Source organism: Citrobacter portucalensis (assembly GCF_023374935.1).
Classification (GTDB): domain Bacteria; phylum Pseudomonadota; class Gammaproteobacteria; order Enterobacterales; family Enterobacteriaceae; genus Citrobacter; species Citrobacter portucalensis.
In genome coordinates this window covers 3,970,487-4,080,445 of the sequence record NZ_CP092466.1, presented here as the reverse complement: position 1 = coordinate 4,080,445, position 109,959 = coordinate 3,970,487, and the positions used below count along the sequence as shown (strand labels likewise).

Here is a 109,959-nt window from a genome sequence, read left to right as displayed (position 1 = left end):
AAGTCGATCGCGCATCTGGAAGCACACCACGTGAAGTGTGAATCCATACGTATCGATCCATTTACCGGTAAACGCTTTACGTTTTTCAACGATCCGGACGGATTGCCCCTCGAACTGTACGAGCTGTAAGGCTTGTCATTGTGGCGTTAGCCCGGTAACGTGCCGGGCAATGCCATTGTAAGTAACCATCATGACGACACTCACGCTGAACACTTCACTGCTGAATTCTCAATCGATTTTGGTCGCCTTTAGCGGCGGGCTGGACTCAACCGTACTCCTGCATCAGCTGGTGCAGTGGCGAGCGCAGCATCCTGAGGTCGCTTTACGCGCAATCCATATTCATCACGGATTAAGCCCACATGCAGACAGTTGGGTGCAGCACTGTGAGTCAGTATGTATGCAGTGGCAGGTGCCGCTAGTGGTTGAGCGGGTACACCTTGAGGACGATGGCCTGGGCATCGAAGCTCAGGCGCGACGCGCGCGCTATCAGGCATTTGCGCAGACCTTACTACCGGGCGAGGTGCTGATGACCGCCCAGCATCTCGATGACCAGTGTGAAACCTTTTTGCTGGCGCTTAAGCGCGGCAGCGGCCCTGCCGGACTTTCCGCCATGGGCGAAAACTCACCGTTCGCCGGAACCCAGCTGATTCGACCGCTGCTGGCGCAAACGCGAGAGGCGCTTGAAGCATGGGCGCGGCAGCATGAATTATGCTGGATTGAAGATGAAAGCAATCAGGATGATACCTACGATCGCAATTTCCTCAGATTGCGCGTTACCCCATTGCTGCAACAGCGCTGGCCGCACTTCGCGCAAGCCGTAGCCCGCAGCGCCGCGCTGTGTGCTGAGCAGGAGAGTTTACTGGATGAACTGCTGGCCAGCGATTTAGCCGATTGCATCACAGCCCACGGCACACTACTACTGGTACCGTTAATGATGATGAGCGACGTGCGTCGTGCCGCGCTGCTTCGTCGCTGGCTGGCGGGGTTAAATGCGCCGATGCCTTCTCGTGATGGACTGGAACGTATCTGGCAGGAAGTGGCGCTGGCGCGGGAAGATGCCTCACCCTGTTTTCGCCTCGGGGAGTACGAGGTCCGTCGTTATCAGTCACAGCTGTGGTGGGTGAAGTCAGTCGATGGGCAAAGCGAAACCGTTATCCCATGGTTAGAGTGGAAAACACCGTTGGCGCTGCCTGCCGGATTGGGTTCGGTTCAGTTAATTTCTGCGGGTGAATTGCGCATGCCGCAAGCGGATGAAGCTGTCAGCATTCGTTTCAAAGCACCAGGGTTATTGCATATTGTCGGGCGTAACGGTGGACGGAAATTAAAGAAAATCTGGCAGGAGCAGGGGATTCCACCCTGGCGACGAGATACCACACCGCTGCTGTTTTACGGCGAAACGTTGATTGCGGCTGCGGGTGTTTTCGTGACGCGTGAGGGAGCGGCGGAAGATGAAGAAGGCGTGAGTCTGGTTTGGCGTGGAAAGTAGGCCGGATAAGGTGCTTTGCACCGTCATCCGGCACCAAAATAATCAGGATTCGCTGACCACCACGGTACCGATTTGCGGGTGGCTGAAGCTGGCAATTTTGTCGAGACGAAGCTCCCGGGTTTCACCAGCGACATCTGCGACCAGATACTCCACGTTTTTGCGTGAAACCAGGTCGTTCGCTTTCGCCTGCAAAACTTCGCCATCTTTTAACGCCAGCGTCAGTAACAAATGGTGCTGGCAGGCGAGTTCAAGATTGTCGTAATCATCGCAGTTGATGGGTTGATACGTTTCATTCATTGACATAATCGCTCACCAGTAAGTTCGCGGCAGCATAGGCCGCTTTTTCCCTGACCGACTCTGGAAGGGCGCTGTCTGTCGCCACTTCATTAAGCACCTTCAATACGCAACCCAGCGCATCCGGGATATACCCTAAGTCTCCGCTGGCGATTTCCGCGTACCGCTTGCGTATTAACTCACAATATTTTTCCACATGCCCTCCTGTCAGCACTCTGACTTAACCGTGGATGCAAGTCTAAGCCTACGAAGATAAACTCTGTTTAGCAAGGTGACTATACCATACTCATTCAAGCAATATCAGCGCCTTGATAGATGAGCAGTTAGCAGCCTTTTGCCGCAGTTTTCGCTACAATGTGCGCTTGATTCGAAAGGAGTTCTCCCATGGCGCTTAAAGCGACAATTTATAAAGCCGTCGTCAACGTAGCGGATCTTGACCGCAACCAGTTTCTTGACGCGGCCTTGACGCTGGCGCGTCACCCCTCTGAAACCCAGGAGCGCATGATGCTGCGCCTGCTGGCCTGGATTAAATATGCCGATGAACGGCTGCAGTTCACGCGTGGCCTGAGCGCGGAAGACGAGCCTGAAGCATGGCTGCGTAACGACCATCTGGGCATCGATCTTTGGATTGAGCTGGGTCTGCCGGATGAGCGCCGTATCAAGAAAGCCTGTACCCAGTCTGGTGAGGTTGCTCTGTTTGCCTATAACAGCCGTGCGGCTCAGATCTGGTGGCAGCAAAACCAGAACAAATGTGCGCAGTTTAAAAATCTCACCGTGTGGTATCTGGATGATGAACAGCTGGCGCAACTGAGTGATTTTGCTGGTCGTACAATGGCGCTGCAGGCGACTATTCAGGACGGCGCTATTTGGCTGTCCGATTCTCAGAACAATCTGGAAATTCATCTGACCGCGTGGCAGCCGCGTTCATGATTGTTCTCTCCCGAAACGTCTCTATCCCTGATAATGAGCTGGAAATCACGGCGATTCGGGCACAAGGCGCGGGTGGTCAGCACGTTAACAAGACCTCGACGGCTATCCATTTGCGCTTTGACATTCGGGCCTCGAGCCTGCCAGAGTATTACAAGGAACGCCTGCTGGCCGCCAGCCATCATCTGATTAGCGGCGATGGCATTATTATCATTAAGGCGCAGGAATACCGTAGCCAGGAGCTCAATCGGGAAGCGGCAATCTCCCGACTGGTGGCGGTGATAAAAGAATTAACCGCGGTGCAAAAAAGCCGACAGGCAACTCGCCCTACGCGCGCCTCGAAAGAGCGCAGGTTGTCATCGAAGGCGCAAAAATCCACAGTGAAAGCACTGCGCGGGAGAGTTCGTCGAACGCAAGACTGACGAGCGGGAATAAAAATTAATAAGGAATTGATAGTGAAAACAGCAATATTGTCCGTGGTCGCTGCATGCACGCTTTTTTCCTTGATTGGCTGTAATAATCGTACTGAAGTTGAAGTACTACAGCCGACGCGGGCGGCAGAATTAAAACCGATGCAGCAAAGCTGGCGTGGCATCTTACCTTGCGCGGACTGCGAAGGGATTGAAACCTCTCTGTTTCTGGAAAAAGACGGCACATGGGTGATGAACGAACGCTATCAGGGCGTGCGGGATGAACCGTCTTCGTTTGCCTCTTATGGCACATGGGCGCGTACAGCCGACAAACTGGTGCTGACCGACAGCAAAGGTGAAAAGTCGTACTACCGGGCTAAAGGCGAGGCGCTGGAAATGCTCGATCGTGAAGGTAACCCGATTGAGTCACAGTTTAACTACACGCTCCAGCCGGTTTCCGCCAGCTTACCGGTGACGCCAATGCCGATGCGAGGCATGTATTTCTACATGGCTGACGCGGCAATCTTTACCGACTGCGCAACGGGTAAACGGATGCCGGTGGCGAATAACGCTCAGCTTGAACGCGACTATTTAGCCTCTCGTGCGGAAAACGGACAGTCCGTACTGCTGACGCTTGAGGCGCATTTCACGCTGGAGTCAAACCCGGATACGGGTGAGAAAGTGAAAACGTTGATGGCGGATAAAGACGCGAAATTTATCCCTGGTAAAGCGTGTAATTAATCGATAGAAAAAAGGCCCTGATAATCAGGGCCTTTTTGTTGGTATTAGCCTTTAATGGCTTTGACCAGGAAGTCGACGATGTCGCCGGTTTTAATCAGCTCTTTCTCGCCGTTACGACGGTATTTGTATTCGATATCGTCGTTGTCGAGGTTACGGTCGCCCAGCACGATGGTGTGCGGAATACCGATCAGTTCCATATCGGCAAACATCACGCCCGGACGTTCTTTACGATCGTCCATCAGTACTTCAATACCCTGCGCGCGCAGCTCAGCGTACAGCTTCTCAGCCAGCTCCTGCACACGGTAGGATTTGTGCATGTTCATCGGCAGAATGGCGACCTGGAACGGGGCAATGGCATCTGGCCATACGATGCCACGATCGTCAAAGTTTTGTTCAATAGCAGCAGCGACTACGCGAGTGACCCCGATACCGTAGCAGCCCATAGTCAGCGTCTGGTTACGGCCATCTTCGCCCTGAACGGCGGCTTTCATCGCTTCAGAGTACTTGGTACCCAACTGGAAGATATGGCCGACTTCGATACCGCGTTTGATCATCAGCGTACCTTTGCCGTCCGGGCTAGGGTCGCCGGCGACCACGTTACGGATGTCAGCAACTTCCGGGGTGGCCACGTCGCGATCCCAGTTGATACCGAAATAGTGTTTACCGTCGATGTTGGCACCGGCAGCGAAATCGCTCATTACTGCAACGGTACGGTCGATAACCACCGGAATTGGCATATTCACCGGACCGAGCGAGCCAGGACCTGCTTTTACCAGCGCACGAATTTCTTCTTCGGTGGCAAAGGTCAGCGGGCTGGCAACCTGCGGCAGTTTTTCCGCTTTGACTTCGTTCAGCTCGTGATCGCCACGAACCAGCAGGGCGACCAGCGGGTAGCTGCTGCCTTCCACCGCTTTCACCAGCAGGGTTTTCACGGTTTTTTCGATAGGCAAGTTGAACTGCTCAACCAGTTCGGCGATGGTTTTAGCGTTCGGCGTATCTACCAGCGTCATTTCCTGGGTTGCTGCCGCGCGCGGCTCCTTCGGCGCAACGGCTTCGGCAAATTCGATGTTCGCTGCATAGTCGGAAGAGTCGGAGAAGATCACATCGTCTTCGCCGCTCTGCGCCAGCACCTGGAATTCGTGAGAGGCGCTGCCGCCGATAGAACCGGTATCCGCTTGTACTGCACGGAAATCCAGCCCCATACGGCTGAAGATTTTGCTATACGCAGCGTACATCGCGTCGTAGGTTTCCTGCAGGGATTCCTGAGAGGTGTGGAAAGAGTATGCATCTTTCATCAGGAATTCGCGGGAGCGCATCACGCCGAAGCGCGGACGGACTTCGTCACGGAATTTGGTCTGAATCTGATAGAAGTTCAGCGGCAGCTGTTTGTAAGAGCTCAGCTCGTTACGGATCAGGTCGGTGATCACTTCTTCATGCGTTGGGCCGAGGACGAACGAACGATCGCCACGGTCAGCAATACGCAGCAGTTCCGGGCCGTATTGTTCCCAACGGCCGCTCTCTTCCCACAGTTCAGAAGGCTGAACGACCGGCATCAACACCTCGATCGCACCGGCGTTGTTCATCTCTTCACGCACGATGTTTTCGACTTTTTTCAGGACGCGCACGCCGGTCGGCAGCCAGGTATATAACCCGGAGGCCAGCTTGCGGATCATCCCGGCGCGCAGCATCAGCTGGTGGCTGATGACTTCGGCGTCGGCAGGTGTCTCCTTCAGAGTGGAGAGCAGATATTGGCTAGTACGCATGTTGTTACGGTTCCAGTTGAACGATCGAACAGGCTCAAAACGAGCCTGGCACAAAACAAAAGTGGTTTAGTTTACCAGCGAGAAAGGGATGTCAAAAGAGTACGCGACGCAAATTAGCGGGCTTCCAGAGCAAAGACCTCAAATCCTGACGGCGTGACGCGCCAGCGGACGTTAAAGTCCAGTAGCCAGACGGCGTAGGTTTTGCCTTCTTCCTCATTTTTACGGTAGGCAGGACGCGGATCCTGCGCCAGCACTTCGGCAATAAACTGACGAAGATGCGGGTAACGTTGTTCGAGCTTCGGTAGCTGCTCCGCGAGATCTTCACTGAACGTCACGTCTACGCTGGCCTGGGGGGCATCCTGAGCATAGCTGGCGCGAGCATCGGGTAACGATTCGGCAAACGGCAGATACGGTTTTATATCTACAACTGGCGTGCCATCAACGAGATCCAGCCCACCTAGTTCGAGGATCACGTGCTCTTTATGGCAGCGGATGCCCCGTAGCTCGACCAACGACATGCCAACAGGGTTAGGACGAAACGTTGAACGCGTGGCAAAGACACCCATTCTGGCGTTGCCGCCAAGGCGGGGAGGGCGCACGGTCGGACGCCATCCACCTTCCATTGTCTGGTGAAAAACAAAAATCACCCACAAATGACTGAAGGCTTCCAGGCCGCGAACGGCATCGGCCTGGTTATAAGGTGCGAGCAAATGCAGTTCACCGCTGGCGCTTTTCACCAGACCGGGCTGGCGTGGAACGGCGAACTTTTCTTTATAAGGTGAGCGGATAACGCCTATTTGCTCGAACTGAAAATGGCTCATTTCGCCGAAATGTTCAGTGCAGAACCGATGCAAACCGCCTGACGATAGCAACCCGGCGTTCCGCTGGTCACTTCGCAACTGTGCAGCAATACCGCATTAGCTTTCATTTTTGATGCGTTAATCTGCATGCGTTTGCGTGCGGTTGGAATGCTCGGAGGGGAATCCTGGTTTGAAGCCTGGCAGGATTCACCGCTAACTTCGCCAAGATCGCGGAACGGTTTGCCTACTAAATCTTCAGCGTTAGTAATGATTCTTACCGGCGTAGCGCGCGGTGCTTTCGGTTTTTCCGGCTCCGCTTTCGGCGGGGTTGCGGTGCTTTGAACGGGTTCAACAGGGGATCTGCTTAACATAGAACAGCCGCTCAGCAAGAGTGCTACTAAACAGATCGGTAAAGCACGCATAATATTTCCTCAATGAATGATCTAAACGTCAGATATTGAATCAGGTGCTTGCATAAATGACAAGACGGGCAAGCGCCCGTCCTGATGATATTACAGATTCTGTAAACAGCCTAAAATTACCAGCCCTTAACAGCACCGCCGTTGAAGACTTTGTTTGCTGCTTCGTACACTTCGTCAGACTGGTATGCTTCAACGAATTTCTTCACGTTCTCAGCATCTTTGTTGTCTTCACGAGTCACGATCAGGTTTACGTACGGGGAATCTTTATCTTCAACAAAGATACCGTCTTTTGCCGGAGTCAGGCCGATCTGGCTGGCGTAGGTGGTGTTGATGACCGCCAGTGCGATTTGTGCATCGTCCAGGGAACGCGGCAGCTGCGGTGCTTCCAGTTCAACCAGCTTCAGGTTTTTCGGGTTTTCAATCACGTCCAGCACGGTCGGCAGCAAGCCAACACCGTCTTTCAGTTTGATTAAGCCCACTTTTTGCAGCAGCAGCAAGGAACGACCAAGGTTAGTCGGGTCGTTTGGAATCGCGACCTGGGAACCGTCCTGCAGCTCATCCAGTGATTTGATTTTTTTGGAGTAGCCCGCAATCGGGTAAACAAAAGTATTGCCTACAGCAACCAGCTTATAACCGCGATCTTTGATCTGCTGGTCCAGGTACGGTTTGTGCTGGAAGGCGTTAGCATCGATATCGCCTTTGCTCAGCGCTTCGTTAGGCAGAACGTAATCGTTAAACGTGACCAGCTCAACGTCCAGACCGTATTTTTCTTTTGCCACTTTCTGCGCGACTTCTGCAACCTGCTGCTCTGCGCCAACAATAACGCCCACTTTGATGTGATTAGGATCTTTTTCATCCTGACCGCAACCCACAAGTGCCAGAGAACCGATCAGGGCTCCAACTGCCGCAAAGGTTTTGAATTTGAACGCCATGCTTATTTCCTTTTCTTAATGAGTTTTTAGTGTTGTGTGCAACGTTATTTGTGCGTGACAGCCCGGACGATGCGATCGCCGGATAACTGAATTAAATAAACCAGAACGACGAGCAATACCAGTACTGTATTCATTACGGTAGCGTTGTAACCAATATAGCCGTACTGATAGCCAATCTGTCCAAGACCACCGGCACCGACGGCACCGCCCATCGCGGAGTAACCAACCAGCGTGATAAGGGTGATGGTGGCCGCATTGACCAGTCCTGGCAGTGCTTCTGGCAGTAATACCTTACGTACAATTTGCAGCGGCGTGGCGCCCATCGCACGAGAGGCTTCTATCAGCCCGGTCGGGATTTCGAGCAGCGCGTTTTCCACCATACGGGCGATAAACGGCGCGGCACCGACGGTCAGCGGAACGATAGCTGCCTGCAGTCCGATAGAGGTGCCTACGATCATGCGGGTGAACGGAATCATCCACACCAGTAAGATGATGAACGGGATGGAACGGAAAATGTTCACCAGCGCAGAGAGCGTACGGTAGAGCTTCGCGTTCTCAATAATTTGCCCCGGACGTGTTACGTACAGCAACACACCAACCGGCAGACCAATCACAAAGCCAAAAAAACCGGACACAAAGGTCATTGCCAGCGTTTCCCATACGCCGCGAACCAGCAGCCACATCATCGGCTCAGACATAACCCAGTACCTCTACTTTTACATGGTGTTCCTGCAACCAACTGATGGCTGCTTGTGTATCTTCCTGTGTGCCGTGCATTTCAGTCAGCATGATGCCGAACTTCACACCGCCGGCGTAATCCATCTGCGCGCTAATAATGTTGTTATTCACATTAAACCGACGGGCCGTCTCAGAAAGTAGCGGTGCATCGACCGAATGGCCGGTGAATTCCATACGCAGCATCGGCACGCTGTCGGCTTCCGGCTCCGCTTTCAAACGTTCCAGATAATCTTCCGGAATATCCAGGTGCAGCGTGGACTGGATAAATTTCTGTGCCAGCGGCGTTTTCGGATGTGAGAACACTTCACTAACGGTGTCTTGCTCAATCAGTTCACCATTGCTGATGACCGCCACGCAGTCACAAATACGTTTTACAACGTCCATTTCGTGGGTAATCAGCAGAATGGTGAGTCCCAGACGACGATTAATATCTTTCAATAATTCCAGAATCGAGCGGGTCGTTGCCGGATCGAGTGCGCTGGTGGCTTCATCGCACAGCAACACTTTGGGATTACTTGCCAGCGCACGGGCGATCGCCACACGCTGTTTTTGTCCACCGGAAAGGTTGGCCGGATAGCTATCGTGCTTGTCGCCAAGACCAACCAACTCCAACAGCTCTGTTACGCGGCGTTTGATCTCTTCTTTTGGCGTGTTATCCAGTTCCAGCGGTAGTGCGACGTTACCGAACACCGTACGGGAAGACAGCAGGTTAAAGTGCTGAAAAATCATGCCGATTTGACGGCGAGCTTTAGTCAACTCCGACTCAGAAAGCGTGGTCAGCTCCTGACCGCCAACCTGAACGCTGCCTTCGGTAGGGCGTTCGAGTAGGTTAACGCAGCGGATGAGCGTACTTTTACCGGCACCGGAGGCGCCAATAACGCCATAAATCTGCCCGGCAGGAACATGCAGGCTGACATTATTTAGCGCCTGAATGGTGCGAGTCCCCTGCTGGAACACTTTGGTGATATTCGAAAGTTTAATCATTGGTTATTTATTATCGTAATTAAGTTAGCCGTGGCATTTTCGTCTGTCAGGTACGGTCGAAGCCGTCAACAAGATGGATGTTAAGGCATCCAGACGTCTAAATCAATCGGGCTTTGCACGATGAGCACTTTCTTGCCCGCTGAAACATGCGATACTAGAGTCACATGCCTTATTCAGGAGCTATAAAAGGTGGCAAAGTCTGTACCCGCAATTTTTCTCGACCGTGACGGTACCATTAATGTGGACCACGGTTATGTACATGAGATCGACGAGTTTGAGTTTATCGACGGCGTTATTGATGCCATGCGTGAACTTAAAAAGATGGGTTACGCGCTTATTATCGTGACGAACCAGTCTGGTATCGCGCGTGGTAAATTTACTGAGGCGCAGTTTGAAACGTTGACCGAATGGATGGACTGGTCGCTGGCCGATCGCGACGTTGAGCTGGATGGCATCTACTACTGCCCGCATCACCCGCAGGGTACTGTAGAAGAGTATCGTCAGGTCTGCGACTGTCGTAAACCACATCCTGGCATGTTTATCTCCGCCCGAGACTTCTTGCACATCGATATGGCCGCTTCTTATATGGTAGGCGACAAAATTGAAGATATGCAGGCGGCGGCAGCTGCGAATGTTGGCACGAAGGTATTGGTCCGCACGGGCAAACCCGTCACGCCAGAAGCAGAAAATGCGGCAGATTTGGTCATAAATAGTCTGGCAGACCTGCCGATGGCGATAAAAAAGCAGCAAAAGTAAGCGTTGTGGATAAAAGGTGAGCGGTTGAAACAAAAATGCATTTTTCCGCTTGTCTTCCTGAGTCGACTCCCTATAATGCGCCTCCATCGACACGGCGGATGTGAATCACTTCACACAAACAGCCGGTTCGGTTGAAGAGAAAAACCTGAAAATGAGGGTTGACTCTGAAAGAGGAAAGCGTAATATACGCCACCTCGCGACAGAGCGCTAAAGCGCGTCGCAACTGCTCTTTAACAATTTATCAGACAATCTGTGTGGGCACTCGAAGATACGGATTCTTAACGTCGCAAGACGAAAAATGAATACCAAGTCTCAACGAGTGAACACGTAATTCATTACGAAGTTTAATTCATTGAGCATCAAACTTTTAAATTGAAGAGTTTGATCATGGCTCAGATTGAACGCTGGCGGCAGGCCTAACACATGCAAGTCGAACGGTAGCACAGAGGAGCTTGCTCCTTGGGTGACGAGTGGCGGACGGGTGAGTAATGTCTGGGAAACTGCCCGATGGAGGGGGATAACTACTGGAAACGGTAGCTAATACCGCATAACGTCGCAAGACCAAAGAGGGGGACCTTCGGGCCTCTTGCCATCGGATGTGCCCAGATGGGATTAGCTAGTAGGTGGGGTAACGGCTCACCTAGGCGACGATCCCTAGCTGGTCTGAGAGGATGACCAGCCACACTGGAACTGAGACACGGTCCAGACTCCTACGGGAGGCAGCAGTGGGGAATATTGCACAATGGGCGCAAGCCTGATGCAGCCATGCCGCGTGTATGAAGAAGGCCTTCGGGTTGTAAAGTACTTTCAGCGAGGAGGAAGGTGTTGTGGTTAATAACCGCAGCAATTGACGTTACTCGCAGAAGAAGCACCGGCTAACTCCGTGCCAGCAGCCGCGGTAATACGGAGGGTGCAAGCGTTAATCGGAATTACTGGGCGTAAAGCGCACGCAGGCGGTCTGTCAAGTCGGATGTGAAATCCCCGGGCTCAACCTGGGAACTGCATCCGAAACTGGCAGGCTAGAGTCTTGTAGAGGGGGGTAGAATTCCAGGTGTAGCGGTGAAATGCGTAGAGATCTGGAGGAATACCGGTGGCGAAGGCGGCCCCCTGGACAAAGACTGACGCTCAGGTGCGAAAGCGTGGGGAGCAAACAGGATTAGATACCCTGGTAGTCCACGCCGTAAACGATGTCGACTTGGAGGTTGTGCCCTTGAGGCGTGGCTTCCGGAGCTAACGCGTTAAGTCGACCGCCTGGGGAGTACGGCCGCAAGGTTAAAACTCAAATGAATTGACGGGGGCCCGCACAAGCGGTGGAGCATGTGGTTTAATTCGATGCAACGCGAAGAACCTTACCTACTCTTGACATCCAGAGAACTTAGCAGAGATGCTTTGGTGCCTTCGGGAACTCTGAGACAGGTGCTGCATGGCTGTCGTCAGCTCGTGTTGTGAAATGTTGGGTTAAGTCCCGCAACGAGCGCAACCCTTATCCTTTGTTGCCAGCGATTCGGTCGGGAACTCAAAGGAGACTGCCAGTGATAAACTGGAGGAAGGTGGGGATGACGTCAAGTCATCATGGCCCTTACGAGTAGGGCTACACACGTGCTACAATGGCATATACAAAGAGAAGCGACCTCGCGAGAGCAAGCGGACCTCATAAAGTATGTCGTAGTCCGGATTGGAGTCTGCAACTCGACTCCATGAAGTCGGAATCGCTAGTAATCGTGGATCAGAATGCCACGGTGAATACGTTCCCGGGCCTTGTACACACCGCCCGTCACACCATGGGAGTGGGTTGCAAAAGAAGTAGGTAGCTTAACCTTCGGGAGGGCGCTTACCACTTTGTGATTCATGACTGGGGTGAAGTCGTAACAAGGTAACCGTAGGGGAACCTGCGGTTGGATCACCTCCTTACCTTAAAGAACCGACCTTTGTAGTGCTCACACAGATTGTCTGATGAAAAGTAAATAGCAAGGCGTCTTGCGATTGAGACTTCAGTGTCCCCTTCGTCTAGAGGCCCAGGACACCGCCCTTTCACGGCGGTAACAGGGGTTCGAATCCCCTAGGGGACGCCACTTGCTGGTATGTGTGAGTGAAAGTCGCCGACCGAAGTATCTCAAAACTGACTTTCGAGTCACGTTTGAGATATTTGCTCTTTAAAAATCTGGATCAAGCTGAAAATTGAAACGACACACTGTTTCATTTCTCCGTAATAAGAAATGAAAAGCGGTGTGTTCGAGTCTCTCAAATTTTTGCAAGTCGATGATGAATCGAAAGAAACATCTTCGGGTTGTGAGGTTAAGCGACTAAGCGTACACGGTGGATGCCCTGGCAGTCAGAGGCGATGAAGGACGTGCTAATCTGCGATAAGCGTCGGTAAGGTGATATGAACCGTTATAACCGGCGATTTCCGAATGGGGAAACCCAGTGTGATTCGTCACACTATCATTACGTGAATACATAGCGTAATGAAGCGAACCGGGGGAACTGAAACATCTAAGTACCCCGAGGAAAAGAAATCAACCGAGATTCCCCCAGTAGCGGCGAGCGAACGGGGAGCAGCCCAGAGTCTGAATCAGCATGTGTGTTAGTGGAAGCGTCTGGAAAGTCGCACGATACAGGGTGAAAGTCCCGTACACAAAAGTGCATGTGTTGTGAACTCGAAGAGTAGGGCGGGACACGTGGTATCCTGTCTGAATATGGGGGGACCATCCTCCAAGGCTAAATACTCCTGACTGACCGATAGTGAACCAGTACCGTGAGGGAAAGGCGAAAAGAACCCCGGCGAGGGGAGTGAAAAAGAACCTGAAACCGTGTACGTACAAGCAGTGGGAGCACCCTTTGGGGTGTGACTGCGTACCTTTTGTATAATGGGTCAGCGACTTATATTCTGTAGCAAGGTTAACCGAATAGGGGAGCCGAAGGGAAACCGAGTCTTAACTGGGCGTTAAGTTGCAGGGTATAGACCCGAAACCCGGTGATCTAGCCATGGGCAGGTTGAAGGTTGGGTAACACTAACTGGAGGACCGAACCGACTAATGTTGAAAAATTAGCGGATGACTTGTGGCTGGGGGTGAAAGGCCAATCAAACCGGGAGATAGCTGGTTCTCCCCGAAAGCTATTTAGGTAGCGCCTCGTGAACTCATCTTCGGGGGTAGAGCACTGTTTCGGCTAGGGGGTCATCCCGACTTACCAACCCGATGCAAACTGCGAATACCGAAGAATGTTATCACGGGAGACACACGGCGGGTGCTAACGTCCGTCGTGAAGAGGGAAACAACCCAGACCGCCAGCTAAGGTCCCAAAGTCATGGTTAAGTGGGAAACGATGTGGGAAGGCACAGACAGCCAGGATGTTGGCTTAGAAGCAGCCATCATTTAAAGAAAGCGTAATAGCTCACTGGTCGAGTCGGCCTGCGCGGAAGATGTAACGGGGCTAAACCATGCACCGAAGCTGCGGCAGCGACACTATGTGTTGTTGGGTAGGGGAGCGTTCTGTAAGCCGTTGAAGGTGTGTCGTGAGGCATGCTGGAGGTATCAGAAGTGCGAATGCTGACATAAGTAACGATAATGCGGGTGAAAAACCCGCACGCCGGAAGACCAAGGGTTCCTGTCCAACGTTAATCGGGGCAGGGTGAGTCGACCCCTAAGGCGAGGCCGAAAGGCGTAGTCGATGGGAAACAGGTTAATATTCCTGTACTTGGTGTTACTGCGAAGGGGGGACGGAGAAGGCTATGTTAGCCGGGCGACGGTTGTCCCGGTTTAAGCATGTAGGCGGAGGTTCCAGGTAAATCCGGTACCTTTTAACGCTGAGGTGTGATGACGAGGCACTACGGTGCTGAAGTAACAAATGCCCTGCTTCCAGGAAAAGCCTCTAAGCATCAGGTAACACGAAATCGTACCCCAAACCGACACAGGTGGTCAGGTAGAGAATACCAAGGCGCTTGAGAGAACTCGGGTGAAGGAACTAGGCAAAATGGTGCCGTAACTTCGGGAGAAGGCACGCTGATATGTAGGTGAAGTGATTTACTCATGGAGCTGAAATCAGTCGAAGATACCAGCTGGCTGCAACTGTTTATTAAAAACACAGCACTGTGCAAACACGAAAGTGGACGTATACGGTGTGACGCCTGCCCGGTGCCGGAAGGTTAATTGATGGGGTTATCCGTAAGGAGAAGCTCTTGATCGAAGCCCCGGTAAACGGCGGCCGTAACTATAACGGTCCTAAGGTAGCGAAATTCCTTGTCGGGTAAGTTCCGACCTGCACGAATGGCGTAATGATGGCCAGGCTGTCTCCACCCGAGACTCAGTGAAATTGAACTCGCTGTGAAGATGCAGTGTACCCGCGGCAAGACGGAAAGACCCCGTGAACCTTTACTATAGCTTGACACTGAACACTGGTCCTTGATGTGTAGGATAGGTGGGAGGCTTTGAAGTGTGGACGCCAGTCTGCATGGAGCCATCCTTGAAATACCACCCTTTAATGGCTGGTGTTCTAACGTAGACCCGTAATCCGGGTTGCGGACAGTGTCTGGTGGGTAGTTTGACTGGGGCGGTCTCCTCCTAAAGAGTAACGGAGGAGCACGAAGGTTAGCTAATCCTGGTCGGACATCAGGAGGTTAGTGCAAAGGCATAAGCTAGCTTGACTGCGAGAGTGACGGCTCGAGCAGGTGCGAAAGCAGGTCTTAGTGATCCGGTGGTTCTGAATGGAAGGGCCATCGCTCAACGGATAAAAGGTACTCCGGGGATAACAGGCTGATACCGCCCAAGAGTTCATATCGACGGCGGTGTTTGGCACCTCGATGTCGGCTCATCACATCCTGGGGCTGAAGTAGGTCCCAAGGGTATGGCTGTTCGCCATTTAAAGTGGTACGCGAGCTGGGTTTAGAACGTCGTGAGACAGTTCGGTCCCTATCTGCCGTGGGCGCTGGAGAATTGAGGGGGGCTGCTCCTAGTACGAGAGGACCGGAGTGGACGCATCACTGGTGTTCGGGTTGTCATGCCAATGGCATTGCCCGGTAGCTAAATGCGGAAGAGATAAGTGCTGAAAGCATCTAAGCACGAAACTTGCCCCGAGATGAGTTCTCCCTGACCCTTTAAGGGTCCTGAAGGAACGTTGAAGACGACGACGTTGATAGGTCGGGTGTGTAAGTGTAGCGATACATTGAGCTAACCGATACTAATGAACCGTGAGGCTTAACCTTACAACGCCGAAGATGTTTTGGCGAAGAGAGATATTTTCAGCCTGATACAGATAACATCGACATGCCCAGGAGGTGTGTTGATAAACAGAATTTGCCTGGCGGCTGTAGCGCGGTGGTCCCACCTGACCCCATGCCGAACTCAGAAGTGAAACGCCGTAGCGCCGATGGTAGTGTGGGGTCTCCCCATGCGAGAGTAGGGAACTGCCAGGCATCAAATTAGAAGTATGGCACTGACTTTCGAGGCAGTTCACTACTCGATAGAGAGTAGGACAAAAGCGAAAGCTTTTGAACGTTGCGAAGCAACGGCCCGAAGGGTGAATCACAAAGTGATTCATAAACTGCCAGGCATCAAATTGCAGTAAACCGGGATGAATAATCCGGGTAGTGACAAAGAAATTCGGTGGAGCGGTAGTTCAGTTGGTTAGAATACCTGCCTGTCACGCAGGGGGTCGCGGGTTCGAGTCCCGTCCGTTCCGCCACTTATTAAGAGCCCTGAGCTAACGCTCAGGGCTTTTTCTTTGTCTGCAATTTAATTATTGCTGAATCCGCAAATATCCTCTGCATTTTTCACTCTTTTTCTATAAAGAGCTAAAGCTCATAATCCTCTCAGTTAACGAACATAGTGATTATAAAGAGGAATTCTATGACTATCCCTGCATTCGGTTTAGGTACTTTCCGCCTGAAAGACGACGTGGTTATCGCTTCTGTTAAAACGGCGCTTGAGCTAGGCTACCGTGCTGTCGACACTGCACAAATCTATGATAATGAAGCGGCTGTTGGTCAAGCGATTGCCGAAAGTGGCGTACCGCGTAACGAGCTGTATATCACCACCAAGATCTGGATTGAAAATCTCAGCAAAGAAAAACTGATCCCAAGCCTGAAAGAAAGCCTGAAGAAGTTGCGTACAGATTATGTCGATCTGACGCTGATCCACTGGCCATCTCCAGGTGATGCGGTATCTGTTGAGGAATTCATGCAGGCGCTGCTCGAAGCAAAACAGCAGGGACTGACTCGTGAAATTGGTATCTCAAACTTCACCATTCCGCTGATGGAAAAAGCCATTGCCGCAGTAGGTGCAGAGAATATCGCGACTAACCAGATTGAGCTTTCTCCGTATCTGCAGAGCCGTAAGGTGGTTGACTGGGCGAAAGCACACGGTATCCACATCACCTCTTACATGACGCTGGCTTACGGTAAAGCGCTGAAAGATGAAGTGATTGCGCACATTGCCGCTAAACATAACGCGACCCCGGCGCAGGTTATTCTGGCATGGGCAATGGGGGAAGGTTACTCCGTAATTCCTTCTTCTACCAAACGTGAAAACCTGGCAAGCAACCTGCTGGCGCTGGAACTGCATCTGGATGCCGAAGATAAAAAAGCGATCGCGGCACTGGACTGCAACGATCGTCTGGTCAGCCCGGAAGGTCTGGCCCCTGATTGGGATTAATTGCCTGACCCTCTGTACCCATTAACCCTCTTTCACAGCTCCTTCGGGAGCTGTTCTTATATATTCACTTAAAAAGTCGATAAATGCCCGGATGCGCGTACTGACGGCACGATCGCTGTAATAAACTGCGCTAAAAGGCATCTCTACCGGCAGACGTTTATCTGCCAATAACTCCACCAGTTCACCCCGCGCGATCTCTTTATCTATCATATAATCTGAAAGACATGCGATGCCGTTGCCATTCAGGCAAAGCTGTTTTAGCGTTTCTCCACTGTTGGAAGAAATTCCGCACTCAACCTCATGCAGCTGTCCGTCGCTACAGGCAATCGGCCAGGTATTGAGTGAAACCGGTTCGGAAAACCCCAGACACAGATGCTGATTTAACTCCTCGACGCTCTCTGGCTTGCCAAAACGGGCAATGTAGTCCGGTGAGGCAATAATCTTACGATAGCTGGTAAATAGCGGACGCGCACGTAGACTCGAGTCAGTCAGTGTACCCGCTCGTATAGCAACATCCACTTTTCGTTCAATAAGATTGATGAACGTTTCTGAGGAGACGAGAGACAACGTCATCTCGGGATACCGTTCCCGGAACGGCTTGATTAGCGGCATCAGGAAATGCAACATCACCGGTGTTGCTGCGTCGATGCGCAGCAGGCCGCGCGGAGTATTACGTGACTCCATGATTTCCGTTTCTGCTGCAGCCATCTCTTGCAGTATCTGCTGCACCCGCCTGAAGTAGCGCTCTCCTTCTTCGGTCAGGCTTAGCTGTCGGGTCGTGCGATTAAGCAAACTGACGCCCAATTTCATCTCCAGCTTTTTTACTGCCCGGCTGACCGCAGAATTGGCTTGTCCAAGCTGTTCTGCCGCCCGGCTAAAGCTGCCGCTTTCCACTACCGCCACAAAAATTGCAAGTTCTTCGGAGGTTGCTTTCATTTTTGCACCTGACGCAAAATTATATTGAGATTTTGAATGTTTTTGTCATTAAAACATCCAGGCATACTGCGTGTCATCTGATTACTGATGTTACGGAGTTATTTATGCCTCTCGCTTTATTTGCACTAACAATAAGTGCCTTCGCTATAGGCACTACTGAGTTTGTGATTGTTGGTCTGGTGCCGACCATCGCTCAACAGCTGGCGATCTCGTTACCTTCAGCCGGGATGCTGGTTTCAATCTATGCGCTGGGTGTGGCAATTGGCGCGCCGGTACTGACCGCTCTGACCGGACGCCTGCCACGTAAACAGTTACTGGTTGCGCTGATGGTTCTGTTTACGGCGGGGAATTTGCTGGCATGGCAGGCACCCGGGTATATGACACTCATTGTTGCTCGTCTGCTGACTGGACTGGCACACGGCGTATTCTTCTCGATTGGTTCTACCATCGCGACAAGTCTGGTGCCAAAAGAGAAAGCGGCTTCCGCCATCGCCATTATGTTTGGTGGCTTAACGGTGGCGCTGGTCACTGGCGTGCCGCTGGGAACATTTATCGGTCAGCACTTTGGCTGGCGTGAGACTTTCCTCGCGGTATCAATGTTAGGCGTGATTGCACTGATCAGCAGCCAGTTACTGATCCCTGCCAACATTCCCGGTCGTGCAGCCGCCAGCATTCGCGACCAGGTGAAGGTACTGACTCATCCCCGTCTGTTGCTGATTTACGCCGTTACGGCACTGGGCTACGGCGGTGTATTCACGGCATTCACCTTCCTTGCACCGATGATGCAGGATCTGGCGGGATTCTCCCCGGCAGCAGTAAGCTGGATCTTACTGGGTTACGGTGTTTCAGTGGCTATCGGTAATATCTGGGGTGGTAAGCTGGCAGATAAGCATGGTGCGGTTCCTGCGCTGAAATTCATTTTCGCCGCGCTGTTTGTTCTGCTGATGGTCTTCCAACTGACGGCCTCCACGCAGTACGCCGCGCTGGCTACCATTCTGGTGATGGGGATCTTTGCCTTTGGTAACGTGCCGGGGTTGCAGGTCTACGTGGTACAGAAAGCGGAGCAATTTACGCCTAATGCTGTAGATGTGGCGTCAGGGTTAAACATTGCGGCGTTTAACATTGGGATTGCGCTGGGGTCAGTGATTGGCGGGCAAACGGTCGAGCATTATGGTTTAGCACAGACGCCGTGGATTGGCGCCCTCATTGTTCTGGTAGCTTTCCTGCTGATGGGGGTCAGCGGTCGTCTTGATAAACCCGTGCGTGTTGCTCTGGGGTAAATCATTGATGTAAGCGCCCACTTACAAAACAAACTGCAATTGTTCGTTGAAAGTGAGTGCTAAAATCCCTATAACAGAAGAACCAGTCCGGCTGCGGACTGGTTGACGTTACAGAGGTTTGAAAGTCTAAAGTGCGAAAAAACACCTATGCCATGCGTTATGTTGCCGGACAACCCGCCGAGCGGATTTTACCGCCGGGGTCGTTTGCGCATATTGGCCAGGCATTACCCGCAGGCGTTCCGTTAAGTAGTGAAGACCGCATTCGCGTGCTGGTATGGAATATTTTTAAACAGCAGCGCGCAGAATGGCAGTCGGTGCTGAAGAATTTTGGCAAAGATGCGCATCTGGTATTATTACAGGAAGCGCAAACCACGCCAGAACTGGTGCAGTTTGCGACCGCTAACTACCTTGCTGCCGATCAGGTTCCTGCCTTTGTGCTGCCTCAGCATCCCTCTGGCGTCATGACGCTCTCTGCTGCTCATCCTGTTTACTGTTGTCCATTGCGCGAGCGTGAGCCTATTTTACGGCTGGCGAAATCGGCTCTGGTAACGGTGTATCCGCTGCCTGACTCTCGATTATTAATGGTGGTGAATATCCACGCGGTTAACTTTAGCCTCGGCGTCGATGTTTATAGTAAGCAGTTACTTCCCATTGGCGATCAGATTGCTCATCACAGCGGTCCGGTTATTATGGCCGGTGATTTTAATGCCTGGAGCCGTCGACGGATGAATGCGCTGTACCGCTTTGCGCGTGAAATGTCGCTGCGCCAGGTACGTTTTACTGACGATCAGCGCCGACGCGCGTTTGGTCGCCCTCTCGATTTTGTGTTCTATCGTGGTCTGAACGTGAGTGAAGCCTCTGTGCTGGTCACCCGTGCATCCGATCACAACCCGCTACTCGTTGAATTCAGTCCCGGCAAACCTGAACAATAACAGTGTGTCAGGTCTGCCGTAGGGCAGGCCTGTGATGGTTGCCCTTCCTATTTCACAACAACCGAAGGACAACACAATGACAACACGCTCTCACCATGACAACGTCGAAAAACAGTTTGGCTCTCAGGCTAATGCCTATTTAACCAGTGCGGTGCACGCCTCTGGCCGTGACTTGCAACGTCTGGGGGAAAGGTTATCGGCATTTCCGCAGGCCCGTGTGTTGGATATGGGATGTGGAGCGGGGCATGCCAGCTTTGTAGCCGCGCAACACGTAAAGCAGGTTGTGGCTTATGATTTATCGTCGCAGATGCTTGAGGTGGTCGCTGAGGCGGCAAATGACAGAGGCCTGGAGAATGTCGCCACACGCCAGGGTTATGCCGAAAGTCTGCCATTTGAAGATAGCGAATTTGACGTGGTGATTAGCCGCTATTCTGCGCATCACTGGCATGATGTCGGACGCGCGCTGCGGGAAGTGAACCGCGTTCTGAAGCCCGGTGGTGTATTAATTGTGATGGATGTGATGTCGCCAGGCCACCCAGTACGTGATATCTGGTTGCAAACCGTGGAGGCGTTACGCGATACCTCGCACGTTCGTAACTATTCCAGTGGAGAGTGGCTGTCGTTAATCAACGATGCCAATTTGATTGCCGATACTTTGTTAACCGATCGCCTGCCACTGGAGTTCAGTTCGTGGGTCGCGAGGATGCGTACGCCCGCGGCGTTGAGCGACGCGATTCGTGCATACCAACAAAGTGCTTCTGCAGACGTGAAAGCCTACTTTGCGTTACAGGAAGATGGCTCGTTTACCAGCGACACGATAATGGTTGAGGCACATAAAGCGGGATAAATAAAAAAGGCACTGGGGGGAATCCAGTGCCTTCATTTCTACAATGCTATCAGGAGTCCGGCATACCGTTGTTTTTCACAAACAACGTGAGCTGATCGCCTGGCTGTAGATTGTCCGTATCGCTGTTCCAGCGCATGACATCTTTGATGTTAACCCCGTGACGTTTGGCAATGCTCGACAGCGAGTCGCCTTTACGCACACGATAGGTGATGCTATCGCTGTTGTTCGCCAGACGCTGTGCGCTGGTACCCGCACCCACCGTCAGGTTTTGACCCACTTTCAGGGATGACCCGCGCAGGTTATTCCACTGCTTAAGGTCATTGGTGCTCACGCCAAGGCGTGACGCGACGCCAGAAAGCGTATCGCCAGAGCGAACTTTGTAGCTACGACTGTTCAGCGGCGTGTTATCCGCGACCAGCGTTGACTGCACGGCTGCAATTTCGCCTGAAGCCAGAGACTCACGCAGCTTCTCTGCATGCTTCTTTGGCACCATCACATATTGCGGGCCGCTGGCACCCAACGTGGAGCCTTTCACGCCTGCATTGAAGGTCTTCAGCTTGCTGACGGAAATACCCGCCATATCAGCAACCTGAGCCATCTCAACCGGGCTACTCAGGCGAACACGTGCCAACGCGCGGCTTTCGTCTGTTGTTGGCAGACGCACGCCATAGCGTTTGCTGTTTTTGAGTATATCGCTCAATGCCAGCATTTTGGGCACGTATAGCTTCGTTTCCTGAGGCAATGGCAACGACCAGAAGTCAGTGGGTTTACCACGAGCTTTGTTCGTTTTGATTGCCTTCATGACACGACCTTCACCGCTATTATAAGCAGCAACGGTCAGCAGCCAGTCGCCATCAAACATCTTGTTCAGACGCTGCATCATGTCCAGCGCGGCGGTGGTGGAAGCCACAACGTCGCGACGTGCATCATAACTGCGGGTCTGTTTTAAACCATAATTGCGCCCCGTGCTCGGAATGATCTGCCAAATACCTGCGGCATTGGCGCCAGACGTTGCGTGAGGATCAAAAGCGCTCTCCACTATGGGTAGTAGTACCAGTTCCATAGGCATGTTACGTTTCTTAACCTGCCCGGCTATCCAGTACATATACGGCTCTGCCCGTAAAGTTACATCGTGGAGATAGCTCTTATTGCGTAAATACTTCTGTTTCTGTTCGCGAATCCGGCTGTTTTCCGGAATTCCCATCTTTAGCTCGTCACCAATGAAAGCCCACAAATCTTGATCAGCAGCGATAGATGTTCCGTCGTCCATCCATCGCGCCTGACTTGTAAACTTTCCTGCTTCCCCTTGACCAGCTGCAGAAAGGCTCTGTGCGTGTTGTTGGACGTTACCAGTATTCTGGCACCCAACAAGCAGGACAGAGGCGAGTAATATCGCTTTTGCCTTCATGTGTGTGTCAATAGTTGCTTAAAAGACGACCGATCATAACGGCGAAGTTTTCAAAAGGCAACCCGGAATTGTCAGAACGTATCTTTCTTTGACCTTAACCAGGCAAAACGCTCTTCAGGTTGTTGCAATATTGTTTCTTTGTTGATTTCATTAATTAAATCAATATCTTCCGTTCTCAAAAAAAGATTATTTCGCCGCTCATTTTTCAGAATTACGGGTAGTGTCATTTGTTTTTTTACGCGTAACTCATTAACTTTACGATAATATTCATTTATGAACGAATCGTGCGGGAGAATGCTTAAGGCAAACTTCATGTTTGCTAATGTGTACTCATGTGCGCAACAAATTAATGTATCGTCAGGAAGTTCGTTTATTTTTTTAAGTGATTGATACATTTGAGTTGCTGTACCTTCGAAAAGTCGACCGCAACCGCCAGAAAAGAGCGTGTCACCACAAAATAAGTAAGGGTGGCTAAAGTAACAGATATGTCCTAAAGTGTGACCCGGAGTAGCAATTACCCTAAATTCATGCCCCAAAACGAGTGCAATATCGCCATCTTCAACTACGTGTGTCGTTCCCTTATCTTGCGTTTCAGCCGGTCCGTATACCACTAATTGTGGGAAATGTTGCAGGAGTTCTTTCACTCCACCCACGTGATCCTGATGATGGTGGGTTAGCAGAATGGCTTCCGGCACCCAGTTATGCTCTGCAATGGCTTTCAAAACAGGAGCCGCTTCACCCGGGTCCACAATCAGACAATGCTGGTCATTATTTGACAGGACCCAGATGTAATTGTCCTGAAATGCAGGAATACTGTTAAGATTCATATATTACCTCTCAATGCGTAACGGAAGGTTGTGATGAAACCGGCAAGGATCCCTCAAACTGTCGTAGCGCCCGTTAGCTGGGATGATTTGCCCTGGGGCGAACACTATCGTGAGGCGCTGGAGCATCAGCTTAACCCGTGGTTTGCAAAAATGTACGGTTTTCATCTGCTTAAGGTTGGTAATTTAAGCGCAGAAATCGATTCTGAAGCGTGCGCGGTTTCTCATCAGGTAAATGTTTCTTTGCAGGGATCTCCCATGCAGGTGACGGCCGATCCTTTGCATCTTCCCTTCGCCGATAAGTCCGTGGATGTCTGTTTATTGGCCCATACGTTACCGTGGTGCTCCGATCCGCATCGCCTGCTGCGTGAAGCCGATCGCGTGTTGATTGATGACGGCTGGTTGATTCTGAGCGGTTTTAACCCGGTAAGCTTGATGGGATTGCGTAAACTGGTGCCCGTATTGCGCAAGACATCGCCCTATAACAGTCGGATGTTTACCCTCATGCGTCAACTGGACTGGCTATCATTACTGAATTTTGAAGTGCTGCACTATAGTCGTTTTCATGTTCTGCCCTGGAACAAGAAGGGCGGGAAAATGTTAAGCGCCCATATCCCCGCGCTGGGCTGTTTACAGCTGGTGGTTGCGCGCAAGCGAACCATTCCGCTTACGCTCAACCCGATGAAACAAAATAAAAGCAAAACGCCTATCCGTCATGCCGTTGGCGCGACCCGGCAATACCGTAAACCGGACGCTTAAGCCTCAGTCTGATACCCAATATCATCCTGAGTCGGGCTCATGGCCGCGGTGCGCGCAAGCTCATCACAGCGTTCGTTTTCCGGATGGCCCGCATGGCCTTTAACCCATTCCCATTTGATTTGATGCGGCCCCAGCGCGGCATCGAGACGTTTCCACAGATCGACGTTCTTCACCGGTTTTTTATCTGCTGTTTTCCAGCCGCGCTTCTTCCAGTTGTGGATCCACTGCGTAATGCCTTGACGCACATACTGGCTGTCCGTGCTGAGTATCACTTCACACTGTTCTTTCAGGGCTTCCAGCGCAACGATTGCCGCCATTAGCTCCATGCGATTATTAGTGGTGAGGTTGTAGCCCTCGCTAAAGGTTTTTTCGCGCCCGCGATAGCGTAAAATCGCCCCATAACCACCAGGCCCTGGATTTCCCAGGCAAGAACCATCGGTGAAAATTTCTACCTGTTTAAGCATCTCTGGTAGACTTCCTGTTTTAGCAAATCGAAATCAAACGATAAGTCTGACATAAATGACCGTTATGAGCACTGGAATTACACGACAGATCGTCCTCGATACCGAAACCACCGGTATGAACCAGATTGGCGCCCACTATGAAGGCCACAAGATCATTGAGATCGGTGCGGTTGAAGTGGTGAACCGCCGCCTGACCGGCAATAACTTCCACGTTTACCTGAAGCCGGACCGGCTGGTGGACCCGGAAGCGTTCGGCGTACACGGAATCGCAGACGAATTCCTGCTCGATAAACCTACGTTTGCCGATGTAGCCGACGAGTTTCTCGACTACATTCGCGGCGCGGAGCTGGTCATTCATAACGCATCGTTCGATATCGGCTTTATGGATTACGAATTCGCGAAGCTCAAGCGTGATATTCCGAAGACGAATGAATTTTGCAAAATAACCGATAGCCTGGCGCTGGCGAGGAAAATGTTTCCTGGCAAGCGAAACAGCCTTGATGCGTTATGCTCGCGCTATGAGATAGACAACAGTAAACGAACCCTGCACGGCGCATTGCTCGATGCCCAGATTCTGGCCGACGTTTATCTGATGATGACCGGCGGGCAGACCACGATGGCGTTCTCAATGGAAGGCGACAGCCAGCAGCAGAATGACACGGGGATCCAGCGTATTGTGCGACAGTCCAGTAAACTACGCGTTGTTTTCGCCACTGATGAAGAGTTAGCGGCCCATGAGTCACGCCTTGACCTGGTGCAGAAGAAAGGCGGAAGTTGCCTCTGGCGGGCATAGTTTGTACGTTTACCGTATGAAAATGGCCATTCGGGTGATTTTTGCAGCAAACGATTAAAAACGTGAGAAAAAGCGTTGACGAGGCGCGAGGCAATCCGTAATATTCGCTTCGTTCCCAAGCGGAACACAACGCGGAGTGGTAGTTCAGTTGGTTAGAATACCTGCCTGTCACGCAGGGGGTCGCGGGTTCGAGTCCCGTCCATTCCGCCACTATTCAGAAAGCCTGAATCAGAAATGATTCAGGCTTTCGTCGTTTTAGCCTGCCAAAATAATATTCTCATTACCACGCTTTATCGACCGCGCCCGAGCTTTCGGGTGGGCAACACATCAGGTCATCCTTAACCCGACGGATATCCAGAAGGCGATTAACTCGCGAAGTGATTCATCACGCAGGCGAAGCGGGGTGAAAAGTTATCGCCAATAAGAACCGTTTCCTCATTCAGGTGCTTTAGCATATACAGCTTGTCGGCACGTTCGTAAGCGTCGAAGAAGAGATAGTCGACAGCGTCCGTTGCATCATCATCGGGGGATTTTTCCCGACCATCGGGAGTGAGCATAAAAACGCCTGCGGTATGGCCGAGTGGACGGGCATAGCGAAAAAACAGTTTTCGGTTAACAGCGAACTCGCCGTCGTCACTTTTGAGTTTCCCCTGGACTGACAATGAAAGGTGTCCGGAGTTGTAGCTGGTTATCAGCATTATTCCGTGGAGTTCCTTTTTTGTATTCTGGATGTCGAGTATCGACGTGAATTCCGAGGAGCAGGAAAAACTGATTTCTTGTTTTTTCGCATTCCCGGCGATAATAAAAAAAGCGATAGCCGCTAGCCCAAAAATGGCAATCACGACTGACCATAGTAAAGGAGAGTGATCGCTTTCCTGCTTCATATCATTCCTCATGATGGCGATACTGGCTGATGCAATGGTAATAACCGAGGTTTAGCCCGCATTCAGCGGCAAACGACCACTCAACCAGATTATGGTTGCTCGCCCAGGTATTGAGATACAGATCTTTTGGGTACGAACAGTTGGGGTTAATACCCACGGACTTGAAAATATCCAGCGCTTTTTTTTCGGTTATGGTGTCGGTGAGGGCGTTTCCTAATATATGCACACGGCATTGCTCGTAGTCGATAGTCCGCAGGATCGCCGCGTCCGTCATCGCGATTTCATTGGGTATCCATGTTAACCACGCTGTCGCCAGCACGGCGATGCCGGTAATTAACGTTGTTATCGTGACAGGCCACAGGTTTCGTTTCTTTTTCCTGGGCGTCAATGCAACATTGACTATTCTGGTGGGCGCTTGCGATTCCTCCAGTTGCTGAATATTGATACTGGCGTCGCTCATCCGAAATCCTATTCGCGGAATGGTGACGATCAGTTCTGCAGGATGGCCCGTAGACGTTATTGCTTTGCGCAGAAATGAAATGTGCTGATTGAGATTAGCATCCGTCGCTCTGGCGCCATTATGCTGGAAAACATTCCGCAGAATTTCATCGCGCGAGGATATCTCTTTACCATTTTGCAACAGATAGAGCAGTAATTGTGTTGCCACATTATTCAATGTGGCCATTTCACCAGATGCCAGGTCTTTTAGGGTATTTTTATGTGGTCTGAAAACTAAGCCTTCACCAATAATTACGGATTTAATTTTGTTTATTGGTATATGAGAAATCACTGATGTCTCCTTTAAAGCAGGATATCTCGCATTCGAGTGGGGGAAGCAATAGCATAACATAATTCATTTATAAAAAATGATTGCACCATAGATCGCTTTATTAATATTTATATAACAATCTCTTAATATATCTAATAGAATCCTCCAATCTCCTTCCTCTCTTTCACTATCTTATTGTCATTACTCGCTTTTGATGCCCAATTTCATTTTTACAAAACATTCATAAATACATTTTGCCTGTTCCTCTGGCTAAATAAAAAAATAGTTGATAGATAAAAACTCTATAAAAATTATAAATAATAGACATTAACACTGCTATTGGCGTGTTTTTTGGCTATTTTTTAGGTAAACGATCGCTCTACAGACAGTGTTACAACACGATTCCCTGAGTTTGATTAATACCGGATTTTTGCATTGTGTCATTTTTTCGTCGACTTAATATAAGCCCCGAAACAGCGTAAACAACTGTGGGCGGTATTTCGGATGGAATACCAATGAAGTTCAAAATACAGGGTGGCTTGAGATGGATTGTTTGCAAGGAAATGCGCTTCCGCCACCAGCAGATCAGGGTTTCCCTTGCATAAATTGTCTGAGGAAATAGATCGTCGGAATAACCAAAAAACAGATATAAGGTTAAGTAGTAATATGAAAATGAAAAACGTGGCTGTGGCTTGTGCGCTGATGGCGGGAATGACTTTTACTGCATCTTCTGCTTTCGCTGCAAAAAATGTTGAACCGACTAACGGTAAAATTCACTTCACTGGTTCTCTGGTTAATTCCGCATGCGGTCTGGCCCCAGAATCCAGCCCGGTGCAGGTTAATTTTGGTGAGATCCCAACTTCTCAGTTAAAAGACAACCAACGTGCTGGTGTTAAGCATGCCAAAATCGTTCTGCAGGGCTGCGATACAACTGTTGCGAAAACCGCCACAGTAACCTACACCCCGGCAACGATTGATACCGACAACAATGCGCTGGCTGCATTTACCTCGGGTACAGCAAAGGGTGCGGGCATCGGTATGATTGACAGTGGTAATCAGGACGTGAAATGGGGCGAAGCCGCATCTCAGGTCAACATTACCGATGGCGAAACCGACATTGATTTCGTTGCTTACCTGCAGGCCAACAACGCATCCGCAGCCGTAACCCCGGGTGACTTCGAATCTACCGTTAATTTCCAGATCGATTATCAGTAACGATCTGCTGCGGGCGCAATTATGCGCCTGCTTAACCCTTCCTGCGAATAACTGAAAGGAAATGCGGTGATGCCTGGATGGCGTATTTTACTGCTTTTTATCTTCATATCGCCTGCATGGGTTTTGGCTGACACCCATCGTCTTGTCAGTACGCCCGGCAAAATGCGCATGCGGGGAAATATTATTGAGGCTGCCTGTTATGTCGATCCACGCGACCGGTCGCTGCTGGTTGAATTTGATGACCTCTCAGCCAGAGATATTTCCGGAAAACCTGAAAAAGTATCTGCGCATGATTTCAGCATTCATTTGCTGGGATGTTCATTAGGGGATCCTCAACACCCCGGGAATCTGTTCCAACGCGCCAATATTACCTTTTCCGGCGCACCGGATAGTGACAATCCTGATTATCTGAGCGTGCAATCGGAAACTGAAAATTTAGCAATAGAAATATATGACGGCAAAGGCAAGCAAATTCATTTGGGTGAGCCATCACCGGATTATGCGCTTAACCCCGGGAAAAACACGCTCAATTTTACGGCTTATTTGATCTCCCGCGACGGAAGAATGACGTCTGGTGAATTTACTGCAGTCACGCATTTTGTTGTGAATTATCTCTGAGCTGCATAGCAATTCGGGTATCTGAAGGTTTGCGAACGAAAATGATCACGCTGAAAACAGATAAAAAACGTCTGGCGCTTTTAATTGCTCTGGTCTGTGCCTCTTCATGGGCTGAAGCGGATGAGTCTATTGAATTTAATACTGACGTCCTGGATGCCAGTGACAGACAAAATGTCGATTTACAGCGTTTTTCCGAAGGCAACTTTGTGACTCCCGGAGAATATCTGCTGGATGTTCGTATTAACAGCCAGGAGATTCCTCAGCAGTCGATCCGTTATATCGTTGATCCTGCCAACTCGCATAAATCCATGGCGTGCCTGACGCCGCAACAGCTCGAATTACTGGCGCTCAAAGAAGAGGCGCTGACCTATATTCATCCGATTAGCGCGACCTGCTATGACATTTCCCGCCTGCCGGGTGTGGTGCTGAATAATAGCGCAGGCGTACTGGACATTACCGTGCCTCAGGCATGGATGAAATATACCGATCCAGACTGGACGCCGCCGGAGCGCTGGGATAACGGCGTCGCGGGACTGATTTTCGACTACAGCGTTTCGGGCCAGGCCACACATTACGAACAAGGTGGCGATCATTACCGCTCACTGTCTGGTTATGGACAGACGGGCTTTAACTTCGGCGCGTGGCGCTTTCGTGGCCAGTATCAGGCCAATTATGCTTCGGATGAAAATCGTGGGCGTATCGACTGGGATCAGATCTATGCCTATCGCCCGTTACCGATGCAGGCTGCAAAACTGACGGTCGGTGAAATATATCTGAATTCCCAGGTGTTTGATTCAGTCCGATTTACCGGGGCTAACCTCGCCAGCGACGAGCGCATGCTACCACCGAATTTGCAGGGCTACGCGCCCGAAGTGCACGGCATCGCCCGCAGTAATGCGAAGGTCACCGTCAGTCAGCAGGGGCGTGTTATCTATCAAACCACCGTTCCTGCGGGGCCATTTAATATTCAGGATCTACACGGCTCGGTACGCGGCACGCTGGATGTTCGCGTCGAAGAGCAGGATGGCAGCGTACAAACCTTTCAGGTCAATACGGCCGATATCCCTTATCTGACGCGCCCGGGCTATGTTCGTTACAACGCCGCCGTCGGTAAGCCATCGCGTTATAACCACGACGTCCAGGGACCTGCATTTTATAGCGGTGATTTTTCATGGGGGGTCAGCAATGCGTGGTCACTGTACGGTGGCGCGTTACTCACTGGCGATCGCTATAACGCCTGGTCGATGGGGATTGGGCGGGATTTGAGCTGGCTGGGCGCGCTGTCGGCTGATGCGACGCAATCCGTGAGCCGGGTGAAGCATCAGGCTGAACAAAAAGGGATGTCCTTTAAGCTCAGTTATGCCAAAACCTTTGATGAATACAACAGCGCCATCACCTTTGCCGGTTACCGTTTTTCACAGCGTAACTTCCGCACCTTCTCGCAGTTCCTCGACGAGCAGTATGAAAATAACAACAGCGCCGGCAACGAAAAAGAGATGTACACCATCACCGGTAACAAGACCTTTTTTGCTGACGACCCGCAATTAGCGACCACGCTGTACCTGACCTATACCCACCAGAATTACTGGGATCGTGGCTCTCAGGATCGTTACGGGATGTCGATGGGGCACAGCTTTTCGTTCGCAGGCATTCAGGGGATCAGCGCCAACCTTGCCGCTTACCGCTCTGAGTATCAGGGCAAACGGGACGACAGCCTTTCGCTGTCCATTTCGGTGCCATGGAGCGATGGCCGCTCAATGGATTATGAAGTGCAAAACAGCGGCAGCCAGACCAGTCAGATGGTTTCGTATTCCGATAACCGCGACCGTAACAATCCATGGCGACTGCGCGCAGGGGTTTCCGGTGAAGGGCACACCGCGTTTGATGGCTACTACAAGCATCGCAGCATGATGGCGGAACTGGAATCTAACGTCAGCTGGCAGCAATCACGCTATTTCTCCGTTGGCGGCACGATGCGCGGCGGCTTTACCGCAACGCGTCATGGCGCGGCGCTACACAACAGCCAGGCGTCGATGAATACCGCCAGGGTGATGGTTGATACCGACGGTGTGGCGAATGTACCGCTGAACGGCGAACAGGCGCACTCAAACCGCTTCGGTATTGCCGTCGTACCGGACGTCGTCAGCTATCACAGCTTTGATACCCGTATCGATGTGGACGCAATGGACGAGGACATTTCCGCGACCAAAGCCATCGTCACCAACACCCTGACGGAAGGCGCGATTGGTTATCAGCGCTTCGCTGTGGCGCAGGGGCAAAAAATGATGGCGCTGCTGCGCCTGAAAGATGGTTCGGTACCGCCGTTTGGTGCCGAAGTGTTTAACGCCAACGGTGTCAGCGTCGCCATGGTGATGGAAAACGGCATGGCCTGGATTGCGGGTGTGAATCCAGCCGAGCGTCTTTCTGTTGCCTGGGGCGGTCGCGCGCAGTGTCACTTACAGGTGCCGCAACAAATCAACCCGGAAGGTAACGTGCTGTTGCCTTGTGAATAATATCAATAACCTGAATGAATTTTGTCATGAAAAATCAAGCATTTTACTCCGTGCAGCGTTGGCTCAAACCCGTGGTCTGCGGTCTGCTTTTTATTGCAGAGATCAACGCCTCATGGGCGGGCATTGCACTTGACCGTACCCGTCTGATCATCACTGGTGATGCGCGATCTGTCAGCGCGAACTTAACCAACACCAGTCCGAGCATTCCGTTTCTGGCTCAGTCGTGGGTGGAAGACGCTAATGGAACAAAAATTACCTCGCCGTTGATGGTTTTACCGCCGCTGCAACGGATTAACGGCGGGCAAAAGGGCATTGCGCGTGTGACAAAAACCAGCGGTATTAACGCTCTGCCGCAGGATCGCGAAAGTCTGTTCTACCTGAACGTGCGTGAAATTCCGCCCAAGCCGGATAAGCCGAACGTGCTGCAACTGGCGATGCAGTCGCGCATCAAACTGTTCTACCGTCCGACCGCCATCGTGCCGGAAACACCGGGCGCCGTGTGGCAAAACCAACTGGTCTTTCATAAGCAGGGGCAGCGCTGGAGTGTGGATAACCCAACGCCGTACTTCGTTACCTTAATCGGCTTAAGCCGCAAGCCTGAAGCGCAGGGCGGCGACAGGCTGACTGACTTCCCTGGGATTATGGTTTCACCAAAGTCATCTCTCGATTTCAGCGTGGCCGACGGCAGCGTTAGCCAGTTCAGCATGATGTATGTGAACGATTTTGGCGGTCATCCCGAATTGAAATTCAGCTGCACAGGCAATGTGTGTAAAGCATTGCCGATGGAGCAACAGCCCCGGTAACAGGATTCGTAAATGAAAAAGATGCTTTGCGCTCTGCTGATGGCGGGCATGGCCTGCTCGGTTCAGGCCACAAGCGGTCGCCAGGATATGAGCAACGTGTCCGGCGAGTATGGCAACGTCCGCTTTCATGGTCGGGTGTTCGTTTCGCCGTGCGTGCTGGATATGGCCTCCCGCGATCAGACTATCGATCTTGGTGATATTTCCGCCAGCCGATTTCGCCAGGGCGGCGATCGCAGCGATCCGGTATTGGTCACGCTGTATCTGAATGGCTGTTTAAAGGGCTCCGGTCATACCTTAAGGGATTTCCCCGGGCAGACCAGTGAGATGCCTGAGCTTGCGCACAGCACGGTGGAGCGTGGTGTTTCGATGACGCTAATGGCTGAATGCGCACCGGAAAACAGCGATTTGGGGCGTATTCGTGGCGATGTTCGCGGCGCGGGCATCCGACTACTGACTGAACGTAATCAGTTAATCCACCTGAACCAACCGCAACGCATGTGGATCCTCAAACCGGGCGATAACGCCATTCATTTTCTTGCCGCGCTGGAATCTTTTGGGCGAGAGGTGACCGCCGGAGAATTTAACGGTCTGGTCAGACTTAAGCTGGAGTATCTATGAGCGTATTACGTAAAACGCTGTTGTGGGTGGTGCTGGCAGGCTGTCCGTTGGCCGGGCAGGCATTTACACAGGGAGAAGGTGAGCCGGAAGGTGGGTCGCCGCATCAGTACGATATTGAACTGAGCTCGCTGGATGTCAGCAAAAACCACGTGGGTGGCAGAACGGAGCCGTTCCCATGGAATCTGGGCGGCTGGTATGTGGTGAATTTCTATTGCGAACAGGCTGACATCTCCCGAGCACCAATTTACTACACCACCACAACCACGATGCCGCCTTCAAATCAGGGGGCGAACCGTTTTCGGCTAAACGAGTATCTGGATGTGGAAGTTCAGGTGTGGGTTGCCGGGGGCTATAAAAAATATGTGCAGGCGCCTTTTACCAACGTTTCAAACCGCAACAGCAACAACAGCTGTAAAAAACGTAAGGGCTACACGCGAGCGACTAACGTTGAAAGTGGTTCAAAAGGGAAAGTGACGTTTATTGTCACTAAACCCATCATCAATGGCATCAATATCACTTCCCAGTCGCTGGTGGAGGTGGCCGGGCGTATGGGAAGCGCTGGACCTACGCCAACCACGGCGATTTCTCGCGTGGTGATTAAATCCGGGCTAATTACCGTCCCGGACAAATGCACCTTCAACCGGGGAGACAAAATCAGCATTGAGTTTGGCGATCTGCCTGGATCCGCTGCCCGGCTCAACGGCACTAACTACAGCAAGTCAGTCCCTATACATGTGATCTGTGAAGGCGGGAGCTTCGATCAGGGTGCGCTGAACATTAATCTTGGTATACAAACGACCACGGCGTCAGGCACGGCGGGGTTTAACGGTAATCTCCTTGGCACGCTGAGCGGCGGACAAAAGCGCGACGATCTCGGCATTATGCTTAAAGACGAGAGTGGTGGCACCGTCGTGCCCAATCAATTCTACAACGTGAAGGGGTTTTACCAGAATCAGGGCGACTGGAATCTCACCGCCGCACCGGTGGCAAAGCCGGGCGTGGGAAGTGTGAAAGAAGGTGAATTTGAAGCCTCTGCCACCGTTGTCGCGCAGTTTCAGTAGGGGGATGTCATGAGATTCTCGGCGTTATTCGCGACCAGTATGTTACTGCTAGGTGGCATGGCGCAGGCCGACACCAAACTGGTCGGCGGCGATATGTATTTTCACGGCACCATCAGAGCCCTGGCCTGCAGCCTTGCACCGGGAGGCGACAAAATCGAGGTCGATTTCAAGCAAATCGCGACACAGGATCTCTATCTCTCGGGGCGCAGTAAGCCGGAAAAATTCAGCATCCAGTTACGCGACTGCAACCCGGAGGTTTTCCGTGGGATCTCGGTTACCTTCAGCGGTCGTGAGGATGCGGAGCTGACCGATCATCTGGCGCTGGATAGCAGTGAACAAGGCGGTGCGTCAGGGATCGGGATTGGGATGAGCGAAGAGGACGGCACGGCAATCCGCCTTGATGAGAGCACGTCAGTCAAAGAGATAACAGAAGGTTCGATGACGCTGAATTTCTTGGCGTGGGTCGCAGCGGAGCCATCGGCGATAAAAAATCAGTCTCTCGAATACGGTCCGTTCAGCGCCAGCGGGACCTGGACGTTGAACTACCAGTAGCATGATGAACGTACTGAATCGCATTGCGCCGCTGCCTGCGCAGAAATTATTGCTCGGTATTAGTCTGTTTTTCTGGTGTGGGGCCATGCATCTCTACTGGCCGAACAACGGCGGCAGCGGCCTGTCGTTGCCGCTTAATATTACGAGCTGGATCTACGCCGTTGTGCTGGCTGCTGGCGCATCAGTGCTGGTTCCTCGCCAACGCTGGCGCATCACTGTACCAGCCACGGGGTTTACGATGGGCGCGCTCATCCTGACGCTGCTTTGTCTGCTGACGCCTGGCGTCTGGCAGTTCGAGGCGCTGCTGGTCGCGGGAGCCTTACTGGGAGGCGTGATCGTCTATCTGGTGGCGGTGCAAATTCCGCTTGCGGCACGCTCCCTGACGGCACTGCTGGCCCTGCTATGGGGTGCAAGCGCCATCGAATGTCTGGCGTTTGTGTACCAGTACTGGCATTTGCCGGGCGTTGAGTACTGGGAGTTTGCCTGGCGACGCGGCACGCGGCCCTACGGGATTTTTCAGCAGGTCAATCTGCTGGCCAGCTTCACGGCCTGCGGCGTGCTGCTGTCAGTACTGCTCTTTTTACGGCTACGCGACGGGTATCAAATTGTCATTGGGATGGGCCTGGTGTTGATGGGATTTGTGCTGCATGAATCCCAGTCGCAAACCGGTTATCTGTCTGTGGCGGTCGGTGAAGCGCTGCTGCTGCTGGTTTTCCCGGCGCAGCGCCGTACGCTGCTGCTACTTCTCCTGCCGTTAGCGTTAGGTATGGCGACAGGCGCAGCCGCTCGCCATTTTTTGTCCGTTGCCACGGTAGATCATTTAACGACTTCCCATGTGCGCTGGACGGTGCTGAAAACGTCACTGGCATTATTTGCCGAACGCCCGTGGACGGGGTGGGGCGTGGGCAGTTTTGCTGCTGTATTTCTCGAATGCGCGGGGCCATTGGGGCTGGGCAGCATTTCGCATCCGCACAACGAACTGGTGCTGTGGCTGGTGGAGGGCGGTCTGGTTGGGCTGGCGGGGGCACTCTGTTTTATAGCGGGAGGTTTATGGCTCTGGCTGCACGGTAATTGCTGGCGTCGTGCCTGCCTGGTGGCGGCACTGCCGGTGGTTATTCATATGTTGACGGAATACCCCGTCAGGCAGTCAACGCCACACTGGCTGCTGTTGATCCTGCTGCTTAGATGTGCAGACAACGCGCGAACGGGAATACGCCTGGCGCTTACGTCGACGTCGCTGATTCGCGCGGCAGGGTTTATCTCGTTACTGACCGTCGCGCCATTGCTGCTTCTCACGCTGCACACGCAACAGCAATTGACGCTGGCGGAGAGGCAGTCAACGCAGTGGCAACTTGCCGAACCGCTCCCTGTCGGAGGCTGGCTTCTTACCAGTCGCTATCGGTTTGATGTCCAGATGGGGTATCTGCAACGGTATCAGCGTTCCCGGGACGCACGTTGGCTGGAGGAGGTTCGCCGCTGGGCGCCTGACTATGTGCGCGTTCACCCAGACCCTAATGTCTCCTTCACGCAAATCTTACTGGCGTTGCAACAGCGCGACCTGGTCGAGGCGCATCGTCTGGCGATGCGCTTTTGCCTGATATACCCAAACGATCGCCGTATCCCGTGGCTGCAGGATGCACGACGTCCTTTTAATAAAATAATGGAATGATATGAACAGATTCAGTGAACAGGCCCGTTATGTGCCAGAACTTCCCCGCAACGCCGAACTGCTGCGGATCACCGGGATCCGTTTGCAGCGCATTCATTTTTTTGATGACGCATCGCTGGATGTCTGTGAGGTGTTAAGCCAGGTACGCACACCGCTCCCACTGGATTTGTTTTTCAAGCACCTTTCCATCACGGCAAAACAGCAGCTTTTTCTATGGCAAATGCAGCGGGTGCTGGCCCTCTCTGGAAGCTATTCGCTGAATTTATCCGTCAGGATGCTGACTAGTCTGTCATGGATCACGCGTCTCACAAAGCAGGTGCATCAGGGGAGGATTGTTATTGAAATTCAGGATCCGGGCTCCATGATGCACCTGGATAAGGCAGAGCAGCAGGCCGTATGCATTGCCGTAAAAACGCTGGTGCGTCACGGGTTTCGCGTGTGGCTGGATGATGTTTCGCCTGAGCTATTTTTTGTCTGGCGGCTGTCGGGCATCCGTTTCGATGCCATCAAAATTGAAAGTGGAATGTTTCATCAGTTCAGAACATCGGAGTGGCAGTTGAGGGTTCTGGTCAATCAATTTCGTGGGCTGGGTGAGCGGGTTGTCATTGAGGGAGTAGAAACGCCACAGGATTATGCCATTTGCCGTATGAGCGGCGCAGATGCTGTGCAGGGCTTTCTGTTTGAGCAGGAAATTTTACCGAAAAGCCTGAATCATTGCTGACTCAGGCTCTGACAATTACTCGCTCAGAGTCTGTGCGATATCTTTTTGCACCTGCTGGCGCTGTTCTGGGGTCAGCACTTTGTTCAGGTCAAAATAGTATTTTACGCGATAATAACGCGCCTGCTGTTCGATGTTGCTGAACGCAGAAAGCTGTTTCTGAACGGCAGCTTCATCCCATTTCCCGGACTTGATGACGTCAATCAACGCGCCGTCTTTAACATCTTTCACCGAAATCTGGCTTACGTTGGTTTCAAGCTGCTGGTGCAGTTTTTTAATCTGCGCCACCTGGTCGTTGGTCAGCTTAAGATGCTGAACGACCGGGTCCTGAGCTGGAGCAGGAACATTGGATACGTTTGCTGCAAGCGTACTAAAAGAAGCGCCCGCTAAGGTAGCCGCCAGCAAAGTCATGCGTAAGAAGTTCTTCATTATTGAAATCCTGATAAGGAAATTATCGACATTGTCTGCCACCCGCTGGTTACGAGTGATTATCCTTTGCAGAATACGATGCTCACCGCATGTCGCCACGCGAATTTGTTTTGCGGTTGGTTACGGAGTGAAACAATCCCGCCACAAGAAACGTAGTGCAGCGGGAGTGAAGGCGATAGTTATAGCGTAAACGGGTCGGCGTCCTGCCAGGCGGGAAACTTCTCGCGATACTCGCGCAGCGCTGAGAGTGACAGCTCGGCGTCAATGCGTGTGGCCTGATGCGGCTCGGCGGTGGCAATAATCTCACCCTGCGGATTAATCACCCGGCTGTCACCGCGATAATGGTGGCCGTTACCGTCTGTGCCCACGCGGTTACATCCTGCTACATAAGCCTGGTTCTCAATCGCCCGTGCGGCAAGCAGAAGCTGCCAGTGCAGCGAACGCGGCGCAGGCCAATTGGCAACATACAACGCCAGGTCGTAATCGTTGCGATTACGCGACCATACCGGAAAACGCAGGTCATAACAGACCAACGGCAGAATGCGCCAGCCGCGCCATTCAACAATAACGCGCGCGTCACCCGCCTGGTAATGCTGATGCTCATCCGCCATGCGGAACAGATGGCGCTTGTCGTAGAAATGCACATTACCTTCGGGCTCAACCAGAAAAAAGCGGTTTACCGGGCCGCGTTCAGACTGGATAGCAGCGCTGCCAGCGATCAGGGAGTTAGTCTGTTGCGCCTTGGCGCGCATCCAACTGACGACCTCTTCCTGCGGCAACGATTTATTTGCCGCTTCCATGGCAAATCCACTGGTAAACATCTCGGGCAACACGATGACATCACGTCCGGCGACGGTTTCCAGTTGTCGGTCAAAATGGCGCAGGTTGGCCGGGCCATCCATCCAGATCAAGGGTTGTTGCAGCAGAGTAATTTTCAAACCAGGCACGATCGAGGCTCCTCGTTGAACAACATTTTGACACTGTAGCATGAGCATTAATGAAAATGTGGCAATAAAAAGCCCCGCATTAAGCGGGGCTAAACGTTGTGCGTATATCGTTATGCGGCTTCGACTTTACGCACTTTCTCTGGCAGCTTTACCGGCTGAGTCGCCAGCTCCTCGGGTTCAAAGTCATCCACGTTGATACTGCGCAGGCGACTCGCTTCGGCTTTCACCAGAATCGCGGCTTCATCTTTATCAATCAGCCCTTTCGCCAGCGCATTGTGCGCCAGTTCGTCGAGACGGGTAAATGGCAGGTTTTTACCCAACTCTTTACAGATCCGCTGGTGGATAGGGTCGGCTGCAATGACATCCAGCAGCGCCTCTTCCAGCAAACCAACCGGGTTATGCTCGCTTGGCGTCAGATATTGACCGCGACCAATACGAGAACGAGTAGCACTCGGAACCTGCAAAATCTTCGCGACTTTATGGTCCAGCTTGTCAGACGGCGCGTCGTAGTGGCGACCGGTCGGGAAGATAACCACGTTCAGCAAGCCCGCGACCAGACGGTTCGGGAAGTTTTTCAGCAGATCGTCCATCGCCTGTTCCGCTTTGTACAACGCATCCTGAACGCCCCAGTGAACCAACGGCAGGTCCGCTTCATTACGGCCTTCATCGTCATAACGTTTCAGTACCGCAGAGGCCAGATACAGCTGGCTTAACACATCGCCCAGACGCGCGGAGATACGTTCACGGCGCTTCAGACTACCGCCCAGTACGGCCATGGACACATCTGAAAGCAGGGCCAGGTTGGCGCTCAAACGGTTCAGGTGCTGGTAGTAACGTTTGGTCGCATCGCCGGTTGGCGTGCTGCTGGTTAAGCCACGTGTCAGGCCAAGCCAGAAGCTGCGCACTTTGTTACTGCCAACGTGACCGATGTGTTTGAACAGCAGCTTGTCGAACGCATTCACATCGTTACTCTGTGCCGCAGCCATCTCTTCCAGAACATACGGATGGCAGCGAATCGCACCCTGACCGAAGATCATCATGCTACGGGTCAGAATGTTGGCACCTTCAACGGTAATGGCGATTGGCGCACCTTGATAAGCGCGGGCGAGGAAGTTGCTTTCGCCAAGCATAATGCCTTTACCGCCAGTGATATCCATCGCATCGATGATTGACTGCTGCCCACGGTGGGTACAGTGATATTTCACGATAGCCGACAGCACCGCCGGTTTTTCACCCAGCATAATGCCGTAGGTAATCAGTGATGCCGCAGCGTCCATCACGTAGGCGTTACCGGCAATACGTGCCAACGGTTCTTCAATACCTTCCATCTTGCCGATGGAGATTTTGAACTGGCGACGAATGTGCGCATATGCGCCGGTGGCCATTGCGACTGATTTCACGCCGCCCGTCGAGTTAGACGGCAGGGTAATACCACGTCCCACAGACAGACATTCCACCAGCATGCGCCAGCCCTGACCGGCCATTTTCGGACCACCGATGATGTAATCAATCGGTACAAACACATCTTTACCGAGGGTCGGACCGTTCTGGAACGGCACGTTCAGCGGGAAGTGACGACGCCCAATTTGTACGCCCGGCGTTGAGGTTGGGATCAGCGCACAGGTAATGCCGAGATCTTCTTCACCACCCAGCAGTTTTTCCGGGTCAGAGAGTTTAAATGCCAGACCCAGTACCGTGGCGATAGGCGCCAGCGTAATATAACGTTTGTTCCAGGTCAGGCGCATACCCAGCACCTGTTGGCCCTGCCAGTCGCCCATACAAACCACGCCGGTATCAGGGATCGCCCCTGCGTCGGAGCCTGCTTCCGGGCTGGTCAGAGCAAAGCATGGGATCTCCTGACCGCGAGCCAGACGCGGCAGGTAATGATTTTTCTGCTCTTCGGTGCCGTAATGTTGCAGCAGTTCGCCTGGGCCTAATGAGTTAGGTACGCCAACGGTGATCGCCAGGATCCCGGAAACGCCGGAGAGTTTCTGCAGAACGCGAGCCTGAGCATATGCTGAGAATTCCAGCCCGCCGTACTCTTTCTTAATGATCATCGCGAAGAAGCGGTGTTCTTTCAGATATGCCCACAGTTCCGGCGGCAGATCCGCGAGTTCATGGGTTATCTGGAAGTCGTTCGCCATACGGCACGCTTCTTCCACTGGACCATCAATAAACGCTTGTTCTTCAGCGGTCAGATGCGGTTGAGGATAGTTATGCAGTTTTTTCCAGTCAGGCTTGCCCTGGAACAGGTCACCTTCCCACCAGGTTGTACCGGCATCAATCGCTTCTTTCTCAGTACGCGACATCGGTGGCATGACTTTACGGAAGCCGCGGAACACCGGCGCAGAGATCATGGATTTGCGCATCGGCGTAAAGTTAAACGGCACGAGGATAATGGCCAGAGGAACCAGCAGCCAGACTGACCACAGGCCAGCCACGCCAAGCGCAGCCGTCCAGGCGAGCAAAATTAAGCTGCTGAGGAATAAGCTCACGCGGTGATAAAACAGAACGCTGAGCAGAACAACCGTAGCGATAATACTCAAAATCATCATAACGAAAAGCTCCCTTGCTTGTAGGAGGTCTGACCACTTGTGATGATATGTTTGTAGTGGATGTAAATTCTTTTAGCAATGTGTTTACAAAATAATTACAACAAAGCTCACATTGTTGCTGTTTTAACCGGCACAAAAAATCAAAAGCCGCCGCCATTCCTGTGGCTTGTACTTCTCGCTGGTAGCGCTATCCGGTACACTGCATCTTGTCATTTACATTCATGCTGAAGGATATCCTCATGTACCAGGATCTTATTCGTAACGAACTGAGCGAAGCGGCGGAAACGCTGGCTAATTTTCTTAAAGATGACGCCAATATTCACGCCATTCAGCGCGCGGCGGTCCTGTTGGCAGACAGCTTTAAAGCGGGCGGTAAGGTACTTTCTTGCGGTAACGGCGGTTCCCATTGCGACGCGATGCACTTTGCCGAAGAGCTGACCGGACGCTATCGTGAAAACCGTCCTGGTTACCCTGCTATCGCTATCTCTGACGTCAGCCATATCTCCTGCGTCAGCAACGATTTTGGTTACGATTATGTGTTCTCTCGCTACGTAGAAGCCGTGGGTCGTGAAGGTGATGTCCTGCTAGGCATCTCTACTTCGGGTAATTCCGGTAACGTAATTAAAGCGATTGCCGCAGCGCGTGAGAAAGGGATGAAAGTGATCACCCTGACCGGTAAAGATGGCGGAAAAATGGCGGGTAGCGCGGATATCGAAATTCGCGTGCCGCACTTTGGCTACGCTGACCGTATTCAGGAAATTCATATCAAAGTGATCCATATCCTGATCCAGCTGATCGAAAAAGAGATGGTTAAACCATAAGAAGACGATTGCCGGATGGTGGCTGAAGCCTTATCCGGCCTACATGAGCGCCACGTAGGCCTGATAAGCGCAGCGCCATCAGGCAGTTCACGGTTTTAAGGTAGGTGATGTATGTGCGAACTGCTCGGGATGAGCGCCAATGTGCCAACCGATATCTGCTTTAGCTTCACCGGACTGGTTCAGCGCGGTGGAGGGACCGGGCCGCACAAAGACGGCTGGGGTATTACGTTTTATGAAGGTAAGGGCTGCCGTACGTTTAAAGATCCGCAACCCAGCTTTAATTCGCCTATTGCCAAACTGGTACAAGACTACCCCATCAAATCCTGTTCCGTGATTGCCCATATTCGTCAGGCGAACCGTGGCGAAGTGGCGTTGGAAAATACCCATCCCTTTACCCGCGAATTGTGGGGACGCAACTGGACCTATGCTCATAATGGACAGCTCAGTGGCTATAAATCGCTGGAAACCGGAAATTTCCGTCCGGTCGGGGAAACCGACAGCGAAAAAGCTTTCTGCTGGCTGCTCCATAAGCTGACGGAGCGTTATCCGCGCACGCCTGGCAATATGACGGCAGTGTTTAAATACATCGCAATGCTGGCAGGAGAGCTGCGGGAGAAAGGCGTCTTCAACATGCTGTTGTCTGACGGACGCTATGTGATGGCCTTCTGTTCGACCAACCTGTTTTGGATCACGCGTCGTGCGCCGTTTGGCGTGGCGACATTGCTGGATCAGGACGTGGAAATCGATTTTAGCTCAGAGACCACACCCAATGATGTGGTCACCGTGATTGCCACTCAACCGTTAACCGGCAATGAAACCTGGCAAAAGATTATGCCAGGCGAGTGGGCATTATTTTGTCTCGGGGAGCGTGTAGTTTGATGCCAGTTGCGGCTGAACCACTTCGTGACTCAACGGCTTGCTGACGACGTAACGACCATCGACGACGGAAACGGTCGGTGGTTTACGTGTTTGTTCAAAGTAATCGTATCCCGGCTTTAACTGGGCCCAGAAATCTTTGTAATACGAGAACTTATGGCGTTGCATGTTGGCATCGGTCATGCGGAACGGGTAAATGCTAACCTGTACGCTGGACTGCCCGAACACCAGAGCACCTGTCACAAACTGGAAAATCTCATCAATGCCGTTGTCGGTCATTGCGTAGCAGCCGACGGAAACACAGGCACCGTGGATCATCAGGTACTTACCTTCATAACCGTGTGCGCGGTCGTAGGCGTTAGGGAAACCAATGTTAATCGCTTTATAGAAGCGGCTATCCGGTTTCAGCTGTCCACGCTGTACGCTGTAAAATCCTTCCGGACTTTTGAAATCACCCTGACGCTGTTTCGGCCCTAAGCCGCCGGAATAATTGCAGATCTTATAGCTGTCGAGCAATTGATACTGTTCGCCCATCTTGACGTACAGATCCAAGGTTCGCTCTTCTTTGAAGATCTGGATATAAACGGGGGAGCCCATTAATTGCTGCTTATATTCTTTGCTGACAGGCGTAGTCGGGCTGCTGCTGCTCAGCAAACCGGCAAATGAAACGCACGGCAATAAAAGCATCGCAAGAAAAAATGCGATTTTACGCATACTGCTTATTCCTTGATAAAACGATCACACACGCCAGGACGGCAAAAAGAATCCCCAAATCGGATAAATCTGGATCTGGAGCGCTCACATTAGCACCAAGAGAGTTTTTCGCAAGTCTCTCGTGCGGCGTTTACACTTTAGTTTTTCTTTATACGGAAAATTGCGCTTAAAGGCAGTCAGACACTGGCGTATTTTGCTGGTTACTGCGCTTCATTGGGTCTTATTCGTGCTGGATGGATAATGGGTCAGGAACGGCCCAGCATTAGGTACAACCATACTTCTCACAACATAAAAATACTGTATACTTAAACAGTGACGTGGGAGACAAACGATGCGTAAAATCATACATGTCGATATGGACTGCTTTTTCGCGGCGGTGGAAATGCGCGACAACCCCGCCCTGCGTGATATTCCCATTGCTATTGGTGGCAGTCGAGAACGTCGGGGGGTCATCAGCACGGCCAATTACCCGGCGCGCAAATTTGGCGTGCGTAGCGCAATGCCAACTGGGATGGCATTAAAGCTGTGTCCGCATCTCACTTTATTACCTGGTCGTTACGAGGCCTATAAAGAAGCCTCCCGCCAGATTCAGGCTATTTTCTCCCGCTATACCTCACTGATAGAACCACTTTCGCTGGATGAAGCCTATCTGGATGTGACCGACAGCACCCACTGCCACGGCTCAGCTACGCTGATCGCTCAGGAAATCCGCCAGACAATTTTTAACGAGTTACAGTTAACCGCCTCTGCCGGAATTGCGCCGGTAAAATTTCTGGCAAAAATAGCTTCCGATCTCAACAAACCCAATGGGCAATATGTGATTACCCCTGCCGATGTTCCTGAATTTCTCAGAACATTGCCGTTAGGCAAAATTCCCGGCGTTGGCAAAGTCTCCGCCGCTAAGCTGGAATCAATGGGATTACGTACCTGCGAAGATGTTCAAAAATACGACCTGGCAATGCTGCTCAAACGCTTCGGCAAGTTTGGTCGCGTGCTGTGGGAGCGCAGTCAGGGGATTGACGAACGGGACGTCAACAACGACAGGCTGCGTAAATCCGTCGGCGTCGAGCGTACGCTGGCGGAAGATATTCACGAGTGGTCGGAGTGTGAGGCGATAATTGAACGGCTCTATCCTGAGCTGGAACGGCGTCTGGCAAAGGTAAAGCCGGATCTGCTGATCGCTCGCCAGGGGATAAAACTCAAGTTTAATGATTTTCAGCAGACTACGCAGGAGCACGTCTGGCCGCGCTTAAATAAAGATGACTTAATTACGACAGCGCGCAAGACCTGGGACGAGCGTAGGGGAGGGCGAGGCGTCAGGCTGGTGGGATTACACGTCACGCTGCTGGATCCTCAATTGGAAAGACAGCTACTGTTGGGTCTGTGACTCAGAACAATTACCGGATGTCGGCGTAAACGCCTTATCCGGTCTACAAACCAGCGTGCAGGCCAGATGGCTGCGTAACAACTTTATCCGGCCTACAAACCAGCATGTAGGCCAGATAAACGTAGCGTCATCCGGCATTTAGCGCAGAATCTTACTTCGCCGGAATAGACTTCAGCAGTTCAGTCAGCAGCGTCCAGTAATGGCCGACGCTTTCGATATGAACCTGCTCATCCGGGGAGTGCGGACCGGTGATAGTTGGCCCGATGGAAACCATGTCCATATCTGGATACGGTTTCTTGAACAGACCACATTCCAGACCAGCGTGGATGATCTGGATATTCGGCGTTTTGTTGAACAGACGCTGATAAGTTTCACGAACCAGGTGCATAACCGGAGAGTTAGCATCCGGCTGCCAGCCTGGGTATCCGCCTTTTGCCTGGGTTTTCGCGCCAGCCAGTTTACCCAGTGAATCCAGCATGCTCACCACGTAGTCTTTACCGCTGTCGATCAGGGAACGGATCAGGCAGTGAATTTCAACGTTGTCGTCAGTCATAGTGACAACGCCGACGTTCAGAGAGGTCTCAACCACACCTTTGGCGACGTCAGAGTTGCGGATTACGCCGTTCGGGGTGGCGTTCAGCAGACGCACAAAGCTGTCGCGAGACTGAGCGGTCAGCGCGGCTTTGTCTTGAGTTACGGCATCCAGCAGCAGAGCCAGGTTCTTCTCTTTGGCTTCCAGTTCGTTTTTCAGGATTTCCTGATAGGTGTTGACCAGCGCTTTTAACGCATCAACTTTATCTGCAGCCACGGCGAGGGTGGCAAAGGCTTCACGCGGAATCGCGTTACGCAGCGTACCGCCGTTGAAATCAACCAGACGCAGATCCAGCTCTTCAGCGTGGCCCGCCAGGAAGCGTACCAGCAGTTTGTTCGCGTTACCGAGACCCACGTGGATTTCGCCGCCGGAGTGACCGCCTTTCAGGCCTTTTAACGTCAGCTTAAAGCTCTGGAATCCAGCCGGGATTGCTTCACGGGACAGCGGCAGGTTAGAGGTAAAGTCGATACCGCCTGCGCAACCCATGTAGATCTCACCTTCTTCTTCAGAGTCGGTGTTGATCAGGATATCTGCCTGCAGCCAGTTAGCCTGCAGACCAAACGCGCCATCCATACCCGCTTCTTCAGTCATGGTCAGCAGAACTTCCAGCGGACCGTGTACCACGCTGTCATCAGCCAGAACGGCCAGCGCAGACGCCATACCGATGCCGTTATCCGCACCCAGCGTGGTGCCACGGGCTTTCACCCATTCGCCGTCAATATAAGGCTGGATAGGATCTTTAGTGAAGTCGTGCACGGTGTCGTTGTTTTTCTGCGGGACCATATCCAGGTGCGCCTGCAGAACGACCGGCTTGCGGTTTTCCATACCTGCGGTTGCGGGTTTGCGAATCAGGATATTACCGACTTGATCGCGCTCGACGTGGAAACCTTTCTCTTGGGCCCAGCTCAGAATGTGTTCAGCGAGCTGCTCTTCATGATAGGACGGATGAGGAATAGAACAGATTTTGGCAAAAATATCCCATAGCGGTTGCGGGGATAATTGAGACAGTTCAGACACGTTGAGTCTCCTTGGCGATGTCCTACAAAACTTGCTTGCAGGCCACGGGGTTAGCAGAATTAAAAACACCACAAGCCAGGCTTGCGCGATGCGATTGAGAATACCACTTTCTCCGCTGACGGCTAGCATAAAGCATGCAAAAAGAGGCGCGGATTCCGCGAAACACTGGTTTTTAGTGCGTCAGATCTCTATAATCTCGCGCAACCTATTTCCCCCTCGAACACTTTTTAAGCCGTAGATAAACAGGCTGGGACACTTCACATGAGCGAAAAATACGTCGTCACCTGGGACATGTTGCAGATCCATGCACGTAAACTGGCAAGCCGCCTGATGCCTTCTGAACAATGGAAAGGCATTATTGCCGTTAGCCGTGGTGGTCTGGTGCCGGGCGCATTGCTGGCGCGTGAATTGGGTATTCGTCATGTCGATACCGTATGCATCTCCAGCTACGATCACGACAACCAGCGCGAACTGAAAGTGCTGAAGCGTGCCGAAGGCGACGGTGAAGGTTTCATCGTAATCGATGACCTGGTTGACACCGGTGGTACCGCCGTTGCGATCCGCGAAATGTATCCTAAAGCGCATTTCGTCACTATCTTCGCTAAGCCGGCTGGTCGCCCGCTGGTGAATGATTATGTTGTTGATATCCCTCAGGATACCTGGATTGAGCAGCCGTGGGATATGGGCGTAGTGTTCGTCCCGCCGATCTCTGGTCGCTAATCTAAAAAGTTTTCAACGCCTGGCAACTGCCGGGCGTTGTTCTTTTTGTGCTGTGTCAGGTTACACTATGCCTTAGTGAGTACTCATGGAGGCTGCAATCATGTCACAGGCTAACCTCAGCGAAGTCCTGTTTAAACCCCGCTTCAAACACCCTGAAACGTCAACACTGGTTCGTCGTTTTAATCACGGCGCGCAGCCGTCCGTACAATCTGCCCTGGATGGCAAAACCATTCCGCACTGGTATCGCATGGTGAATCGCCTGATGTGGATCTGGCGCGGCGTCGACCCGCGCGAAATCCTTGAGGTGCAGGCACGTATCGTGATGAGCGAAGCCGAGCGTACAGATAAAGAACTCTACGATACGGTTATCGGCTATCGCGGTGGGAACTGGATCTATGAGTGGGCGAAGCAGGCGATGGACTGGCAACAGAAAGCGTCTATGGAAGAGGATCCGCAGGTGAGCGGACGCCACTGGCTGCATGCGTCTACGTTGTACAACATTGCCGCTTACCCACACCTGAAAGGCGATGAGCTGGCAGAGCAGGCACAGGCTTTGGCGAATCGCGCCTATGAAGAGGCCGCACAGCGATTGCCGGGCACGCTGCGTGAGATGGAGTTTCCCATCGCTGGCGGTGCGCCGATCACCGGCTTCTTACATATGCCAAAAGGTGACGGTCCGTTCCCGACGGTGCTGATGTGCGGTGGTCTCGATTCCATGCAAACGGATTACTACACCCTGTATGAGCGCTATTTTGCCCCACGGGGTATAGCCATGCTGACGCTGGATATGCCGTCGGTTGGTTTCTCGTCAAAATGGAAACTGACTCAGGATTCCAGCCTGCTGCATCAGCATGTATTAAAAGCGCTGCCTAATGTTCCCTGGGTGGATCACACCCGCGTGGCGGCCTTCGGTTTCCGCTTTGGCGCTAACGTAGCGGTACGTCTGGCGTATCTGGAATCATCGCGTCTGAAGGCGGTGGCCTGTCTGGGGCCAGTGGTTCATGCGCTGCTTAGCGACCCGCAGCGTCAGGCGAGCGTCCCGGAAATGTACCTTGATGTACTGGCTAGCCGCCTGGGGATGCACGACGCCTCCGATGAAGCGCTGCGCGTTGAGCTTAATCGCTATTCATTAAAAGTGCAGGGCCTGCTGGGTCGACGCTGCCCGACGCCAATGCTTTCGGGCTTCTGGAAGAACGACCCGTTTAGCCCGGAAGAAGAGTCACGTTTAATCACATCTTCATCTTCAGACGGTAAGCTACTGGAGATCCCCTTCAACCCGGTGTATCGCAATTTTGACAAAGGGCTGCAGGAAATAACCGGTTGGATCAATCAGAGATTGTGTTAAAAGTTTGCTAAATTTTAGCGATTTGGTAAAACAGGTGCTTCACCTAAGGAGATCGTAATGACGTTACCGAGTGGGCATCCGAAAAGTAGATTGATCAAGAAATTCACCGCGCTTGGCCCGTATATCCGGGAAGGGCAGTGCGAAGATAATCGATTTTTTTTCGATTGTCTGGCTGTTTGCGTCAACGTGAAACCCGCCCCTGAGAAACGCGAGTTCTGGGGCTGGTGGATGGAACTGGAGGCGCAGGAAAAACGTTTCACGTACAGCTATCAGTTTGGTTTGTTTGATAAAGACGGTAACTGGACGGCGGTGCCGGTGAAAGAGACTGAAGTGGTAGAGCGACTGGAATACACCTTACGTGAATTCCATGAAAAATTACGTGGCTTGTTAACGACGCTGAATCTGGCGCTGGAACCTGCTGACGACTTTAAGGATGAACCGGTTAAGTTAACGGCATAATGAACAGTAAAATGCCGGATGGCGGCGCAACCCCATCCGGCATTTTTTATGCTATATCAGAACTGGTAGACCATACCGACAGCAACGATGTCATCATCGTTGATGCCCAGTTTATTATCGCTATCCAACTGGTTGATTTTATAATCAACAAACGCGGACATATTTTTGTTGAAATAATACGTTGCGCCCACGTCGATATAATTCACCAGGTCTTCATTGCCGACGCCTTCAATATCTTTCCCTTTAGAAAGCACATAACCCAGTGACGGACGCAGACCAAAGTCAAACTGGTACTGAACAACCGCTTCGAAGTTCTGTGTTTTATTGGCGAAGCCGCCGGAAATTGGCGTCATATTGCGTGTCTCAGAATAGAACGTCGCAATATAAATATCGTTAGCATCATATTTTAAGCCGGTTGCCCAGGCTTCAGCTTTATCACCCGTACCGCGAGTTTGCAGATTCTGCTGGTTGGTACGATCGGAGTTGGTATAAGCGCCGCTCACCGCGAAATCGCTGCCGCCAAAGTCATAAGTAACAGAAGTACCAAAACCGTCGCCGTTCTGTTTTTTCACATCGCGATCCTGGTTTTTACCCTGGTATTGCAGGGTCAGATCCAGGCCATCCACGACGCCAAAAAAGTCGGTGTTACGGTAAGTTGCCAGACCGCTGGCGCGTTTGGTCATAAAGTTATCGGTCTGTGCGGAGGAGTCGCCACCAAATTCCGGGAACATATCGGTCCAGGCTTCCACGTCATACAGCGCGCCCAGGTTACGACCATAATCAAACGAGCCAAAATCTTTTAATTTCACACCAGCGAAGGCCAGACGTGTTTTTTGTTGGTTAGAGTCGCTTTCAGCTTTATTGCCGGCAAACTCTGCTTCCCAACGACCATAACCGGTTAGTTGATCGTTAATTTGCGTTTCGCCTTTAAAACCTAAACGGATATAGCTTTGGTCACCATCTTTGCTGTCATAATCCGTCATGTAATGCATGGCTTTTACTTTGCCGTACAAGTCCAGCTTATTACCATTCTTGTTATACACTTCCGCTGCCTGTACGGATGCTGATGCAACAATTCCCATCACCACTAATGCCAGAGTGCTATTTTTCATTTTCATTCCTGATTAAAAGTACGCGCTAATATTCACTGGGTGTGATCCCCGTAAAAAGACAGGAGGGTTTTTAACGTCTGGCAATGAACGTTTTATGACAAAGTAAGAATATTTTTAAAAAAGGATGTTTTTTTGTTTCTGTAATAAATGCGTCAAAATCTGCCGCTACGCTTGCTGATCCTGCGCAATAAAATTTCATGCTTTGTGCGCTGGCTGTTGGCAACCGGGGCCAGTCCTGCTAAAACGTTCGTTTGATATCATTTTCCCCAATTTTGAATGGCAGAGAATCATGAGTGACAGCCAGACGCTGGTGGTAAAACTTGGCACCAGTGTGTTAACGGGCGGATCCCGCCGCCTGAACCGCGCCCACATCGTAGAACTGGTTCGCCAGTGCGCGCAGCTCCATGCCGCAGGGCATCGTATTGTTATCGTTACCTCTGGTGCGATTGCCGCCGGACGTGAGCATCTTGGTTACCCGGAGCTCCCGGCAACGATAGCTTCGAAACAGCTGTTGGCGGCGGTCGGGCAGAGCCGACTGATTCAACTGTGGGAACAGCTGTTCTCGATTTACGGTATTCATATCGGGCAGATGCTGCTGACGCGTGCAGATATGGAAGACAGAGAGCGCTTCCTCAACGCCCGCGATACGCTCCGCGCGCTGCTGGATAACAACATTGTTCCTGTCATTAATGAGAATGACGCCGTAGCGACCGCTGAGATTAAAGTCGGCGATAACGACAACCTCTCCGCGCTGGCGGCAATTCTGGCCGGTGCCGATAAGCTGCTGTTGTTGACCGATCAGCAGGGGCTGTTCACCGCCGATCCACGCACTAACCCGCAGGCTGAGCTGATTAAAGACGTACACGGCATTGATGATGCGCTGCGCGCCATTGCCGGGGATAGCGTCTCGGGTCTGGGAACCGGCGGCATGGGAACAAAACTGCAGGCAGCCGATGTCGCGTGCCGCGCCGGGATCGACACCATTATTGCCGCAGGCAGCAAGCCGGGCGTGATTGGCGACGTGATGGAAGGCGTTTCCGTTGGGACGCGTTTTCATGCTCAGGCCTCTCCGCTGGAGAACCGTAAACGCTGGATCTTTGGCGCGCCGCCTGCCGGGGAGATTACCGTCGATGAGGGCGCGACCGCAGCAATTCTGGAACGCGGCAGCTCATTACTGCCAAAAGGCATTAAAAGCGTGACAGGTAACTTTTCTCGTGGTGAAGTGATCCGCATCTGCAATCTCGAAGGGCGCGATATTGCCCACGGCGTCACCCGCTATAACAGCGATGCGCTGCGCCGTATTGCCGGACATCACTCACAACAGATCGACACTATCCTGGGCTACGAATACGGTCCGGTTGCTGTCCATCGCGACGACATGATCACCCGTTAAGGAACAAGCATATGCTGGAACAAATGGGCATTGCTGCCAAAGCCGCGTCATACAAGCTGGCGCTGCTCTCCAGTCGCGAAAAAAATCGCGTACTGGAAACCATTGCTGATGAGCTGGAAGCGCAAACGGAAAGCATCCTCAGCGCGAACATACAAGATGTTGAGCAGGCGCGAGCCAACGGCCTGAGCGAAGCGATGCTCGACCGCCTGGCGCTGACGCCGGCGCGTCTGAAAGCGATTGCTGACGATGTGCGCCAGGTCTGTAATCTTGCCGACCCGGTAGGGCAGGTGATTGACGGCGGCATGCTGGATAGCGGTCTGCGTCTGGAGCGTCGTCGCGTCCCGCTGGGCGTGATTGGCGTGATTTATGAAGCGCGTCCAAACGTCACCGTTGATGTTGCCTCACTGTGCCTGAAAACCGGCAATGCGGTGATTCTGCGCGGTGGGAAAGAGACCTACCGGACCAACGCCGCCACCGTGGCGGTTATCCAAAAGGCGCTGGAAGCCTGCGGTTTACCCGCGGCTGCCGTACAGTCAATTGATAACCCGGACCGCGCGCTGGTCGCCGAAATGCTGCGAATGGATAAGTACATCGATATGCTGATCCCTCGCGGTGGCGCGGGTCTGCATAAGCTGTGCCGTGAACAGTCGACCATCCCGGTCATCACCGGCGGTATTGGCGTATGCCATATTTATGTTGATGATACCGCGGAGATCGCCCCGGCCCTGAAGATTATCGTTAACGCTAAAACCCAGCGTCCAAGCACCTGTAACACTGTAGAAACTCTGCTGGTGCATCAGGATATTGCTGAGCGTTTCCTGCCTGCGTTAAGCCAAAAGATGGCGGATAGCGGTGTTACGCTGCACGGTGATGAAATCGTGATGCAGGTTCTGCATGGCCCTGCCAAACTGGTGCCACTAAAACCGGAAGAGCTGGATAACGAGTTTCTGTCTCTGGATCTGAATGTTGTGGTGGTCGAAAATATGGATGGTGCTATCGCCCATATTCGCGAACACGGTACCCAGCACTCGGACGCCATACTGACGCGCACGCTCAGCAACGCCAACCGTTTCGTGAATGAAGTGGACTCTTCTGCCGTGTATGTAAACGCCTCTACTCGTTTTACCGATGGCGGCCAGTTCGGACTGGGTGCGGAAGTGGCGGTGAGCACGCAAAAACTGCATGCACGTGGCCCAATGGGACTGGAAGCACTGACCACATATAAGTGGATTGGCTTCGGTGACGACACGGTTCGTGCGTAATTGAAACTGGGTGATGCAATAATAGCCATCTGATTTAAACAGCTATTAAGGCATCACCCAGTTAATTCTAACCTTCACCCCGCTGCCGCATTTTTTATCCTGCGTTTTTAACATCATCCGCACCAGTCTGGTTCTGACCTATGCATTCTCTGACGCCAGAAAGGCGGCGTATCACAGAATTTTCCCTGCCTGCATGAATTTTCCTGGTCTTCGTTTCACATATTGTTCCCATGGCCCGATCTATTAGAATCAATCTCATTTTTATGAGGAGTTGTTGCGTGAAATCGGATATTCACAAACTAAGCATTCCTGTTGTGCCGCTTGGCAACCCGTTTCCTCCCCGTCATTGTTCGCTGTGCCCAAAGGGAGCGGCGATTGATCGTGATAATCAATACAAATTAATAGACAAAAGAAGGCGGTTTAAAGCTGGGGAGATACTCGCTCGGCAGGATGAAACCGCGGATATGCTTTTTGTTATCCATGAGGGGTACTGCAAGTCCAGCGTGGAATGTGGCGATAACGTTTTTATCAGCCGCTTTTATGTTCCGGGAGATATCATGGCGCTGGATGCTGTCGAAGGGGGGAAGTACCTGACAACTATCCAGGCCGCAACGGCTGCAGAGGTTTGCCACATTGATATTGCGCGGTTGTTCAAGGTAGCAGAGAAGGAGCCTTCGGTAGCTGCCGCAGTCATCAAGTTTCTCTGCAGGGACAATGGATTCATTGTTGAAAAACTGCGGCGCTATGCGAATAAACATGCTGAGGCCAGGATCGCGGCTTTCCTGGTGGAATTTTACGAGATGCATTTACGCATCGGCAGGCCAGAAACGACGCTTCGCTTGCCATTTTCTCGGGAGGAAATTGCCAGTTATCTCGATCTTAAAATTGAAACCGTTAGCCGCTCATTAAAATCACTTGAACAGCAGAATTTGATTACCTTACATAGGGTACGTACCGTAACAATTAATAGTTATCTTGGTTTAAAACGTTTTATCTAATTTTCTATTTAACGATAATCATTATCTCTTCTGATAAGCCAGGAATATTCATTTTATATGGAAAATTCCTGGTTTTAATTTTGTCAAATAATTATCAATTAGAATGTAGTTTCTGTAGGTGAATGATTTATTTATAAGAATATTCCCGTGCAAATGGATATATCATGAGAATTTTCTTGCGGCGTTAAAAATTTAGCATAATTGCAACAAATAATAAGCATTATAGAGAAACTATGGAGGTGTTAATTATCTTTATGTTTTGTAAGGGTTTTACTCTCGTTGTATTTGTATGATCTTTTTGATATTTATCAAAAACATAAAAAAGATGAATTGTTTGATTTGTCTTATTTATTTGGGTGATAGTTCTGAGTCATGGTGTTATTTAAGTAAATTAAACTTAGGAAACTTCTTATATTATCGTTTTAGTGGGAAAATTCTTAGTCTTTTTGTAATTTTTGCGTTTCAGGGTTTGTTGAGATGTTACTTAATTCAAATGATAATTTTTGGGCGCGGCAATTATGGCTCGCAATTAATGGAACCGCTGGAGTGACTTAATAATAAGACTCGGTGGTGAGTTTGTTCTTAGGAGAAGATAAAAATGAAAAAATTATTATTAGTGACCTCTCTGGCGTCTGTATTTGTTGCGGCAAATGCAATGGCAGATGTCACTGCTTCTGCAACGGCCTCGTGGGACGCGACGGCAACAAAAGATACCACCAGCATGTTGGTCGTCACTCCGCTAAACTCTTTGACTTTCCAGTATGCGGAAGGTCTGAATGGCTTCAACTCCCAGGATGGCGCGTTTGATGTGACTATTCAGGGCCAGGAAACGGCAACTGATTTTGAACTGACCGCTCAGATTATTAGCAATACTCTGACCAACGCCAGTGGTGATGCGTCTACCCTGAACGTAGGGGTGGCATGGAATGGCACCGCGTTGACTAATTCATCAGATACTGTCCTGGTAAATTCCAGCTCGACTTCTGGTCTTGAAAGCCTGATGGCTGATGGCGCTTACAACGGTGCTGACCGCGTCAGCGATCAATCCAACTTCAAATTCACCATTGCGTCTGCGACTTCTGATGGAAGCACGCCGGTAACGGATTACTCTGCACTGCCAGACGGCTATTGGACTGGTGATGTAAAAGTACAGTTCAATGCAACCTGGACGACTCCGTCCGCCTAAGAAATAAAATTTCGGGAGGAGAAATTCTCCCGAATTTATCAGGAATGGTGTCATGAATAAATATTTACCGGCAGCAATGTTGGTAGGGTTGGTAATCTCTTTTTCCAGCTGGGCAATTAACGTTGGTGATATCACGTCGATAATGACTTCTTCTGAGAGTTCATTATCGAAAGAAATTACTAATACGACAGATTCGGCTCGTTATGTCAGCGTATCGGTAAAAAAACTGTCATCACCTTTAGCGGGCGGAGTCGAAATAAAACCCGTTAATTCCGGGGAATTACTCTCTACGCCTGCCAATCTAATTCTGCCTGGTCAGGCAAAGGATGTTTTTCGCTTCTTTTATAAAGGGCCAGTTGATGATATCGAGCGTTATTATCGTCTGCAATGGATAGATGAGCCGGTCACCGAGAGCGCGGAAACCAGGGCCAATAAATTGGCTGTTGCGACAGCGTCAGCAGAAATTGGCACAATCTTGGTCGTTGCGCCGCGAAAAGAGCGTTTTGAATATAACCGTAATGGTGATGTTATTAGCAATACTGGCAATGTTTCATTTCGAGTAATCGCCTATGGGGCTTGCAAAGATAATGCTCGCGATCAGGGGCGGGGCTGTCGTGAACGTTATTACATTATGCCAGGTACAAAAATAAAACTGCAGTTCACCGACATTAGTAATAGCCGCTCACGCATCGGTATCTGGCACGGTAAGCAGTTTATTACAGTGAAGTGATGGTCAATAGCAGCCATCTGTACGGGATAAATAAAAATACCGGATTGTAAGGATGCATATGACAACAACATATATTGTTGGCGGTAGCATTTGTCTTTTTCTTGCGCTGACACCAGGAACTTCACATGCAGCCCCAGTAAAAGTGGGTAATTACGTTATTCCCAGCGCTTTCGCCCGTTCACTGGAGCAGGGAATGACGGTGCCGGTATATATACGTTACAACGAGACTGATGAGAAAAGTCAGCAAAAAATTGCCGATGCGGTGATTTCGCTTGTTGATGGCAATATTACAGTTAAAGCACTGACTCTTGCTGAATTGCCCAATAATGCTGTGTTATCCGAGAAAACCCGCGCGTTAGTGGAAAAAATCCGTGATGTAAAGTTTCACGATAATACGAATATTGAACTGTCAGATGATGCTCGACTGCAACTTAATGTCTCATCATTTCACCTGGAGATGATTGTCAGCAAAGATGCGTTAACTGAAGCGATTGTCGCGCGTAGTAGCTTGCTTGGACCTTCCAGCGTTGAAACTCTGTCTAACGTCCTGAACTACAACTTTGGTACCTACTACAACGATTACCGAAATGGCAGCAGTACCCGCAGCTATCTGACGATGGACAATACAACATCGCTGCGGGAGCACCACATTAATGTTAACGGTTCGTTTTACGGCATCGGTGACAGCAATGGTACCAGTAAACTTTATCGTGCGATGTATGAGCGCGATTATGAAGGGTATCGACTGGCGCTGGGGATGCTTGATACATGGAATGTCCAGTCTATTGCCAGCCTGAATGCGCTGAATGGTGGGAAAATTTACGGTGTGAGCTACGGGAACAAAGGAAGTACGGTTGTTGAGAATACCGCACTTTCACTCACGCCGATTACCGTATTTTTGCCAGCCGCTGGTGAGGTTCATGTCTTCCGCGATGGACGTTTGCTCAGCGTGCAGAACTTTAATATGGGCAGCTATGAAATTGATACCAGTCGCTTTCCGTATGGTGTTTACGACGTCACGGTAGATATCGTGGTCAATGGGCGGACAATTAATAGTCGTGTCAGCCGGGTTAATAAGATCTTTGCTCGCCAACAAGCTGCCGGCATTCATCAGCTCTCATGGCAGTTTTTTGGTGGTTCGCTGGATTATGATCGGGTGAGCTATAAGCGTAACCACTATCAGGATTTGGGTAATGAGCAGACCTGGATTGCCGGGGGGGCGGCATCGGTGACGCTGACGATATTGTCGGGGCTGGGCCTGAAATCAACGATCTACGGTTTTGACAACAATGCGGTTAATGAAACGGATGTCACGCTGAATGTGAATGAATACGTCAGTATTGGCAATCAGATGTTGGTAGCGAACGATTCATCATGGCGAAACATCAGTAACATTAATCTCAATGTCCCTGAGGGATATGGTTCCCTTTGGGCATCTCGTGAAGACAGTAAAATTGGCGATCGCTTGCCTATGCAGGAGCGTGATAACTATTCCATTGGCGGAACTCTTAACCTCGGAAAGTTTATTCCTCATGGTGGTTCACTCACCGTTAGTCAGACGGAGAATCGTTACTCAGGCAATAAATACCGTAATCTGGATTACAACACGACTCTCTATTCGGGAAGGTATGCCACGATTGGGTTACGTGCAGGAATTCAGCGTTATTACTACAACAACCGAAATGACGATGGGCGACAGGAACGTTATGTCAGCCTGGACTTATCGTTGCCGTTGGCGACCTGGTTGAGCATGGGCGTCTCCCGAGATCGCTATGGCAGCACCCAAGGTAATCTCAGTGCACGAAAACAGTATGCTGAAGGGCCGATTAAATCGGTCGGATTATCGGCATCAACGCGTCTGAGTGGTGAACAGTATTACGACAATAATTATTCGGTAAACGGCAATCTAAGTTATGACACGAAATATAACGCTGGCACCGTATCGGTAACACGTTCTGCTGACAACTCCACCAATATGAACTTCTCTTCCCAAGGTTCTCTGGCATGGGCAGGTAAAGACTTCGGTCTGAGTAAAGAGAGACAGCGTTCTGGCGTTATCGTAAAAACAGATTTGACCGGCGAGGGGAAACTGGCTGCGAAGATTAATAACCGCAATTATCTTCTCAGCGGTAAATCAAATTTTATTGCGTTGCCGCCTTATGCTCAGTACAAGCTGGAGATCCTTAATGATAAAAATTCTGAAGACAGCTTCGATATTGTTTCAGGGCGCAAACAGGAACTGACGCTTTATCCGGGCAACGTTGGCGTTATCAACCCTGAAGTGAAAAGCATGGTCACCGTATTCGGTCGCATTCGTTATCCCGATGGACAGTTGGCTGCAAATACCGATATTCATAACCACATCGGTAAAACACGTACGGATGCAAAAGGTGAGTTTGCTATCGATATTGATAAAAAGTATCCGGTTATTACGTTAATTTCTGCCAATGGCGGGGTATGTGAAGCCGATCTGGATCTGGAAAAAGCACGCGGCGCGGCGTGGGTTGGCGATGTGAAATGTGCAACGCAAACCACGATGGCACAACGATAAGGTATTAATAATGAATAAATCTCTATCTCTTATTTTTGGGTGTGCCTTTGCCGTGTTATCCCCATCTGCCTGGGCGCTCTCGGCATCCACTCAGGCAGCAGTCAATAACAATTATTTGTTTATAGAAAACAATGTTGATAACGAATACTTTATTACACCTTCCTCTCTTGATCCCCGCATTAGCGGGTCGAACACCTGGGTAAAATATGGAAACGATCAGGATAGCCTGGGATACATAGGTATCGTTGGCTGGGTGGCCAATACCTCATATTATAAGGATATGTGGATTGATAATTCGCCAATCAGTGAACCATTCCGGGGTATTCGTTGCACCACTGGTGCTAATTGCCCAGCATCTGGCTACATTGCTGCCGAGCTAACCGATCAATTTGGTTTTTATCACACTAAAGCAACCGGATCCGGGATCGCCGGTGGATACTATGGTTTTGCATCGCTGACAGACTCGGCGTATGAATACTTCCGCAATATGTCGGTCGGAAGCGCAGAGACATATAACCTTAATTTTTGTCGAACCACGATTGACTATGATTATGCGGCTGGACAGCGTTGTAAAGACCAGAGCAGCGGTAATTGGTACATCAGACCTTATACATTAAATAAAATAGGTCATTTGTCTTTGGTTTCTACCAATGCATTTCAGGAGTTATGGGTTGCCAGTGATGGTACGCCGAGCATCACTAAAGACAGTGGTTATTGTGAGCTGGGTGTGGTCAGTCGTGAAGATGGCGTTATCTGTAAGATGATTTCATACAATTTAAATCAAACCAGCAACCTGACGGCTTCACTACGTATTCGTATGTATGCGGATAGCGGTTTGCTTGGTTTTACACCGGCAGCTGCCACAATTAAATATTCTGGTGATGGTCAATCCTGGACTAATTTTAGCTCGACGTCGATTTATTATAATGTTTTTAGTAATGGTGGCGAGTATGTCTATGTTTTTTTGTCGAAAACATTCCTGAAAAATATGGTGGACAGTGGCGTCAGTATCACCAACAGCCAACCATTTACATTTGCTTTTACAAATAGCGTGACGCCAGAGTCGGGGTATTACCAGTTTACTCCTTCGCTACAGCTCAATATTGTGCCAAAGGAATATGGGATCAGTATTATCTCATCGGATAACAGCACCTCGGCAAGCGGCAGCGGCACAATTGGCGAGACCGCTCCGATTGAAATGGATTACACCGTGACGGTCTCGGGGCCTCGTCAGGCTGATAGCATTACCGCACAAGTTATTGGGGAAAGTACGACGATAAACAATGTGCCTTACTGCCTGTTTACGTCTGCGCAAGGCGGGCTGTCCGTCCCAATTCCCGCCTTTCTGCAATACAACAGTGAGTCGGGGGGCGTGGTGCAAAAACGAAATAGCTGCAGTGAAGCGGCAATCAGCATGAGAGATGCGCAATGGCAACAGACGCCCTGGGACGCAAATAATACAGATGATGGAAGCTATTTTGCGACTGATTTGAAATTGCTTTTCCCAATGAATGATTCGCGTTCGATGTTGACCGTTTCTGGGGCGGATTGGGAAGGTGTTGTCAGTGCCAGCGGAGAGATCAAAGTGACGGCGAACTGGGTGGGAGTGACGCCATGAGCCACTGCCGTTTGGCGCTAAGATGGATATTGGCCTTGCTTTCCGGGCTGGCAGTGTTCTCCGCACAGGCAGTCTATCTGGAGTCGACTATTTATGAGATGCCATCGGATAAATCATTTATCAGTAAACGAATCTATAACGATAGCCAGAAACAGAACGTGTACAGTATTAGCGCAGTTAAAATAGATAAACCGGGACCGGGAGGTGAAAACAGAAGTGCTATTGCCGAAGGCGAACTTTTGTTTACTCCGCTCCGTTTTTCACTGGCACCGCAGGCAAGTGAGTTTTTTAAGATTTTCTATCGTGGCCCGCAGGATGATAAAGAACGCTATTACCGAATACTGTTTCGTGAAATGCCGATAACGCTGTTTACCGAGCGTAATCAAGGGAAAGGCGGACAGGCTCTCCCGGTGATCGCTATGGATACCATATTGGTCGTTCGTCCGAGGAAAATGAACCTGGCCTACACCATTGATGAGATAAACGGGACGTTGAAAAACACAGGGAATACTTTTTTCAAAATTATCGTACACCAGGGGTGTCACTCAACTGATGATGAAGCCACCATGCGTTATGTGTTACCGGGGGAAACCTGGCATAGTAGTGAGTTGAAAACAAAAAACCGGAAATTTATCGTAGCGTTGCAGAAATACCTACCCGTGGGTCAGGGTTGCTTAAAGCTTAATCATTAAGGGTGTTGGGTCTGAACCAATATGCCCTGATTATATATTGAACCTATACTGTCACTCGCTATAGAAAATGTAGCAATAAATTTAGAGTCGATGAAACAATATGTCGCGCATATTGCCGGAAATGTTTATGAATACAAGATCTACGACATCCTCTCTTAGTTTGCCGGTCAGCATAAACTACGGTAGTATGTTATTCTGTTGGTCATTGTAGTTATATGTTTTGTAAATTTTGTATTTATAGTTTTTTGTTTTGTAATGAAGTGAAAGTGAGTAAAGGGATTTGTACTGATTAAGAAATGGAGATTTTTCTTTTTCAATTTTTAAATGGAACTTACGGTGTGATGAGAATACTCATATGGATAACTGTGATTATAAATTCTGAATTTACGTGATATGGCTTATGGATAAAGTTATATCACGAATCGCCTTATGATTATTGGAGGTCGAAGGTGTTGTATATTCTCTCGTGAATAGAGCGAGGGACCTGCTATGCCATAAATTTAAGTTGGTGATAACTATGAATACGAAAAGAATTTTTCTGCTCAGTTATGATACTTTCCTTTTTTCAGGAATAAAAGCATGGTTACCAAATCTGGTATTGATCGATGCACGGACATTTATTTCTGGCACGCAGTCAGTTATGTCGCAATATCCGTCCTGCTTGCTGGTGATCGATAACCGGTTGCCATTATTATTGGTCAAAAAATGGCTTCAGAGAAACAGTACACAGTTCATCAACATACACTGTATTGTTCTGCGGATGTGCGAAACCCTGCCTGTTAATCGGGGATATGAAGAATATTCCTTTATCAATGGGGGGGAATTGTCGGAGCAGTTGATCGCTCAATTAAAAGAGAGTCTATTGGCACCTAACAAAGTTGTGGAAGTCAATAAAGATTCACCGATGTTTACTTTTAACTTGACTGAATTTGAAGAAGAAATGCTGTATTCATCATTCACAAAAGAAAAACTGCATGATTTCTGTATTGCTAATTCGCTAACAATTAAGTCAGTGTATCGTTATCGGGATAAAATTACTGCTCGCCTCGGCTTTTCCAATTTTAATGAAACTGTTATCTTTTTAACCCGAAATAATTTATTAAATGAAAGCTCTATAATCAATAATAATGTGAATGGGGATGCAGTTTACACTGACGCATATGATGTTTCGGATACTAGTAGACTGAGTATGGCAATAAGGAATGAGGAGATCATTCCTTATTTTCAGCCCATCGTGAATATCAGGGGCGATGTTTGTGGTGTTGAGGTCTTGGCTCGTTGGCCACAGGGACATAACTATGCTATTTCTCAGCGAGAGTTTATTCCATTGGCTGAAAAAAGTGGCTTAATCAATGAGTTAACTAGCTATTTAATGACCGCTGTTGCGCGCAATCTGGTCTCTGGAGGCGCAAGCATTAATAAAACTCTGTTCGTTTCTTTTAATGTCAGTCCGTCAGGTTTAAATAATCCCGTATTCTATTGGGAATGCCTTAATTTTATGGAGATAACGCAAGGTCTGCCGATAAAATTGATGATAGAGATAACAGAGAACCAGACGTTCACGATCACTCCTGCAATCAAAGAACTTATTCGTTCGTTACGAAATAAAGGTGTGTTGTTTGCTTTGGATGATTTTGGTACTGGATACGCTAATCTCTGCTATCTCAATGAGTTAGACCTGGATGTAATCAAAATTGATAAAAGCTTCATTAAGGAAATTAAAGAGGTTGATCAATATATCCCTATGCTCGAGTCAATTACTCACCTTTCAGGACTTCTGGGGTTACGTACGGTGGCCGAGGGCGTTGAAAATGACTATCAGCAACAATGGCTGGGAAAAAATAATGTTGACTATCTGCAGGGGTATCAGTTTCTACCGCCAGTGACATTTAATGATTTTATCCGGTATTACCAGCAGTCTGTAGATTTGTTTGAATCAGCGTCGGATTCACCTTTATCTACGTAATTCATTTTTGACACGGTTTTTACATATGAAGGGTAAAACCTTTAAACGAGTATGTGCTCTGAGCTGACATGGCCTGCAGCATGATTTTTTCCTGAACACCAGGGGCAGACGCCTCTGGTATTGGCGTCTTTGCATCGCTGCCTGTCTGTCTGGTTAAGTAAAAAGTCCTACAGTGAAGTATGCACCGTTTGTTTATGTATCTTAAACGGGGTATTTATAGTGATATCAGCGTTAATCAAACAGGTACTGAGGTTAGCCCGTAGCCATGCGTCCTTTCCTGACAAAATTAAGAGTCTGGCTTCCACCACCACTCATCCTATTATTATTCCTCATCGCGGATGCGTTGACGGCGATCCCGCGTTTCACATTTGGCGCGGTGACTATCGTAATAAGTGCATTGTTGGCTAGCGTCAGTCTGGCGATGATACTGCATACCGCGTGGCAGATGCGGAAGAAACGTACGACGCTAAACCCACTGCATGCAGAGAAATCCACCACACTTGTTACTGGCGGATGTTATGCCTGGAGCCGCAATCCAATCTATCTTGGAATGAGTGGACTCCAGTTAGCTTTTGCTCTTTACGTCGGTAGCCTGATTGGAATATTGGCTGCACCGCTGTTTATGCTAGTGGTTGCCAGATTGCATATTGATTTTGAAGAGGAACAACTGCGAAAACATTTCGGGCTGGAATGGAAACGCTATGAGCAGCGTGTTCGCCGCTGGTTATAGAATTCCCTTGCCGCGTACAAGGAAGCCAGTGACGACACGATTCGTGCGTAATTGAATCCGGATGATGCAAAAATAGGCGTTTGATTCGCAAGGCCATTGACGCATCGCCCGGTTAGTTTTAACCTTCTACCCCGTGTTCACATTCGTGGGCATGTCCTTATCAGGGCCGATATAGCTCAGTTGGTAGAGCAGCGCATTCGTAATGCGAAGGTCGTAGGTTCGACTCCTATTATCGGCACCAGTAACCACGCGGCCTCACGCGATATTCACCAGCTCAGCAAAAGCGCCTTGTGCCATATTTGTGCCATTCCCCGCCAGGAATGAGTCGATTTGCATGGCATGCTGCGTCAGGTGATTCGGTGCCAGATGTGCATAACGCTGCACCATCTCGATACTTTCCCACCCGCCCATTTCCTGTAGCGCACTGAGTGGCACGCCGGACTGTACAAGCCAGCTTGCCCAGGTGTGCCGCAGGTCATGGAAACGGAAATTTTCTATTCCCGCCCGCCTTAACGCCGCGCGCCATGCCGTGTTAGCATCAGACCGCATTTTGCGCACCGCCTTTGTTCTCGTTCCATCCGGGCGAACGGATGATTCAGTGTGAACAAAGACCCACCGGTTATGTTTCCCCAATTGATCCCGCAGCACCTTGCAGGCCGATTCGTTCAGGGCGACCCCAATTGCCCTTCCTGCTTTAGCATCCTCGGGGTGAATCCACGCGACCTTCCTCTGCATATCAATTTGCGACCACTCCAGATCTGTGATGTTCGACCTGCGCAGCCCCGTCGCCAGTGCAAAAATAACAACTGGCTTCATATGCTCTGGAAGCTCCCGGATCAGGTTCGCCGCTTCCTCTTTGGTTAGCCAGCGAATACGCTTATTTTTCGGCACCGGGCATTTGATATTCGGCGCTTTTGCTATCCATCGCCATTCGTTAGCCGCACATCTGAGCAAAGCCCGAATGAAAGAAAGGTGTGTTGTTCTGGTTGCCTGTGCTGCTGGCTTTTCCTTGTACTCGGGAACAGGCTTACCCATCCTGAGGCAACTATCCCTCCGTGACTCCCAATTAAGTCTGTGCTTCCTGTTTACCATTCCACTGGCGGCCGAGAGAATTTTATCCTCTGTAATCTCGGACAGGTCCATTCCCCGGAAATGCATAAGCCAGAATCCGATCCGGCTTTTATCATCGTCCAGGCTCTTCTTATGCTGCTTCTCGTTCAGCCAGCGCACACATGCTTCATCAAAAGTGTGCGCCTTATATTCCCCCATCTTGTCTACACGCCACGCTTCAGCTTTTAGCTGATCATGGAGTTCCTGCGCTTGCCTTTTGTCCGTTGTGCCAAGAGACCGTCTAATTCTGACGCCACCAGGCGTAACGAAGTCGCAGTGCCACGTACCGGCACGTTGTTTGATTGACATGCTTTACCCTCCTGCACATCAACCGCATTCACCGGCTGATTGTGGATCGTGTTCTTCAACGCTGCAATGCAATCTGTCTTGCAGATGAGATATGGACTTTTCTTTTTAGCGGGATTTTTGCGGGTAGCGGCGAGTCTTCCAGATTTTATCCATTCGGCCACAGTCCCTTCACTGACGCGCAGGAAGTTTGCCGCCTCGTCGCGGGTGAAAATTATTTCTTCCATCGGATACTCCAGGCAAAAAGAAGCCCGGCTAACCGGGCAAATGGGGGATAACGTGGCAGTGCATTCGCACCCAATAGCCAGCTCATAACTGGCTATCAGTTGCGTCATGCAAATCTGATTGTTCGATGCGGATCGTCATCTCCTCTCAGTTTTTTAATCAGGTTGTATGCGTCCGGCGCGCGCCAGTTGTCGCCAACGCATTCCCGATTCATCACCTCAACAAGCTCATCCCACTGTTCAATAATCCCTTTGAATGTTGGCACCCGCTTAGCGATAGTGGGGAAGTGGTCACGAATCTCTGGGATTGCTTCCAGCAATTTCATGCAACGCAGCATATCTGATGGGTCGTGTGGCGCGCCAAATCCACTGCCGTAGAACGGCTTTTCCAGCCCTAACGCAATGGATGCCATCGTCGCACTGCTAACACCGACATTTCCTGTCGTCTGCCACTTCAAAACCTTCATTGCCAAATCTGACATAACCTCTCCTTAATTCTGCTGCTTAACCGTGTAATTCCCGTTCGGCTTAACTCCCACAGAAAAGTAGGCGCCGCCGGTAATGCCTATCCCCCACACATCGCTCGTTCCATCATCTGGCTTCTTCTCGCTGATGAACTTGCGCAATGCAGCGATGGCGCTCTCAATATCCAACGTTGAGTTAACCGTCATGGTGATACGCATAATCTCTCCTCATGCCGCACGCATAGCGCGGAGGCGTTTTAAGTGTTCTGCTGTTTCGATTTCTTCGGCGATCCGCTCGGCCTGTGCTTTGGTCAGCGGTTCAAACTCTGATTGGAAGCGACCCATGCTGGCGATGCAGGTTCGACCGTTTCTGATGTAGTGGATGACTTCGTGGGTAGAGCGGAGGATTTTGCAGGGCGCGCCGTGGGGATCGGCGTACCAGGTATTAGGCTGTATTATCCTGAACATTGGCAGAGTCCTGCATCATGAGGAATACAATCATTGCGGCGCGGAGTGGGTTGTTGTCATAGCATGATTTCGTACTCGCGTTATTGAGCGCATAAGGTTTCCATTCGCTGTTTTTCCATTCATGCCATTCGATATTAATTTTTCGCTCAACGATAATCGGCCACGCGTCAGCAGGGTTGTTGCAGTAGTCAGGGAAATTTTGCTTATAGTGGTAATTCCCAAACCCTCTCATTTCGCCAATGAGCGTCTCAAATGAGCAGTAATTAGCGCTAACCTTAAAGCATGGCATGTGACCAAAATGAATTGTCGCGTTAATCTCAAAATCGCTTAGCTTGCTGTAATCCATCACATCACCCTCGCTTATCACATTTGACGCACCAACCGCTCCAGCACATACGTCCGCAGTGTTTACAGATAGGCCACATCACATCCTCCCAATCTTCTTACGCAATTCCATATTGCTCTGGCACTCGACGCACATCGCGCATCCCGGATACGCTTTCCGTCGCTCGTTACTGAGGCGATCACCGCATTCCTCACAGTGTGTTGCTGATACTGCTGAGTGGTTGAGTCTGTGAGCCTGAATAGCATGGTCGCGCATCATCTCTTCGAGAGCGCTGGCCTGATCGATGATTTCAGATGTCATTTGCGACTTCTCCTACGCTTTTTGGCTGCTCGGCGTGCTGCTGCAATACCCGTCTTACCGCCACCAACTGGATAACTGGCATCCATACGTAAAGCAGGGGATATTTCAGCAACGCTCCATTGCCTGACTGGTGCTATTGATGAAAGAGCGATAGCAATAGCGAGTGATGACCTTTTCATCAGTGCTCCATGAACTGTCGGTTAATTCGGTTGAAGGTGAACGCGAGAAAATAAAAAGGCCGCCCGAGCGACCTTGTGATTCGTTTGGTTAGCGTCATGCGTCCTCCGTTTTATGCTTATCCCATCCATTCCGCTCAATATTCACAGCAAGCCGCTTATCTCCGACCTCTTCGATACTCCTACCGGTAATCTCTGCTACTTCTGCGTTGGTGTAGCGCATGAGCGCAGCCAATTCACATGCAGTCCATTCACGCATAGTTAATCCTCCGGAGCGGGCCAGTGCATTACGCTTGCTTCTGACTGAGTAAATGGATCGACCGGTTGCTGTGGCTATCTCTTCTTCTGAGAACCGGCCAAAGAGATGAAGCTCGGCTGCCGTCCATGGTCTGCCGGTCATCTTGCTGATAAGTGGTGCGCCGATACGTGATGCCTGGCGAGTGATTGCCGATTCGGAACGCTCAAGCTTTTCTGCTATAACCTGAACCGGCATTGTTCTGCCAACATCATGCAGGAACAGGTTCTCCCACGGTTGCCAAAGTTCGCTCATTGGTTCTCCTTAAGGCGATACACACATCCGCCGATCGTTCCGTTTCCCCATTCCTCAGCGATCAGGTGTTGTTGTATTTGGTCCAGCGCAGGGCCTGAGATGAATGTTTGTTGCATCTCTAAGTTAGGGGCCCATCCCTCGTAATATGGTTCGTGGTAATTGAGGGTGATTCCTTCTGAGTGGCTTAGTGCGCCTGCTGAAGTTTTCCATCTATGGAACGCAGTGATATTGTTCCGCGCGTCCTTGCGCAGAATGCTGAGGATAGTTTCTGGAGTCATATCGATAACGGCGATGCCGCCCGCTGTTAGATAGGAGAGGCGGTTATGCCGCCTGTTTGAGTTCTCTGATTCGAATGCCGGTTACGTCTTTGCATTTGGCCTGGTGCTCAGCAAAGCCGCTCAGTAATTTCCATGCATCTTCATAACGATGCTTTAGCTGGTCGCTATCATTTTCCGAACTGGCGTATGCAGAGAATTCGGCTAGGATCTTGTCCGCATCCACTGACTGAGGTGCCTGGTCTTCCTGCTGGTGACCATCATGAGGTTGCTGGTTCTGCTCAATCTGTGTTCCTGATGGCAATGCCCATACGGGGAGCGATGGCGCTTTCCAGTAGAACACGCCAACCTCTTTTGATTTGGCGTACTGGAACCCGGGCGCTCGTGTTGCTGAAACCACTGCGAACCCTTCCTCCAGGTTGTAGAGGTAACGACCGATCCCCCATTGCACGGCGGCGCGCTTCATGGCACCAGAGCGACCACCTTTCACAGCTTCAACCTGTGTGTTTTCTGCCGCATCCCACTTGGTGATCCACTCGCCTTCAACCTTGATGGAAATACCGCACTCAACTCCGCCATTATTCGGGATATCCCGGTATTCGTTGCGCCAGCCAGCCTTTCCGCATACTTCATCCAGCCGCTTCATGATTGCGCGGTTGGTAACGTAGGCCAGCACTTTGGCCCAGATGCCGTTATTGTTTTTTCCCGCTTGCTGAATGCGCCACTCAATGTCCGCACTTGCAAATGGCGCATCTAACTGATCCAGATTCATGTAAAATCCCCCGCAAATTCGTCCATGATGATAATCGGATTCTGTCGCTCAGCAGCCAGGTTAACCGGCTCATCTCTTTCATCTGGAGCAACGGGAATCACATCAGACATAAGCCGGATGAAAGCATCATCACCCCATCGCTCTGCAACGCTCATGCCGCTTGCTCCTGATGTGTGATTACATAACCCTGTTCAGTAAGCCATTCGAGAACTACAGCGCCGTCTAACTGCGGGAGGACTTCTCGTGTGTCTACTGTCCCATCAAGCGTCACACCATCAAGCTCAAGGACCTGATTGCGCTGGCTGTCCAGATATCCATGAGCGTGGTCATATTTAAGTTTCAGTTTCATATGCACCTCAGTAGTTAATTTGAGTTCTCGGTACCAGTCCATCCATCAGCGCCTTCAGGACTTCGATAGCCTGATCGCGTGAGATGCTGGTATTAGCGGTGAGTGCGTTAACGATTTCAGTGCCAACGGCTTTGCGGTGCTTCACGTCAGCTTCACGCTTTGCCTTTTCGTCAGCGATGCGTTTCTCTTCTTCCAAACGGGCGGCTTCTTTCGCTTCAGCCTCACGCTTAATGAGATCTGCTTCTTCCTGTGCTTTGCGCTGTTCCGCTTCAATGGCTGCTTTCTTCTCTGCTTCAGCTTTCGCAGCGGCGTCTTTAGCTTCCTGCTCTGCGCGTTCTTGTGCTTGCTTGGCCAGTAATTCAGCCTGTGCTCTTGCTGCAATCGCATCCTCTTCGCGTTTCTTCGCTGCCGCCAGTTCAGCTGCTGCTTTCTCTTCAGCTTCGCGCTTAGCCTGTTCTGCTGCCTGACGCTTTAACTTTTCTTCATGAGCAATGCGCTGGCGTTCGGCTTCTTCAGCTTTTTCTTTTGCGGCGCGGTCGAAAGCGTCATTCATCAAGAGTGCCATTTCGTGATCGGCTTCTATCTGTTTTTTGAGTGCTTCTAGTGCTGCCTTTTCCTCAGCTTCAATACGCAGGCGCTCTTCTTCAGCAGCTTTTTCTGCTGCAATACGTTCCTGCTCGGCTTCCCACTCGGTTAGCGGTCGGCGCACTTCATCTTTCAGCGCGTCCAGACGATCGCGAACAATGCGGCGACTCTCATCAATCTGCTTTGGTAGTGCCTTCAGTTCAGCTACCAGGTCTTTACCGGCGTTGTCGATATACGTTTTGGAACGCGCAACCTTGTGCGCCATGGATGCGATAGCATCACGGCCTTTCTTGGTGGATACATCCGGTACCAGGCTGCGAGCTTCTTTCTCGATTTTTTCAATGATGGGATCGAGCTGCTCGTTATTGGTGAATACAGCCATTGCACTCGATTTTTCGATAACGACTAAATCCGTTACTTCACTCATGGTCTCTCCTGAAATTTGGTTGTGAGCTTCCCGTCTGCGATAGCCGGACGAGTAGGGGGGGGAGTTGTGAGGTTTGTTATTCGGTTGGTGGTTCAGGTAACGGCATCCAATGGGTTACGGTTGGACGGTAATTAGTTTTACCCACCCAACCATCACCATCATGCCAGCAAACGAATGGTTGTCCGTAAGTTCCATAACCAGAACGTTTTTCAATGCAAAGAACAAACTCAGTATTATCAGGCAAACGATCGCCACACTTAATCCATTCCATAATCATTTCCTGTGCCACGGAAAACCAATTGCCGCCTTCATATCGTTGTAGGCTGACATCCACATAACCGAATCACCTAGGTAACGAGCGATTACCGCTTTGCTCTGCGCCGCTCGAAGCATGTTGTGATTAATCATGATTTACCCTCCAACTGCTGCAATAACCCGGCAATGTGCATCTGCCAGCGGTTCATTGTGATTTTCTCGCGAGGTTTGTCGACTGATGAGAGTTGCCACTCGTTGGCGTTGAGTTTTGATGCGTGGTACAGCTTGCCGTTGTGGGTGACTGTCATGACTTAGCCTCCTGCTTTTCTTTGATGTCAGCGCGGAGGTGAATTTCACGACCATCGGGAAGTGAAAATACTTTTATGTCGTCGGTCTTCGCGAGGTAATGAGCTGTGGCATGAAGAACCTGGTCAGTAACATCAAACTTCTCGCCAATAAATTTCATTGCGCCAAAAGCAAAGTTCTTTGCTGGCTTTGCTCTTCCAGCGTATATGCGGTTGGTAAGTCCGCTGCGATTCACCATGATTGGATTGCTCATAATCATCTCCGCGCTTAAGCCGCGCCGCTGAACGTAAAGACCTCTGCATGCAATTTTCATCGCTGCAAAATTAGTAAGCGGTGGATAGCCGCCGTGATAACAGAGCACCCTCGTGAAGGCGCTGTGGTATCAGCAATAAAAAACCCGCCGGAGCGGGTTATTCAGGGTGATTGAGCATTGCCCAATGCGTTACTTCTTGCGGTGCATAGCGCTTCTTGAATGCGCCGTTTGTATAGATCCAGAAATCATCTTCCTGCAACCTTCCGAACTCATAATCACCATCAACAAAAAGCAGTAGCAGTCGATTTTTCATAGGCTGCCTTTCACTGCACTTAAACCATTCCATCGCCTTACCCTCTGTTTGTATCGTGAGCTAATAAAAAGGCCGCCTAAGCGACCAGTCCATCAATTACCTTTTCAACAACTCCAACCGCATCAATCAACTTCACAAGCCTCTCGTGCATCTCGTTTCTTTTCGATTTGAGTGCTTCAATTAGAAACTCCTGATCGGCGGCGCCTCTCCATTGGGTATGGTTAGCTGCAACAACAATCAAGTTAAATCCATGCAGCCCATGCGCTCCCAATAAGTTGTCTATGTCTCTTATGTTTGATTCCAAGTTTTCAATTTCTTGGAGTAATTTTTTAATATCCATTGCCTCACCTCATAAGTTAATTAACGCGCCGTAACCGATTTACTCGGAATCCTTTGTGGTGCGGTGCCGGGTTGCTTATCTTCCCGGTTACTGTCGTAGCAGCTGCATTTCACCGCACTACAAAACATTCCGTTTGCATCCAATTGCCGTTCATCCTGAACCCGCCTAGGCGGGCTATATGTGTTTCCACTTCTTGCGAAGCCTAATTGAACTAATGTACGAATCAGACAGTCCATAGATGGCTGCTATTTTCCTGTTACTAAGCGTGGAGCTTCGTATTTCAAGAACATCTTCTGCGGTAAGTTTCGCGGAACCGTTTCTCTCTCCAGAGACGTGATTTCCTCTCCCTTTAATTTCCATATCCCTTACGTTTTCCAACTGAGTACCAAGCACCAAATGCTCTGGGTTGATGCATCGCGGGTTATCACACATATGCAGCACTACACGCCCTTTAATGCTCTCAATAGAGACACCGACTGATTCGCAGTAGGCTTTCCTGTGAAGCCTTATCGCCACTGTCTTACCGTTGATTCGAGTTGAAGTGGTACCGTAATTTTGTTTTTGGTTATGCTCTATGCAATCACTTAACATGCTGATCTCTCTAAAAAGAAAACATCAGGTTAAGCAATCCCGCATATTGGAACCGTCCATTGGCTCGCCATGGGGCCGACGCATGATTTACTGTCGCGCCGTTCGACTGACCGAAACGCTGTGTTGTTCCGATGGGGTAATTAAACATCATGTGGATTTGATAGTCAACACGGTGTGGATTAATTATGTTGATTTTATTCCTTCCTGTTGATTTGTATGTTTATTTATTTTTGTGCTTTGTTGGTGTTATGCTCAGAAAAACATCAAAGAGGGCTTTGTTATGGGTTTAGGAATGGATATTGGAAGAGATGAACTACTAGAAGATCGTGCAGCTTTCATCGCTGGCGAGATCGGTGGTGCGGTTGTTGAGCTGATTATCGGCGGTGTGGTGATTAGTCGTGATGCGATTGTGGATAGCCTGGAGGCCAAGAGGAAGGCTGTGGGTAATGTTATTCACAAGGGATTGCTGAGGGATGCTGCGGAGTTTGTGAGGAAGGGGCAGTAAAAACCCGGCGCGGTGGCCGGGTAGGTAGTAGATATTAGAATTCTGGCTTCATTCTCCCGAAGACCTTTTCAATTCCAGCCTCGTACTCTTCTTTGTTATCGCTCATCGCAGCAACGCCAAGAAGTTTGCCGATATGTTGTCGTAACGCCTTGACGCCAATTTCGGACAGGAAGAGGTGTAGCTTGTCTGATTGTTTACCATTCTCGTCACGACTCGCTCGGATCTGTTCAAGAATCTTACCTTTGCTCTTCGCGAGAGGAACGTAAATTTGCATATTAGTCAGCTGACCAAAGCGGATAGGCCTGCCTTTCTCCGGGCGATTAAGTCCATATAACCGATACCATTCTTCATACAGTTCGTCAGGAAATTCTCTTTCGTACTGTCGCGCTTCTTCGCGAACGAATGCTTTAAAGGCATCGATTACTTCTTGCACTTCCGGCCTATAACCGGCTACTGCATATGCTAGGCCCTTAAGCCCAGCCTTCATAGATGCACCAGCCAGTTTCTGGGCCATCATTGCAGCTTTGGCTCGTGTTTGAGGAAGTGCATTTGCTTGGTGCGCATTTAAAATGGCAATCGCCATGTCGCCAACGGCAGTTAAATCGTAGCCATTAGCTTCACCTGAGCCAAAAACTGATCCTCCATGGTGCCATTGAAATTTAAATGGTTTTTCCATTTTTTCACGCAAAACTGTACCTATGAAGTCGGACATATATTGCGCGTTCAGGAGGCGAGTGACAGCTATCATGTGGTCACCAAGACCAAGTAGTCGCGCAAGACCAGCACCAGAAACCACAGCGGTTTTGTTTTCGTCATTAAGGACGTAGCATTCAACATCAATGCCAAACTCATCCATGAAGTTTCCTTTATGGGTGGCTTTAAGTGGCTTGTCACCCCATCGCGCCGCTGCTGCTTTTTTGGCAATATTAGCTCGCTGTTCTTTGGTAAGAGATTTCGCGCGAGCTACTCCACCTTTTGCCTTACCTTTTGGTTCTTTTTTATCGCCTGACATATGCAAGTACCATGCTGTGAAATGTGCTTGCATAATAAACAGCGCATAAGAATAAAAGCAAGCATTATTTTTTATTTTATGCTTGCATTGTTTTGTGCATAAAAAAGGCCGCATCTCTGCGACCTCTCATCACCCAAACGTCTCATCAGGCCACTACAGCAACACGGAGTACCAGAACACGCGCCCAATGATTTCTACATCGGACTCGTTCGCCGTCTCATCTTCACGGTTAAAGCTGCGTATAGTCAGCATCCCGCCGGGATTGCGATATAGCTGTTTTATTCGCTTCAGCTTATCGTCTCCGCCACCTGGCTGAGCGATAGCATAAAGTTTACCATCGACTATGCGCTTATTATTCGTGTCTACCGCAACGGTTGTCCCATCAGGTATTACTGGTTCCATGCTGTCACCGGTTGCCGGGAAACAAAGAACGCCAGAACCATCGCTATTTGCCCCAACGCGACGCAATGTTGCCTTTGAGAACCTCAGCTTAAAACCGTTATGATCTTCGCTATGTACGCGCCCATCACCACATGCAAATTCAATGTCCTTAAGGAACGGCACTTCAACCTCATCATCTGGTAGTGGCGTGTTCTTGTCCCATGCGTCTACGGTTCCCCATTCTGATTCAGGAGGGATCCCAGCATCATCAGTTATCTTTGGTGATCCCTTGCCATTTAAAAGCCAGTCTAAAGAATACCCATACTTCTCTGAAATTTGCTGAGCAGCCTCACGGCTTATGGAGTCACGCTTAATCCAGTTATTGACAGTCTGCGCACTCGTAGAAAGCTGTTCAGCTAAATCCTTCTGCTTCATATTTTCTCTGGCAAGTAAATGCCGGATTCTTTCTGCAATTCCACTCATAAAACCTCCGCTTCCCTCCATGGTAAACATGATGTGTATTTTTTCCATCATCATGATGTTGATTTAATCCACGCCATGAATTAACATGGTGTTGATTAACGTTAACTGGAGTAAGACATGATCAACAAACCGAAGACTGTTACTCCTCTTGACATGGCTATCAGTGCTGTTGGTGGTTCTCAGAAAATCCTAGCCGAAAAGGTAGGGGTTACTCCTCAGGCCATCAACATGCTTAAAAAGCGAGGCGGAAGCCTCCCGGTTACCAAGATGCGCAAATACGAAGAAGCGACCGGTCTGTCAAAGGAAGTGCTGTATCCAGGCATTTTTACTGCCTAAAAAATCTCTTTAAAAATATTACCGAACGGCCCGGTATATGGTCGGGTGCCCGGCGTGGTCATGGATGACCGTCAATGGTGCACGATAAAAAGAACAAACGATTTATCAATTAACTATTTAACACCAAAGGAATTTAACAAATGGAAAACTCAATTAACCGCAACAAGGTCAATGCCCGTCGCATTGAATCCTGGTTGCTTAACCGTATCGCCATGAAAGGTGGCAACAACGTAGCTAAAGAGATCGGCGTCGATAAGGCACAGATAACCCGCTGGAAAGAAACGTGGCTACCGAAGATGGCAATGCTGTTGGCAGTTCTGGAGTGGGGTGTCGTAGATGACGATATGGCGCGGTTGGCAAAAGAAGTAGCTGCGGTGCTCACAAAGAAAAAATCCCCGACGGTCGAGGTCGAGGATTCAGATCAAATCACCATGCAATTCTGAGTCGAATAACTGGATCAATTCACAGGAGTAATTATGCCTAAGAAAACTCGTTTTTACCAGGCGTCAGTACATAAAAATATTGCTCGTGACCGGTTCATCAAATCCTGTAACCCGGCTGTCGGTACAAAGCTGAGAGCCATCATCGAAGAACTAAAGCGGAAGGAGAACGGTCATGAGTAGCCCTGCAACAGTAACACCAATAAGACCGTCTCTGGCGGTCGTGGAGCGTCGCGTGGCAGAACTTGAAGATGGATACACCCGTCTTGCAAATGCCCTGTATGACGAGCTTATCGGCGCAGATTTAACGAAGAATCAGAGCAAGGTGGCTCATGCCATTTGCCGTAAAACATACGGCTTTGGTAAGAAACTGGATCGCATATCTGACAGCCAGTTAGCTCAACTTACCAGGCTGCCAAGACAGAAGGTCAACAAGGCCAAGAATGAGCTTATTGCAATGAAGGTAATCATTCGTGAAGGCAGTCAAATCGGGCCAAACAAGAACATCACAGAATGGGAAATCGAAGGGTGTCACTACTCTGGTGATAATGTCACTACATTGGTGACAAAAAATGTCACCAAAACGGTGACAGCCCTGTCACCAAAACAGGGACACACAAAAGAAACTATTACAAAAGAAAAGAAAGAAAATAAAAACACTCTGCCCGAACAAGTTCGAGCGGAGGACGAAAAATCACTTCAGCCTACAAACAAACACCAGGCCACTGACGAAGCATTCGAGTCGATTTTCTGGCTTGCAGGAATGCGTAAACTGGAAAAGAAAAAATCCAAGTCAGCATTCAGGACTCAGTACCAGGAGTGGCGTCGCGCTAACGGTGGCACCCCTGAGCAGTTCGCAATGTTCCTTGCAGGTGATATCGCTTCCCGTGTCGGCAAACAGTTCGGCTTCGACAAGCTTCACCCGACCACTTACCTGAACGGCAAGCGGTGGGAGGACGAGAAGCCATCAGCTGATCCTGATTCCTCCGGACATAAGCCGACCGTGACCGTCAGTAAGAGCGGATACGTTTACTACTGAGGTGACGATGAAATCACGACTCAAGGCATTGCTGATCGCCGGTTATAACCACGGCTTACTGAGCGATGGGTTTGTCCGGTACTGGTTCAACAAGTTTGATTTGAGGGCATCATGACGCCAAGCGAATTGAGTGACCTGCTATGGAATCAGGTCGAAAGGGTAGCGAAATACCTGCTGCCGAACGGTAAGCGAGAGAGCCACGAATGGGTGGCTGGCAGTATCAACGGGGAGTCAGGGAAGAGTCTCAAGGTTAACCTGGCAGGGAAGAAAGTCTGGTCTGATTTTGCAGAGGGAACCGCTGGTGATCTGCTGGATTTGTGGGTAGCCGTCAGGGATTGCGGATTGCACCAGGCGATGACAGAAGCCAAAGAGTTTTTGGGCATCAAGGACGACGATCACCACTTCTCAGCCAAGCAGCAAAAGAAATTCTCCCGACCAGACCGCAAGAAAGTAGCCCGTTACCTCACCAAAACCGAAAAGCACATCGAATATCTAGCCACTCGAGGGATCTCCGCAGAGACGGCGAAGCTGTACGAAGTTGCTTCTGCTAAGGTCTGGAATGGAGAGCGTGAACTGGAAGCGCTAGCATTTCCCTACAAACGCGACGGTGAATTGTTGCAGGTTAAGCGCATCAGCACCGAACGGCCTGATGGGAAGAAGGTAATCATGGCTGAGGGTGATTGTGAGCCGTGTCTTTATGGCTGGCAGGCTATCCCGAAGAACATGCGGATCGTCATCCTATGTGAAGGTGAAATCGACTGCATGAGTTACTACCAGTACGGCTTCCCTGCGCTTTCCGTTCCGTTTGGCGGGGGGAAGGGTGCAAAACAGCAGTGGATAGAGTTCGAGTATCACAACCTCGACCGGTTCGACGAAATCTGGATCAGCATGGACAGCGACGAAGTAGGACAGGCTGCCGCCAGAGAAATTGCAACTCGTCTCGGTGAGCACCGCTGCCGGTTGGTAAAACTACCTCACAAAGATATCAACGAATGTCTGATGGCTGGCATCTCTTCAGACGACATCGTTGGATATCTTGAACGGGCATCATTTTTCGACCCTGAGGAACTTTACAGTGCCAGAGAGTTTTATCAGGACACCATCAACGCCTTCTACGGAAAAGAGCAGAGCCTTTTTTACAGCCCGTGGGAATCTCTGAATCACAACTTCGCTTTCCGCCAGGCTGAGTTGTCACTGGTTAACGGCGTTAACGGACATGGAAAGACTGAAGTAGTTGGGCATATGGCTCTGGAAGCCATGCGTCAGGGGGTTAAGACCTGCATCGCATCGCTGGAGATTAAGCCCGGAATTTTACTTAAACGCCTTACCAGACAATCAACTTGCCTGAAGCTTCCCCCACAACTTGAAATTGAATCTGCCTTCAAATTTTACGATGACCGGCTATGGCTATTCGGCCTGACGGGAACCGCAAAGGCTGATCGGCTGATCGAAATCTTCACCTACGCATGGAAGCGATACGGCATTGAGTTGTTCATTATCGACAGCCTGATGAAGTGCGGAATAGGTGATGATGACTACAACGGACAGAAAGCCTTCGTAGACGCTCTGTGTGACTTCAAAAACAAAACCAACACCCACGTCCTACTCGTTACTCACAGTCGCAAAGGTGATAGCGAGGAGAAGCCTACAGGGAAGATGGACGTTAAGGGGTCAGGGTCGATCACCGACCTAACCGATAACCTGTTCATCATCTGGAGAAACAAGCTTCGAGAGAAGGCAATTCAGAAAGATCAGCAGGGTGAAGAACTGGATGACAAAGAACGCAAAGCGCTAGCTGCACCTGCTTCAGTTTTGATGCTTGAAAAGCAGCGTAATGGCGAGGGGTGGGAAGGTGGAATCCCGCTGTATCTCGACCCTGCATCACACCAGTTTTTACCAACAGAAACCGCATCTCCATTTAGCTACATCGCCAATATGCCACAGTCGGAATATGACGAGGTATGGGCAAGCAACAACGTAAGGTGACGAACATGAAAGAAGCACGAAACACCAGAGAAATTATCGAAGCTGAGTACCTAAATTCAATCCTTGACTATCGTGATGGCGCTTTATTCTGGAAGAAAAATGCCGGACCGAAAGGAAAAAAGAACAGGCTTGCAGGTAGTGACAATGGAAGGGGGTACTTGCAAGTGAAAATCCGTGGTCGTATGACGATGGCTCACCGAATTGTATGGGTGATGCATAACGGCGACATACCTGCAGGATTCCAGATAGACCATATAAACCACGTCAGAAACGACAATAGAATTTCCAATCTCCGACTTGTCACCGGATCTGGAAATAACCGGAATACCTCACTCAGGAAGGACAATTCATCTGGCCGAATAGGTGTTTATTGGAGAAAGGACTCCCGTAAATGGTCGGCAAAGATAAGGGTTGATGACAAGTTAATTAACATCGGAACTTTCAGAGAAAAAAGTGATGCCATAGCCGCACGAGAATTAGCGGAAATTAAATATGGCTTCCATGAAAATCACGGAGCAGAAAGGATATGAGCGATAGCGGTTTGAATACAAAAGAAGTTATTGAAAAGCATTATCCGGAATTTCCTGAAACCATCCTCCACGCTGAACTATGCCGCGCATGTGCTCGCGTAGACGGTCGCAGCATCAAGCAGTCGCTCAAGTCCTTTGCTCTGGCACGTATCGAAAAGGTAGAGAGCAAGCCACTTAAAGGCGCACTGGAGCAGATGGCATCCAGCATGTTTCCAGAGACAGAGATAGCCCGCATACGCGCCTGTGTAGGTCGCATGGAGTCGGCACTGGTTAAAACATTCGGAGTGAAGCGAGCATGAAAGAAGCAACGGCAATAATGCACTTTGTCCTAGCATCAGTTGGGATGCTTTACGTCATGTGCAAAGCAGGTGAATGGGTCGTATCAATGACCATGAAACAGTGGTGTAAACGTCGCAAAGAGTCGGTAAAGCAGAAGGCTGTTAATGATTTATACGATGCCTTTGAGCTGGATAAAATCACTGCCGGCGAGACCGTAAAAATCGCAACCAAAAGTAACCTGGTCATCATGATGTACCGAGAAAAGCCCCATGACTGAAGCCTACATAGCAGAGCTATCTGCAAGCGTGGCCGTGATAGTCGGCCTTTTTTATGCCCGGAGGAAATGGTGAAAGAAACAATATTTCTATGCGCTCTTTATCTCATTGCCGGATTTGCTATGGGCTTTGCTGTTTTTTCTCCCGGGAAGGAGCACGTAAACGAACTCAAAGCAAAGGCTGCTGTAGCGGTATACGAGGGAAGAGCGGTCTGCGAAAAGGCTCTAGACCAGTGGGTGTGCAGTATTCCAAAAGATTAACAGGCTCGCAATGCGGGCCTTTTTTATGAGGGTAGGATTATGAGCGAAGTAAAAATTTATACAGTGGTAAGTGACGAGCTTTCACCTCCGGTTATTGGAGAATCATTTTGCACTGACATGGTCAGGCATAGCGATTACTCCGCGCTCGAGCAAAAGCTCACAGACATGGCAGTACAGCTCGCTAACGCCGAGAGCAAGTGCAGGGGGCTGGCGGCGGAGAATGCGGCGCTGAAGTCAGCGTTTGATAAGCCTCAAGCCTATCTATCCTGGCACGCTATTCCACCAACATGGGAAGACCCTCTTCCATGTGGTGAATATCTTGATGTTCATGACGAGGCAGGGCACAAGAATTCCGACGGTACTGATTGCTGGCCGGTATATGCCAAGCCAGAAATCAAAACCCCAGCAACCGACGCCTTTCTGGCTGAAGTGCGGGCTCAGGGTGTGGAGATGGCAGCTTGCGCTCTTGATGACGTAAACCAGTTTAATTACGCAAACATGCTTGACGATTTAGCACAGAAACTTCGCCAGGAGGCAGCAAAATGACAGCACTCAACAAACAGGCGCTGCGTGAAATGGCGGAGAGAGCAGCATCCGATAGTTGGGGTTATGACTGCGACGAATTCAATGATGCTATAACCCCAGAGGTTGTGCTGGCGCTGCTGGATGAGCTGGAAGCCGCAGAGAAGCGCATAGCAGAACTGCAAATTTCTCGAGACAAATGTTTCCTGAGCGGCCTGAAAACAGGCTGGGAATATGGCATTGCTGATGATACGGAAGGGTATAACCGTGAAATCGCTGATGCACAGGCAGTAATCGACCGCGCCGCTGGAATTGGCGTGAAGGGGGAGTGATGGCTGACAAATCACCTTTAGAGCGTTTGCAGTCTGCAAACAAAGATAATCAGCGAATGGTCATGGTGAGCATCGGAACGCTCAAAGCCGCACGCAGTGAAATTCTGGCCCATGTCGCCGTAAACGGGAAAGGCCTGATGACAGATATCGTTCTCAATCAAATTAACGCAGTTATCGGTAAGGACTGACTCATGACAACTAACAACCACCCGGCGCACGGTCCTGTATCACTCGAGCGCCTGCACCAGATAAGCGAAATACTCAGCAAAGCATCCGCACAAAGCGACGGCGGTAATCTCGGCTACGCAATGGCTGATGCTGTGAAGGTGATTGATGGGGCTATTGCGGCGTTTGATGCCGAGCCTGTTGGTACATTCCGAAAAGGACCGTGTGGGTATTACCCTTCTTTCCATGAAGATGCTGTGCCTCTCTACACCGCACCGCCAGCGCAGTTAGTTAATACGATTGACGAAACATTAATCGAGGCACTTAGACTCGTACAATGCATGCTTGATGATTATCGGGAGAGAAACTATGGGCACGCTCAGGAATGGATTCGCCACATAAGCGCTAAAATGGACGATTACAGCGAACAGCATGGTGACGATGCATATTCTGTTATCAGTGCCGCCATGCTTCAGGCTGGCAACCATACCGAGCAACACCTCGACATGGTAGTCCATTCTGGTGATGACAACGAAAAGGCCGATTGTAGGTTGCCATTCGATCAGTGGCTATCACAGCAAAATGAGCCGATAGACGTCGATTGTGGTTGTGTAACCACTGAGGCGTTTTACCACTGGTTGCGTGTTGCTTATGAGGCTGGCAGCTCTCCGGTAACTCCGGATGGTTGGGTGGCTTGCAGTGAGCGAATGCCAGAAGGAATGACGGATGTGCATATCTCAAATGGTCATGACGTAGGCCAAGGGTGGTGGGATGGCGACACCTGGCAAACGCAACACGATTACTATTCTGTACCTGGAGATGTAACCCACTGGCTGTCACTGCCAGCAGCACCGCAGCAGGAGGTGAAATCAGCGCTTGAACATGGGATGCGGCGTTACGCTGGAGCTATGCAAAAACTGTCAGAAGGTGATGACTAACGCAACGTCAAGCAACATTACCCACTCTCAAAATTAGTGTTATAATTAGGTCGCAGTCGGATTGAGCACCCGGCTGTGACCTCTGCATCTGATTGGGAAATTAGATGCGAAACACAAAGAGTACGACCTACCATATGCCGTCAGCGTTATCCAATGCTGAGGGTTTTCTGCATTCTGCGTTACCTCTTGGAGGTGGCGTATGAATATACCTGAGCAGGGTATCAAGCTTCATGCCGGCAACTTCGCCGCCATCGGTCAGCACCTGCAACCATATCTCAATGACGGCCAATGTTATCGCCTCCAGTTAAAGCCATGGAGAGAGAAGCGTAGTCTGTCACAGAACTCACTTCTTCATTTGTGGCTGGGAGAAATCAGCGAATACCTGATTAAATCCGGCCGCACTGACGCAACCCCTGAATGGGTCAAGCGCAACCTCAAAAAGACATACCTCGGCTGCGAGGAAGTCACCTACACCGATTTCATCACCGGTGCCAAAGAAACCACCTGGGAACCTCGCCACACGTCTCAACTCGATACTGGAGAGATGCACATCTTCCTGTGCAAAGTCGAGGCGTGGTGCGCTCAGTTTGGTCTGGCTCTGACTATCCCATCAGGTTGTGAATTCCAACAATTGCGCGACAAGCAGGAGGCGTAATGGCTAAGTCAGAAAAGTGCTTGTTCTGCGGCAAGCCCGCAACCCTGTTATGCGACGGCATTATCGGCTGGGACGCTGATGAAGATGAAAATCACCACCTATGCAACGCTCGCGGAATATTTACCTGTGACGCTCCAATGTGTTCTGAGTGTGGAACGTGGCATGGCAATATTTTCTTCTCAGGAAAGTCGCATGGTATGGAAACCCGTGATTACTGTCCGTTGTGTCAGGCGTTGCATGTGAATGGCGATGTCATTCGTGAAGACAAAAACCGGAAATACAAAGTCATTCGCGAGCCAGTCCTGCAGGAAGAGCAGGCTGGCATCATCCGTAAGGCCCACTGGAATAGCCGCCTGAATGCACATCGCCACGAGGTTCACATCATTCAGGGAGGTGGACAACAATGCCTTCCATTCTGAGAAAGCAATCCCGCCGCAGCTGCAAAATCTGCAAGACCAAATTCACTGCTACCTACGACAACGTCTGGTGGTGCTGCCCTGAGCATGGCGCTCAATATGCTCTACAGGTGCTGGAGAAGAAGCGAGAAAAACAACTCGCCGACAAAAAGAAAGCGGATCGCGTTGCATGGCGCAAGCGAAAAGCCGCCGTCAAACCTCTTAGGCATTGGGAAGATGTGACTCAGCGAGTCGTTAATGACTACATTCGTGAGCGCGACCATGATCTGCCATGCATCAGTTGCGGAACGTTCGACACCGTACAGTGGGAAGCGGGTCACTACAGGTCACGCGGCAAGGCATCCCACCTGCGCTATCACGAAGACAATATTAGTAAACAATGTCACCACTGCAATGTGCAGTTGTCTGGCAATCAGCAGCAGTACCGACTTGGGCTTATCGAGAAAATCGGTACTGAGCGCGTCGAGGCGCTAGAAAACAACAACACACCACACCGATACACCATCGAAGAACTCGAAGCCATCAGGAAGCATTACAGCGCCCTGAGGCGTCAACTCGTCAAAACAAGGGAGGCAGCATGACCCGCACCGATATCGACAACTATCAGCGCTCGTCAGTTGAACGCGCTACCAGGCTGACTCCTTACGCAAGAAGTGAAATAGCCCGTCTGGATGTTGAGACAGCAGATCTTCAGAAACGCATCGATCGGAACAACGAATTACGCCGTGAAATCATCAACCGCGCAAACATGAACAAGGGGCCGTCAGCATGAACACTCAATACCTGCAGTTTGTACGCGAGCAGCTCATTGTAGCGACGGCTGATCTGAGTGGAGCGACGAAAGGCCAACTGGTAGCGTTTGCCGAGAATGCGATGTTTGAAGCGACACCGCGCAGCCGTTCGCGCCTGAAGGTGGTTAATCCGGCTAACGGTCGTCTGATGAATCCAACCAGCCCACCAATTCCCGGGCAGCAATCACGCGCAAAAGGTTCATCTATCGCACTGGTGCAACCGGTTGAGTATTCAACAGCATCGTGGCGTCGTGCTGTGCTATCGCTCGATGAACATCAGAAAGCATGGCTTCTCTGGAACTATAGCGAGAATGTGCGATGGGAAAATCAGGTTTCGATCACTCAATGGGCATGGGCAGAGTTCAAAGCATCTCTTGGCACAACGAAGGTAGCAGGAAAGACGCTGGATAGGCTGAAGGCCCTTATCTGGTTAGCGGCGCAGGACGTTAAAGCAGAACTGGCAGGGCGCGAAACTTACGAATACCAGCAACTGGCAGAACTAGTTGGCGTCACACCAAAGAACTGGTCTGAGACATTTACCGATCGATGGCTGGAGATGAAACGAACATTCATGCGTCTTGATAGCAGCGCTTTATTGCAAGTAACGCGATCACGTTCACAACAAAAGGCGACAAATTTGGAGGTTTCAAAATGAAAACTATTGAACAAAGCCTCCTTAAGGAGAGCGTAAGTTATGACGAGAAGACGGGTATTTTTAGGTGGATTGCGAAGCGTCAGAATGTTGTAGCTGGAAGGATTGCGGGACATAAAGACTCGTTGGGCTACATAAGAATAACGATATCAGGGAAAAACTACTTGGCTCATCGGCTGGCATGGCTTTATGTGCATGGATATATGCCGGAAAAAGAAATTGATCACATAAACAGAATAAGGAATGACAACAGAATTACCAATCTGAGGGAGGCAACAAGCCAACTGAATTCTCTAAATACTGGCATGTATAAAAACAACACATCAGGTAGCAAGGGGATTTACTTTAACAAGAGGGCTAAGAAGTGGCAGGCTCAGATTCTCATAGATGGGAAGCGCGAATATTTAGGTCTCTATGACGATGTGAAAAGAGCTGATATAGCATTTAGAATCGCCAACCATTTCCGTCTTGCAAAACTGGATTGAAAAGCATATATTTCATATAAATCTGATATCGTCGCCATAGCTTTGGTTGTCGACCGAATTACACAAAATAGCCCCGGTTAATCGCTGGGGCTTTTTCGTATCTGGATACCTACCAGGACCATAAGAGCGAAAGCTCAACGCACTACCCTCATCTTGCCAGCATCGCCGCTGGCTTTTTCTATTTCAGGCCCCGGGAATCATCATCGACATGCTTCGTTGTTAAATCCAGCCCGAGGGCCTGACCCTTTCATCACACACAGCACCCGCTAACTATGCGAGGTGAGGCTATGAAAATGAATGACAAGAACCCTGAATTCTGGGCTGCGGTTTTGACCGGACTCAAAAATGCGTGGCCCCAGATTCTGGGGGCGTCAATGGCCGGACTCATTGCTTATGGTCGTCTGATATACGACGGCGCTAGCCGTAAGAATAAATGGCTTGAGGGCGTCCTTTGTGGCGCTCTTTCTTTATGTATCACCAGTGCGCTTGATGTGGTTGGCCTTCCGGTATCGATATCACCGTTCGTCGGTGGTGTGATTGGATTCGTTGGCGTAGACAAGCTGCGCGAAATCGCTATCAGCGCACTTAAAAAACGGGCAGGAGTGAACGATGATCACCAGTGAAAAGGGTATTCGCCTGATTAAGCAGTTCGAAGGCTGTAGGCTCACTGCATATCCTGACCCCAGAACTGGTGGCGATCCGTGGACCATCGGATACGGCTGGACTCACCCTGTAGACGGTAAACCAGTAAAGCGCGGCATGACCATCGACCAGGCCACCGCAGATCGGTTACTGAAAACCGGGCTTGTTGGTTATGAGAATGACGTTCTGAAAGTAGCGAAGGTTAAATTAACGCAGGGTCAATTTGATGCTCTTGTCTCATTCGCTTACAACGTTGGTTCTCGCGCCCTTTCCACATCAACCCTGCTAAAAAAACTGAATGATGGCGATATCAAAGGTGCTGCCGATGAGTTTCTTCGCTGGAATAAAGCTGGCGGTAAAGTTTTGAATGGGTTGACCCGTCGGCGTGAGGCGGAGCGTGCTCTGTTCCTGTCGTGATTGGCGCATTGGTAAGGCGTTACTGGTTGCAGTTGCTGGTGATAGCGTTAATCGGCGTGCTGGCATTCTCCGTGCACCGCTACCGCGATAACGCCATCACCTACAAAGACCAGCGCGACAAAGCCGCCAAGAATCTCAGCCTGGCTAACGCCACCATCAAAGATATGCAGGTACGCCAGCGAGATGTTGCTGCTCTGGATGCCAAATACACGAAGGAACTTGCAGATGCGAAAAAGCAGCTTGATGATTTGCAGCGTTGCGTTCGTGATGGCAAGTGTGGGTTGCGCATCAACGCAAAATGTCCCGCGAACGGAGCGACCAGCACCGGCAGCATGGGCGATGCTTCCGGCCCCCGACTTACAGACTCCGCTCAACGGGATTATTTCACCCTCAGAGAGCGAATTGTCACAGTGACGAAGCAGGTCGAATATCTGCAGGAATACATCAACACGCAGTGCCTGAAATAACAGCCTCGCAATAGCGGGGCTTTTTTATGCGTATCGTACACGCAAACCATCGAGAGTCTTTCAGTCGTGAGCCTGAGGAACGCCGTTAAAGGTGGCGACCTCTCTCGGGCGGCGTTCCTGTACGACAGGCTCACATCTAAAGGAAAACAGCATGAAAGTTATCAAGTATTGGAAAGTTCAGCTTCTGCAGCTTTCTCAGCCTTCCGGCAAGCTTTCCGGCATTATCAACGCCCACAATCTGGTCGAAAGCCTGTTGTTTGATGGGTACTCGAAAGATAAACCGAAAATTAACCTCGGTTCCGGAGTAAATATTGAGTTGTTTACAGCGCCCGATTCGCTGGAAACCCGTATCTTTCGTGACCACCTCGTTGACAGTGTGCGTTGCTTCCCGGTGTTTGAATATGATGATGAAACTGACGGGACTCAGGAAGAGCAGACTAAGCCACCCTCACGCGAGGCAATGATTGAATATATCAAGCAGGCCATTGGGGAAGGCTATCAGCCTAAAATCTGCCATGAGCTCATTAGCAATCCTGATCTGCTTTGGCAGTTGCATGACGAGGCGGTCGATTATGAATATCGCGCTTGTTGGTGCTGGTACCAAGAAGGCCATGGTTTTCATGAGACTTTTAGCGTCCCTGAGAAAATCCACGATCATTCCTGCGTTAACTGTTTTTCCGATAAAGGCCCATGCCTTGGTGACTGCCACGTTTCCGACGTTAATAAGGCTCGCAGCTCCTCCTTCGAAGACGTAGTGAATCCGGTAATCAAATGGCTTAACGAAAACGCCAACCCTCATACATCAGTGAGCATCGACGCAACCAGTGCTCAGCTGCTTACTGGTGAAATCGGCATTCACACGGAAGAGTTCATTAAGGACTGACCGGGCATTACAGGAGCCCTTCTCTATGAGGGGCTTCGATAATGTCAAGGCGAGGGTCATCTTATGACAAAGAAGGAATGGGATGAGCTACAGGCCCAGTTCCTCGCCGATCATGCCAGGACTGGCATCAAGCTCAAAGAGTGGTGCAAAGCGCGGGGGATGGAGTTCAATTCTGCGCGCCGATACATCAAAACGAGAACTGCGCAAAATGCGCAGGAAGATGCGCAAAAAACTGCGCAAAAAAAAGTGCGCAATGCGCAGAGAGAGGAAGCGGAAGCCAGTAAATCCGGGCGAGTCAAAAAGGATATCCCCGACACAGGCGCCCGCTCAAAATCTCCAGAAACGAAACCGATACGCGGATCGCGCACCGCACCGCCGACGAACGCCTTCCAGCCTGGCAACCAGAACGCATTAAAGCACGGTGGCTACGGCCGCCGGATGCTGCTCTCTGACGCTATCACCGAAGATGCCCAGATGCTCACGCTTGATGATGAGCTTTTCTGGCTGCGGGCGGCGAACCTCACTGCGGCAGAGAATATTGGTCGCTGGCAGACAGAGCTTGAGCTTGCCACTGATGATAAAGCGAAAGATTTACAATCTCTTATATCAGCTGCTGAGAAAGCCATGCACCGCAACACGGCGCGAATCGAGTCGCTGGAGTATACGAAAGGCTCGATCACCAAAATGCAGGTTGATGCCGCATATCGTGAGGCCGCTACTGAAAAAGTGGAAATGGAAATCGATGTGATGCGCGACGGTGGCAGCGATAACGCGATAGTCGTCCACAACACCCTGCCAATACCGGGAAGATAATCATGGCTGACATTTATCTGCCTACGCTGCATGACGGGCAGTTAAAGGTATGGTCTGATTCCTGGGATGAACAGTTGCACGCGGTCAGGTGTGGCCGCCGCTGGGGCAAGACCTTCATGCTGTCCAGCGCTGCTGTGACCTATGCTACTGCGCCGTTTAAGCGACCTGGTATGGACATTGAGCTCGGAGGCCGTGTCGGCATCTTCACTGCTGAGTATCGCCAGTATCAGGAGATCTACGACAAGCTCGAAGAAATCCTGCTGCCGCTGAAGAAAAGTTTTAGCCGTCAGGAGAAGCGCCTGCTGCTGAAGAACGGCGGCAAAATTGATTTCTGGGTGACGAACGACAACAAACTCGCCGGACGCGGTCGTGAGTACGAAATTGTGCTCATCGATGAGGCGGCGTTTACTAAATCTCCTGAGATGCTGAAGGAGATATGGCCCAAGTCTATTAAGCCCACACTGCTGACGACGAAGGGAAGGGCTTATGTTTTCTCTACTCCCGACGGCGTTGACGAAGAAAACTTCTTTTACGCTATCTGCAATAACAAGTCGCTGGGATTCGTTGAGCATCATGCACCAACGTCCTCAAACCCCTTTGTTCCCCCTGAGGAACTGGAAAAAGAGAGCCAGAACAATGACCCTCGTGTCTTCCAGCAGGAGTTTGAAGCGAAGTTTGTCGACTGGTCTGCAGCCTCTCTCTTCGACATCAAAAAGTGGTTCGAGGGTGAAAATCAGGATCAGCCTGTCGATTACCCTGAAATGTGCCAGGCCGTCTTCGCTGTCATGGATACCGCCGTCAAAGGTGGTTCTGAGCATGACGGAACGGCGGTAGTGTATTACGCCGTCGACACACGACCCGGCTGCCAGCGACTCACGATTCTGGACTGGGATGTGGTGCAGATTGACGGCGCTTTGCTGGAAACGTGGATTCCGTCGGTGTTCGACCGTCTCAACGAACTTTCCGGCCAGTGCGTCGCAATCAACGGCAGCCTGGGCGTGTTCATCGAAGACGCCAGCATGGGCAGCATCCTTCTCCAGAAAGGCGAAAGCCTGGGATGGCCGGTCAACAAAATTGAGTCCGCCCTGACCAGCAAAGGAAAGGACGAGCGCGCCATTATGGCCTCCGGTTATCACTACCGCGGCCTGGCGAAAATATCCCGATACGCCTACGAGAAGACAGCCGTCTTTAAGGGCGAGACAGCAAACCATCTGCACAAGCAGGTTTCCCGATTCCACCTTGCCGACAAGAAAGCGCATAAGCGCGCCGATGACCTTCTCGATGATTACACCTACGGGCTGATCATTGCCTTCGGCAGCGGCGACGCAATCTGACGAGAGAACCAATGAACGAAGACGATTTCGAAATCGGCAGCTGCTCTCACTCAGAGTTGATGGCATTGCTGGACAGTGACGACATCCAGCCCGGCTCTACGGCTGGCTATCAGACCTGCAAAACGGTTTACCTCTACCACCCGTTGGGCGGCAAGATGGTGGATCGCCCGATTAAAATGGCGATGAATGAGCCGCGCACCGTGCATGTTGCCCAGTCGTATGGGCTTGAACAGCGCCTGCGTGACGCGTTCGAGCGTGAATGGAAAGCGATGGGTGCGAACCAGCACATCGCCAACGCCGCACGCATCGCCCGTATTTACGGCGTATCAGCGATCGCAATGCTGGTGGATAACCAGGAGCCGAATGAATCGCTGGACTACCGCACGCTGTACAAGCACAACGTCAGCTTTAACATTCTCGACCCGCTGAACACCGCCGGCAGTATCGTGCTGAATCAGGACCCGAACGCCCAGGACTTCCAGAAAGTCGATGGTATCCGGGTAGCGGGCAAGCCGTATCACAAATCTCGCTGTGTCGTTGTGCAGAACGAGGATCCTATTTATCTCGCGTACAACCCTGCGGCGTTCGGATTTACCGGGCGCAGCGTGTACCAGCGCGCGCTCTATCCGCTGAAGTCCTTCATCCAGACCATGCGTACCGACGACATGGTTGCGGTGAAGGGCGGTCTGCTGGTGACGAAAATCGCGGGTGCTGGCGCGGTCGTTAACAAAGTCATGCAGGCGCTTGGCGGAATGAAGCGCATGATGTTGAAGCGAGGGAAAACAGGAGAAGTTCTGCAGATTGGCCCGCAAGATGGAATTGAGTCAATCGACCTGAGCAACCTGGAAAAACCTCTCGACTCTGCGCGTAAGCACATTCTCGAGAACGTGGCCGCCGCCGCTGACATGCCGGCAATCATCCTCAACTCCGAGACGTTCGCCCAGGGCTTCGGTGAAGGCACTGAAGATGCACGCGCTGTAGCGGTGTACATCGACAACATCCGCGAGTGGCTGGACCCGCTTTATGCGTTCTTCATCCGCGTGTGCCAGTACCGCGCCTGGAGCATTGAATTCTTCCAGTCGCTGCGTGCTGACTTCCCGGAGCTGAAAAACACCTACAGCGTGTATTTCGCGAGCTGGATAAACAACTTCGAATATCGCTGGCCATCCTCCCTGAAAGAGCCGGAAAGCGAGAAGGTGAAGGTCGACGAAACGCGCTTTAAGGCGATCGTCAGTATGCTGGAAGTGGTGCTGCCGCAACTCACTGCTGACCCGGAAAACCGCGCGACGCTTATTGAGTGGGCGTGTGAAAACGCCAACGCCAACGAGAACCTATTCCCTCAGCGGCTTAACCTAGATTACGACTCGCTGAAGGACAACCCTCCACCTGAGCCACCGAAAGCTGAAGCGCCTGGCGGCGGGATGATGCTATGAACACTTTCACCAGAACAGTGAGAGATGCGGTGAAGTTCTTTCTCCGCAATGGCTATTCGTCCCGGGAAGAGCTGGAGCGCTGGCAGGCGATTATCCGCCAGGCCGCCGAAAGCGAAACCGCCGATGACTACATGGCGATGGTCACCCGCAACCTGACGAAGGCATACGACCTGCAGGTGGGACGCGCTGGCGCGCTGAAGCGCCACCATGGCATATCCCGGTTCACGCTGAACTACCTTGAGCCGAAGCTGAGGACGGAGCTCGACAGGCGGATCCTCGCTAGTGCAGACCTTATCCAGCTCAACCGCAAAAAAGCCATCGACACCACGTTGTCGCGGTTTAGCGGCTGGGCCAGCAGCATTCCCTCTGCCGACAGCATTGCGCTGACCGGCATTCAGGGAACGATGCGGGAGACGGCAGCGCACATTCAGAAGGCCGCCGAGAAGGTGGACTATGAAGCGCGGCGGGTGATGATAGACCAGAACCATAAGCTGATAGCCAATATCGACAACGTGATCGCAACGAGCAACAACGCGATTGCAGCGATATGGCACAGCCACTGGAGACGGCCGGGTTATGACTTCCGCGAGGACCACAAGGAACGCGATCAGCTGTATTACCTGATTCGCGGGAACTGGGCACAAAAAAACGGGTACGTGAAAGCCGGTCCTGCCGGTTACCTCGACGAAATCACTCAGCCTGGCGAAGAGGTTTTTTGTCAGTGCTACGTGACCTACATCTACAACATCCGAAGCATTCCAGAATACATGCTGACCCAGAAGGGGCAGAAGTTCATGGAGTCTATGAAGAAAGCAGCATAGGAGCATTAAAACGTGGCTATCTTTGGCAGCGGGATAATGTTCCGTCAGGGTAAGTACGCCTTCCTGATCCAGCGCTCGGATGATGGCACGTGGTGCCCGCCTGGCGGAACGGTAGAGCCGGGTGAGCTGGCTATTGATGCCGCACGCCGTGAGGTGCTGGAAGAAGTGGGTTATCAGTACGATGGCCCGCTGACTCCACACAGCGTATACGGCGATTATCTGACGTTTCGCGCCGAGGTGCCGGAGAGGTTCGAGGCGAAGCTTAACGACGAATCGCTGGCCGCCGGATGGTTCCACATTGACGACCTGCCCAAGCCGCTTCATCAGCCCTTCGCTGAGATGCTGGCGCAGCAGGCGCTCAATGAAACCGAGGTGGCCGCGCTCATCGCTGACGGGACGCTAAGCAGCCCGCAATTCTTTATCAACATGTGGATGTTCGCCATCCGGGTGACCGGAACAGGGGTTACCTGGCGCTCTGCAGATCAACAGATGGCCTTCCGTAACCCGGACGACTATCTCACTCCAGAGTTTCTCCAGCGAGTTGCCGGTGTACCGCTTATCTGGCTGCACCCGGAGAAAAACAAGCTCGATAGCGATGAATTTGCGAAGCGTGTTATCGGAACCCTGACGAACAGTTGGGTTGCTGATAATGGCGAGGTCTGGGCTATTGCCCGGGTGTACGACGCCGAAGCCGCCGAAATTATGGCGACCAGGCAGTTAAGCACCTCACCAACCGTCACGTACAGCGAAATGCAGGACTCAATCATCAAAATCGACGGTCAGCCTCTATTGGTGGAAGGTTCCCCGGTATTGCTCGACCACGTTGCAATTTGTGAACAGGGCGTATGGGACAAGCTCCTTGCCCCTACTGGTGTTAAATCTGATTCCATTCCAAACGAGGCTGAAAAGATGGACGAGGAAAAAATCGTAGCGCTAATCAATAAGGCGATTGACGCACGCATGGCTAAGGCTGACGAAGAAAAAGACGCCAAAGCCAAGGCCGATGCCGAAGAAGCAGCCAAGAAAGAAAAGGCTGATGCTGAGGAAAAAGAGGCCGAAGAGGCGAAAGCCAAAGCTGACGCGGAAGAGAAAGCCGCGAAGGAAAAAGCGGATGCCGAGGCAAAAGAGAAGGCCGACGCGGAAGAGGCAGAGCGTATGGCAAAAGAGAAAGCAGACTCTGAACTACGTCAGCAGATTGCCGATCTTAAAACGCGCATCCCAACCGAGTTAAGCGATGAAGAGCGCAACGAAGTCGCCGATGCGCAGGTGAAGGCCGATAGCGTGTTCTCCTGCTTCGGTAAGCGCGCGCCGGTGCCGCTGTCTGGTGAAAAGCCGCTGGCATATCGCCGCCGCCTGATGATCCAGTTGCAGGAGCATTCTCCTGATTTCAAAACCGTCGACCTGTCCTCTATCGCTGACTCAGCCCTGCTGAGCGTGGCCGAGAAGACGATCTACGCCGACGCGCAGAAATCGGCAAGCCTGTCTGTTGGCCCTGGCATGCTGCGCGAAATTAAACGCGCTGATGCGACCGGTCGCCAGATCAGCACCTTCGAAGGCGATCCTGCTGCCACCTGGGCTCCGTTCCAGTCCGGCAAGCGTCAGGTCACCAGTTTTAACAACCAGGCTTAACGGGAGCTCTCAAGCATGGCTAACTTATCTCTTAACCCGATGGCAACCACGAATGCGCTTGGCTCCTTCGGTGTGCAGTCCGACGGTTATATTCAGGGCGTGGCGCTTGATGACCCGGCTAACCGCTTTAATCTGGCGGCGGGCACTGTGGCGGCAACCGAAACCAAACCTCTGTGGGGCGGCCTGCCGGTTGCTGAGCTTCTGCCTGGCACCAGTTCAAGCCCGCGCGGTTCTTACATCCGTCGCGCTGTGTCTGTTGCCGAGCTGGAAGGCTTCACTGTCTTCAATCAGGCTCACAACGGCCTGACCACACCTCAGTCTCCGGTTCCGCTGTACGCATCAGGCATGAGCGTTTCTTACTACCGCCTGGGTTCCAACATGCGCGTTCCGCTGAAGGCATCTGCGCAGGTTGTTGCGCTGGGCACCAATGGTGCTTCAGTGAAAACTCCGCTGGCCTGGGACTTCGTGAACAACCAGATCACCACCGCGGCGGCGGCCGGTTTCGCTGGTTCTGATATTGCGACAACTGCAGTGACCTATGCCTCTGGCGTGGCTACGGCTACCACCGCATCGGCACACGGCCTTACTGCTGGTCAGTACGTGAAAATCAGCGGCGTTGCCCCTGCGGCGTACAACGGCACTGTGGTAGTGCTGTCTGTTCCAAGCTCAACAACCTTTACCTATGCACCGGCAACTGCACCAGGCGGCGCTGCAACCACGCAGGGCACCATCGGCGCAGTTACGCTTTCCGACATCACGCTGCCGGTAAAAGTGCTCGCCATCGAATCAGGTAACTCCAAGACTGTCAGCTATGACAGCGCGACGGGCTTCCTGACCTGGAACAACACCGACAGCTGCGCGCTGGTCTTACTTTAATCGGGAGCTGAATTAAATGGCTGCAATTACCCCCAGCTACACCATCGTCAATCCGTCGTATATCGCGCCGGAGATGATCATTGGTTACCAGCAGGCGTCAGGTGCGTTTGAAACCATCGCCAGCGGTAACCCGCAAGTCCGTCTCGGCGTAGGCGATCAGTACGTCTACATGCGCCGCCTGGACATTCGCACCCAGACCACTTCCAGCCAGTCCGGTAACGGTAACCAGCTGCCGAGCGTGGCGCTGGATGCGAAGATGATTTCAACCCCAACCTACCTGTTCCGCTGCCGTGGTATCTACGATCACCATGATATGGCCGCTGCCGGTAACTGGAACTTTGCACTGCCGGAAGCGCAGCGCCTGGGCATGCGTCAGGGCATTTTCCAGCAGCTGCGCTCTGCTCTGCTGTACGGCATGAACCCTGCTGGCGGTGAAGGCCTGCTGAACACCGCTGGCGCGACCACCGAGTCCCTGCCTCCGGACAGCAACGGCAATACCACTGTGCTGACCTATGACCACGGCCAGATGGCGGTATATCTGCTGGGCCACGTACAGGCCGCACTGACCCGCACCATGCAGCTGGGCCGCCAGCAGCGCGTCGTTATCCTGGGGCCGCAGCGCGTTCTCGGTGCCATGGAGATTCAGCAGATCGTTCAGCTGACTTCTTACCAGCGTCCTGGTGGTGGTACTGACACCGTCGGCGGCACGGTGAAAGAAGTGCTGAAAGGCGCAAACGTCCAGGTTGACTGGGTGTATGACGATACCCTTATCGGCGCAGGCGCTGGCGGTACCGACGCGGTGGTAATCACCATCCCTGAGGTCGAAGTGCCAATGGTCAACTCGACTGTGAACACCAACGAATTCGCCAAGCTGACCCCGTCTCTTGCCGCGAACGCGCTGATGTTTACCGACATGGCCGCGCCGCGTGAGATTCCGACGCCGATCGCTGGTGGTGCCATCGATGTTCTGTCCGAAATGCGCTCTACCGCAGGCTGGGCAGTTCGTCCTGAAGCAATCACCATCCTGTCCATGGCGTACAGCGCCTGATCCATTCTTTGATCTGGTTAAGCCTCTGCCGGGGAGACTCAGCAGGGGCTTTTTTACGAGGGTAACCAATGAAACTCTATATCGCTAACACCACCAAGCAGCGCCAGATTTTCGCCTATCGCAAGCTGGAGACCGGCCGCCTTATTCAGATCCCTATTAACCACGGCGATCAGATGATGGTGCTGGATGGCTCAACTGATGAAGTTGATGCAGTGGTGCAGCATCACCAGGTTTATGGCCTGGTTGACTCGACCAAAATCGACCAGAGCCAGGCGTTTGTCGGCCTGTGCTACAGCCTGAACAAGCCTGTATCAGCGTCGGTAATCGAAAAAGCAATCCGCGATAACGATATTCACCTGACCCGTGGCGCCCACGGTCGCCGCCAGGCATCCGTAGCGGCTCTGGATAGCGCGCTGCGCGAAAGCGGTACCGGCTATTCCGGCGAGATGGAAGTCAGCGCTGAGCAGGCGAAAGGCCGCGAAGACAGCGAAGACACCCCGACGGTTAACGAAACAATCGTGACTGAACAATCCGGGAGAAAGAAAAAATGACAACGAGCCTGTCGGGATTCATCGAATTCGTTCGAACTGACATGGGCGTGACCGCCGCGCAGGTTCCCGACGACTCGCCGTCTTTCACCCTGGCGTATGGCGGCGCGGTTGAGTGGGTAAACCCTGATATCGCGTGCGTCACGCCGAACCTGTACACCATTGCCGTGTACAACCTGGGTGCGTCTTTCCTGGTCAACTACGGTACCGAATCGGTATTTGCTGAGTTCAGGAAAGAGTATGGCCTGAATAATTTCAAGGCTGGCGTAATTACTGGCGCCGGGGATAACTCAACCAGCGCTCAGCGCCTGGTGCCGGACTTCTTCAAGGACCTGTCGCTGGCTGACCTGCAGATGCTGCAGGACCCGTGGGGACGCCGGTACCTGATGATTGCCCAGCAGTTCGGCAGCCTGTGGGGGCTGTCATGATCACCTTCCACCTGGGGGTGATTGATGTCCCGTATGAGGACGAAAACACCACGACCGGAGACGTCGCCGAGTATCTGGAGGAAAAGTACCAGATCATGCAGACGTTTTTAGACAGGTACAGCAAAGACATCGCTGACTTGATGGCGAATGACATGGCCGCGTCGCTTGAGAATATGATGGCCGGCGCGCCGCCAGCCAAAGACCCTCTGGCAGAGTCGATGTCCCGGATCCATGACCTGTTTGTGGCCTTCCTCGACAACACGGAAATGAACGGATTGCCGGGCGTGCCTACGCGCCGCGCGCTGGATGGTATATCCCGGCGATTCAAAAACAAAAAAGGGCCACCGCGTCCGTCATTCATTGATACCGGAACCTATCAGGCCGCGATGCGCGCCTGGGTAAGCGGGGTGCTGAATGCCTTCCCTGAGTGAGTTGCAGCAGACTGCAAAAACAGAGCTTAACGCCACGCTGACGCAGGGTCTTGATGACCTGAGCCGCTTTCAGGTGGTCACGTTCACGAAGTATATCCGCAAGGTGCTGCCCCTCGATGGTTTCGTCTTCTGGGTGAAAGCTTCTGTTCTGTCAGACGACCCCAGCAGCGAGCCGGATACAGTTGACGTTAAGGGCTATCTGCACCTGACGACCGAAACCATCCAGGACGATGAGCAGCTCTATGACCGGAACGTCGTGACGTTTACCGCTCAGGCGGATATCGACCCGTTCAACGATATCGGATCTGATGTCCTGTATATCGGCGAGTTCTTCGGTATCCAGTTTTCCTTCTCCCGGCGCACCGGGCTGAACGAGCCGGCCAACCTCTACCACTACACAGGGGAGGCAATCTTCCCCTACATGCGATCGCAGATCATCAACTCTGCCGACGATATCGACCTGTCAGATGTTGTGGTTTCGAGCTCATTGCCGGTATGGCTGGCGCTGAGCCAGTACATGCCGATGTTCCCGGCCATGCTGTCGACGCAGAACCTGTCTCCGCCGTATGCAACGGTGAAGTGCAGCAACACCGCGCCGATCGCCGGGAGCTTTTATCTTGATGAGCAGCAGAACCAGTATCAGCTGGTTTCCGAGGATGTGACGATATCTATCACTGGCCTGCGCAATGCCGGGGTTGAGGATTTCCTCAGGTACGTGCAGCAGTACACGCTCGGCGATGACGCGGAAATGGGCGTGATGAATATCCCTGTCGTTCAGGACGAGCGCGTCACGCAGAACGAGCTGAACATCATCGCCATGAGAAAAACCATTAAGTTCAAAGTCAACTATTACCAGCAGCGCATGCGGAACGTCGCGCGCAAGCTGATCACGTCAGCGATTCCGTCCATTTACCCGGAGAAATAAATAAATGGCAATTGTTAACATTAACGTCTCGGTGACCAATCCACCGAAGCCCTCTCAGCTGCTTAAATCCGGCGCGATTATCTCTATGGGCGGAACAACCCTGGCTGCAGGCGAGTATCAGCTCCTGACAACTAAAGACGATCTGAAGGCTATTACCTCACCAGCAAAAACCATTTCAACTATTGCCTGGGCAACTGGCGTGGTCACGGTTACCCTGTCCGCAGCGCATGGATGGACCGTTGGGGACACTATTCCCCTGGTGGTGTCAAGCGTTACCCCGTCTGCTTATAACCGCGCGGTCACCGCCACTGTGACCACTTCTACCGCCTTCACTTACCCGCTGGCGACAGACCCTGGCACGGCAACAGTTATGGGTACGGTGAAAACCGTAGCGGCAAACGAAATCATCGAGATGAACACCACGTTCTGGGCCCAGGGAACTACCCGCGCGGTCTACGTGCTGGAGTTGGGTGATGTGTCTGTTTCTGCTGCAGTAGCATCGCTGTCTGACTTTATCGATGAGGATATTTCGCTGGGTAACACCTACCAGAAATTCTTCTCGTATCTGGTGCCGCGCGAGTGGGACGGCGAGCCGACGTTTAAAACCCTGACTGGCCTGTATACCAGCCCGGCGTCACTGGTTTATTTCTTCATCACCACTACGACAGCCACTTATCCGGACTGGGTCGCTACCAAGAACAAATCTGTGTGTGCAGGCGTGGAATCGCCAAACATCCCTGCAGGCGAGTTTTCCATGGCGTTCCCGTTCCAGTCCTCTCTGGCAAACGACCCTGGCTCGTCAAACATGGTGCCGCCGATGGCGTACCGATTTGGTTACGGGGTTACAGAGTATCCTGTCGAAGGTAATGGCACGCTGCTTAAACAGCTCCAGGACAACAGCATCAACTACGTAGGCACTGCCGCGGAAGGTGGGCTGAGCAACAAAATGCTGGTGGCAGGCCACATGCTGGACGGTAATCCGTTCAACTACTGGTATTCAGTGGCGTGGACTGCAATCAACCTCGAGCTCGATCTGGCAAACGAAATCATCAACGGGTCAAATACCACTGTTAACCCGCTGTACTACGAGCAGAACGGTATCGACCGCCTGCAGCGCCGCGCACTGAAGACGCTGCGCAATGGCATCAGTTACGGCCTGATCCTGGGTCGAGTGATTGGTACCGGGCTGACGCAGCAGGACTTCAATTCCGAGTACGAAAAGGGCACGTATGCCGGAAACGCGGTAATTAACGCCGTGCCGTTCGCGAATTACACCAGCCTGAATCCGTCCGATTACGCCGCTGGAAAATACGCTGGACTGAGTGCCGTAATGACGCCGCGCCGCGGCTTCGAATCCATCACGTTTAACGTGAACGTAACCAACTTTGTAGGGGCGTAAAAAATGGCAAACCCATTAGTACCGCAGGGATTCCTCAATCGTGTACGCGGCGCGGTGTCAGTAACTGACGTTCCGGCGCTGAACATCACCGCCTCTTACCTTGGCAAGGACGCCATCAGCATGCGTCCTGACGGCCCGGCGACGGACATTATCCCGACGCTGACCGGCACCGTAGGCAGCCAGGCTCCATATCAGCAGGTGACTGTCACCGTCCATCTGCTGCGCACGCAGGGCCTGAGCGACAGCTACAAAAACCGCTTCGCCACCGATACGGCACTGGGCGAGGTGGTGATCACCCCTGACGCGAACACGCTCAGTAATTTCACCGTGCTTAACGCTTATCTGGTGAACTTCAACGAGCTGCCGTTTACCGGTATGGATGCCGGGTACGTGGTGACTATCAGCGGTTATATCCTGGCTAACGACAACATGTGGGTCTGATTGTGAAAATTGACAAAAAGCTCAACCTGGTAACAAACATCACCCGGGAAGACGGATCAATCGTGTACCTGCATGTGACCCCGTTCCCGTATGAGGTGGTGGAAGAGCACTGTCTGCTGCTGGGCAACCTGTTCACCAACTTCATCTCACAGGTCGGCGGCCTGGGCGCGGCGCGAGTTGCGGCAATGATGCTTCGCAAAAAGCTCAAGCGTGAGCAGGATCTGAGCGCTGAGCAGGGGCAACAGGGGCCGACTATCGTCGACGAGATCCAACGCCTTACATCCGTTATCTGGAACGATGGCGGGGCATGGAAAACAACCTCTTTTGATGCCGCCATGAAGCAGGGGATCATTTCTCCAGATGAATACCGCGAAGTCGAAGGCGAGGTGGTTTTTTTTATGGTTTCCTCTGCCATTCAGAAGGCTCAACTGATTGCGCCGACGGTGGGGTCAGTGATCGGTATGTACGGTGGGCGACTCGAATCATTGAGCGTTACGGCGTTTCGCGATTCGTTGCAGACGTCGAATCCTCCTGGCGATACCCAGATCCAGAATGCCCAGCAGGAAACGTCATATATACCCTCCTAGACTGGGCGTCGAATGAGGGATTCTGGCGGGTAATCAGGGAAATCACCGGCGAAGAGTTCGCCAGCCCGGCGCAGTACCGCCAGCGATACATCATTTCCGCGCTAAAAGACAGGGGTTCCTTCAATGGTGGCTAAGTCTATTGTCGATATTGACGTAAATGACGACAAATTTGTCTCATTTATGGAGAAGTTTAAAGAATATCAGGCCGCACTTGAGGAACTACCTGAGGCATGGAGGGGGCTGGCGCATGGCGCGACAGATGCCACCAAAGAGACGGCAAAAGCGAAAGCAGAAGGCGACCTTCTGGCTAAGGCATTCTCTGAGGGGGCCAGCGCCATTCTGTCGATAAACAGCGGCCTCGATCGGCTCACCGACAGTCTGGACAGGGCAAACAAAAGTCAGGAAGACTTCAACAAGAAAGCCCGCTCTTCAAAGGGTTTTTTGAGTGATGCCACGAAGGACGCGAAATCGCTGGCTGGGCACATCAGGGATGCCACCACAAGCCTGCTGTCATGGGGTGGCATCGTTGGCCTGTTCACTGGCGTGCTGGGCGTAGGCGGTCTTTTCGGTCTTAACAGACTGGCGGCCACGACCGGGTCTCAGCGATTCACCTCCCTCGGGATCGGGACGAGCATCGGCGCGCTGGACTCCACAGCCATTAACTATCAGAAAGCTCTCGGCAACCCGACTGGCACGCTGGGCGCTATCCGCGACAGCCAGATGGATCTGTCAAAGCGATGGCAGTTCCAGGCCATGGGGATCAATAACCCTGACCAGGACCCGGCAAAACTTCTGCCGCAGCTGATTCGCAACGCACGAGACATCTTTGTCAAAAACGGCAGCACCCTACAGGGTGCAAACGCCTACGGTCTGACGAACTTCTTCAGCCTGGATGACCTGAATCGCTTTAAAAACATGAGCGATGAAGAAATCGATGCGATGGAACGCCGGGCGCAGAAGGACGCAAAATTACTGCAGATCACCGACCAGCAGGCTCGGCAGTGGCAGGATTTCAACGTCCAGCTGGATTACAGTGGTCAGAGCATCCGCAATACGTTTGTGCGCGGTCTTGGCCCGCTTACCCCGCAACTGAGCAAGCTTTCTGACGCGCTGGCCGGTGCCATTGATACGGTGCTGCAGTCTCCGGAGTTGGGTAAGTGGATTGACGGTCTGGCCGGCGGCATAGAGCGATTCGGGAAATATCTCGCATCGCCAGAGTTTACCAAGGACGTTGACAGCTTCATGGCTGGCATCGAAAAGCTTGGTGCGCTTATCGGGAAGGTCTATGACTGGGTTGTTGGTAAAACCAGCATTTCAGTCGCTGATGTGAAAGAAGGATCCTCAATTCTTAGCGATAAGAAAGTTACCGATCCCGAAACAGGAAAGACCTATACACCAAGCTCTGAAGATGACCCGAGAGTGTGGGGCTGGCTGAAAGGTGTTAAGCGATTCTTTTCCAGTGGTGACGTTAAACCGGTAGACCCAACGCCAGCAGACGTCACAGCCAAGGGGAGAACGATTGCCGATCGGTTCAATAACCCAACCAATCTTCGCTGGGCTGAAGGGTATGGTACCCACAACACCAAAAGCGGTGATTTCGCGGTATTCCCGACACTGGATGAAGGTGTTCTGGCGTCTGCAAAACAACTCCAGATTTTCGGCACGCGCGGTATTAATACCATCAGCGATATAGCCAAAAAATGGGCGCCATCGAACGAGAACGATACCGAAGCATATATTCGCCATCTGGTGAAAAGCACCGGCATTGGTGCGCGAGAAGCGCTTAATCTCAATGACCCGTCAATCCTTGCGAAGTTGATATCGGGCATGTCATCAAAAGAAGGTGCCGGAAACCGCGTAAGTGAAGATGCGGTAATGCAGGTATTCAGCAACACCAGCGGAACACTGCGCGAGCAGTACGCAGCGATGCAGGGTTCAAAATCTGCTCCTGCAGTTGCTGGTGGCGGTGATAACTCTGAGGTAGCCAAAAACACGAATAAGACCAATCAACTGCTGCAGCAGCTTGTTGATAGAGGGCTTCAGGGTAATGGCTCTGGAATGGTCGTTTACAACAACACAGGCGGGAATGCCGTTGTTTCCAGTTCACAACTCGGAGTTCGATGATTATGGCATTTACTCGTGAGCTTTATCGGCTTGGTTTTGAAATCTCCCCCGTTATCCTCTGCAATGGAGTTGCGGAGGCTATCCCCGGCGGCATGCTGCCCATAGTTGCGCTTACCCAGAGCGCCAGCTTTGTGACCGGGCTGCTCGGCGGGGCAATCAACCTTACCGATCTGGACAAATATTTCTGCCACTGGCGGCCTGTTCTGGGCTCGACAATGGTCGACTACGACATTGCTAAATATCCATTTGCTAACCAGACAGTCGCGGCCAACGCGCTTCTGGCTCAGCCGCTGAGGGTCAGCCTGATGATGGATGCGCCAGTGAACGAGAATACCGGAGCCATGACAAAGCTTGTTACTCTGAGCGCACTGCAGGCGGTGCTTCATGCACATGCCAACCTGGGCGGGACTTACATCGTTGCCACCCCTTCGCTGATATACAACAACTGCATCCTGAAAACGGTTAAGGACAGCTCTACCGGTAATGACCCGCTTCCTCAGCGGTCGTGGCTCTGGGATTTTGAGCAACCCCTAATTACTGAAACCGCAGCTGACCAGGCCGTAAACAGCTTCCTCAGCAAAATTGATGGCGGTGACCAGAACAACAGCAGCGCATGGACAAACACTGTCAGTGCTCTTGGTAACACATCGCTTGGTGGTTCGGTAACCGAGTCGATCACGGGCGTGATTGGCAAGCTGCAGGGGGTATTTGGCATATGAGCACCGTCAATTATCCGTTTACCGGGCTTGAGAGGAAGAGTATGACGTTCTCGCCAGTTCTGGACGGAACGGTCTACACCTGCCAGATAAAGTGGAATATTGCCGCGCAGCGCTGGTATCTGCTGGTCACTAACAGCGCCGGCAAACCGGTTCTGAATACTGCCGTTGTAGGATCAACATCTTCGGGGGGGATAAACCTTCTGAATGGGGTATTCACATCGACAACCATGATCTGGCGTGAAAAGAACGGGCAGATTGAGGTAACGAGCTGATGCGCTATTACGAAATTAACATTTTTGATGGCGACACCTTAATCCAGCAATATTCCAGCCTGAAGAATGGAGTCTATAACCCCGGCGCGCTGATGGTGGAATTCGACATCATGCGCTTTGGTGAATCCACGCCAGCAGGGGAAACGCACCTGACTGTATGGGGTATAGGCCCAAAAGACATGCAGCAGGCCAGACAGAACCTTTACGGTAAGCGAATTCAGATCTTTGCTGGGATGTCGAAAGGACTGCCGCTGGCGGGCGTATGGGATAAAAAGCTTGCCATTGAGGGAACCATTTTTCAGGTGTTCGGCAACTGGCAGGGTACAGAGTTACGGCTGGACTTCATAATTGTCGCTGGTCCGGTTAACACCACGAACCGCGGGCAAATGGTTCCTCTGCAGCTCACCATGCCATGGTCCATGGGGCAGAAACTCTCCGTAGCGCTGACGCAATGTGTCATGACGATGGGCGGTTTTACGCCGAACATAAGCATCAGTGACAGGCTGACGCTGAATTACGATCGCCCCATGTTTTGTGGCTCCCTCGCTGAGCTGGCAAAAAACCTACGGGCATTTTCGCTGTCCCGCATCAAAGACCCTGGCTATACGGGTGTGGAAATTGCCGTGGTGAACGGCAACGAAATCCGGGTGTGGGATAACGATTACGCTAACCATCCAGATCAGGGATCGAAAATCAGTGCGACGGAAAGAAGCAAAAACCCCGTCCAGATAAATTTCAATGATCTGATCGGTCAGCCAACCTGGATCGGTTTTGGGGTTGTCAGTGTCGTCTGTGTCATGCGCGCAGACCTGCAGACTGGTGACCACATCCTGATGCCTGAGAAGGCCAGGCCGATGATTCAGGCGTCCTCTTATTCGCAGTTTCGCGATGACTCAGCCTTTAACGGTGAGTTCGTCGTGCAATCGGTTAGGTTACTGGGGAACAGCAGGCAGCCAACAGCTGAAGCGTGGATCACCGTGATTGAGGCATACCCGGCGGAGGCGGTTAAGACAAAATGAGTGTCGACCAGAAGCTTAATTTCGGCCGGAACATGAACCGGTTCGCGGAGCAGAAGTTTAATGAGGCGTTCCAGGCCGCCGGTAAAATCCTGCCGGCCAGCATTGTTGAGCGGCAGGGAAACATGGTCACCGTGTCTTTCGAGTTGCATGATACGCCATACATTTTCCCGGATGTCACCATTCCGCTTTTCGGCCCGCAGTACATCCGCTATCCAATGCAGCCTGGGGACAAAGGCGTTGTCATTCCTGCCGACACCTATATAGGCGGCGTAAGCGGGCAGGGTGGCGGTGTCGCTGACCTGACCCCTCCAGCCAACCTGAGCGCCCTGGTATACCTGCCGATCAGCAATACGGAATGGGAAGCCGTCGACGGGAACGTTGTTACCATCTATGGGCCCGAGGGCGTGACCATCCGGGATCAGGGAAGCAACACGACGTTTCTGTTAACGCCTGACAGCGTGACGATTGCGGCAGTCGATTTGTTTAAGGTAACAGTCGGCAGCACGGTGCTAACCCTTACACAGGGCATGTGGAGCATCACGGGGACTGCCGGGAAGTTGCAGGACTCAACCGCCAGCACCAGCCCGGCGATTATGCACACTGGCTGGGCCGCCTTGGTGGCATGGCTAAATGCGCATGCTCATACAAACGGAAATGGCGGTGCGAACACTGGCGCGCCAACCACTACTTTCAACGGGAATATCACGCAATGAGAACCTACGGGAGAAATGCAGAGGGTAAGTGGGTGCCGGTGGTGCCGGATGAAAATGGCTTCAACGACTCCATCTATCTTACGACGCTGATCCAGAATCTGAAGCTAGCGCCGCAGGAGTCACCATTTTTTTCAAATAATGGCATTCCGGCGCAGAGCTCAGTCATTCAGCAGGTGCTGCCAACCTACTATGTTGACAGGCTTCAACGGCAATTTAGCCAGTATTTCTCATCGCTGCAGATCGCCCTGGTGAGTGATGACCCGCCCGTATACAACATTTCGGCGATAACGAACGCCGGTTCTAAAATTATCACAACGGTGAACGTATGAGTGATTTGTCCGTAAGCTATGACGCAGCCGGGCCAGTGCCGAAAACATCCGAAGAACTGCGCGCAGATTTGGTTTCCAGAGCCACTGAGTTATCACCCGGTATTACTACGGACCTCCCGGGATCGCTGATTGAGGATATAGTCGGTACCGACGTTGGCGCGCTGCTCATTGCCGATCAGATCCGCGTCGACCTCATAAACTCAGTTGGCCCGCTGAAAGCGAATATGTACATGCTGAACCTTCTGGCGCAGCAGTCAGGAATTAGCGAGCAAAAAACCGAGGGGGCGACAACCGTTCCGGTGGTGTTTGGCGGTCCCGCCGGATTCGTAGTGCCTCAGGGGTTTCTGGTCAGTGATGGCACCTATACCTATCAGATCGCCGACGCGACAATAATTATGTCATCAGGTGTCAGTTCGATGGTAACCGGTGTTGCGACAAATACCGGGTCATGGGCTGTACCCGCAGGATCTGTTAACCAGATACTTACCAGTCTGCCGTCGGATATCACCCTGACCTGTACAAACCCTGTTGCCGGAACGCCAGGAGGGGCTCCAGAAACTAACTACGAGTTTCGCGAGCGCGTCTGGGAAGCTCAGATGTCGACCGTTCAGGGATACCCTGGTTTTATCCGGCAGAAGCTTACCGACCTGAGCAATGTTCAGGCCCGACTGGTTTCTGTCGTTCAGAGCGGTAATGCGTGGATTGTGATGTGTGGTGGCGGTGATATCTATGAGATGGCCGGGGCGATTTATAAATCAGCAGGCGACATCAGCAGGCTGAAAGGGACCGATTTGAATGTAACCGGGATCACCAATGCAAACCCTGGCGTAGTCACGACAGATATCACCCACGGTTTCAGCACGGGACAGGTTATAAAAATCGCTGGTGTAACCGGCATGACTGGCATTAATAACGTGTCACTAACCATTACCGTGTTGAGCCCGCACACCTTCTCTATAGGCATCAACACCACTGCCTCAGGTGCGTGGACAGGTGGAGGCATAGTCACGCCTAACCTGAGAAATAACGTTGTCACTATTAATGACTGGCCGGATAACTACGTCATCCCGTTCGTTATTCCGCTGCAGCAACTGGTAACGATTAAATTTGAATGGGCCACGGAAAGCTCCAACTACCTGACTGACGCGACTATAGCATCGCTGGTGTCGCAGCCAGTAATCAATTATGTGAACGGGATATTTGCTGGCAATCCGATGAATATCAATAACGTCAAGGATGTATTTCTTCAGGCCATTAACAGCACGCTTGATATGAGCCTAATCTCGACTTTGAACGTTATTGTTACTGTGAATGGAATTATCACAGGCGTGGACGCCGGGACGAATATCATCAGCGGTGACCCATACAGTTACTGGTACATTGCCTCAGATGGGGTGATTGTCGACGGGATATAACATGCTGGAAGATATCATTAAATCATACCTGTATACGCAGTATAACGACGATGATGATCTTCAGGCGTTCGTTACTGCGTATAACACCATGGCACAGGAAATTTATTCATGGATGATTAACGCCAACCTGCCGATATTTGCTGGCGGATACAATGCTGGTGACCAGCTGAAATGGATAGCCAGAGGGATTTATGGCGTTAAGACGCCAGTGCTTATCAGTGGGAAGCGAACCGTTTACGGCCCGTACAATGCCATGCTGTTTAACCAGCTGCCATTTAATGGTAGGAAGGTGGTAAATCAGTCTGAGCAGGTTGTTGTCTCCGATGATCTGTTCAAGCGCATCATGACATGGAACTTCTACAAGGGTGATGGGTACTATTTCACTATCCCATGGCTGAAGCGCCGAATAATGAGATTTTTGACTGGGGTCGACGGGGTGGATGTTGTTAACGATCAGAGGTGGAGTATCTCGGTCTTGTTCTCAAGTTCAGGGGCAAGCATCTCAATAATTAAGGGGTTCAGAAAGTTAACAGACGCCTCCATGTTTAATCACTTCACCTATAACTCACAGGCTTTTAATCAAAACAAAAGCGTCTTGATAAAAAGCACAGACTATGAATATGCATCTTTATTTAAGCAGGCCTTTGATAGTGGCCTGCTGCACATGCCATTTTACCAACCAGTAACGGTAACAATTATTGGCTAGAATTATTTCGAGAATCTATTGCTATGTAGGTGTAGTATTTAAGACACTGACATATACCAAGTAATAAGATTATTGTAAAAAACAAAGCAACACTGAATTTTAAATTTTCGAATGGTGGAACACCTTCATGTACCCACATATCGAAAATAAGGAACATCAAAAATCCAGAAAGCATAATTGTTAATGTGCTGACTGAAGATAAAAGTATCTTCAGGATAGAAACTGTAAAGCTTTTCATTTTATACCTCGCGTTAAATTATTTTAAGTTAATCATAACATCAACAACCCTAAAAGAGGGTTTTTATTGCCCGAATCCCGGAGGATAAATGGCACTTACACTTTTAGCCGCCAACAATGCCCAGACAGTGCTTGCGGCCGGAATTAGCTCAACGGCAACATCTCTTACCGTAAACGCTGGAACAGGAACGCTTTTCCCGTCTCCGGTAGCAGGAACAAGTTTCTTTAAACTGACGATTATTGATGCTGCAACCGGTTCTCTTACGGAGATTGTTCATGTTACTGCCCGGGCTGGTGATGTCTTTACTATTCAGCGTGGGCAGGAAGGAACTGTCCCACGAGCGTGGTCAGCAAATGACACTGCGGCAAACATGATGACGGCCGGAACGCTGTCCTACATCCTTGGGAACTTCCAACCGCTGGATCCTACATTGACGGCGTTAGCCGCGTTAGTGGGCGTTGCGAATAAATTACCGTATTTCAACGGGGATGATACTGCAGCTTTGACCGACCTCACTCAGGTAGGCCGTGACATCATCGGGAAGAGCGATATCGCTGCGGTTCTCCAATACCTTGGATTGGATGTCGTTGTTAATGGTGGCTCACAAGTATGGTTAACATCATCATCTGGTAAATATCATATTTTTATTGGGGAGGATGGTTCCTGGGGAATGTGGGATGAAGAAAATTCCCAAAATGTTCCGCTTAGCATTATTGGCGGAGGTACTGGCGGGAACACCAAACAGGAGGCTCAATTAAATTTGGGACTGGGTTGCGGATTGCCACCGATAGGTATTCCGTTTTACTGGCCGTCAGCTGCTATGCCAAATACCGTTATACCTGAATGGGCGGGAATGACGTTTTTAAAATTAAACGGCGCAACATTTACTGCTGCTCAGTATCCAAAACTGGCCCTTGTATGGCCGGGACTGAAGTTAACGGAAACCCGCGGTGAATTTATTCGGGTTGCCGATGATGGCAGGGGCGTTGATACAGGTCGCGCATTACTCTCGGCTCAGGGGGACGCCATGCGGAACCTGACTGGTAATATCGAGGGCCGCACTGCGGGGTCAATTGGCAGGATATTCAGCAACAACGCTAATGGCGTTTTTTCAGCGACTGGCGAAGGTGGTAATTTTGCTTCACCTACCGAATCTTCAACGGCCCCTAGTGACAGGTTGTCAAATCTGAATTTGGATGTAAGTCGCCAGGTTCCAACTGCGAATGAATTCCGTCCACGAAATGTGGCATTTAACTTTTTAGTGAGGGCTGCATAATGCCGGTTATTTTTGACCAGACGGGGCATGCCACCGAAGCGGGTGACGTTCGCGTTTATTATTACGACCCGATGACTTTCGTGTATACAGGTTGGTCTGATGAGTTTATCAATATTGGCGTCAGTGTGCCGGGATGCTCCACGACGGTTGCCCCACCTGAGGAAATGAAAGGAATGGCACCGGTATTTAATGGCTCATCCTGGCAACTGGTACCAGATCATCGGGGCTCGACAGTCTATGCGACTGATACTCAACAATCTGTTGTAGTGGATTATTTGGGGGAAATAAAAACAGGGTTTACGCCATTAGCACCTGCCACGCCTTACGATAGATGGGATGGCACTAAGTGGGTGCTTGATGAGGCTGCAAAGCAGAGTGCAGATGCAGCTGAGAATACTGCAAAAAAATCCACACTGATATTCGAGGCTTCACAGGTCATTGCGCCACTAAAAGATGCTGACGATGGTGGTTACATTGACGATGCAGACAAGCCGAAGTTAGTCGCCTGGCAGAAGTATCGTTATGAGCTAACAAAAGTTGATCCAGATAACCCTGCATGGCCAACTAAACCAGCATAGGAACCTTTGATGGAATGGACTGCGTGCAGTCATATCGGTTGTATTAGCTCGGCCCCATGTTTTTTCACATTTCGACGGCACGCGTCACGGCGTGCCATATAAATTTATCGGTCAATAGAATTTGGTTAGAGAGATAAAAGCGGGATGCACAAAACTCTGCATTAGTTCGCAGAGGGGTGGGGAGTAATCCTGATGGGATGGGATGGGATGGGATGGGATGGGATGGGATGGGATGTGTGCCAGTTTTGTGTCGCACGAGGATTGTTACGATACTTCATCTTAATGCATGTGCCATTAACTTGAGGCGTGTGAATGCGGTAATGGCTATATAAAACAGTTAGTTAAATGTGATTCTACTAATTCGTAATGCGAAGGTCGTAGGTTCGACTCCTATTATCGGCACCATTTCAAACTCTTCCCAGGTCTACCGAAATCAACGCAAACCCCGTTTACTGCGGTTTTCAGTGCGCATCTTTTTTTTTCCGGGTAACCTGCACCACGTTCTCCGCATCGCCATTCTTGGTTGGTAGTTCAGAGGTCGTTAATCAGGCCTCGTCGAAATGGCTGATAATATCGAGCGGCCCTGTGCCAGGGCCGATTCGTTTACTGAGCAGATTCAACAGGATGTAAATGCAATACGCTTCAACCCCTCTACCGCTTTTTCGAGGTAGGCGCGTGGACATCCCATGTTCAGCCGGATAAAACCATTTCCAGCAGGACCAAAGCCATTTCCCATTGAAGGCGCAATACCGGCAACATCAAGCATTACCCATTTGAGCTGCTCATCATCCAGTCCAAGCGCTTTGCAATCTATCCACAATAGATACGTTGCCTGGGAAGGAACAACCCGAGCCCATGGGAGATATTCATCAATTTGTTGAATAAACCAGCGTCGATTTTCAGCCAGATAGCCAAGTAACTCGTCTAACCATGGTGCACCATGTTGCCATGCAGCCGTACTCGCCTCGACGGATAGCGCATTGAATACATCAAGTCCATGCGCATCCAGACGGCGTAAAAAGTGTTCACGCAATGCCGGTGCCGGTATCAGAAAATTAGCAATACGCAATGTCGACAAACCAAACGTTTTACTGGCTGAAGTGGCTGAAATTACACGCGAATGCCAGCGTTCTCCCAGATGCAGAACTGAAGTAAATTGTTCTCCAGGAAGCAATAAATCTGCCCATATCTCATCAGACAGCAACGTCACATCATAGGTCTCGCATAGCGTAAGTAGCTGTTCCAGCTCCTGTGCAGACCAACAACGACCGGTTGGGTTATGCGGATTACATAAAATCATTAATGGTGGACGTTCAGTCCGGAATAACATTTCCAGGTGAGCAAAATCCATTTGATAACCGGTAGCTGGGTCCTCATACAACGGATTTTCCAGCAGCTGTCTGCCGTTCAGAGAGATAATTTTAGCGAATGAGCCATAATAAGGTCCCTGAACGACCACGCCTTCACCGGGTTGACTCAGCATTTGTACGAGTAGCGATAATCCCGGAACAACACCTTCAATACTGCAGATCCACTCTTGCTTGATTTCCAGCTGATGCCGGGTTGAGAACCATGAGATTAATGAATCAAAGTAGCTTTGTGGTCGTTCGCTGTAACCAAAAATACCGTGCCCGACGCGGTGAGTTAAAGCCTCCTGAACAGCGGGCGGGCAAGTAAAGTCAAAATCAGACACCCACATTGGCAACAGTTGATGTGTATCCTCGCCGAAATATCGCGCCATAAAGTCCCATTTCAACGAGGCGGTATCGTGACGATCGATAATCTTATTAAAATCCATTACATGCTCTCCCTATTCTGCTGCCGTAATATTTTTTTCTGTTTCTGCCACTGATGGCGCCTTCGCAATACCGATTCCCGTGAAACCGTAAATCA

Annotated in this window: 128 protein-coding genes, 4 tRNA genes, 3 rRNA genes and 1 pseudogene (2 of these 136 only partly in view); 93 read left to right on the top strand and 43 right to left on the bottom strand. The window is 51.0% G+C overall.

Features of this window, described 5'->3' with window-relative positions; all coding sequences use genetic code 11:
- Together LY264_RS19900 and tilS are read left to right on the top strand one after the other, a co-directional pair.
- A protein-coding gene (locus LY264_RS19900) for a VOC family protein (RefSeq protein ID WP_003829160.1) crosses the window boundary here: on the top strand, positions 1-129 show its final stretch. Its footprint begins 261 nt before the window's first position; only the last 129 of its 390 coding nucleotides appear in the window; its start codon lies beyond the left edge, outside the window; it ends in the stop codon at positions 127-129.
- Positions 130-190: 61 nt separating this feature from the next.
- Complete coding sequence (gene tilS / locus LY264_RS19895) at positions 191-1,486, top strand: tRNA lysidine(34) synthetase TilS (protein WP_048227058.1); 1,296 nt, start codon at positions 191-193, stop codon at positions 1,484-1,486.
- A 42-nt stretch (positions 1,487-1,528) separates the two neighbouring features.
- Here the strand turns inward: tilS and rof are convergent, their stop codons facing one another.
- Together rof and LY264_RS19885 are read right to left on the bottom strand one after the other, a co-directional pair.
- Complete coding sequence (gene rof / locus LY264_RS19890; RefSeq protein WP_003018503.1) at positions 1,529-1,789, bottom strand: Rho-binding antiterminator; 261 nt, start codon at positions 1,787-1,789, stop codon at positions 1,529-1,531.
- Entirely contained in the window at positions 1,776-1,976 is a 201-nt protein-coding gene (locus LY264_RS19885; RefSeq protein WP_048214883.1) for a YaeP family protein, read from the bottom strand. The genes rof and LY264_RS19885 overlap by 14 nt, the downstream gene beginning before the upstream one ends.
- 188 nt (positions 1,977-2,164) lie before the next feature.
- On the opposite strand from LY264_RS19885, the gene LY264_RS19880 reads away from it, so the two are divergent.
- Genes LY264_RS19880 through nlpE form a run of 3 tightly spaced genes read left to right on the top strand, consistent with a single transcriptional unit; the run spans position 2,165 to position 3,858 of the window.
- Positions 2,165-2,710 (top strand): YaeQ family protein, encoded by a 546-nt coding sequence (locus tag LY264_RS19880; protein WP_003018497.1) that lies wholly within the window; start codon positions 2,165-2,167, stop codon positions 2,708-2,710.
- Positions 2,707-3,129 carry an alternative ribosome rescue aminoacyl-tRNA hydrolase ArfB gene (arfB, locus tag LY264_RS19875; RefSeq protein WP_032942412.1) on the top strand — a complete coding sequence of 141 codons (423 nt, stop codon included), beginning with the start codon at positions 2,707-2,709 and terminating at the stop codon, positions 3,127-3,129. Before LY264_RS19880 ends, arfB begins: the two co-directional genes overlap by 4 nt.
- A 30-nt stretch (positions 3,130-3,159) precedes the next feature.
- The gene (gene nlpE, locus LY264_RS19870; RefSeq protein WP_122984005.1) at positions 3,160-3,858 is read left to right on the top strand and encodes an envelope stress response activation lipoprotein NlpE; all 699 of its coding nucleotides are present in this window, start codon (positions 3,160-3,162) and stop codon (positions 3,856-3,858) included.
- A gap of 44 nt (positions 3,859-3,902) precedes the next feature.
- Here nlpE and proS read toward each other — a convergent pair whose 3' ends face one another.
- From proS to metN, 6 genes are all read right to left on the bottom strand, one after another.
- Positions 3,903-5,621 carry a proline--tRNA ligase gene (gene proS / locus LY264_RS19865; protein WP_003829149.1) on the bottom strand — a complete coding sequence of 573 codons (1,719 nt, stop codon included), beginning with the start codon at positions 5,619-5,621 and terminating at the stop codon, positions 3,903-3,905.
- 113 nt (positions 5,622-5,734) lie between these two features.
- Entirely contained in the window at positions 5,735-6,442 is a 708-nt protein-coding gene (gene tsaA, locus LY264_RS19860; protein ID WP_003829147.1) for a tRNA (N6-threonylcarbamoyladenosine(37)-N6)-methyltransferase TrmO, read from the bottom strand.
- Positions 6,439-6,843, bottom strand: a complete 405-nt coding sequence (rcsF, locus tag LY264_RS19855) for an Rcs stress response system protein RcsF (RefSeq protein ID WP_003018477.1) — start codon at positions 6,841-6,843, stop codon at positions 6,439-6,441. The genes tsaA and rcsF overlap by 4 nt, the downstream gene beginning before the upstream one ends.
- Before the next feature lie 116 nt (positions 6,844-6,959).
- On the bottom strand, positions 6,960-7,775 hold the full coding sequence (metQ, locus tag LY264_RS19850) for a methionine ABC transporter substrate-binding lipoprotein MetQ (protein WP_048227056.1): 816 nt from the start codon (positions 7,773-7,775) through the stop codon (positions 6,960-6,962).
- 44 nt (positions 7,776-7,819) lie between these two features.
- Positions 7,820-8,473 carry a methionine ABC transporter permease MetI gene (locus LY264_RS19845; RefSeq protein ID WP_003018471.1) on the bottom strand — a complete coding sequence of 218 codons (654 nt, stop codon included), beginning with the start codon at positions 8,471-8,473 and terminating at the stop codon, positions 7,820-7,822.
- On the bottom strand, positions 8,466-9,497 hold the full coding sequence (gene metN, locus LY264_RS19840; RefSeq protein ID WP_048227055.1) for a methionine ABC transporter ATP-binding protein MetN: 1,032 nt from the start codon (positions 9,495-9,497) through the stop codon (positions 8,466-8,468). The genes LY264_RS19845 and metN overlap by 8 nt, the downstream gene beginning before the upstream one ends.
- A gap of 189 nt (positions 9,498-9,686) precedes the next feature.
- On the opposite strand from metN, the gene gmhB reads away from it, so the two are divergent.
- The 7 genes from gmhB (at position 9,687) to dkgB (ending at position 16,900) form a co-directional block, all read left to right on the top strand.
- Positions 9,687-10,253 carry a D-glycero-beta-D-manno-heptose 1,7-bisphosphate 7-phosphatase gene (gene gmhB, locus LY264_RS19835; RefSeq protein ID WP_003829138.1) on the top strand — a complete coding sequence of 189 codons (567 nt, stop codon included), beginning with the start codon at positions 9,687-9,689 and terminating at the stop codon, positions 10,251-10,253.
- A gap of 369 nt (positions 10,254-10,622) precedes the next feature.
- Positions 10,623-12,164, top strand: a 16S ribosomal RNA gene (locus LY264_RS19830).
- An 85-nt stretch (positions 12,165-12,249) separates the two neighbouring features.
- Positions 12,250-12,325: transfer RNA gene (locus LY264_RS19825), tRNA-Glu, on the top strand.
- A 221-nt stretch (positions 12,326-12,546) separates the two neighbouring features.
- A 23S ribosomal RNA gene (locus LY264_RS19820) occupies positions 12,547-15,453 on the top strand.
- Positions 15,454-15,547: 94 nt separating this feature from the next.
- Positions 15,548-15,663 (top strand): 5S ribosomal RNA (gene rrf, locus LY264_RS19815).
- Together the 16S, 23S and 5S rRNA genes with 2 tRNA genes alongside form the textbook arrangement of a ribosomal RNA operon.
- Positions 15,664-15,855: 192 nt before the next feature.
- A tRNA-Asp gene (locus LY264_RS19810) sits at positions 15,856-15,932 on the top strand.
- A 164-nt stretch (positions 15,933-16,096) separates the two neighbouring features.
- The gene (dkgB, locus tag LY264_RS19805) at positions 16,097-16,900 is read left to right on the top strand and encodes a 2,5-didehydrogluconate reductase DkgB (RefSeq protein WP_003830794.1); all 804 of its coding nucleotides are present in this window, start codon (positions 16,097-16,099) and stop codon (positions 16,898-16,900) included.
- Positions 16,901-16,921: 21 nt separating this feature from the next.
- Here the strand turns inward: dkgB and yafC are convergent, their stop codons facing one another.
- Positions 16,922-17,836 carry a DNA-binding transcriptional regulator YafC gene (gene yafC, locus LY264_RS19800; protein WP_008783768.1) on the bottom strand — a complete coding sequence of 305 codons (915 nt, stop codon included), beginning with the start codon at positions 17,834-17,836 and terminating at the stop codon, positions 16,922-16,924.
- A 104-nt stretch (positions 17,837-17,940) separates the two neighbouring features.
- On the opposite strand from yafC, the gene LY264_RS19795 reads away from it, so the two are divergent.
- The 3 genes from LY264_RS19795 to LY264_RS19785 all read left to right on the top strand — a co-directional run bounded on the left by LY264_RS19795 (position 17,941) and on the right by LY264_RS19785 (position 20,895).
- On the top strand, positions 17,941-19,116 hold the full coding sequence (locus tag LY264_RS19795; protein ID WP_003830796.1) for an MFS transporter: 1,176 nt from the start codon (positions 17,941-17,943) through the stop codon (positions 19,114-19,116).
- Positions 19,117-19,247: 131 nt separating this feature from the next.
- Complete coding sequence (locus LY264_RS19790; RefSeq protein WP_008783770.1) at positions 19,248-20,048, top strand: endonuclease/exonuclease/phosphatase family protein; 801 nt, start codon at positions 19,248-19,250, stop codon at positions 20,046-20,048.
- 76 nt (positions 20,049-20,124) lie between these two features.
- Positions 20,125-20,895: a class I SAM-dependent methyltransferase gene (locus LY264_RS19785; protein ID WP_048226448.1), complete on the top strand. Its 771-nt coding sequence runs from the start codon at positions 20,125-20,127 to the stop codon at positions 20,893-20,895.
- Positions 20,896-20,944: 49 nt separating this feature from the next.
- Here LY264_RS19785 and mltD read toward each other — a convergent pair whose 3' ends face one another.
- The gene (mltD, locus tag LY264_RS19780) at positions 20,945-22,303 is read right to left on the bottom strand and encodes a murein transglycosylase D (RefSeq protein ID WP_032942416.1); all 1,359 of its coding nucleotides are present in this window, start codon (positions 22,301-22,303) and stop codon (positions 20,945-20,947) included.
- Between the two features lie 71 nt (positions 22,304-22,374).
- Positions 22,375-23,130: a hydroxyacylglutathione hydrolase gene (gene gloB / locus LY264_RS19775; protein WP_048226445.1), complete on the bottom strand. Its 756-nt coding sequence runs from the start codon at positions 23,128-23,130 to the stop codon at positions 22,375-22,377.
- Positions 23,131-23,163: 33 nt separating this feature from the next.
- Between gloB and LY264_RS19770 the strand changes: the two genes are divergently transcribed.
- Positions 23,164-23,886: a class I SAM-dependent methyltransferase gene (locus tag LY264_RS19770; protein WP_048214878.1), complete on the top strand. Its 723-nt coding sequence runs from the start codon at positions 23,164-23,166 to the stop codon at positions 23,884-23,886.
- Here LY264_RS19770 and rnhA read toward each other — a convergent pair.
- Positions 23,883-24,461, bottom strand: a pseudogene (gene rnhA, locus LY264_RS19765) (ribonuclease HI). The gene LY264_RS19770 and the pseudogene rnhA sit on opposite strands and share 4 nt — an antisense overlap.
- Between rnhA and dnaQ the strand changes: the two are divergent.
- Entirely contained in the window at positions 24,415-25,143 is a 729-nt protein-coding gene (dnaQ, locus tag LY264_RS19760) for a DNA polymerase III subunit epsilon (protein ID WP_095533177.1), read from the top strand. The pseudogene rnhA and the gene dnaQ sit on opposite strands and share 47 nt — an antisense overlap.
- Positions 25,144-25,276: 133 nt before the next feature.
- A tRNA-Asp gene (locus tag LY264_RS19755) sits at positions 25,277-25,353 on the top strand.
- Positions 25,354-25,508: 155 nt separating this feature from the next.
- Here the strand turns inward: LY264_RS19755 and LY264_RS19750 are convergent.
- Positions 25,509-26,027 carry a hypothetical protein gene (locus tag LY264_RS19750; RefSeq protein WP_003830806.1) on the bottom strand — a complete coding sequence of 173 codons (519 nt, stop codon included), beginning with the start codon at positions 26,025-26,027 and terminating at the stop codon, positions 25,509-25,511.
- Position 26,028: 1 nt separating this feature from the next.
- Positions 26,029-26,712 (bottom strand): winged helix-turn-helix domain-containing protein, encoded by a 684-nt coding sequence (locus LY264_RS19745; RefSeq protein ID WP_008783775.1) that lies wholly within the window; start codon positions 26,710-26,712, stop codon positions 26,029-26,031.
- A gap of 750 nt (positions 26,713-27,462) precedes the next feature.
- Here LY264_RS19745 and LY264_RS19740 point away from each other — a divergent pair.
- From LY264_RS19740 to LY264_RS19700, 9 genes are all read left to right on the top strand, one after another.
- The gene (locus LY264_RS19740) at positions 27,463-28,011 is read left to right on the top strand and encodes a fimbrial protein (RefSeq protein WP_003830808.1); all 549 of its coding nucleotides are present in this window, start codon (positions 27,463-27,465) and stop codon (positions 28,009-28,011) included.
- A gap of 69 nt (positions 28,012-28,080) precedes the next feature.
- Positions 28,081-28,629, top strand: a complete 549-nt coding sequence (locus LY264_RS19735) for a fimbrial protein (protein WP_171845917.1) — start codon at positions 28,081-28,083, stop codon at positions 28,627-28,629.
- Between the two features lie 41 nt (positions 28,630-28,670).
- On the top strand, positions 28,671-31,142 hold the full coding sequence (locus LY264_RS19730; RefSeq protein ID WP_048226443.1) for a fimbria/pilus outer membrane usher protein: 2,472 nt from the start codon (positions 28,671-28,673) through the stop codon (positions 31,140-31,142).
- A gap of 26 nt (positions 31,143-31,168) precedes the next feature.
- Positions 31,169-31,945, top strand: coding sequence for a fimbrial biogenesis chaperone (locus LY264_RS19725; RefSeq protein ID WP_100247262.1), 777 nt, complete (start codon positions 31,169-31,171; stop codon positions 31,943-31,945).
- Between the two features lie 12 nt (positions 31,946-31,957).
- Positions 31,958-32,563 (top strand): fimbrial protein, encoded by a 606-nt coding sequence (locus tag LY264_RS19720; protein WP_071692502.1) that lies wholly within the window; start codon positions 31,958-31,960, stop codon positions 32,561-32,563.
- Complete coding sequence (locus tag LY264_RS19715; RefSeq protein WP_048226442.1) at positions 32,560-33,624, top strand: fimbrial protein; 1,065 nt, start codon at positions 32,560-32,562, stop codon at positions 33,622-33,624. Before LY264_RS19720 ends, LY264_RS19715 begins: the two co-directional genes overlap by 4 nt.
- A gap of 9 nt (positions 33,625-33,633) precedes the next feature.
- Positions 33,634-34,176 carry a fimbrial protein gene (locus tag LY264_RS19710; protein ID WP_003830815.1) on the top strand — a complete coding sequence of 181 codons (543 nt, stop codon included), beginning with the start codon at positions 33,634-33,636 and terminating at the stop codon, positions 34,174-34,176.
- A gap of 1 nt (position 34,177) precedes the next feature.
- A complete protein-coding gene (locus LY264_RS19705; protein WP_048226440.1) occupies positions 34,178-35,845 on the top strand; it encodes an O-antigen ligase family protein in 1,668 nt (555 codons plus the stop codon).
- 1 nt (position 35,846) lies between these two features.
- Complete coding sequence (locus tag LY264_RS19700) at positions 35,847-36,566, top strand: EAL domain-containing protein (protein ID WP_048226438.1); 720 nt, start codon at positions 35,847-35,849, stop codon at positions 36,564-36,566.
- 15 nt (positions 36,567-36,581) lie between these two features.
- On the opposite strand, the gene LY264_RS19695 is transcribed toward LY264_RS19700, so the two are convergent.
- From LY264_RS19695 to fadE, 3 genes are all read right to left on the bottom strand, one after another.
- Entirely contained in the window at positions 36,582-36,992 is a 411-nt protein-coding gene (locus tag LY264_RS19695; RefSeq protein WP_003830819.1) for a Spy/CpxP family protein refolding chaperone, read from the bottom strand.
- A gap of 179 nt (positions 36,993-37,171) precedes the next feature.
- A complete protein-coding gene (locus tag LY264_RS19690; RefSeq protein ID WP_048214872.1) occupies positions 37,172-37,939 on the bottom strand; it encodes an amidohydrolase in 768 nt (255 codons plus the stop codon).
- A 110-nt stretch (positions 37,940-38,049) separates the two neighbouring features.
- Positions 38,050-40,494, bottom strand: a complete 2,445-nt coding sequence (gene fadE / locus LY264_RS19685; protein WP_003830821.1) for an acyl-CoA dehydrogenase FadE — start codon at positions 40,492-40,494, stop codon at positions 38,050-38,052.
- 239 nt (positions 40,495-40,733) lie between these two features.
- Here fadE and lpcA point away from each other — a divergent pair, with 239 nt between their 5' ends.
- A complete protein-coding gene (gene lpcA / locus LY264_RS19680; protein WP_003031390.1) occupies positions 40,734-41,315 on the top strand; it encodes a D-sedoheptulose 7-phosphate isomerase in 582 nt (193 codons plus the stop codon).
- A 111-nt stretch (positions 41,316-41,426) separates the two neighbouring features.
- On the top strand, positions 41,427-42,194 hold the full coding sequence (locus tag LY264_RS19675) for a class II glutamine amidotransferase (RefSeq protein WP_003031388.1): 768 nt from the start codon (positions 41,427-41,429) through the stop codon (positions 42,192-42,194).
- Here LY264_RS19675 and dpaA read toward each other — a convergent pair.
- Positions 42,165-42,905: a peptidoglycan meso-diaminopimelic acid protein amidase gene (gene dpaA / locus LY264_RS19670; RefSeq protein WP_003830823.1), complete on the bottom strand. Its 741-nt coding sequence runs from the start codon at positions 42,903-42,905 to the stop codon at positions 42,165-42,167. The genes LY264_RS19675 and dpaA overlap by 30 nt on opposite strands.
- Positions 42,906-43,236: 331 nt before the next feature.
- Here dpaA and dinB point away from each other — a divergent pair, with 331 nt between their 5' ends.
- Positions 43,237-44,292: a DNA polymerase IV gene (gene dinB, locus LY264_RS19665; RefSeq protein WP_048226436.1), complete on the top strand. Its 1,056-nt coding sequence runs from the start codon at positions 43,237-43,239 to the stop codon at positions 44,290-44,292.
- 151 nt (positions 44,293-44,443) lie between these two features.
- Here the strand turns inward: dinB and pepD are convergent, their stop codons facing one another.
- Positions 44,444-45,901, bottom strand: a complete 1,458-nt coding sequence (gene pepD, locus LY264_RS19660; RefSeq protein WP_008783788.1) for a cytosol nonspecific dipeptidase — start codon at positions 45,899-45,901, stop codon at positions 44,444-44,446.
- A 261-nt stretch (positions 45,902-46,162) separates the two neighbouring features.
- On the opposite strand from pepD, the gene gpt reads away from it, so the two are divergent.
- The 3 genes from gpt to crl all read left to right on the top strand — a co-directional run bounded on the left by gpt (position 46,163) and on the right by crl (position 48,425).
- The gene (gpt, locus tag LY264_RS19655) at positions 46,163-46,621 is read left to right on the top strand and encodes a xanthine phosphoribosyltransferase (RefSeq protein ID WP_003031380.1); all 459 of its coding nucleotides are present in this window, start codon (positions 46,163-46,165) and stop codon (positions 46,619-46,621) included.
- Positions 46,622-46,721: 100 nt separating this feature from the next.
- Complete coding sequence (gene frsA, locus LY264_RS19650; RefSeq protein ID WP_020996608.1) at positions 46,722-47,966, top strand: esterase FrsA; 1,245 nt, start codon at positions 46,722-46,724, stop codon at positions 47,964-47,966.
- A gap of 57 nt (positions 47,967-48,023) precedes the next feature.
- Entirely contained in the window at positions 48,024-48,425 is a 402-nt protein-coding gene (gene crl, locus LY264_RS19645; protein ID WP_008783790.1) for a sigma factor-binding protein Crl, read from the top strand.
- A gap of 56 nt (positions 48,426-48,481) precedes the next feature.
- On the opposite strand, the gene phoE is transcribed toward crl, so the two are convergent.
- Complete coding sequence (phoE, locus tag LY264_RS19640; RefSeq protein WP_048226434.1) at positions 48,482-49,537, bottom strand: phosphoporin PhoE; 1,056 nt, start codon at positions 49,535-49,537, stop codon at positions 48,482-48,484.
- A 289-nt stretch (positions 49,538-49,826) separates the two neighbouring features.
- On the opposite strand from phoE, the gene proB reads away from it, so the two are divergent.
- From proB to LY264_RS19585, 11 genes are all read left to right on the top strand, one after another.
- On the top strand, positions 49,827-50,930 hold the full coding sequence (gene proB / locus LY264_RS19635) for a glutamate 5-kinase (RefSeq protein WP_003031373.1): 1,104 nt from the start codon (positions 49,827-49,829) through the stop codon (positions 50,928-50,930).
- An 11-nt stretch (positions 50,931-50,941) separates the two neighbouring features.
- Entirely contained in the window at positions 50,942-52,192 is a 1,251-nt protein-coding gene (gene proA, locus LY264_RS19630) for a glutamate-5-semialdehyde dehydrogenase (protein WP_048226433.1), read from the top strand.
- Between the two features lie 278 nt (positions 52,193-52,470).
- Complete coding sequence (locus LY264_RS19625; RefSeq protein WP_048226431.1) at positions 52,471-53,190, top strand: Crp/Fnr family transcriptional regulator; 720 nt, start codon at positions 52,471-52,473, stop codon at positions 53,188-53,190.
- A 598-nt stretch (positions 53,191-53,788) separates the two neighbouring features.
- Positions 53,789-54,376, top strand: a complete 588-nt coding sequence (ecpA, locus tag LY264_RS19620; RefSeq protein ID WP_003830835.1) for a common pilus major fimbrillin subunit EcpA — start codon at positions 53,789-53,791, stop codon at positions 54,374-54,376.
- A 52-nt stretch (positions 54,377-54,428) separates the two neighbouring features.
- Positions 54,429-55,106 (top strand): EcpB family pilus assembly chaperone, encoded by a 678-nt coding sequence (locus tag LY264_RS19615; RefSeq protein WP_048226429.1) that lies wholly within the window; start codon positions 54,429-54,431, stop codon positions 55,104-55,106.
- Positions 55,107-55,164: 58 nt separating this feature from the next.
- The gene (locus LY264_RS19610; RefSeq protein WP_048226427.1) at positions 55,165-57,657 is read left to right on the top strand and encodes a CS1-pili formation C-terminal domain-containing protein; all 2,493 of its coding nucleotides are present in this window, start codon (positions 55,165-55,167) and stop codon (positions 57,655-57,657) included.
- A 10-nt stretch (positions 57,658-57,667) separates the two neighbouring features.
- Positions 57,668-59,275: a hypothetical protein gene (locus LY264_RS19605; RefSeq protein WP_020996605.1), complete on the top strand. Its 1,608-nt coding sequence runs from the start codon at positions 57,668-57,670 to the stop codon at positions 59,273-59,275.
- Entirely contained in the window at positions 59,272-59,967 is a 696-nt protein-coding gene (locus LY264_RS19600) for a fimbrial biogenesis chaperone (RefSeq protein WP_048226424.1), read from the top strand. Before LY264_RS19605 ends, LY264_RS19600 begins: the two co-directional genes overlap by 4 nt.
- Positions 59,968-60,484: 517 nt before the next feature.
- Positions 60,485-61,933, top strand: a complete 1,449-nt coding sequence (locus tag LY264_RS19595) for an EAL domain-containing protein (RefSeq protein ID WP_048226422.1) — start codon at positions 60,485-60,487, stop codon at positions 61,931-61,933.
- A gap of 265 nt (positions 61,934-62,198) precedes the next feature.
- Positions 62,199-62,663, top strand: coding sequence for a methyltransferase family protein (locus tag LY264_RS19590; protein ID WP_048214862.1), 465 nt, complete (start codon positions 62,199-62,201; stop codon positions 62,661-62,663).
- Between the two features lie 165 nt (positions 62,664-62,828).
- A tRNA-Thr gene (locus LY264_RS19585) sits at positions 62,829-62,904 on the top strand.
- A gap of 14 nt (positions 62,905-62,918) precedes the next feature.
- On the opposite strand, the gene LY264_RS19580 is transcribed toward LY264_RS19585, so the two are convergent.
- The 7 genes from LY264_RS19580 to LY264_RS19550 all read right to left on the bottom strand — a co-directional run bounded on the left by LY264_RS19580 (position 62,919) and on the right by LY264_RS19550 (position 65,836).
- Positions 62,919-64,076: a site-specific integrase gene (locus LY264_RS19580; protein ID WP_249457682.1), complete on the bottom strand. Its 1,158-nt coding sequence runs from the start codon at positions 64,074-64,076 to the stop codon at positions 62,919-62,921.
- Positions 63,959-64,306: a helix-turn-helix domain-containing protein gene (locus LY264_RS19575; RefSeq protein ID WP_074170635.1), complete on the bottom strand. Its 348-nt coding sequence runs from the start codon at positions 64,304-64,306 to the stop codon at positions 63,959-63,961. The genes LY264_RS19580 and LY264_RS19575 overlap by 118 nt, the downstream gene beginning before the upstream one ends.
- Before the next feature lie 104 nt (positions 64,307-64,410).
- Positions 64,411-64,785, bottom strand: coding sequence for a hypothetical protein (locus LY264_RS19570; RefSeq protein WP_201506520.1), 375 nt, complete (start codon positions 64,783-64,785; stop codon positions 64,411-64,413).
- Positions 64,786-64,794: 9 nt separating this feature from the next.
- Positions 64,795-64,986 (bottom strand): hypothetical protein, encoded by a 192-nt coding sequence (locus LY264_RS19565; RefSeq protein ID WP_249457462.1) that lies wholly within the window; start codon positions 64,984-64,986, stop codon positions 64,795-64,797.
- A 9-nt stretch (positions 64,987-64,995) separates the two neighbouring features.
- Positions 64,996-65,235, bottom strand: a complete 240-nt coding sequence (locus LY264_RS19560; RefSeq protein WP_249457459.1) for a DUF4222 domain-containing protein — start codon at positions 65,233-65,235, stop codon at positions 64,996-64,998.
- Positions 65,213-65,581 (bottom strand): phage protein NinX family protein, encoded by a 369-nt coding sequence (locus LY264_RS19555; protein WP_171846080.1) that lies wholly within the window; start codon positions 65,579-65,581, stop codon positions 65,213-65,215. Before LY264_RS19555 ends, LY264_RS19560 begins: the two co-directional genes overlap by 23 nt.
- A 78-nt stretch (positions 65,582-65,659) precedes the next feature.
- The gene (locus LY264_RS19550; protein ID WP_338030616.1) at positions 65,660-65,836 is read right to left on the bottom strand and encodes a TraR/DksA C4-type zinc finger protein; all 177 of its coding nucleotides are present in this window, start codon (positions 65,834-65,836) and stop codon (positions 65,660-65,662) included.
- Between the two features lie 28 nt (positions 65,837-65,864).
- Between LY264_RS19550 and LY264_RS19545 the strand changes: the two genes are divergently transcribed.
- Positions 65,865-66,008, top strand: coding sequence for a hypothetical protein (locus LY264_RS19545; RefSeq protein ID WP_249457452.1), 144 nt, complete (start codon positions 65,865-65,867; stop codon positions 66,006-66,008).
- 146 nt (positions 66,009-66,154) lie between these two features.
- On the opposite strand, the gene LY264_RS19540 is transcribed toward LY264_RS19545, so the two are convergent.
- The 12 genes from LY264_RS19540 to LY264_RS26005 form a co-directional block, all read right to left on the bottom strand.
- Positions 66,155-66,607 carry a hypothetical protein gene (locus LY264_RS19540; protein ID WP_249457684.1) on the bottom strand — a complete coding sequence of 151 codons (453 nt, stop codon included), beginning with the start codon at positions 66,605-66,607 and terminating at the stop codon, positions 66,155-66,157.
- Positions 66,608-66,928: 321 nt separating this feature from the next.
- Positions 66,929-67,654: a Rad52/Rad22 family DNA repair protein gene (locus LY264_RS19535; RefSeq protein WP_249457449.1), complete on the bottom strand. Its 726-nt coding sequence runs from the start codon at positions 67,652-67,654 to the stop codon at positions 66,929-66,931.
- Complete coding sequence (locus tag LY264_RS19530; RefSeq protein ID WP_249457445.1) at positions 67,651-67,809, bottom strand: hypothetical protein; 159 nt, start codon at positions 67,807-67,809, stop codon at positions 67,651-67,653. The genes LY264_RS19535 and LY264_RS19530 overlap by 4 nt, the downstream gene beginning before the upstream one ends.
- Positions 67,806-68,003, bottom strand: coding sequence for a hypothetical protein (locus tag LY264_RS19525; protein ID WP_048211027.1), 198 nt, complete (start codon positions 68,001-68,003; stop codon positions 67,806-67,808). The genes LY264_RS19530 and LY264_RS19525 overlap by 4 nt, the downstream gene beginning before the upstream one ends.
- Positions 68,004-68,010: 7 nt before the next feature.
- Entirely contained in the window at positions 68,011-69,015 is a 1,005-nt protein-coding gene (locus LY264_RS19520; RefSeq protein WP_249457442.1) for a coiled-coil domain-containing protein, read from the bottom strand.
- A 76-nt stretch (positions 69,016-69,091) separates the two neighbouring features.
- Positions 69,092-69,286: a DUF551 domain-containing protein gene (locus LY264_RS19515; protein ID WP_181561752.1), complete on the bottom strand. Its 195-nt coding sequence runs from the start codon at positions 69,284-69,286 to the stop codon at positions 69,092-69,094.
- 2 nt (positions 69,287-69,288) lie between these two features.
- Positions 69,289-69,408, bottom strand: coding sequence for a host cell division inhibitory peptide Kil (gene kil, locus LY264_RS26010; protein ID WP_412096478.1), 120 nt, complete (start codon positions 69,406-69,408; stop codon positions 69,289-69,291).
- Between the two features lie 11 nt (positions 69,409-69,419).
- Positions 69,420-69,578 carry a hypothetical protein gene (locus LY264_RS19510; RefSeq protein ID WP_249457439.1) on the bottom strand — a complete coding sequence of 53 codons (159 nt, stop codon included), beginning with the start codon at positions 69,576-69,578 and terminating at the stop codon, positions 69,420-69,422.
- Positions 69,575-69,829, bottom strand: a complete 255-nt coding sequence (locus LY264_RS19505; RefSeq protein ID WP_117343697.1) for a DUF7446 family protein — start codon at positions 69,827-69,829, stop codon at positions 69,575-69,577. The genes LY264_RS19510 and LY264_RS19505 overlap by 4 nt, the downstream gene beginning before the upstream one ends.
- A gap of 157 nt (positions 69,830-69,986) precedes the next feature.
- The gene (locus LY264_RS19500) at positions 69,987-70,175 is read right to left on the bottom strand and encodes a DUF551 domain-containing protein (protein ID WP_249457437.1); all 189 of its coding nucleotides are present in this window, start codon (positions 70,173-70,175) and stop codon (positions 69,987-69,989) included.
- Between the two features lie 43 nt (positions 70,176-70,218).
- A complete protein-coding gene (locus tag LY264_RS19495) occupies positions 70,219-70,482 on the bottom strand; it encodes a hypothetical protein (RefSeq protein WP_249457434.1) in 264 nt (87 codons plus the stop codon).
- Positions 70,483-70,656: 174 nt separating this feature from the next.
- Positions 70,657-71,073: an HNH endonuclease gene (locus tag LY264_RS26005; RefSeq protein WP_000947484.1), complete on the bottom strand. Its 417-nt coding sequence runs from the start codon at positions 71,071-71,073 to the stop codon at positions 70,657-70,659.
- Positions 71,074-71,353: 280 nt separating this feature from the next.
- On the opposite strand from LY264_RS26005, the gene LY264_RS19490 reads away from it, so the two are divergent.
- Entirely contained in the window at positions 71,354-71,578 is a 225-nt protein-coding gene (locus LY264_RS19490; RefSeq protein WP_249457431.1) for a hypothetical protein, read from the top strand.
- Between the two features lie 34 nt (positions 71,579-71,612).
- Here LY264_RS19490 and LY264_RS19485 read toward each other — a convergent pair whose 3' ends face one another.
- Both LY264_RS19485 and LY264_RS19480 read right to left on the bottom strand, forming a co-directional pair.
- Positions 71,613-72,590 carry a P63C domain-containing protein gene (locus LY264_RS19485; RefSeq protein WP_203437163.1) on the bottom strand — a complete coding sequence of 326 codons (978 nt, stop codon included), beginning with the start codon at positions 72,588-72,590 and terminating at the stop codon, positions 71,613-71,615.
- Positions 72,591-72,743: 153 nt separating this feature from the next.
- Entirely contained in the window at positions 72,744-73,505 is a 762-nt protein-coding gene (locus LY264_RS19480; protein WP_249457680.1) for a LexA family transcriptional regulator, read from the bottom strand.
- 66 nt (positions 73,506-73,571) lie between these two features.
- On the opposite strand from LY264_RS19480, the gene LY264_RS19475 reads away from it, so the two are divergent.
- From LY264_RS19475 to LY264_RS19245, 47 genes are all read left to right on the top strand, one after another.
- The gene (locus tag LY264_RS19475) at positions 73,572-73,790 is read left to right on the top strand and encodes a helix-turn-helix domain-containing protein (RefSeq protein ID WP_057064744.1); all 219 of its coding nucleotides are present in this window, start codon (positions 73,572-73,574) and stop codon (positions 73,788-73,790) included.
- Positions 73,791-73,930: 140 nt separating this feature from the next.
- The gene (locus LY264_RS19470) at positions 73,931-74,233 is read left to right on the top strand and encodes a CII family transcriptional regulator (RefSeq protein ID WP_249457429.1); all 303 of its coding nucleotides are present in this window, start codon (positions 73,931-73,933) and stop codon (positions 74,231-74,233) included.
- Positions 74,234-74,266: 33 nt separating this feature from the next.
- Entirely contained in the window at positions 74,267-74,413 is a 147-nt protein-coding gene (locus LY264_RS19465) for a DUF2740 family protein (RefSeq protein ID WP_123969710.1), read from the top strand.
- On the top strand, positions 74,406-75,269 hold the full coding sequence (locus tag LY264_RS19460; RefSeq protein ID WP_182321045.1) for a replication protein: 864 nt from the start codon (positions 74,406-74,408) through the stop codon (positions 75,267-75,269). Before LY264_RS19465 ends, LY264_RS19460 begins: the two co-directional genes overlap by 8 nt.
- A gap of 111 nt (positions 75,270-75,380) precedes the next feature.
- Positions 75,381-77,255 carry a toprim domain-containing protein gene (locus LY264_RS19455; protein ID WP_171846069.1) on the top strand — a complete coding sequence of 625 codons (1,875 nt, stop codon included), beginning with the start codon at positions 75,381-75,383 and terminating at the stop codon, positions 77,253-77,255.
- A gap of 5 nt (positions 77,256-77,260) precedes the next feature.
- Positions 77,261-77,785, top strand: coding sequence for an HNH endonuclease (locus tag LY264_RS19450; RefSeq protein WP_249457426.1), 525 nt, complete (start codon positions 77,261-77,263; stop codon positions 77,783-77,785).
- On the top strand, positions 77,782-78,084 hold the full coding sequence (locus LY264_RS19445) for a hypothetical protein (protein ID WP_249457423.1): 303 nt from the start codon (positions 77,782-77,784) through the stop codon (positions 78,082-78,084). The genes LY264_RS19450 and LY264_RS19445 overlap by 4 nt, the downstream gene beginning before the upstream one ends.
- A complete protein-coding gene (locus LY264_RS19440) occupies positions 78,081-78,341 on the top strand; it encodes a DUF4752 family protein (RefSeq protein ID WP_249457419.1) in 261 nt (86 codons plus the stop codon). Before LY264_RS19445 ends, LY264_RS19440 begins: the two co-directional genes overlap by 4 nt.
- A 66-nt stretch (positions 78,342-78,407) precedes the next feature.
- Complete coding sequence (locus LY264_RS19435) at positions 78,408-78,599, top strand: hypothetical protein (protein ID WP_069219620.1); 192 nt, start codon at positions 78,408-78,410, stop codon at positions 78,597-78,599.
- Between the two features lie 39 nt (positions 78,600-78,638).
- Positions 78,639-79,145 (top strand): hypothetical protein, encoded by a 507-nt coding sequence (locus LY264_RS19430; protein ID WP_171846065.1) that lies wholly within the window; start codon positions 78,639-78,641, stop codon positions 79,143-79,145.
- The gene (locus LY264_RS19425) at positions 79,142-79,453 is read left to right on the top strand and encodes an ead/Ea22-like family protein (RefSeq protein WP_242017963.1); all 312 of its coding nucleotides are present in this window, start codon (positions 79,142-79,144) and stop codon (positions 79,451-79,453) included. Before LY264_RS19430 ends, LY264_RS19425 begins: the two co-directional genes overlap by 4 nt.
- Positions 79,453-79,641, top strand: coding sequence for a hypothetical protein (locus LY264_RS19420; protein WP_249457416.1), 189 nt, complete (start codon positions 79,453-79,455; stop codon positions 79,639-79,641). Before LY264_RS19425 ends, LY264_RS19420 begins: the two co-directional genes overlap by 1 nt.
- Positions 79,642-79,644: 3 nt before the next feature.
- The gene (locus tag LY264_RS19415) at positions 79,645-80,556 is read left to right on the top strand and encodes a DUF551 domain-containing protein (protein ID WP_249457413.1); all 912 of its coding nucleotides are present in this window, start codon (positions 79,645-79,647) and stop codon (positions 80,554-80,556) included.
- Between the two features lie 199 nt (positions 80,557-80,755).
- Positions 80,756-81,211: a YbcN family protein gene (locus tag LY264_RS19410; protein WP_200004791.1), complete on the top strand. Its 456-nt coding sequence runs from the start codon at positions 80,756-80,758 to the stop codon at positions 81,209-81,211.
- Positions 81,211-81,630, top strand: coding sequence for a hypothetical protein (locus LY264_RS19405; protein ID WP_249457410.1), 420 nt, complete (start codon positions 81,211-81,213; stop codon positions 81,628-81,630). Before LY264_RS19410 ends, LY264_RS19405 begins: the two co-directional genes overlap by 1 nt.
- Positions 81,615-82,208 carry a recombination protein NinG gene (locus tag LY264_RS19400; RefSeq protein WP_249457406.1) on the top strand — a complete coding sequence of 198 codons (594 nt, stop codon included), beginning with the start codon at positions 81,615-81,617 and terminating at the stop codon, positions 82,206-82,208. The genes LY264_RS19405 and LY264_RS19400 overlap by 16 nt, the downstream gene beginning before the upstream one ends.
- Positions 82,205-82,399 carry a hypothetical protein gene (locus LY264_RS19395; RefSeq protein ID WP_249457403.1) on the top strand — a complete coding sequence of 65 codons (195 nt, stop codon included), beginning with the start codon at positions 82,205-82,207 and terminating at the stop codon, positions 82,397-82,399. The genes LY264_RS19400 and LY264_RS19395 overlap by 4 nt, the downstream gene beginning before the upstream one ends.
- Positions 82,396-83,073 (top strand): bacteriophage antitermination protein Q, encoded by a 678-nt coding sequence (locus LY264_RS19390; protein WP_249457399.1) that lies wholly within the window; start codon positions 82,396-82,398, stop codon positions 83,071-83,073. Before LY264_RS19395 ends, LY264_RS19390 begins: the two co-directional genes overlap by 4 nt.
- Complete coding sequence (locus LY264_RS19385) at positions 83,070-83,555, top strand: HNH endonuclease signature motif containing protein (RefSeq protein WP_249457396.1); 486 nt, start codon at positions 83,070-83,072, stop codon at positions 83,553-83,555. The genes LY264_RS19390 and LY264_RS19385 overlap by 4 nt, the downstream gene beginning before the upstream one ends.
- Positions 83,556-83,848: 293 nt before the next feature.
- Positions 83,849-84,178, top strand: a complete 330-nt coding sequence (locus tag LY264_RS19380) for a phage holin, lambda family (protein WP_134216497.1) — start codon at positions 83,849-83,851, stop codon at positions 84,176-84,178.
- Positions 84,165-84,614, top strand: a complete 450-nt coding sequence (locus tag LY264_RS19375; protein WP_142879709.1) for a lysozyme — start codon at positions 84,165-84,167, stop codon at positions 84,612-84,614. Before LY264_RS19380 ends, LY264_RS19375 begins: the two co-directional genes overlap by 14 nt.
- A 38-nt stretch (positions 84,615-84,652) precedes the next feature.
- Positions 84,653-85,081 (top strand): lysis protein, encoded by a 429-nt coding sequence (locus tag LY264_RS19370; protein WP_421746786.1) that lies wholly within the window; start codon positions 84,653-84,655, stop codon positions 85,079-85,081.
- A gap of 151 nt (positions 85,082-85,232) precedes the next feature.
- Entirely contained in the window at positions 85,233-85,964 is a 732-nt protein-coding gene (locus LY264_RS19365; protein WP_249457393.1) for a hypothetical protein, read from the top strand.
- A 63-nt stretch (positions 85,965-86,027) separates the two neighbouring features.
- Positions 86,028-86,777 (top strand): hypothetical protein, encoded by a 750-nt coding sequence (locus LY264_RS19360; RefSeq protein WP_249457389.1) that lies wholly within the window; start codon positions 86,028-86,030, stop codon positions 86,775-86,777.
- 2 nt (positions 86,778-86,779) lie between these two features.
- Positions 86,780-88,111: a terminase large subunit domain-containing protein gene (locus LY264_RS19355; protein ID WP_249457386.1), complete on the top strand. Its 1,332-nt coding sequence runs from the start codon at positions 86,780-86,782 to the stop codon at positions 88,109-88,111.
- A gap of 11 nt (positions 88,112-88,122) precedes the next feature.
- The gene (locus tag LY264_RS19350; protein ID WP_249457383.1) at positions 88,123-89,544 is read left to right on the top strand and encodes an anti-CBASS protein Acb1 family protein; all 1,422 of its coding nucleotides are present in this window, start codon (positions 88,123-88,125) and stop codon (positions 89,542-89,544) included.
- Positions 89,541-90,365: a hypothetical protein gene (locus LY264_RS19345; protein WP_249457380.1), complete on the top strand. Its 825-nt coding sequence runs from the start codon at positions 89,541-89,543 to the stop codon at positions 90,363-90,365. Before LY264_RS19350 ends, LY264_RS19345 begins: the two co-directional genes overlap by 4 nt.
- Before the next feature lie 12 nt (positions 90,366-90,377).
- Positions 90,378-91,994 (top strand): NUDIX domain-containing protein, encoded by a 1,617-nt coding sequence (locus LY264_RS19340; RefSeq protein WP_249457376.1) that lies wholly within the window; start codon positions 90,378-90,380, stop codon positions 91,992-91,994.
- 15 nt (positions 91,995-92,009) lie between these two features.
- Positions 92,010-92,870: a hypothetical protein gene (locus LY264_RS19335; RefSeq protein WP_135129221.1), complete on the top strand. Its 861-nt coding sequence runs from the start codon at positions 92,010-92,012 to the stop codon at positions 92,868-92,870.
- A gap of 16 nt (positions 92,871-92,886) precedes the next feature.
- A complete protein-coding gene (locus tag LY264_RS19330; RefSeq protein ID WP_045407450.1) occupies positions 92,887-93,918 on the top strand; it encodes a hypothetical protein in 1,032 nt (343 codons plus the stop codon).
- A 68-nt stretch (positions 93,919-93,986) separates the two neighbouring features.
- Positions 93,987-94,469, top strand: coding sequence for a hypothetical protein (locus LY264_RS19325; RefSeq protein WP_048976634.1), 483 nt, complete (start codon positions 93,987-93,989; stop codon positions 94,467-94,469).
- The gene (locus LY264_RS19320; protein ID WP_097764731.1) at positions 94,466-94,894 is read left to right on the top strand and encodes a hypothetical protein; all 429 of its coding nucleotides are present in this window, start codon (positions 94,466-94,468) and stop codon (positions 94,892-94,894) included. The genes LY264_RS19325 and LY264_RS19320 overlap by 4 nt, the downstream gene beginning before the upstream one ends.
- Positions 94,891-95,325, top strand: a complete 435-nt coding sequence (locus LY264_RS19315; protein ID WP_210764486.1) for a hypothetical protein — start codon at positions 94,891-94,893, stop codon at positions 95,323-95,325. The genes LY264_RS19320 and LY264_RS19315 overlap by 4 nt, the downstream gene beginning before the upstream one ends.
- On the top strand, positions 95,309-96,250 hold the full coding sequence (locus LY264_RS19310) for a hypothetical protein (RefSeq protein ID WP_097764733.1): 942 nt from the start codon (positions 95,309-95,311) through the stop codon (positions 96,248-96,250). Before LY264_RS19315 ends, LY264_RS19310 begins: the two co-directional genes overlap by 17 nt.
- 4 nt (positions 96,251-96,254) lie before the next feature.
- The gene (locus LY264_RS19305; RefSeq protein WP_097764734.1) at positions 96,255-97,649 is read left to right on the top strand and encodes a hypothetical protein; all 1,395 of its coding nucleotides are present in this window, start codon (positions 96,255-96,257) and stop codon (positions 97,647-97,649) included.
- 3 nt (positions 97,650-97,652) lie between these two features.
- Complete coding sequence (locus LY264_RS19300) at positions 97,653-98,090, top strand: hypothetical protein (protein WP_023327272.1); 438 nt, start codon at positions 97,653-97,655, stop codon at positions 98,088-98,090.
- Positions 98,091-98,092: 2 nt separating this feature from the next.
- Complete coding sequence (locus tag LY264_RS19295) at positions 98,093-98,677, top strand: hypothetical protein (RefSeq protein ID WP_049015625.1); 585 nt, start codon at positions 98,093-98,095, stop codon at positions 98,675-98,677.
- A gap of 123 nt (positions 98,678-98,800) precedes the next feature.
- Positions 98,801-100,801, top strand: a complete 2,001-nt coding sequence (locus LY264_RS19290) for a hypothetical protein (protein WP_135129213.1) — start codon at positions 98,801-98,803, stop codon at positions 100,799-100,801.
- Between the two features lie 2 nt (positions 100,802-100,803).
- Complete coding sequence (locus tag LY264_RS19285; protein ID WP_097764742.1) at positions 100,804-101,520, top strand: hypothetical protein; 717 nt, start codon at positions 100,804-100,806, stop codon at positions 101,518-101,520.
- Positions 101,517-101,792 carry a phage baseplate plug family protein gene (locus tag LY264_RS19280; RefSeq protein WP_109555175.1) on the top strand — a complete coding sequence of 92 codons (276 nt, stop codon included), beginning with the start codon at positions 101,517-101,519 and terminating at the stop codon, positions 101,790-101,792. The genes LY264_RS19285 and LY264_RS19280 overlap by 4 nt, the downstream gene beginning before the upstream one ends.
- A complete protein-coding gene (locus tag LY264_RS19275; RefSeq protein ID WP_109555176.1) occupies positions 101,792-102,811 on the top strand; it encodes a hypothetical protein in 1,020 nt (339 codons plus the stop codon). The genes LY264_RS19280 and LY264_RS19275 overlap by 1 nt, the downstream gene beginning before the upstream one ends.
- Positions 102,808-103,524, top strand: a complete 717-nt coding sequence (locus tag LY264_RS19270) for a hypothetical protein (protein WP_135129211.1) — start codon at positions 102,808-102,810, stop codon at positions 103,522-103,524. The genes LY264_RS19275 and LY264_RS19270 overlap by 4 nt, the downstream gene beginning before the upstream one ends.
- Positions 103,521-103,853, top strand: coding sequence for a hypothetical protein (locus tag LY264_RS19265; RefSeq protein ID WP_109555178.1), 333 nt, complete (start codon positions 103,521-103,523; stop codon positions 103,851-103,853). The genes LY264_RS19270 and LY264_RS19265 overlap by 4 nt, the downstream gene beginning before the upstream one ends.
- Positions 103,850-105,268 (top strand): ubiquitin-activating E1 FCCH domain-containing protein, encoded by a 1,419-nt coding sequence (locus LY264_RS19260; protein WP_210764485.1) that lies wholly within the window; start codon positions 103,850-103,852, stop codon positions 105,266-105,268. Before LY264_RS19265 ends, LY264_RS19260 begins: the two co-directional genes overlap by 4 nt.
- Before the next feature lies 1 nt (position 105,269).
- The gene (locus tag LY264_RS19255) at positions 105,270-105,974 is read left to right on the top strand and encodes a hypothetical protein (protein WP_249457373.1); all 705 of its coding nucleotides are present in this window, start codon (positions 105,270-105,272) and stop codon (positions 105,972-105,974) included.
- A 326-nt stretch (positions 105,975-106,300) separates the two neighbouring features.
- Positions 106,301-107,488, top strand: a complete 1,188-nt coding sequence (locus LY264_RS19250; protein ID WP_249457370.1) for a hypothetical protein — start codon at positions 106,301-106,303, stop codon at positions 107,486-107,488.
- Positions 107,488-108,066, top strand: coding sequence for a tail fiber assembly protein (locus LY264_RS19245; RefSeq protein WP_249457367.1), 579 nt, complete (start codon positions 107,488-107,490; stop codon positions 108,064-108,066). The genes LY264_RS19250 and LY264_RS19245 overlap by 1 nt, the downstream gene beginning before the upstream one ends.
- 616 nt (positions 108,067-108,682) lie before the next feature.
- Here the strand turns inward: LY264_RS19245 and LY264_RS19240 are convergent.
- Complete coding sequence (locus LY264_RS19240; protein WP_048226420.1) at positions 108,683-109,864, bottom strand: MalY/PatB family protein; 1,182 nt, start codon at positions 109,862-109,864, stop codon at positions 108,683-108,685.
- A gap of 12 nt (positions 109,865-109,876) precedes the next feature.
- Positions 109,877-109,959: the final stretch of a Na+/H+ antiporter NhaC gene (gene nhaC, locus LY264_RS19235; RefSeq protein ID WP_048226419.1), read on the bottom strand. The gene runs 1,369 nt beyond the window's last position; the window shows 83 of its 1,452 coding nt (coding positions 1,370-1,452); its start codon lies off the right edge, out of view; it ends in the stop codon at positions 109,877-109,879.

What these genes read in the sequence shown, in the direction of transcription:
- LY264_RS19735 (WP_171845917.1), top strand. Translation starts at nt 28,081, where the DNA reads ATGCCTGGATGGCGTATTTTACTGCTTTTTATCTTCATATCGCCTGCA.
- fadE (WP_003830821.1), bottom strand. Translation starts at nt 40,494, where the DNA reads ATGATGATTTTGAGTATTATCGCTACGGTTGTTCTGCTCAGCGTTCTG.
- LY264_RS19510 (WP_249457439.1), bottom strand. Translation starts at nt 69,578, where the DNA reads ATGACAGTCACCCACAACGGCAAGCTGTACCACGCATCAAAACTCAAC.
- dkgB (WP_003830794.1), top strand. Translation starts at nt 16,097, where the DNA reads ATGACTATCCCTGCATTCGGTTTAGGTACTTTCCGCCTGAAAGACGAC.
- LY264_RS19785 (WP_048226448.1), top strand. Translation starts at nt 20,125, where the DNA reads ATGACAACACGCTCTCACCATGACAACGTCGAAAAACAGTTTGGCTCT.
- LY264_RS19725 (WP_100247262.1), top strand. Translation starts at nt 31,169, where the DNA reads ATGAAAAATCAAGCATTTTACTCCGTGCAGCGTTGGCTCAAACCCGTG.
- LY264_RS19280 (WP_109555175.1), top strand. Translation starts at nt 101,517, where the DNA reads ATGAGCACCGTCAATTATCCGTTTACCGGGCTTGAGAGGAAGAGTATG.
- LY264_RS19560 (WP_249457459.1), bottom strand. Translation starts at nt 65,235, where the DNA reads ATGTTCAGGATAATACAGCCTAATACCTGGTACGCCGATCCCCACGGC.
- LY264_RS19555 (WP_171846080.1), bottom strand. Translation starts at nt 65,581, where the DNA reads ATGGATTACAGCAAGCTAAGCGATTTTGAGATTAACGCGACAATTCAT.
- LY264_RS19315 (WP_210764486.1), top strand. Translation starts at nt 94,891, where the DNA reads ATGATCACCTTCCACCTGGGGGTGATTGATGTCCCGTATGAGGACGAA.
- LY264_RS19275 (WP_109555176.1), top strand. Translation starts at nt 101,792, where the DNA reads ATGCGCTATTACGAAATTAACATTTTTGATGGCGACACCTTAATCCAG.
- LY264_RS19415 (WP_249457413.1), top strand. Translation starts at nt 79,645, where the DNA reads ATGACAACTAACAACCACCCGGCGCACGGTCCTGTATCACTCGAGCGC.
- LY264_RS19615 (WP_048226429.1), top strand. Translation starts at nt 54,429, where the DNA reads ATGAATAAATATTTACCGGCAGCAATGTTGGTAGGGTTGGTAATCTCT.
- LY264_RS19530 (WP_249457445.1), bottom strand. Translation starts at nt 67,809, where the DNA reads ATGAGCGTTGCAGAGCGATGGGGTGATGATGCTTTCATCCGGCTTATG.
- LY264_RS19465 (WP_123969710.1), top strand. Translation starts at nt 74,267, where the DNA reads ATGCCTAAGAAAACTCGTTTTTACCAGGCGTCAGTACATAAAAATATT.
- LY264_RS19550 (WP_338030616.1), bottom strand. Translation starts at nt 65,836, where the DNA reads ATGCGCGACCATGCTATTCAGGCTCACAGACTCAACCACTCAGCAGTA.
- LY264_RS19425 (WP_242017963.1), top strand. Translation starts at nt 79,142, where the DNA reads ATGACAGCACTCAACAAACAGGCGCTGCGTGAAATGGCGGAGAGAGCA.
- LY264_RS19525 (WP_048211027.1), bottom strand. Translation starts at nt 68,003, where the DNA reads ATGAAACTGAAACTTAAATATGACCACGCTCATGGATATCTGGACAGC.
- LY264_RS19395 (WP_249457403.1), top strand. Translation starts at nt 82,205, where the DNA reads ATGACCCGCACCGATATCGACAACTATCAGCGCTCGTCAGTTGAACGC.
- kil (WP_412096478.1), bottom strand. Translation starts at nt 69,408, where the DNA reads ATGCTTCGAGCGGCGCAGAGCAAAGCGGTAATCGCTCGTTACCTAGGT.
- LY264_RS19595 (WP_048226422.1), top strand. Translation starts at nt 60,485, where the DNA reads ATGAATACGAAAAGAATTTTTCTGCTCAGTTATGATACTTTCCTTTTT.
- LY264_RS19350 (WP_249457383.1), top strand. Translation starts at nt 88,123, where the DNA reads ATGAACGAAGACGATTTCGAAATCGGCAGCTGCTCTCACTCAGAGTTG.
- LY264_RS19450 (WP_249457426.1), top strand. Translation starts at nt 77,261, where the DNA reads ATGAAAGAAGCACGAAACACCAGAGAAATTATCGAAGCTGAGTACCTA.
- LY264_RS19545 (WP_249457452.1), top strand. Translation starts at nt 65,865, where the DNA reads ATGATTTCAGATGTCATTTGCGACTTCTCCTACGCTTTTTGGCTGCTC.
- LY264_RS19575 (WP_074170635.1), bottom strand. Translation starts at nt 64,306, where the DNA reads ATGGAAGAAATAATTTTCACCCGCGACGAGGCGGCAAACTTCCTGCGC.
- LY264_RS19345 (WP_249457380.1), top strand. Translation starts at nt 89,541, where the DNA reads ATGAACACTTTCACCAGAACAGTGAGAGATGCGGTGAAGTTCTTTCTC.
- gloB (WP_048226445.1), bottom strand. Translation starts at nt 23,130, where the DNA reads ATGAATCTTAACAGTATTCCTGCATTTCAGGACAATTACATCTGGGTC.
- dpaA (WP_003830823.1), bottom strand. Translation starts at nt 42,905, where the DNA reads ATGCGTAAAATCGCATTTTTTCTTGCGATGCTTTTATTGCCGTGCGTT.
- proB (WP_003031373.1), top strand. Translation starts at nt 49,827, where the DNA reads ATGAGTGACAGCCAGACGCTGGTGGTAAAACTTGGCACCAGTGTGTTA.
- LY264_RS19470 (WP_249457429.1), top strand. Translation starts at nt 73,931, where the DNA reads ATGGAAAACTCAATTAACCGCAACAAGGTCAATGCCCGTCGCATTGAA.
- LY264_RS19490 (WP_249457431.1), top strand. Translation starts at nt 71,354, where the DNA reads ATGGGTTTAGGAATGGATATTGGAAGAGATGAACTACTAGAAGATCGT.
- LY264_RS19285 (WP_097764742.1), top strand. Translation starts at nt 100,804, where the DNA reads ATGGCATTTACTCGTGAGCTTTATCGGCTTGGTTTTGAAATCTCCCCC.
- rcsF (WP_003018477.1), bottom strand. Translation starts at nt 6,843, where the DNA reads ATGCGTGCTTTACCGATCTGTTTAGTAGCACTCTTGCTGAGCGGCTGT.
- LY264_RS19310 (WP_097764733.1), top strand. Translation starts at nt 95,309, where the DNA reads ATGCCTTCCCTGAGTGAGTTGCAGCAGACTGCAAAAACAGAGCTTAAC.
- tsaA (WP_003829147.1), bottom strand. Translation starts at nt 6,442, where the DNA reads ATGAGCCATTTTCAGTTCGAGCAAATAGGCGTTATCCGCTCACCTTAT.
- rof (WP_003018503.1), bottom strand. Translation starts at nt 1,789, where the DNA reads ATGTCAATGAATGAAACGTATCAACCCATCAACTGCGATGATTACGAC.
- LY264_RS19320 (WP_097764731.1), top strand. Translation starts at nt 94,466, where the DNA reads ATGACAACGAGCCTGTCGGGATTCATCGAATTCGTTCGAACTGACATG.
- gpt (WP_003031380.1), top strand. Translation starts at nt 46,163, where the DNA reads ATGAGCGAAAAATACGTCGTCACCTGGGACATGTTGCAGATCCATGCA.
- LY264_RS19605 (WP_020996605.1), top strand. Translation starts at nt 57,668, where the DNA reads ATGAATAAATCTCTATCTCTTATTTTTGGGTGTGCCTTTGCCGTGTTA.
- LY264_RS19325 (WP_048976634.1), top strand. Translation starts at nt 93,987, where the DNA reads ATGAAACTCTATATCGCTAACACCACCAAGCAGCGCCAGATTTTCGCC.
- metN (WP_048227055.1), bottom strand. Translation starts at nt 9,497, where the DNA reads ATGATTAAACTTTCGAATATCACCAAAGTGTTCCAGCAGGGGACTCGC.
- LY264_RS19795 (WP_003830796.1), top strand. Translation starts at nt 17,941, where the DNA reads ATGCCTCTCGCTTTATTTGCACTAACAATAAGTGCCTTCGCTATAGGC.
- LY264_RS19745 (WP_008783775.1), bottom strand. Translation starts at nt 26,712, where the DNA reads ATGGCCACATTGAATAATGTGGCAACACAATTACTGCTCTATCTGTTG.
- LY264_RS19720 (WP_071692502.1), top strand. Translation starts at nt 31,958, where the DNA reads ATGAAAAAGATGCTTTGCGCTCTGCTGATGGCGGGCATGGCCTGCTCG.
- LY264_RS19715 (WP_048226442.1), top strand. Translation starts at nt 32,560, where the DNA reads ATGAGCGTATTACGTAAAACGCTGTTGTGGGTGGTGCTGGCAGGCTGT.
- LY264_RS19750 (WP_003830806.1), bottom strand. Translation starts at nt 26,027, where the DNA reads ATGAAGCAGGAAAGCGATCACTCTCCTTTACTATGGTCAGTCGTGATT.
- LY264_RS26005 (WP_000947484.1), bottom strand. Translation starts at nt 71,073, where the DNA reads ATGTTAAGTGATTGCATAGAGCATAACCAAAAACAAAATTACGGTACC.
- LY264_RS19440 (WP_249457419.1), top strand. Translation starts at nt 78,081, where the DNA reads ATGAAAGAAGCAACGGCAATAATGCACTTTGTCCTAGCATCAGTTGGG.
- LY264_RS19240 (WP_048226420.1), bottom strand. Translation starts at nt 109,864, where the DNA reads ATGGATTTTAATAAGATTATCGATCGTCACGATACCGCCTCGTTGAAA.
- LY264_RS19475 (WP_057064744.1), top strand. Translation starts at nt 73,572, where the DNA reads ATGATCAACAAACCGAAGACTGTTACTCCTCTTGACATGGCTATCAGT.
- LY264_RS19435 (WP_069219620.1), top strand. Translation starts at nt 78,408, where the DNA reads ATGGTGAAAGAAACAATATTTCTATGCGCTCTTTATCTCATTGCCGGA.
- dnaQ (WP_095533177.1), top strand. Translation starts at nt 24,415, where the DNA reads ATGAGCACTGGAATTACACGACAGATCGTCCTCGATACCGAAACCACC.
- LY264_RS19565 (WP_249457462.1), bottom strand. Translation starts at nt 64,986, where the DNA reads ATGCGTATCACCATGACGGTTAACTCAACGTTGGATATTGAGAGCGCC.
- LY264_RS19495 (WP_249457434.1), bottom strand. Translation starts at nt 70,482, where the DNA reads ATGGATATTAAAAAATTACTCCAAGAAATTGAAAACTTGGAATCAAAC.
- LY264_RS19600 (WP_048226424.1), top strand. Translation starts at nt 59,272, where the DNA reads ATGAGCCACTGCCGTTTGGCGCTAAGATGGATATTGGCCTTGCTTTCC.
- LY264_RS19740 (WP_003830808.1), top strand. Translation starts at nt 27,463, where the DNA reads ATGAAAATGAAAAACGTGGCTGTGGCTTGTGCGCTGATGGCGGGAATG.
- LY264_RS19290 (WP_135129213.1), top strand. Translation starts at nt 98,801, where the DNA reads ATGGTGGCTAAGTCTATTGTCGATATTGACGTAAATGACGACAAATTT.
- crl (WP_008783790.1), top strand. Translation starts at nt 48,024, where the DNA reads ATGACGTTACCGAGTGGGCATCCGAAAAGTAGATTGATCAAGAAATTC.
- LY264_RS19675 (WP_003031388.1), top strand. Translation starts at nt 41,427, where the DNA reads ATGTGCGAACTGCTCGGGATGAGCGCCAATGTGCCAACCGATATCTGC.
- LY264_RS19375 (WP_142879709.1), top strand. Translation starts at nt 84,165, where the DNA reads ATGATCACCAGTGAAAAGGGTATTCGCCTGATTAAGCAGTTCGAAGGC.
- LY264_RS19410 (WP_200004791.1), top strand. Translation starts at nt 80,756, where the DNA reads ATGAATATACCTGAGCAGGGTATCAAGCTTCATGCCGGCAACTTCGCC.
- LY264_RS19355 (WP_249457386.1), top strand. Translation starts at nt 86,780, where the DNA reads ATGGCTGACATTTATCTGCCTACGCTGCATGACGGGCAGTTAAAGGTA.
- mltD (WP_032942416.1), bottom strand. Translation starts at nt 22,303, where the DNA reads ATGAAGGCAAAAGCGATATTACTCGCCTCTGTCCTGCTTGTTGGGTGC.
- LY264_RS19400 (WP_249457406.1), top strand. Translation starts at nt 81,615, where the DNA reads ATGCCTTCCATTCTGAGAAAGCAATCCCGCCGCAGCTGCAAAATCTGC.
- LY264_RS19540 (WP_249457684.1), bottom strand. Translation starts at nt 66,607, where the DNA reads ATGAGCGAACTTTGGCAACCGTGGGAGAACCTGTTCCTGCATGATGTT.
- LY264_RS19730 (WP_048226443.1), top strand. Translation starts at nt 28,671, where the DNA reads ATGATCACGCTGAAAACAGATAAAAAACGTCTGGCGCTTTTAATTGCT.
- LY264_RS19270 (WP_135129211.1), top strand. Translation starts at nt 102,808, where the DNA reads ATGAGTGTCGACCAGAAGCTTAATTTCGGCCGGAACATGAACCGGTTC.
- LY264_RS19380 (WP_134216497.1), top strand. Translation starts at nt 83,849, where the DNA reads ATGAATGACAAGAACCCTGAATTCTGGGCTGCGGTTTTGACCGGACTC.
- LY264_RS19245 (WP_249457367.1), top strand. Translation starts at nt 107,488, where the DNA reads ATGCCGGTTATTTTTGACCAGACGGGGCATGCCACCGAAGCGGGTGAC.
- LY264_RS19770 (WP_048214878.1), top strand. Translation starts at nt 23,164, where the DNA reads ATGAAACCGGCAAGGATCCCTCAAACTGTCGTAGCGCCCGTTAGCTGG.
- LY264_RS19710 (WP_003830815.1), top strand. Translation starts at nt 33,634, where the DNA reads ATGAGATTCTCGGCGTTATTCGCGACCAGTATGTTACTGCTAGGTGGC.
- LY264_RS19255 (WP_249457373.1), top strand. Translation starts at nt 105,270, where the DNA reads ATGCTGGAAGATATCATTAAATCATACCTGTATACGCAGTATAACGAC.
- metQ (WP_048227056.1), bottom strand. Translation starts at nt 7,775, where the DNA reads ATGGCGTTCAAATTCAAAACCTTTGCGGCAGTTGGAGCCCTGATCGGT.
- LY264_RS19420 (WP_249457416.1), top strand. Translation starts at nt 79,453, where the DNA reads ATGGCTGACAAATCACCTTTAGAGCGTTTGCAGTCTGCAAACAAAGAT.
- LY264_RS19590 (WP_048214862.1), top strand. Translation starts at nt 62,199, where the DNA reads ATGCGTCCTTTCCTGACAAAATTAAGAGTCTGGCTTCCACCACCACTC.
- ecpA (WP_003830835.1), top strand. Translation starts at nt 53,789, where the DNA reads ATGAAAAAATTATTATTAGTGACCTCTCTGGCGTCTGTATTTGTTGCG.
- LY264_RS19505 (WP_117343697.1), bottom strand. Translation starts at nt 69,829, where the DNA reads ATGAGCAATCCAATCATGGTGAATCGCAGCGGACTTACCAACCGCATA.
- tilS (WP_048227058.1), top strand. Translation starts at nt 191, where the DNA reads ATGACGACACTCACGCTGAACACTTCACTGCTGAATTCTCAATCGATT.
- LY264_RS19300 (WP_023327272.1), top strand. Translation starts at nt 97,653, where the DNA reads ATGGCAAACCCATTAGTACCGCAGGGATTCCTCAATCGTGTACGCGGC.
- LY264_RS19520 (WP_249457442.1), bottom strand. Translation starts at nt 69,015, where the DNA reads ATGAGTGAAGTAACGGATTTAGTCGTTATCGAAAAATCGAGTGCAATG.
- LY264_RS19250 (WP_249457370.1), top strand. Translation starts at nt 106,301, where the DNA reads ATGGCACTTACACTTTTAGCCGCCAACAATGCCCAGACAGTGCTTGCG.
- LY264_RS19460 (WP_182321045.1), top strand. Translation starts at nt 74,406, where the DNA reads ATGAGTAGCCCTGCAACAGTAACACCAATAAGACCGTCTCTGGCGGTC.
- LY264_RS19695 (WP_003830819.1), bottom strand. Translation starts at nt 36,992, where the DNA reads ATGAAGAACTTCTTACGCATGACTTTGCTGGCGGCTACCTTAGCGGGC.
- yafC (WP_008783768.1), bottom strand. Translation starts at nt 17,836, where the DNA reads ATGAAAGCAACCTCCGAAGAACTTGCAATTTTTGTGGCGGTAGTGGAA.
- LY264_RS19390 (WP_249457399.1), top strand. Translation starts at nt 82,396, where the DNA reads ATGAACACTCAATACCTGCAGTTTGTACGCGAGCAGCTCATTGTAGCG.
- LY264_RS19480 (WP_249457680.1), bottom strand. Translation starts at nt 73,505, where the DNA reads ATGATGGAAAAAATACACATCATGTTTACCATGGAGGGAAGCGGAGGT.
- LY264_RS19360 (WP_249457389.1), top strand. Translation starts at nt 86,028, where the DNA reads ATGACAAAGAAGGAATGGGATGAGCTACAGGCCCAGTTCCTCGCCGAT.
- LY264_RS19705 (WP_048226440.1), top strand. Translation starts at nt 34,178, where the DNA reads ATGATGAACGTACTGAATCGCATTGCGCCGCTGCCTGCGCAGAAATTA.
- LY264_RS19385 (WP_249457396.1), top strand. Translation starts at nt 83,070, where the DNA reads ATGAAAACTATTGAACAAAGCCTCCTTAAGGAGAGCGTAAGTTATGAC.
- lpcA (WP_003031390.1), top strand. Translation starts at nt 40,734, where the DNA reads ATGTACCAGGATCTTATTCGTAACGAACTGAGCGAAGCGGCGGAAACG.
- LY264_RS19260 (WP_210764485.1), top strand. Translation starts at nt 103,850, where the DNA reads ATGAGTGATTTGTCCGTAAGCTATGACGCAGCCGGGCCAGTGCCGAAA.
- LY264_RS19700 (WP_048226438.1), top strand. Translation starts at nt 35,847, where the DNA reads ATGAACAGATTCAGTGAACAGGCCCGTTATGTGCCAGAACTTCCCCGC.
- LY264_RS19430 (WP_171846065.1), top strand. Translation starts at nt 78,639, where the DNA reads ATGAGCGAAGTAAAAATTTATACAGTGGTAAGTGACGAGCTTTCACCT.
- LY264_RS19365 (WP_249457393.1), top strand. Translation starts at nt 85,233, where the DNA reads ATGAAAGTTATCAAGTATTGGAAAGTTCAGCTTCTGCAGCTTTCTCAG.
- LY264_RS19515 (WP_181561752.1), bottom strand. Translation starts at nt 69,286, where the DNA reads ATGGAATGGATTAAGTGTGGCGATCGTTTGCCTGATAATACTGAGTTT.
- proS (WP_003829149.1), bottom strand. Translation starts at nt 5,621, where the DNA reads ATGCGTACTAGCCAATATCTGCTCTCCACTCTGAAGGAGACACCTGCC.
- LY264_RS19445 (WP_249457423.1), top strand. Translation starts at nt 77,782, where the DNA reads ATGAGCGATAGCGGTTTGAATACAAAAGAAGTTATTGAAAAGCATTAT.
- LY264_RS19500 (WP_249457437.1), bottom strand. Translation starts at nt 70,175, where the DNA reads ATGGAATGGTTTAAGTGCAGTGAAAGGCAGCCTATGAAAAATCGACTG.
- LY264_RS19330 (WP_045407450.1), top strand. Translation starts at nt 92,887, where the DNA reads ATGGCTGCAATTACCCCCAGCTACACCATCGTCAATCCGTCGTATATC.
- LY264_RS19485 (WP_203437163.1), bottom strand. Translation starts at nt 72,590, where the DNA reads ATGTCAGGCGATAAAAAAGAACCAAAAGGTAAGGCAAAAGGTGGAGTA.
- LY264_RS19305 (WP_097764734.1), top strand. Translation starts at nt 96,255, where the DNA reads ATGGCAATTGTTAACATTAACGTCTCGGTGACCAATCCACCGAAGCCC.
- arfB (WP_032942412.1), top strand. Translation starts at nt 2,707, where the DNA reads ATGATTGTTCTCTCCCGAAACGTCTCTATCCCTGATAATGAGCTGGAA.
- LY264_RS19265 (WP_109555178.1), top strand. Translation starts at nt 103,521, where the DNA reads ATGAGAACCTACGGGAGAAATGCAGAGGGTAAGTGGGTGCCGGTGGTG.
- phoE (WP_048226434.1), bottom strand. Translation starts at nt 49,537, where the DNA reads ATGAAAAATAGCACTCTGGCATTAGTGGTGATGGGAATTGTTGCATCA.
- LY264_RS19455 (WP_171846069.1), top strand. Translation starts at nt 75,381, where the DNA reads ATGACGCCAAGCGAATTGAGTGACCTGCTATGGAATCAGGTCGAAAGG.
- LY264_RS19610 (WP_048226427.1), top strand. Translation starts at nt 55,165, where the DNA reads ATGACAACAACATATATTGTTGGCGGTAGCATTTGTCTTTTTCTTGCG.
- proA (WP_048226433.1), top strand. Translation starts at nt 50,942, where the DNA reads ATGCTGGAACAAATGGGCATTGCTGCCAAAGCCGCGTCATACAAGCTG.
- LY264_RS19335 (WP_135129221.1), top strand. Translation starts at nt 92,010, where the DNA reads ATGGCTAACTTATCTCTTAACCCGATGGCAACCACGAATGCGCTTGGC.
- LY264_RS19535 (WP_249457449.1), bottom strand. Translation starts at nt 67,654, where the DNA reads ATGAATCTGGATCAGTTAGATGCGCCATTTGCAAGTGCGGACATTGAG.
- frsA (WP_020996608.1), top strand. Translation starts at nt 46,722, where the DNA reads ATGTCACAGGCTAACCTCAGCGAAGTCCTGTTTAAACCCCGCTTCAAA.
- LY264_RS19570 (WP_201506520.1), bottom strand. Translation starts at nt 64,785, where the DNA reads ATGTCAGATTTGGCAATGAAGGTTTTGAAGTGGCAGACGACAGGAAAT.
- dinB (WP_048226436.1), top strand. Translation starts at nt 43,237, where the DNA reads ATGCGTAAAATCATACATGTCGATATGGACTGCTTTTTCGCGGCGGTG.
- LY264_RS19405 (WP_249457410.1), top strand. Translation starts at nt 81,211, where the DNA reads ATGGCTAAGTCAGAAAAGTGCTTGTTCTGCGGCAAGCCCGCAACCCTG.
- LY264_RS19845 (WP_003018471.1), bottom strand. Translation starts at nt 8,473, where the DNA reads ATGTCTGAGCCGATGATGTGGCTGCTGGTTCGCGGCGTATGGGAAACG.
- LY264_RS19880 (WP_003018497.1), top strand. Translation starts at nt 2,165, where the DNA reads ATGGCGCTTAAAGCGACAATTTATAAAGCCGTCGTCAACGTAGCGGAT.